The organism is Nocardioides sp. WJ219, assembly GCF_058559815.1.
This window is the reverse complement of record NZ_JBZUJV010000009.1, coordinates 1-114806: the sequence shown is the minus strand read 5'-3', so window position 1 is coordinate 114806 and position 114806 is coordinate 1. Positions and strand designations below refer to the sequence as shown.

Genomic DNA, 114806 nt, shown 5'->3' with positions numbered 1-114806 from the left:
CACCTGGACGGCCCCCGCGGAGGAGCTCACCGACGAGCAGGCCGCCGGCCTGGCCGGCGGGTCGACGTCGCGGCGCCGGATGCTCAACCAGCTGCTCTTCCCCGGCCCCACCCAGGCCTTCGACGAGGTCCGCGAGACCTACGGCGACGTGTCGGTGCTGCCGACCCTCGACTACCTCTACGGCCTGCAGCGGGGTGAGGAGCACGAGGTCGAGCTCGAGGCCGGCAAGACGCTGCTCATCGGCCTCCAGGCGATCAGCGAGCCCGACGAGCGCGGCTACCGGACCGTGATGGCCGTCATCAACGGCCAGATGCGCCCGATCTCGGTGCGCGACAAGAACGTCGCGTCCGACGTCCAGGCCGCCGAAAAGGCCGACCCCGGCAACGACAGGCACGTCGCGGCGCCCTACCAGGGCGTGGTCACCGTCGTCGTCGCCGAGGGTGACACCGTCGAGGCCGGCCAGACCGTCGCCACGATCGAGGCGATGAAGATGGAGGCCTCGATCACCGCGCCGACCGCGGGCACGGTCGCGCGGGTCACCATCGGCGGCGCCCAGGCCGTCGAGGGCGGCGACCTCGTGGTCGTGCTGGGCTGAGGCTCAGCGCTGGGTGAACCAGGTCGACCTCAGGCCGACGACGCTGCGGAACGTCTCGCCGCTGACCCGCACGGACCCGCCCGAGCCGACCACCCGGAGCGAGGTGACCCGGCCGCCCCACTGGCCGTGGCCGTCGCGGGCCAGGACCCGGAGGCGCTCGAACCTCCCGATCCCGGGGTAGGCGCGCTCGAGGGTGCTCGGGCTGATCGACGCCGTCCAGCCGCGGTAGGTGTCGTCGTAGGGGTCCTGCTTGGCGACGAGGTAGGGCTGCGACCCGGCTGACATCCAGCCGCCGTTGCTGGCCGAGAACTGGGTGAACGCCGGCCGGCCGTCGTGGACGAGCACCTCACCCGCCGTGGCCCGGATGGCGGCGTCGGTGCTGGCGACCTCGTCGGTGGCGCCGCCGTAGGCCTGCGACGCGGTGGTGTCGTGGACGTGGAAGTAGCGGCGCGCGCGGTCGGCGCGCTCGCGGGCGGCGTAGGTGCGGGCCGCGATCGCCTGGGCGCGCAGCGCGGCCGGCTCCCAGGAGGTGTAGACCTCGCGCGGGACCACGCCGCGCAGGTAGGACTCGATCGGCACCACGTTGACGGTGTCGCGGGCCGCGGAGGACGCTGCGGGCGCGGCCGAGCGCAGCGCGCCACGGTAGCGACGACGCTCGCCCGGAACCACCAGGGTCACCGGCTGGCCACCGGCGCTGATCTCGGCCTGCCCGGGCACGGTGCGCACCGTGCGCCACCCGCCGCCCGCACCCCTCCACGCCACGGCGCTGCGGCTGCCGCCCGAGACCGGCACGATCCGCCACAGCCCCGCGCTGGCGGGCCGGTCGAGCCGGTAGGTGCGACCGTTGCCCAGGCTGCGCACCCGCAGGCCGGGACGGTCGAGGACCACCACGTCGGTGGAGGTGTCGGCCGTGACCAGGACCCGGACGACGCCGCCGCTGGTGCCGCGTGCCAGCCCCGGGTAGTAGAAGGCGAGGATCTGCCGGTGGCCGCGCCCCGCCAGCGCCTGGTTCTGCGCGCCCCACTGGGACATCCCGTGCCCGTGCCCGTAGCCGTTGCCGACGAGACGGACGGCGTCGGCCCGCTCCGGTGCCGGCGCCCCGGAGGAGGCGGCACCGACACCGGTGAGGACGAGGGCCGTGGCGACCACGGTCGCGGTGGCGAGCACCCGGGAGAGCATCGGGCGATGCTACGTCACCCCGCGCGCCCGGTTCCCGTCATCCGTTGAACGAGGGCTGCGACTGGGCGTTGAAGACCGACAGCTTGCGCTTGGCGGCCTTCTCGGCCCACGGCGTGCGGAGCTTGAACACCTCGAGCCCGCGGGTGATGTCGCTGGAGTAGACGTAGCCGTTGTACCAGTAGGAGGACCAGGAGCCACCGAGCCGCAGCTCCTCGTCGGAGATCGCACCGCGGTCGAAGTACTGCAGCTCGCGGGGCTTGCCGGACTTGGTGAACTCCCAGACCGACGTGCCGCCCTGGTACCAGGCCTGCACCATGATGTCGCGGCCCTTGACCGGGATGAGCGAGCCGTTGTGGGCCACGCAGTTCTCGGTGTCGGACTGCACGCGCGGCATCTTGTAGTAGCTGCGGAAGACGAGCTTGCGCTTGTAGATGTCGTAGATGCCGTCGGCACCGCGCTTGCGGCCGACGTCCTTGTTGCACTCGGCGCCGCCGCCGCCGCCGAGCTCGTCGGTGAAGACGACCTTGTTGCCGGCGTTGTTGAAGGTGGCGGAGTGCCAGAACGCGAAGTTGCGGGTGTCGCGGACCCGGTGGACCACGCGCGGGCGCGAGCGGTTGCTGATGTCCATCAGGATGCCGTCGCCCATGCACGCACCGGCCGCGAGGTTCTTGCGCGGGTAGGCGGTGATGTCGTGGCAGCCGCTGGTGTCGCTGCTGTAGTCGTCGCCGGTCGTGCCGCCGTTGGGGAACAGCACCGGCTCGGCGACCACGCGGGCGGTCGCCGGACGCGCGACGGGGACCTTGACCACGCTGATCGAGTCGTGGGGCGGCAGGCAGTTGGGCTGCAGCGGGCTCGGGCCGTAGGAGGAGACGTAGACGAACACGGTGCGGCCGTCGCGGCTCGGCGCGAGCGTGTGGGTGTGGGACCCGCACTCGGTGAGCACGGACTTCACGAAGCGCGGCTTGCGGGGGTTCTTGATGTCGAAGACCCGGATGCCCTCCCAGGTGCCCGGCAGGGGGGCCTCGGCGCGCTCGTTGTCGCAGGTGCTGTTGGTGCGCAGCGAGTCGACCGAGAGGATCAGCAGGCCGCGGTAGACCGACACGTCGTTCTGGGAGCCCGGGCACTCGACCTGGGCGACGCGCCGCGGCTTGCGGGGGTTCTTGATGTCGTAGACGGTGAAGCCGAGGTAGTTGCCGGCGATGGCGTAGTGACCGGTGAACGCCAGGTCGGTGCCGAAGGCGTCCTCGGCGGTGAACGCGCCGGCGAGCGGGACCCGCGCGACGTTGCGGATGCCGCGGCTGCGGTCGACCTCGCCGCTGCGCACCCGCGGGACGGCCGGCTCGAGGCGGGCGATGTCGTGGCCCGGGAGCTCGGGGCGAGCCTCGAGCACGGGTGCGTCGCGGTCGCGGGGTGACGGGGGGTCGGTCGGATCGGCCGAGGCGGGGATGCCGGCGGCGAGGCCGGCTGTGAGGACGAGGGCACTAGCGGCCACGAGCAGCTTCACCGAGAACTCCTGGGACTTGTCGCTTAGGGTCGGGTGGTGCGGATGACTCGGGCAGCGGTGGCCGTGGTGACGGGTGTGCTGCTCGCGTCGGGGTGTGCTGCAGAGCACAGTACGACAGACGACGGACAGGCGGGAGAGCACGATCACGACGCCGCCTCGGCCCACGACGAGATGTCCGCGATGCCCGGCATGACCGAGGTCAGCGCGCCCCCGGAGTCGGCCTCGTGGAACGCCGCCGACGCGACGTACCTGTCCATGATGGTGGCCCACCACAGCCAGGCCCTCGACCTGGCCGAGCTGGCGCCCGAGCGCGCCTCCGACCCGCAGGTGCGGCGCCTCGCGGAGTCGATCCGCGCCGGGCAGGGACGCGAGATCGTCGTGATGGCGACCTGGCTCGTCGACCACGGACAGCCCGAGCCGACCGTCGAGAGCGTCGCGGCGATGGACGAGATGGGGATGCCCGGCATGCTCACCGGCGACCAGCTCGACGCCCTCACGGCCACCGAGGGCGCAGCGTTCGACCGCCGCTTCCTGGAGGACATGGTGCAGCACCACCAGGGTGCCGTCGCGATGGCCGAGCGGGTGCTCGCCGAGGGCGAGGACGTCCGGGTCTCCGAGATGGCGACCGACGTCATCGCCGGGCAGAACGGCGAGATCGCCCGGATGCGCGACCTGCTCGCCGGCCTGCCCTGACCCGTGCCGGCTAGACCCGGTGCATCCGCCGGGCCGCCTCGGCGATGGAGCCGCTGATCGACGGGTAGACGGTGAACGCCTGCGCCAGCTGGTCGGCTGTGAGCGACTCGGCGACCGCGATCGAGACCGGGTGGATCAGCTCGCTGGCCCGCGGACCGACGACGACGCCGCCCACGACGATGCCCGTGCCGGGACGGCAGAACAGCTTCACGAAGCCGTCGTGGACGCCCTGCATCTTCGCGCGGGCGTTGCCCGAGAGCGGCAGGGTGACCGCCTCGGCCTGCATCTCGCCGGCGTCGACGGCCTGCTGGGACCAGCCGACGGTGGCGATCTCGGGGGCGGTGAAGACGTTGGAGGAGACCTTCTTCAGGTCCAGCGGGTGCACGGTGTCGCCGAGGAAGTGCCACATCGCGATGCGGCCCTGCATGGCGGCCACGCTGGCGAGCATCAGCACGCCGGTGCAGTCGCCCGCGGCGTAGACCCCGCGCGCGGAGGTGCGCGAGACGCGGTCGACGTTGACGAACCCGCCGTCCTTGAGCACGACCCCGGCCTCCTCGAGCCCGATGTCGTGGGTGTTGGGCACCGAGCCCAGCGCGAGGATGCAGTGGCTGGCCCGGACCTCGCGGCCGTCGGTGAGCGTCACGGTGACGACGTCGCCGTCGCGGGTGACCGACTCCATCCGCGACTTCGACAGCACCGTCATGCCACGCCGCTTGGAGACCTCCTCCAGCACGTGGGACGCGTCGGCGTCCTCGCCGGGCAGCACCCGGTCACGGCTGGAGACCAGCGTCACCGGGATGCCGAGCGCGAGGTAGGCGCTCGCGAACTCCGCGCCGGTGACGCCGGAGCCGACCACCACCAGCTCGGTGGGCACCTCGGTGAGGTCGTAGACCTGCTCCCAGGTGAGGATCCGCTCGCCGTCGGGCTCGGCGCTCGGCAGGGTGCGGGGCGCCGCGCCGGTCGCGACCAGGATCGCGTCGGCCTCGAGCGTCTCGTGGACCGGGTCGTCGGGACTGCGCCCGCCGACCACGATCCGGGACGGGCCGTCGAACCGGCCGACTCCCTCGACGACGCGGACGCCGTCCTTGTCGAGCTTGGCGGAGATGTCGGCCGACTGGTCGGCGGCGAGCTTCTTGACCCGGTCGTTGACGCGCGCCAGGTCGACCTGGATCGCGGTCGCCGCGTCGCCCTCGTGGTCGAAGAAGTCGAGGCCGAGCTCGGCGGCGCCGCCCAGCTGGGTCATCACCTCGGCCGTGGCGATGAGGGTCTTGCTGGGCACGCAGTCGGTCAGCACCGCCGACCCCCCGATGCCGTGGGAGTCGACGATGGTGACGTCGGCGCCGAGCTGGGCGGCCACCATCGCCGCCTCGTAGCCGCCCGGTCCGCCGCCGAGGATGACGACCTTGTCGGTGCTCATGCGTCTGCGTCCCTCTTTCGCCTGGCTGGTCCGGTCAGAAGTTGATCATGTGCCCGGCGATGCCGTGCACGGCCTCCTTGACCGCCTCCGACAGCGTCGGGTGGGCGAAGACGTTGCGGGCGACCTCGTCGGCGGTGAGGTCCCACTGCTGGGCCAGCGTGAGGATCGGCAGCTGCTCGGTGACGTCGGGCCCGATCATGTGGGCGCCGAGGATCTCGTTGTGCTCGGCGTCGGCGACGATCTTGACGAAGCCGACCGCCTCGCCGAGGCCCTGGGCCTTGCCGTTGGCCGAGAACGGGAACGTCGCGGTCTTGACGTCGTAGCCCTTGTCCTTGGCCTGCTGCTCGCTGTAGCCGAACGACCCGATCTGCGGCTGGCAGTACGTCGCCCGCGGGATCATGTCGAAGTCGATCTCCATCGTCTCGGCGCCGGCGATGGTCTCGGCGGTGACGATGCCCATGGCCTCCGCGGCGTGGGCGAGCATCATCTTCCCGGTGACGTCGCCGATCGCGTAGACGTGGTCGACGTTGGTGCGGCCGCGGCCGTCGACCTCGATGGCGCCGCGGTCGGTGACCTTGACGCCGACGGCGTCGAGCCCGTAGCCCTCCACGCGAGGCGCGAAGCCGATGGCCTGCAGCACCTTGTCGGCCCGGAGGACCTCCTCCTTGCCGTCCTTGGAGACCGTGACCTCGACCTGGTCGCCGGAGTCGTCGATGCCCTCGACCTTGGTGCTGAGCAGCACCTTCACCCCGAGCTTCTTGTAGTGCTTGAGCAGCTCCTTGGACACGTCGGCGTCCTCGGTGGGCACCATCCGGTCGAGGAACTCCACGATGGTCACGTCGACGCCGAAGTTCTTCATCACGTAGGCGAACTCGACGCCGATCGCGCCGGAGCCGGCGATGATGATGCTGCCGGGGAGCGTGTCGTCGAGGATCTGCTCCTCGTAGGTCACCACGCGCTCGCTGAGCTTCGTGCCGGGGATCAGCCGGGTCGTGGCGCCGGTGGCGATGATCAGGTCGTCACAGGTGTACGACGTGGTCTCGCCGTCCTTGCCCTTGACGTCGACCCCGGTCGCGCTGGTCAGCGTGCCCCAGCCGTCGATCTCGGTGATCTTGTTCTTCTTCATCAGGAAGTGGACGCCCTTGACGATGCCGGCGCTGACCTGGCGGCTGCGCTTGTGCGTCGGGCCGAAGGCCATCGTGGCGTCGCCCTCGATGCCGAACTTCTCCTTCTCGTGCTGCAGCACGTGGGCGAGCTCGGCGTTGCGCAGCAGCGCCTTGCTGGGGATGCAGCCGACGTTGAGGCAGACGCCTCCCCAGTACTTCTCCTCGACCACAGCCACGGACTTGCCGAGCTGGGCCGCACGGATCGCGGCGACGTACCCACCGGGGCCGGCACCGAGGACGATGACATCGAAGTGGCTCACCCCTCGATCGTAGTGCGGCACCGGGGCCGGCCCGGGGCGGGCACTACTCTGCTCCCCGTGACGCTGTACGCCGCCTACGGGAGCAACCTCGACCCGGCGCGGATGAGCGAGCGGTGTCCGCACTCCCCGCTGCAGACCACCGGGTGGCTCGCCGGCTGGCGGCTGACCTTCGGCGGCGAGGAGCTCGGCTGGGACGGCGCCCTGCCGACCCTGGTCCAGGACCCCTTCGAGCAGGTCTTCGTGGCGGTCTACGACGTCGGCCCGATGGACGAGTCCACCCTCGACGGCTGGGAGCAGGCCGACACCGGTCTCTACCGCAAGGCCAAGGTGCGGGTCGCCACGATGACCGGCGAGCTGGTCGTGTGGACCTACGTGCTCGACGCCTACGAGGGCGGCCTCCCCTCCGCGGTCACCCTCGGCGTCCTCGCCGACGCCGCCGAGGCCGCCGACGCCCCCGCCGACTACGTCGCCGCCCTGCGCCGGCGGCCCTGCCGGTCGACGGGGTTGTAGCGCGGCGTCCGCACCCCGGGGTCCTAGAGTCACCGGTTGTGACCGACCCCACCACCTCCCCCCAGGACCTCGCCCGCGCCGCGGCGGCCCGTCTCGCCGAGCTGACCGGCGTCGAGCGGCACGACGTGGCGCTGGTGCTCGGCAGCGGCTGGCTGCCGGCCGTCGACGCGCTCGGCGAGGCCACGGCCGAGATCGACACCACCGACCTGCCCGGCTTCAGCGCCGCGGCCGTCGTCGGTCACGCCGGCAAGATCCGCAGCATCCGGGCCGGTGACCGGCAGCTGCTGGTGTTCCTCAGCCGCACCCACTACTACGAGGGCAAGGGCGTCGCCGCCGTCGTGCACGGCGTCCGCACCGCCGCGGCTGCGGGGTGCCGCGCGATCGTGCTGACCAACGGCTGCGGCGGGCTCAAGGAGACGTGGAGCCCCGGGACGCCGGTGCTGATCAGCGACCACATCAACCTCACCGGCAAGAGCCCGATCGAGGGCGCGAACTTCGTCGACCTCACCGACCTCTACTCCCCCCGCCTGCGGGCGCTGTGCCGCGAGGTCGACCCGAGCCTCGACGAGGGCGTCTACGTCCAGTTCCCCGGACCCCACTACGAGACGCCCGCCGAGATCGGGATGGTCCGCGCGATCGGCGGCCACCTGGTCGGGATGAGCACGACCCTCGAGGCGATCGCCGCGCGCGAGGCCGGTCTCGAGGTCCTCGGGATCAGCCTGGTCACCAACCTCGCCGCCGGGATCAGCGGCGAGCCGCTCGACCACGCCGAGGTGCTGGAGGCCGGCCGGGCCGCCGCCAGCCGGATGGGCGACCTGCTCGGGCGCGTCGTCCCGGGGATCTGAGGTACGCCGTGACCCGCCCGGGCGCCACGCAGGGCACCGCCGAGGACACCCGACGCCGGTTGGTCGACGCCGCCACCCTGGGCTTCGCCGAGCACGGCGTGCACACCGCCTCGCTGCTGGAGATCACCCGCAACGCCGGCCAGCGCAACCGGGGCGCCGTCCACTACCACTTCGGCTCGCGCACCGGGATGCTCGTCGCGGTCCTCGAGCAGCACGTCGAGCTGCTGTCCACGCGCGAGCGGGAGCTGCTGGCCCTGGCCCGGTCGCGACCCGACACCGACCTCCCGTCCGCCGTCGAGGCGTTCGTGCGCCCGGCGGTCGAGCTGGCCGAGCTCGGGGGCCAGGGCCGCGCCTACCTCGCCATCCTGGCCCAGCTCGTCGAGGAGGACCCCGCGGCGATGGAGCCCGAGGTCGTCGCGGCACTCGAGCGGATGGGCGGGTACGACGCCTACTCGCTGCTGGAGCAGCGCGTCCCACCGATGCCCGACGACCTGCGGTCCGAGCGGCTCTCCCTGGTCACGGCGTTCATCCTGCGCGCCATCGCCGACCGCTCCCGGGCCGGGGAGCGCCCCACGGGCCGCCCCCAGCTCGAGGTCGAGGCGTTCGCGGCCAACCTCGTCGCGATGGTCGTCGGGATGCTCCAGGCGCCGGCCGGCTAGGTCACCCGGGCGACCGCTTGACCTGGAGCCGACTCCAAGGTGCACTGGCCCCATGACCGACGGGCTCACCATCGCCGACGCCGCCGCGCACCTCGGGCTCACCCCCGACACCCTGCGCTACTACGAGAGGGACGGCCTGCTGCTGAGCCCCGTCGGCCGAGCCGCCAGCGGCCACCGCCGCTACGGCCCCGCCGACCTGCGCTGGATCGAGCTCGTGACCCGGCTCCGGTCGACCGGGATGGCCATCCGCGACGTACGCCGCTACGCCGACCTGGTCCGCGCCGGCGCCGGCAACGAGGCCGACCGGCTCGCACTGCTGCGGGAGCACCGCCGCACGGTGCTCGCCCAGCTGGCCGAGGTGCAGGCGCACCTCGGTGCGATCGACTACAAGATCGGGCTGTACACCGAGGTGGTGGAGGGGTGACCGACGGCGCCGCTTGACCTCGAGCGCGCTCCAGGTGTGAGGCTGGTCGGCATGACCCTTCAGACCCGCACCCTCGGCACCGCCTCACCCCTCGACGTCTCGGCCCTCGGGCTGGGCTGCATGGGCATGTCGGAGTTCTACGGCACCCCCGACGAGGCCGGTGGCATCGCCACGATCCACCGGGCCCTCGACCTGGGCGTCACCTTCCTCGACACCGCCGACATGTACGGCCCGTTCACCAACGAGCGCCTCGTGGGCAAGGCGATCGCCGCCAGCGGCCAGGGCCGCGACGGCGTCGTGCTGGCCACCAAGTTCGGCAACGAGCGCAGTGAGGACGGCGGGTTCCTCGGCATCAACGGCCGCCCCGACTACGTGCGCTCGGCCTGCGACGCGTCGTTGCAGCGGCTCGGCGTCGACCACGTCGACCTCTACTACCAGCACCGCGTCGACAAGACCGTGCCGATCGAGGAGACCGTCGGCGCCATGAAGGAGCTCGTCGAGGCCGGCAAGGTCCGCCACCTCGGCCTGTCCGAGGCCGGCCCCGACACCATCCGCCGCGCCCACGCCGTCCACCCGATCACCGCGCTGCAGAGCGAGTACTCGCTCTTCACCCGCGACCTCGACGACGAGATCCTGCCGCTGCTGCGCGAGCTCGGCATCGGCCTGGTCCCCTACTCCCCCCTCGGCCGCGGCATCCTCACCGGCACGATCACGCCGGGCTCGCTCGAGAGCGCCGACTCCCGCAACAGCCGCTTCCCCCGGCTGCACGGCGAGGCGCTCGACGCCAACCTGCGACTCGTCGACCGGGTCAAGGAGATCGCCCAGGAGAAGGGCTGCACCCCGGGGCAGCTCGCGCTCGCCTGGGTCCTCGCCCAGGGCGACGACGTCGCCCCGATCCCCGGCACCAAGCGGGTCACCTACCTCGAGGAGAACCTCGGCTCCGCCGAGGTCGACCTCACCGCTGACGACCTCGACCGGATCGCCGACGCGGTGCCGGCCGACGCCGTGGTCGGTCCGCGGTACGGCGACATGAGCAGCATCGACGCCTGAGCCTCGTGGCGACGTCCCGCCCGTCGGAATGAACCCGTGGCCCGGCGGGCGTGGTGACCTCGGTCACATGGGTGACGACGAGCAGCAGGAGGGCCAGGTCGGCTCCGCCGACCCCAGCAAGCGGTTCCGCGAGATGGAGGTCAGCGAGGAGGAGCGACGCCAGATCGAGGAGGAGCGCAAGGAACGCCTCGACCCCGCCAACCGGCCCGAGAACGCCGAGGTCGACAACACCGACCGCACCTTCGAGGACGGCGAGTTCAAGGACTGAGCGGGCGCTACGGTGCCTGACATGAGCCCCGAGGTCGACGTCCTGCTCGAGCGTGCGCACGCCTGGCTGGCCGAGGACCCCGACCCGCAGACCCGCGCCGAGCTGGAGCAGGTCCTGGCCGCCGTCACCGCCGGCGACCAGGACGCCGCGGCCGACCTCGCGGACCGGTTCCGCGGCACCCTCGAGTTCGGCACCGCCGGTCTGCGCGGCGCCCTCGGTGCCGGCCCCTACCGGATGAACCGGGTCGTGGTCACCCGGGCCGCGGCCGGGCTGGCGGCGTACCTCCACGAGCAGGGCGCGGGCTCGCACGCCTCGGTGGTGATCGGGTACGACGCCCGCCACGGCTCCGAGGTCTTCGCCCGCGACACGGCCGAGGTGATGACCGGCGCCGGGTTCACCGCCTGGGTGCTGCCGCGGCCGCTGCCGACCCCGGTGCTGGCGTTCGCGATCCGCGAGCTCGGCTGCGTGGCCGGGGTGATGGTGACCGCGAGCCACAACCCGGCGCAGGACAACGGCTACAAGGTCTACCTCGGCGACGGCAGCCAGATCGTGCCGCCCGCCGACGCCCAGATCGCGGCGCACATCCACGCCGTCGGTCCCCTCGCCGACGTACGCCGCGGCCCCGCCGGCACGGTCCTGCGCGAGGACCTCGTCGACCTCTACCTCGACACGGTCGCCGCCCTCGCCGGCGACGGGCCCCGCGACCTCGACATCGTCTACACCCCGCTGCACGGCGTCGGCGGCACCACGGTGCTGCAGGTGCTCGAGACCGCGGGGTTCAGCGAGCCGCGGGTCGTCGAGCAGCAGGAGCAGCCCGACCCCGACTTCCCGACCGTGGGGTTCCCCAACCCCGAGGAGCCGGGGGCCATGGACCTCGCGCTCGCGCTGGCCGAGCGCACCGGCGCCGACCTGGTGGTGGCCAACGACCCCGACGCCGACCGGTGTGCGGCCGCCGTCCCCGGTGACGGCGGGTGGCGGATGCTGCGCGGCGACGAGGTCGGGGCGCTGCTGGCCCACCACCTCCTCTCCAGCGGCCGGACGGGCACCTACGCCACCTCGATCGTGTCGTCGTCGCTGCTCGCCAAGCAGGCCGCTGCCGCCGGGCAGCCGCACCAGGAGACGCTGACCGGCTTCAAGTGGATCGGCCGCCTGCCGGGCCTCGCCTTCGGCTACGAGGAGGCGCTCGGCTACTGCGTCGACCCCGAGCACGTCCGCGACAAGGACGGTGTCTCGGCGCTGCTGCTGCTCTGCGAGCTCGCCGCGTCGCTCAAGGCCGAGGGCCGGTCGCTGACCGACCTGCTCGACGACATCGCGCGCGAGCACGGGCTGCACGCCACCGACCAGGTCTCGGTGCGGGTCGCCGACCTCGCGCTCATCCCGGCCGCGATGACCCGGCTGCGCGAGCGCCCGCCCACCTCGCTCGGGGGGCTCGCGGTGCTGCGGGTCGACGACCTCAGCGCCGGGTCCGAGGCGCTGCCCCCCACCGACGGCCTGCGCTACCACCTCGCCGACGGGGCCCGCGTGATCGTGCGGCCCAGCGGCACCGAGCCCAAGGTCAAGTGCTACCTCGAGGTCGTCGTCCCGGTCGAGGCCGGCGTCGAGGACGGCGTGGAGGCGGCCCGCATCAACGCCGCCGGTCGCCTCGACGCGCTCGGCACCGACATCCGCGCCGCCGCGGGGATCTGAGCGGGCCGCTCAGACGGCGAGCAGCACCGCGAACGCCACGACCGAGCCGACCAGCCACACGATCTCCGGCAGCGCCGGCTCGCGGCGCACCTGCTGCGACAGCTCGACGTGCTCGGGCGAGGACCGGCGGATGCCGAGCCGGTCACGCGCCGCCTCGGCCCGGCTGCGGATCTGCTCCTCGACGAAGAGGCCGTAGTCGTCGCGGGCCGCGGCGACGAGGTCGACGGGTTCGCGACCGCCCTGGACGTCGTAGGACCGCAGCTGGCGCCGGGTCCGGCCGACCGCGGGGCTGGTGAAGCGCCGTTCGCCCGCGCGGACCACGAGCAGCTGCCGCACCGCGACCTCCTCCACGGCGCCCACCGGGAAGCGCACCGTCTGGAGCATCCCTCGCAGCACCAGGTCTCCGTCGAGGATGGCGACCCTGGGCCGCAGGCACGTCGTCCACGCGGCGGCGGCGACGAGGGAGCCGAACGCGACGGCCGCCCACGTGACCGGTCGGTCGACCAGGGCCAGCACGACGGCGCCCGCTCCCACCAGCACGCCGACCACGCCGACCAGCCGACCGCCCGAGGCCGGGAAGCGCTGGTCTGGGTTGTCGCCGTCCACACGCCGAACTCTATGCTGGGTCGATGCCCTCGCTCGCCACGGACTTCTCCGACGTCACCCGGTCCGAGGCGTCGCTCCGGCGGTTCCTCCACGGCCTGCCGGGCGTCGACCAGGTCGGCGCGGAGGCACGGGCAGCCACCCTCGGCACCCGCTCGATCAAGACCACCGCCAAGGCGCACGCGCTCGACCTGGCCATCCGGATGGTCGACCTGACCACGCTGGAGGGACAGGACACCCACGGCAAGGTCCGCGCCCTGGCATCGAAGGCGATGCGCCCCGACCCGGCCGACCCGACCTGCCCGCCGGTGGCCGCGGTCTGCGTCTACCCCGACATGGTCGCCACCGCCAAGCAGACCCTGGGCGCCTCGGGCGTCCACGTCGCCGCGGTGGCGACGGCGTTCCCCAGCGGCCGCGCGGCACTCGACATCAAGCTCGCCGACACCCGCGACGCGGTCGAGGCCGGCGCCGACGAGATCGACATGGTCATCGACCGCGGCGCGTTCCTGTCCGGGCACTACCTGCAGGTCCTCGAGGAGATCGTGGCCGTGCGCGCGGCGTGCGCCCGTCCCGACGGCGAGGACGCGCACCTCAAGGTGATCTTCGAGACCGGCGAGCTGCAGACCTACGACAACGTGCGCCGCGTCAGCTGGCTGGCCATGATGGCCGGCGCGCACTTCATCAAGACCTCCACCGGCAAGGTGCAGCCGGCCGCCACCTTGCCGGTCACCCTGGTGATGCTGGAGGCCGTCCGCGACTTCCGCGAGGCCACCGGGCAGATGGTCGGCGTCAAGCCGGCCGGCGGCATCCGCACCAGCAAGGACGCGATCAAGTACCTCGTGATGGTCAACGAGGTCGCCGGCGCCGACTGGCTCGACCCGGACTGGTTCCGCTTCGGGGCGTCCACGCTGCTCAACGAGCTGCTGATGCAGCGCACCAAGATGACCACGGGCCGCTACTCCGGACCCGACTACTTCACCCTCGACTGAGGACACATCCATGAGCACCCCGTTCGAGTACGCCCCGGCCCCCGAGTCGCGGAGCATCGTCGACCTGCAGCCGTCCTACCGCCTGTTCATCGACGGCGAGTTCGTCGACGGCCACGGCTCGTCGTTCAAGACGATCAACCCCGCCACCGAGGAGGTGCTGGCCGAGGTCGCCGAGGCCGACGCCTCCGACGTCGACGCCGCGGTCACGGCCGCCCGGCGCGCCTACGACCGCGTGTGGTCGCGGATGCCGGGCAGCGAGCGCGCGAAGTACCTCTACCGGATCGCGCGGATCATCCAGGAGCGCGGCCGCGAGCTGGCCGTGCTGGAGTCGCTCGACAACGGCAAGCCGATCCGCGAGTCGCGCGACGTCGACGTGCCGATCGTCGCCGCGCACTTCTTCTACTACGCCGGCTGGGCCGACAAGCTGGAGTACTCCGGCTACGGCTCGACGCCCATCGGGGTCGCCGGCCAGGTCATCCCGTGGAACTTCCCGCTGCTGATGCTGGCCTGGAAGATCGCGCCGGCCCTGGCGTGCGGCAACACCGTGGTGCTCAAGCCCGCCGAGACGACGCCGCTGACCGCGCTGCTGTTCGCCGAGATCTGCCAGCAGGCCGACCTGCCGCCCGGCGTGGTCAACATCGTCACCGGCGCCGGGGCCACCGGCCAGGCGATCGTGGCCCACCCCGGCGTCGACAAGGTCGCCTTCACCGGCTCCACCGAGGTCGGCAAGGCCATCGCCCGCGCCGTGGCCGGGTCGAGCAAGAAGGTCACCCTCGAGCTCGGCGGCAAGGCCGCCAACATCGTCTTCGACGACGCCCCGCTCGACCAGGCGGTCGAGGGGATCGTCGACGGCATCTTCTTCAACCAGGGCCACGTCTGCTGCGCCGGCTCGCGCCTGCTGGTGCAGGAGTCGATCGCCGAGGAGCTGCTCGGGAGGCTCAAGCGACGGATGGGCACGCTGCGGGTGGGCGACCCGCTGGACAAGAACACCGACGTCGGGGCGATCAACTCCGCCGAGCAGCTGCAGCGCATCCGCGAGCTCAGCGACATCGGCGACCAGGAGGGCGCCGGCCGGTGGTCGCCACCCTGCGACCTGCCCGACCGCGGCTTCTGGTTCCCGCCGACGCTGTTCACCGGCGTCACCCAGGCCCACCGCATCGCCCGCGAGGAGATCTTCGGCCCGGTGCTGTCGGTGCTGACGTTCCGCACGCCGTCGGAGGCGGTCGAGAAGGCCAACAACACGCCGTACGGCCTGTCCGCGGGCGTCTGGACCGAGAAGGGCTCGCGCATCCTGCACGTGGCGAGCGCGCTCAAGGCCGGCGTCGTGTGGGCCAACACCTTCAACAAGTTCGACCCGACGAGCCCCTTCGGCGGCTACAAGGAGTCCGGCCAGGGCCGCGAGGGCGGCCGCCACGGACTGAGCGCCTACCTGAAGGGCGGTGACCTCTGATGGCCCGGACGCCGGAGCGCCAGAGCGTGCGCAAGACCTACAAGCTCTACATCGGCGGGGCCTTCCCGCGCTCGGAGTCGGGCCACTCCTACGTCGTCGAGGACGCGAGGGGCGCGTTCGTGGCCAACGCCGCCCTCGCCTCGCGCAAGGACGCCCGCGACGCCGTCGTGGCCGCCCGCAAGGCCGTCGGCGGCTGGTCGGGCCGCACCGCCTACAACCGGGCGCAGGTGCTCTACCGCGTCGCCGAGGTGATGGAGGACCGCCGGCCGCAGTTCGTCGCCGCCGTCGAGCAGTCCGAGGGCCTCGGTTCGTCGAAGGCCTCCGCCGTCGTCGACGCCGCCGTCGACCGCCTCGTCTGGTACGCCGGGTGGGCCGACAAGCTGACCCAGGTGGTCGGCAACGCCAACCCCGTCGCCGGACCGTTCTTCAACCTCTCGACGCCCGAGCCGTCCGGCGTGGTCGCCGTGCTGGCCCCGCAGGCCTCCTCGCTGCTCGGGCTCGTCTCGGTGGTCGCGCCCGTCGTCGTCACTGGCAACACCGCCGTCGTCGTCTCGTCGTTCCGGCGTCCGCTGCCGGCGGTGACGTTCGCCGAGGTGCTGGCCACCTCCGACGTGCCGGGCGGGGTCGTCAACATCCTCACCGGCGACGCCGCCGCGGTCGGCCCGTGGCTGGCCTCCCACATGGACGTCAACGCCATCGACCTCGTCGGGGTCTCCGGCGACACCGCGCTCGCCACCAGCCTCGAGGTCGCTGCGGCCGACAACCTCAAGCGCGTGCGGCGTACGCCGCCGGCCGAGCCCGACTGGAGCGCCACGCCGGGTCTGGACACGATGACCGACTTCGTCGAGATCAAGACGGTCTGGCACCCGATGGGCGTCTGAGCGGCGTGCAGGCCCGGGTCATCGTCCTCGCCGGCCCGTCGGGGTCCGGCAAGTCCCGGCTCGCCGAACGGCTCGGGCTCCCGGTGCTCCGCCTCGACGACTTCTACAAGGACGGCGGCGACCCCACGCTGCCGCGCATCGGCTCCGGCGCCAACGCCGGGCTGGTCGACTGGGACGACCCCGCGTCGTGGCTCGGCGACGACGCCGTCGCGGCGGCGGTCGCGATCTGCCGCGACGGCGCCGGTGACGTGCCGGTCTACGACATCGCCCACGACGGCCGGACCGGCTGGCACCGGCTCGACCTCGGCGGGGCGGCGTACGTCGTGGCCGAGGGGATCTTCGCCCAGGAGGTGGTGCGGCCGCTCGAGGCGCACGGTCTGCTGGGAGCGGCGTTCTGCGTGCGGCAGCCGGCGGTGGTGACCTTCTGGCGGCGCCTGGTCCGGGACCTGCGCGAGCACCGCAAGCCGCCGCTGGTGCTGGTGCGCCGGGGGCTGGCGCTGATGCGGGCCCAGCGCCAGGTCGTGGCCCACGCCGTCGAGCTCGGGTGCACGCCGGTCTCGCCCGACGAGGCGGCCGCGCACGTCTCGGAGCTCGTGCACCGGGTCGGGCGGTGAACCCGGCCGGGATGCGGCAGCCCGACCGCGTCAGCTGCGGCGCCTCGGTGGCGGTGGTGGGCCGCGCGGTGGCCGACCCGTCGTACGCCGCGGCGCTGGGCCCGCGCTGGGACGAGGAGGTGCGGGCGGCCCACCGGCGGCTGGTCCGGCCACGGCTGCACGGGCGCCTCCAGCTGCCGTGGCCCCGGGCGCTGGGCACGCCGCCGTGGGCGCTGGCGCGCGAGCTCAGCGCCGCCACCGGGCGCCGGCACCGCGTGCGGGTCGTCCGCTGGTCGCGGCGGACGACGCCGGCGGCCGGCGGTCTCTACGTCGGCAACGCCCTGCTCCCCCGGCACGTGCTGCTCGTGCTCGACGGCGACCCGCCGACGTGCTGGAACCCGGCGACCGGCCGGGTGCTGCCGGTCGACCACCCGCGCCTGACCCGGTGGCGGACCCGGTGGTTCGCGGTCACGCCTGCAGCGCGGCGTACCCCGGCTTGATGACGTCGTCGATGATCGCGAGCCGCTCGTCGAACGGCAGGAACGCCGACTTCATCGCGTTGATGGTGAACCAGCGCAGGTCGGTCAGCCCGTAGCCGAACGCCTCGACGAGCGCGACCATCTCGTCGGTCATCGACGTGCGGCTCATCAGCCGGTTGTCGGTGTTGACGGTGACCCGGAACCGCAGCCGGGTGAGCAGCCCGATCGGGTGCTCGGCGATGCTGGCGGCCGCGCCGGTCTGGATGTTGGAGGCCGGGCACATCTCCAGCGGGATGCGCATGTCGCGCACGTACGACGCCAGCCGGCCCAGCTCGACCGAGCCGTCGTCGTGCACCGTGATGTCGTCGACGATGCGGACGCCGTGGCCGAGCCGGTCGGCGCCACACCACTGGATCGCCTGCCAGATCGACGGCAGCCCGAAGGCCTCGCCGGCGTGGATGGTGAAGTGGGAGTTCTCGCGCTGGAGGTACTCGAAGGCGTCGAGGTGGCGGGTGGGCGGGTAGCCGGCCTCGGCCCCGGCGATGTCGAAACCGGCGACGCCGCGGTCACGCCAGGCGACGGCGAGCTGGGCGATCTCCATCGACCGGGCCTGGTGCCGCATCGCGGTGACCAGCTGGCGCACCACGACGGGCGTGCCCGCGGCCCGGGCGGCGGCGACGCCCTCGTCGATGCCCTCCTGCACGGCGCCGACCACCTCGTCGAGGGTCAGCCCCTGCTCGACGTGCTGCTCGGGGGCGTAGCGGACCTCGGCGTACACCACGCCGTCGGCGGCGAGGTCCTCGACGCACTCGCGGGCGACGCGGGTCAGGGCGGGGCCGGTCTGCATCACCGCGACGGTGTGGTCGAAGGTCTCGAGGTAGCGCTCCAGCGAGCCGGAGTCGGCCGCCTCGGCGAACCAGGCGCCCAGCGCCTCCGCGCTCTCGCTGGTCGGCAGCACGTGCCCGATCTCCCCCGCCAGCTCGAGGACCGTGCCCGGACGCAGGCCCCCGTCGAGGTGGTCGTGGAGGAGCACCTTGGGCGCTGCCCGGACCTGCTCGCGTGTAGGTTCCATGCCGTCATCCAACCACCCGGACCGATCGCCACGGAGGCCCCCGATGCGCACCTTCACCAGTCTCGACGAGGTGTCGGACGCCGTCGGCGACGAGCTCGGCACGGGCGAGTGGCTGGAGATCACCCAGGAGCGGGTCAACACCTTCGCCGACGCCACCGACGACCACCAGTGGATCCACGTCGACGTCGAGCGCGCCACCGCCGGCCCCTTCGGCGGCCCCATCGCCCACGGCTACCTGACGCTCTCGCTGATCCCCTTCCTCGGCTCCACCGTCTTCACCTTCGAGACCCCCGGCGCCAAGCTCAACTACGGCCTCAACAAGGTGCGCTTCCCGAACCCGGTCAAGGTCGGCCAGCGGGTGCGCGACCACGTCACCCTCCTCGCCGTCGACGACCTCCCGGCCGGCAAGCAGCTCACCATGAAGCACGTGATCGAGATCGACGGCGAGTCCAAGCCGGCCTGCGTGGCCGAGATGGTCGTGGTGCTGCTCGACTGAGGGCGGGCTCGGCCTGGGTCACCCCACCCGGTCGATCACCAGGGGTGACGGGTCGGGGGCAGTGGGACCGATGTCCCAGCCACCGTCGAGCGAGGCCAGGGCGCGGTCGAAGCGGGCGGGCTCGTCGGTGAGGAGCGTGAACAGCGGGTCGCCGGCGGTGACGGGGTCGCCGGGGCGGGCGTGCCAGACGACGCCGGCGCCGGCCTGGACCGGGTCCTCCTTGCGCGCGCGGCCGGCGCCGAGGCGCCAGGCGGCGAGGCCGACGGCCATCGCGTCGAGGCGGGTCAGGACGCCGGAGGCCGGGGCCGTGACGACGTGGGACTCCCGGGCCTCGGGCAGGGGCGCGTCGGGGTCGCCGTCCTGGGCCCGGACCATCGCCTTCCAGGCATCCATGGCCGACCCGTCGGCCAGCCTGTCGGCGGGGTCGACGTCGGTGCGGCCGGCGCCGGCGAGCATCTCGCGGGCCAGGGCGAGCGTGAGCTCGACGACGTCGGCGGGCCCGCCGCCGGCCAGGACCTCGACCGACTCGGCGACCTCGATCGCGTTGCCGGCGGTGAGCCCGAGCGGGACCGACATGTCGGTGAGCAGCGCGGTGGTGCGGACGCCGGCGTCGGTGCCGAGCGCGACCATCACCTCGGCGAGCTCGCGGGCGCGGTCGACGTCCTTCATGAAGGCGCCCGTGCCGACCTTGACGTCGAGCACCAGGGCGCCGGTGCCCTCGGCGATCTTCTTGCTCATGATCGAGGAGGCGATGAGCGGGATGGCCTCGACGGTGCCGGTGACGTCGCGCAGCGCGTAGAGCTTCTTGTCGGCCGGGGCCAGCCCGTCGCCGGCCGCGCAGATGACCGCGCCGACCGACTCGAGCTGGGCGAGCATCTCCTCGGTGGACAGCGCGGCACGCCAGCCGGGGATCGACTCGAGCTTGTCGAGCGTGCCGCCGGTGTGGCCGAGGCCGCGCCCGGACAGCTGGGGCACGGCGACGCCGCACGCCGCGACGAGCGGGGCCAGCGGGAGCGTGATCTTGTCGCCGACGCCGCCGGTGGAGTGCTTGTCGGCCGTGGGCCGCGACAGGGAGGAGAAGTCCATCCGCTCCCCCGAGGCGATCATCGCCGCGGTCCAGCGGGCGATCTCGCTGCGCTCCATCCCGTTGAGCAGGATGGCCATCGCCAACGCCGACATCTGCTCGTCGGCGACGTCGCCGCGGGTGTAGGCGTCGACCACCCAGTCGATCTGGGAGTCGGACAGCCCGTGGCCGTCGCGCTTGGCCAGGATCACCTCGACGGCGTCGTGATCGGTCATGGCGCGACCCTAGTCGGCGGCACCCCCGGTGATCGCCCTGAGGTCGTCGGCCCCGAAGGCCTGCGGGAGCACCTCGGACATCGGCAGGTCGCCGCGCGGGGTGCGCACGAGCAGGTCGGCCCCGCCGTTCTCCCACAACAGCTGGCGGCAGCGGCCGCAGGGCATGATCGTGGTGCCGTCGCCGTCGACGCAGACGAAGTGGGTCAGCCGCCCGCCACCGGTCAGGTGCAGCTGGCTGACCAGCCCGCACTCGGCGCACAGGGTGACGCCGTAGGCGGCGTTCTCGACGTTGCAGCCCGAGACCAGCCGGCCGTCGTCGACGCGTGCGGCGGCCCCGACCCGGTAGCCCGAGTAGGGCGCGTAAGCCCGCCGCATCGCCTCGAGCGCCGCCTCGGGCAGCCCGGACCAACCGTCATCGGACGCGTGCGTCATCGAACCCCTCATCTCGTCGTCAGGTAGCGCCAATATCGCAACTCGGTAACCGTTGGCAGCATCCTCCCCCGATTCGGCGACCTGCGGCTCGACAGGAGGTAGCCTGCCGACCGCTGCCCCCACTCCAAGCGGGGCTGAGACGTGGAGGATCCATAGTGAAGAACTTGCGGAAGGCCGCCATCAGCGGCGTCGCCGTCCTGGCGACCTGCAGCGTGCTCGCCGCGTGCGGCGACGCCCCGTCCGAGTCCAACGACGACAACGGGTCGGGCGACGAGAGCAGCGGAGCAGCGGAAGAGCCGACGACCGACTTCCTCCCCTGCATCGTCTCCGACTCCGGCGGCTTCGACGACAAGTCGTTCAACCAGCTCGGTTACGAGGGTGTCAAGAAGGCCGCCGACGAGCTCGGCGCCGACTTCCGCGAGGTGGAGTCCAACGCCGAGGGTGACTACGCGCCCAACATCGAGGGCCTCGTCTCCGAGGGCTGCGACGTCATCGTCGCCGTGGGCTTCGCGCTGGCGACCGCCACCGTCGAGGCGGCCAACGCCAACCCCGAGCTCGAGTTCATCCTCATCGACAACGACGGCGACATCGACTTCGACGGCAAGAAGGACGCCGAGAACATCAAGCCGCTGCTCTACGACACCGCCCAGGCGGCGTTCATGGCCGGCTACGCGGCCGCCGACTTCAGCAAGACCGGCAAGGTCGGCACCTACGGCGGCGACGCGTTCTCGACCGTCACCGTCTTCATGGACGGCTACAAGCAGGGCGTGGAGTACTACAACGAGCAGAAGGACGCTGCGGTCGAGGTCATCGGCTGGGACGGCAAGGAGGGCAGCTTCACGGGCAACTTCGTGGCCGGCCCCGAGGCGACCAACACGGCCAAGCAGATCCTCGACCAGGGTGTCGACGTGGTGCTGCCCGTCGGCGGCCCGATCTACGACGGTGCCCTGACGGCCATCGCCGACGGTGCCGACGCCGTGATGATCGGCACCGACGCCGACGTCTTCGAGTCCGACCCGAAGACGCAGGACGTCATCCTGACCTCGGTGCTCAAGGGCATGGACGTGTCGACCTACGAGGCCGTGATGTCCGCTGCCAACGACGAGTTCGACACCGAGCCGTACATCGGCACCCTCGAGAACGAGGGCGTGGGCATCGCCCCGTTCCACAACTTCGAGGGCGAGGTCTCCGACACGCTGCAGGGCGAGCTCGACGAGATCAAGGCCGGCATCATCGACGGCTCGATCCCGGTCGAGTCCTACCTCAACCCGTGACGCCCTGACAGGTGGGGGAGGCCGGCCGCAGGGCCGCCTCCCCCACCTGTCGTTCCTCGGTCGCCCCGACTCCGAGCCCTAGGATCGCCCGCATGCAGCTCGTCCTGCGCGACATCACCAAGCGCTTCGGCACCCTGGTCGCCAACGACCACATCTCGCTCACCGTCGAGCCGGGCGAGGTGCACTGCCTGCTCGGCGAGAACGGTGCCGGCAAGTCGACCCTGATGAACGTGCTCTACGGCCTCTACCAGGCCGACGAGGGTGAGATCGTGCTCGACGGGAAGGTGCAGCGCTTCTCCGGGCCGGGCGACGCGATCGCGGCCGGCATCGGGATGGTGCACCAGCACTTCATGCTCGTCCCCGTCTTCACCGTCGCCGAGAACGTGATGCTCGGCAACGAGAACACCGGATTCGCCGGCTCCCTCGACCTCGACTCCGCTCGCAAGCGGGTGCGCGACATCTCGGCGAGGTTCGGCTTCGACGTCTCCCCCGACGCGGTGGTCGAGGACCTGCCCGTCGGCGTCCAGCAGCGCGTCGAGATCATCAAGGCGCTGGCGCGCGACGCCAAGGTGCTGGTCTTCGACGAGCCCACGGCCGTGCTGACGCCGCAGGAGACCGACGACCTCATCCGGATCATGCGCCAGCTCAAGGAAGCCGGCGTGGCGATCGTCTTCATCACCCACAAGCTGCGCGAGGTCCGCGAGGTCGCGGACCGCATCACCGTCATCCGGCTCGGCAAGGTGGTCGCCGAGGCCAAGCCCACGGCGAGCAACGCCGAGCTCGCCTCGCTCATGGTGGGCCGTCCCGTCGAGCTGACCGTGCAGAAGAAGCCGCCGACCGTCGGGAAGGACGCGCTGGTGGTCGAGGGCCTCACCGTCGTCGACGACACCGGGCTGGTCCACGTCAACGACGTCAGCTTCACCGTGCGTGCCGGCGAGATCCTGGCCGTCGCCGGCGTCCAGGGCAACGGCCAGACCGAGCTCACCGAGGCGCTCCTGGGCCTGCAGCGCCACGTCACCGGCTCCGCCCGGCTCGACGGCCGCGAGCTCGTCGGCCGCAGCGTCCGCAAGGTGCTCGACGCCGGGGTCGGCTTCGTGCCCGAGGACCGTCAGGTCGACGGCCTGGTCTCCGCGTTCTCGATCGCCGAGAACCTCATGCTCAACCGGAGCTTCAGCGCTCCCTTCGTCGCCACCGGGTCGCTGCGGCGCCGCAAGCGCGACGCGTTCGCACGCCAGAAGCTGCAGGAGTACGACATCCGCGCCCCTGGCATCGCCACCCAGGTCGGCAAGCTCTCCGGCGGCAACCAGCAGAAGGTCGTCGTCGCGCGCGAGCTCTCGCGGGAGCTCCGGCTCCTCGTCGCCGCCCAGCCCACCCGCGGCGTCGACGTGGGGTCCATCGAGTTCATCCACCAGCAGGTCGTCGCCACCCGCGACGCCGGCGTGCCCGTGGTGATCGTCTCGACCGAGCTCGACGAGGTCTTCGCCCTCGCAGACAGGATCATGGTGATGTACCGAGGACAGATCGTCGGGATCGTCCCGGCCACCGTCTCCCGCGACGAGCTCGGCCTGATGATGACCGGCGAGCGCACCCCGGAGGTGTCCGCGTGAGCAAGGACGACAAGCCGGGCTCCGACCTCGCGCAGCAGGGGTCGCCTCCCCCGGAGGCCGAGCAGGGCGCGCCGCCGCCGTCCGAGCACGGTCAGTGGCACACGACCCTGCGCTCGATCACCACCGGCAACGCCACGGTCGCCGTCTTGTCGGTGCTCCTGGCGGTCATCGTCGGTTCGCTGATGATCATGTTCACCGACGAGGACGTCCGCGCCGCGTCGAAGTACCTCTTCAGCCGTCCCCAGGACTTCTTCCTCGAGTCACGCGCCGCGATCGAGGGCGCCTACACCGCGCTCTTCCGCGGCTCGATCTACAACAGCCGCGCCGAGGACTTCCAGACCGCGATCCGCCCGCTGACCGAGACCCTCAAGTTCTCCGGTCCCCTGATCGCGGCCGGGCTCGGCGTCGGGCTGGCGTTCCGGGCCGGCATGTTCAACATCGGCGGCCGCGGGCAGATGCTGCTCGCCGGTGCCGCCGCGGGCTACGTCGCCATCAACTGGAACCTGCCGGGCCCGCTGCTGCTGGCCGGCGCGATCCTGATCGGGATGCTGGCCGGTGCGCTGTGGGCCGGCATCGCCGGGCTCCTCAAGGCCCGCACCGGGGCGCACGAGGTGATCACCACGATCATGCTCAACTACGTCGGCTACTACCTGGTGTTCTTCGCCCTCTCGCGCCAGGGCATCCTGCAGGCACCCGGCGGGGTCAACCCCAAGTCGTCGCCCATCCCGGCCGAGGCCCAGATGCCCGACCTGCTCGGGGTGCGCTTCAACCTGCACCTCGGCTTCCTGCTGGCCCTGGTCGCCGTCGCGCTCGTGTGGTGGCTGTTCAAGTACTCCGCCCTGGGCTTCCGCATCCGCGCCGTCGGGGAGAACCCGCACGCCGCCCGCAGCGCGGGCATCGACGTCGGACGCACCTACGTCACGGTGATGCTGATGGCCGGCGCGCTCGTCGGGCTGGCCGGCACCAACCAGGTCCTCGGCACCGTCACCAGCGGCGTCACCGTCGACCTCGACACCGGCATCGGGTTCGACGCCATCACCGTCGCCCTGCTCGGACGCTCGCACCCGCTCGGGATCCTGGGCGCCGGACTCCTCTTCGGCGCGTTCAAGGCAGGCGGCTTCGCGATGCAGGCCTCGGAGGGCATCCCCGTCGACATCGTGCTGGTCATCCAGTCCCTGATCGTGCTCTTCATCGCCGCCCCCCCGCTCGTCCGGGCGCTGTTCCGGCTACCCACCAAGGAGGCGGCGTGAGCCACACCGCGAAGTCGCCGGCGGCCGAGGTCCCCGACGCACCGGTGGCCGACGAGCCCCGGCTGGTCTCGGTGGTCACTGCCAAGACCTCCATCGCCCTGACGCTCCTCACGCTGGGCCTCGCCGCGATCGTGCTCCTCGGCTCGCAGACCGGCGACACCACGTTCCGGCTCTCGACCAAGGACGACTTCTTCGAGCTGCCCGACATCACCGTGCCGGCCGTCGGCACGGCCTGGGTGATGGTCGCGCTGCTCGCGCTGCTGACGGCCGAGTCCTGGCGCCGCTACGCCGCCCGGCGGGCGACCCCGCTGTGGGTGATCGCCCTCTTCGCGGTCGTCGCGATGATCGGCTTCCTGTCCTGGGCCGCCGCCGGTGGCTCGTTGTCGGTGATCGGCCTGCTCGCCGGCTCGATCGCCCTCGCGGTGCCCCTCGTCTTCGGCGCCCTGGGGGGCGTCCTGGGTGAGCGGGCCGGGGTCGTCAACATCGCCATCGACGGCCAGCTGCTGGCCGGCGCCTTCGCCGCCGCCCTGGTCGGCTCGCTCGCGGGCTCGGTGTGGGCCGGCGTCCTCGGCGCCGCGCTCGCCGGGGCGCTGGTCGCCCTGGTGCTCGGCATCTTCGCGATCAGCTACGCGGTCGACCAGGTGATCGTCGGTGTCGTGCTCAACGTGCTCGTCATCGGCGTCACCAGCTTCCTGGTGACCCAGGTGCTGGCGCCCAACGAGGCCGACCTCAACTCCCCGCCGCGCTTCTCTGCCTACGACATCCCGCTCCTGGGCGACATCCCGGTGATCGGGCCGATCCTGTTCCGGCAGACCCCCCTCGTCTACGCGCTGTACCTCACCGTCGCCGTGGTCGCCTTCGCGCTCTACCGCACCCGCTGGGGCCTGCGGGTCCGCGCCGTCGGCGAGCACCCCAAGGCCGCCGACACGGTGGGCATCAACGTCAACCGCACCCGTTACCGGACGATCCTGATCGCCGGAGCCATCACCGGTGCGGGCGGCGCCATCTTCACCCTGGTCACCGCGTCCTCGTTCAGCCGCGAGATGACCGACGGCGCCGGCTACATCGCGCTCGCGGCCGTGATCTTCGGCAAGTGGGACCCGATCCGGGCCACCCTGGCCGCCCTGCTGTTCGGCTTCGCGTCCAACCTGCAGGGCGTGCTGGCGATCATCGGCTCGCCGGTGCCGAGCCAGTTCATGCTGATGCTGCCCTACGTCGTCACGATCATCGCGGTGGCCGGCCTGGTCGGGCGCTCGCGGGCCCCTGCCGCCGTGGGGCTCCCCTACCGGAAGTAGCCGGTCATCCGGCCGCGTGCACCGCGGCCGCGGCCAGCACCCGCGCGCCGATCGCGATGGCGCGCTCGTCGACCCGCAGGTCGCCCTGGTGCAGGTCGTACGTCGCCCCGCCGGGGGTGCGCGTGCCGAGCCGGAACATGGCGCCGGGGACCTGCTCGACGTACCACCCGAAGTCCTCGCCGCCGAGGCTCTGGGGCACCGCGACCTGCCCGTTGGCGCCCAGCACCGCGCGGGTGGCCTCGGCCAGGATCGCGTTGGACGCCGGGTCGTTGACCACCGGCGGGACGCCCTGGAGGTAGTCGACGGTGGCGGTGACGCCGTAGGGCCGGACGATGTCGTGGATGGCCTCGCGGATGATCGCCTCGCAGTCGGCCCAGGCGACGGCGTCGAGGATGCGCACCGTGCCGGCGGCCGTGCCGCGGTCGGGGATCACGTTGGGGGCCGAACCGGCCCGGACCATGCCCCACACGACGCTGACACCGGCGCGGGGGTCCATCCGGCGGCTGAGCACCGCGGGCAGCTCGCTGGTCACCTTGGCCAGGGCGAAGGTGAGGTCGCCGGTCAGGTGGGGGCGCGACGTGTGGCCACCGGTGCCCTCGAGGTGGACCTCGATCTTGTCGGCCGCGCTGGTCAGCGCGCCGGAGCGCAGGCCGACCCGGCCGACGTCGACGCCGGGGTCGCAGTGCAGGGCAAAGACGCGTCGGACGTCCTCGAGGTGACCCAGGGCGATCAGCTGCTTGGCCCCGCCCGGCATCACCTCCTCGGCCGGCTGGAAGAGCAGCCGCACCCGGCCCGACAGCCCGCCGCGCTCGCCCAGCTCGCCGAGCGCGAGGGCCGCGCCCACCATGGCGGCGGTGTGGACGTCGTGCCCGCACGCGTGGGCGACGCCGGTCACCGTGCTGGCCCAGGGGTCCTTGGTGACGTCCTGGACCGGCAGGGCGTCCATGTCGGCCCGCAGCGCGACCACCGGGCCGTCGGTGTCGTCGTCGGGGCCGAGGTCGGCCACCACCCCGGTGGGGGCCGGGTAGGTGACCCGCCACCCGGCGGCCTCGAGGCGCTGGCCGACCAGGTCGGTGGTGCGGGTCTCGGCCCACGAGAGCTCGGGGTGGGCGTGGAGGTCACGGCGCAGGTCGACCAGCTCGGCGTCGTACTTGGCGACGACGTCGGCGATCAGGGCGGAGGACTCGGACATCCCTGTCCACGATAGCCCCGGCTAGGCGTCGTGGGACTTCTGGGAGTCCTGGTCGTCGTAGGCGGCCAGGATGCGGTCGGCGGCGACGGTCGCCGGCAGCTCGCCGCCGAGCACCGCCCGGCGTACGTCGTCGCGGATGGTGCGCACGCCGGGCGAGTGCCGCAGCCGCTGCTCGAGCTCGTCGCGGACCAGGGCCCAGGTGAAGTCGAGCTGCTGGCCGGCACGCTTGGCGGCCAGGCCGTCGGCGCCGAGGTGCTCGCGGTGGGCGAGCACGCGCTCCCAGACGTCGTCGACCCGCTGGTCGTGCAAGGCAGAACAGGTCACCACCGGCGGGGCCCACTCGGCGTGGCCGCGCACCAGCCGGAGGGCGCCGGCGAGCTCGCGGGCCGCGACCCGCGCCTCGCCCTCGTGGTCGCCGTCGGCCTTGTTGACCGCGACCACGTCGACGATCTCGAGGATGCCCTTCTTGATGCCCTGCAGCTGGTCACCGGTGCGGGCGAGGGTGAGGAAGCAGAACGTGTCGACCATGCCGGCCACCGTGACCTCGGACTGCCCGACGCCGACGGTCTCGACCAGCACCACGTCGTACGACGCGGCCTCGAGCACCGCCATCGCCTGCACGGTCGCGCGGGCGACCCCGCCGAGGGTGCCGGCGCTGGGGCTCGGCCGGATGTAGGCGGCGGGGTCGGCGCTGAGCCGGGACATCCGGGTCTTGTCGCCGAGCACCGACCCGCCGGTGCGCACGCTGCTCGGGTCGACCGCCAGCACGCCGACGCGGTGGCCGGTGGCGGTCAGCCGGGTGCCGAGAGCCTCGATGAACGTCGACTTCCCGACCCCGGGCACGCCGGAGATGCCGACCCGGACGGCCCGGCTGCGGACGCCGGCGGACTCCCCCGCCGTCAGCGTCGTGAGCAGCTCGCGGGCGGCCTCGCGGCGCGCGGGATGGCTCGACTCGACGAGCGTGATCGCCTGCGCCACCGCGGCGCGGCGACCCTGGCGGATCCCGGCGACCAGCGCGTCGACGTCAACGGGCACGACGACCGGATCCCACGCTGGTCGAGGAAGGCGCGCCAGCGCCTGTCTCGAGACCACTCGGCGCAGCAGGACGTGGTCTCGAGACGGTTGCTAGCGCAACCTCCTCAACCACCGTCGTGGCCGAGCTGGTCGCGCAGCTTGGCGAGCAGGTCGAGGGCCGACTCGGCGATCACGGTGCCGGGGAGGAACACCGCGGCGGCACCCATCTGCTGCAGCGTCGGGACGTCGTCGGGCGGGATGACGCCTCCGATCACCGTCATGATGTCGGGGCGGCCCTGCTCCTCGAGCGCGGCCTTGAGGGCGGGGAGCAGCGCGAGGTGGCCGGCCGCGAGCGAGCTGACCCCGACGATGTGCACGTCGGCGTCGACCGCCTGCTGGGCGACCTCCTCGGGGGTCGAGAACAGCGGCCCGACGTCGACGTCGAAGCCCATGTCGGCGAAGGCGGAGACGATGACCTTCTGGCCGCGGTCGTGGCCGTCCTGACCCATCTTGGCGACCAGGATGCGCGGGCGGCGTCCCTCGGCCTCCTCGAACTCCTCGGTGGCGTCGAGCACCTGCTGCAGGAGCGTGCCGTCACCGGCAGCGGACTCGTCGCGGTACACGCCCGAGATCGTACGGATGACGGCCTGGTGGCGGCCGTAGACCTTCTCCAGGGCGTCGGAGATCTCCCCGACGGTGGCCTTGGCCCGGGCGGCGTCGACGGCCAGCGCGAGCAGGTTGCCGTCGAGGCTGCCCCTGGTGGCGCCGCGCTCGGCGCTGCCGGTCAGCGCCTCGAGGGCCGAGCGGACGGCGTCGTCGTCGCGCTCGGCGCGCAGCCGCTCGAGCTTGGCGATCTGCTGGCGGTAGACGTCGTCGTTGTCGACCTTGAGGACGTCGAGCTTGTCCTCGGCCGCGAGCCGGTAGGTGTTGACGCCGATCACGCGCTGGGCGCCGGAGTCGATGCGGGCCTGGGTGCGTGCCGCCGCCTCCTCGATGCGCATCTTGGGGATGCCCTGCTCGATCGCCCTGGCCATGCCGCCCGCCTGCTCGGCCTCCTGGATGTGGCCCCAGGCGCGCTCGGCGAGGTCGTGGGTGAGGCGCTCGACGTAGTAGGAGCCGGCCCAGGGGTCGATGGTGCCGGTGGTGCCGCTCTCCTGCTGCAGCAGCAGCTGGGTGTTGCGGGCGATGCGGGCGCTGAAGTCGGTCGGCAGCGCGATCGCCTCGTCGAGGGCGTTGGTGTGCAGGCTCTGGGTGTGGCCCTGCGTCGAGGCCATCGCCTCGATGCAGGTGCGCTGCACGTTGTTGAAGACGTCCTGGGCGGTGAGGCTCCACCCGGACGTCTGGCTGTGGGTGCGCAGCGAGAGGGACTTGGGGTTCTGCGGCTCGAACTCGCGCACCAGCCGCGACCAGAGCGCCCGGGCCGCACGCATCTTGGCGACCTCCATGAAGAAGTTCATCCCGATCGCCCAGAAGAAGCTCAGCCGCGGGGCGAACTGGTCGATCGTCATCCCGGTCTCGAGGCCGGCGCGGATGTACTCCACGCCGTCGGCGAGGGTGTAGGCGAGCTCGAGGTCGTTGGTCGCCCCGGCCTCCTGGATGTGGTAGCCGGAGATCGAGATCGAGTTGAAGCGCGGCATCTTCGCCGAGGTGTAGCTGAAGATGTCGGAGATGATCCGCATCGACGGCGCCGGCGGGTAGATGTAGGTGTTGCGGACCATGAACTCCTTGAGGATGTCGTTCTGGATGGTCCCCGCGAGCTGCTCCGGCCCGACCCCCTGCTCCTCGGCCGCGGCGATGTAGAGCGCGAGCACCGGCAGCACGGCGCCGTTCATGGTCATCGACACCGACATCTCGCCGAGCGGGATGCCGTCGAAGAGCGTCCGGGTGTCGTAGATCGAGTCGATCGCGACGCCCGCCATCCCGACGTCGCCGCGCACCCGGGGGTGGTCGGAGTCGTAGCCGCGGTGGGTGGCGAGGTCGAAGGCCACCGAGAGGCCCTTCTGGCCCGCGGCGAGGTTGCGGCGGTAGAAGGCGTTGGACTCCTCGGCGGTGGAGAACCCGGCGTACTGGCGGATCGTCCAGGGCTGGGTCGTGTACATCGTGGGGTAGGGCCCGCGCAGGAACGGGCTCAGACCCGGCCAGGTGTCGAGCGCGTCGAGCCCCTCGAGGTGCTCGGGGCCGTAGACCGGGAGGACGTCGATGCCCTCCGGACTGGCCCAGGCCTCGGCGTCGACCTCGGGGGTGGCCGGCGCACGGCCGCCGCCGAGCGGGAGGTTGCCGAAGCTCACGGGGACGGTCACTGGAGGTTCTCCCTCGTGCGGGTCAGGAAGGCGAGGGCGTCGACGCCCGTCGCGCAGGAGTCGTCGGCGTGGTCGGCGGGCCTGCCGGCGACGATCACGCGGGTCGCCCCGGCCTCGCGCAGGGCGCTCGCCGCGGCCTCCCCCCACTCGGCGTAGGCGCTGTCGGCCCCGGCCAGGCACACCACCGCCTGCCCGTCGTACGCCGCCAGCAGCGCGTCGACGCCGTCGGTCGGGCCTGCCACGTCGACGGCGACGCCGCCGGCGGCGAACAGGTTGGTGGCGAACGTGGCCCGCGCGGTGTGGGCCGCGACCGGGCCGAGCGTGGCCAGGAAGACGTGGGCCGCGGGCGGAGTGTCGCGCAGCGCCTCGAAGCTGGCGCCGTAGGAGGCGACGGCGAGGCCCGGACCCGTGCGCTCGGGCAGCGTCTCGGCGAGGTGGGGGAACTCGGTGAGCCCGGTGAGCGGACGCTCGCGGGTGGCGACCTGCTGCTCGCGCGCGGCGACGACGTCGGCGATGGCGGCACCGAGGTCGGCGCCGGTCTCGATCTGGTCCAGCACGACCCAGGCGGCGGCCGCGAGGTCGTCGGTGAGCCTCTCGACGGCGTAGGAGCCGCCGGCCGGGTCGGCGACGCGCGCGACGTGGGCCTCGGAGACGAGCAGGTGGGAGGTGTTGCGGGCGATCCGGCGACCGAGCGTGTCGGGACGGCCGAGCGCGCTGTCGAACGGGAGCACGGTCACGCTGTCGGCGCCGCCCACGCCGGCCGCGAACGCCGCGACGGTGGTGCGGAGCATGTTCACCCACGGGTCGTAGCGGGTCATCATCGGCCGGCTCGTCACCGCGTGCAGCAGCATCGGCACCGGCTCGGCGTCGCACAGCTCCTGCACCCGCGCCCACAACCGCCGGGCCGCGCGCAGCTTGGCGATGCTCGGGAACTGCTCGTCGGTGACGGCGAGCCGGAGCTCGAGCAGCGCCGCGGCCTCGGCGACGGTGAGGCCCGCGTCGGTCGCTGCGCGCAGGTGGGTGGTCGCGGCCGCCGTCGCCCAGCCCAGCTCCTGGGCGTCGGACCCGCCCTGGTCGTGCACGATCGTGGCGTCCACGACGAAGGCCAGGATGCCGCGTTCCCGCGCCGCGGCCGCCACCTCGGCGTCGAAGGAGCCCAGACCCAGGTTGGTGCCGCCGTGCAGCTCGAGGTCACCGGCCCAGTCGAGGAACCGGAGGGCTGTGGCGGCCGGGTCGCCGGTGGCTTGGAGCACGACCGGCGCGAGGTCGAGGAACACGCCGTCGAGCAGCCGGGCGAAGTCGGTGTCGGGGCCGCACTCGACCCAGACCGAGGTGACGCCGCCCTCGAGGTCGGCGAGCGCCTCCTCGTTGACCGCCTTCTCCTCACCGGCCGCGAGGAACGCGCGCACGTCCCACTCCCCCGCGCGGCTCGGGCGCCCGGTGGTCCGGAGGTCCTCGAGCAGCTCGGGCGTGCCCAGGGGCGCCACCGCGATGCCGTCGAGCGTGGTGCGGGTGAGCCTGTCCCAGACCAGGCCGTCGGGGTCGTCGTCGGTCATCCGGCGCGCCTTGCGCAGCACCTTCGCGGCCTCGCGCTCCCAGTCCACACGGCTGTGCCGGTCCTCCGGCTGCGCCAGGCGGAGCGTGCCCTGCGCGGGCTCGAGCTCGGCCGGCTCGTCGAGGCCGCCCTCGACGGGGGTCTGCTCGGTCGTCATGCAGCGAACCCTAGGAGCGGTGGGTGACGGCGACCACCTGATGTGAGGTTTTCGGCACCCTGCGGGCCGCGGGCGCACTTCACCCCCGTTTAGCCCCTGACAACGGACGGCGTTGCACCTAGCCTGACCCCGACCACCACCCCCCTGGGAATGAGATCGCCGTGCCCGTTGCCCCCCTGCGCCGCCGTACCGCTGCGCTCACCGCCGTCGCCCTCGCGGGCGCCCTGGCCGCCACCGCCTCGGCATCCCCCGCCGGTGCCGTCACCGTCGCCCTCGACCCGGTCCGGACCATCTCGGCCGGAACCGCCGTCTACCCGCTGGCGATCGCCAGCGACGGAACCATCTACTCCGCGAACGGCGGGGCGAGCACGATCGAGGTGTGGTCACCGGCCTCGGACGGATCGCCCGAGATCGTCAAGACGATCACCGGCGTCAGCTCGAGCTCGCCGATCCCCGCACTCAGCCCCTCCGCCGGCCTGGCCTACACCAGCGGCGACAGCGTCCTCGTGCTCGACCCGGCCCAGGCGGCGGGCCCCGCAGTGCCGACCCGCACCATCACCGGGGACGCCACCCTCATCGAGAGCCCGGCGGCCGTGGCCTGGGCCACCGACGGCTCGCTGTGGGTCGTCGACGCCGAGGTCGACGGCAGCTTCGGCCTGGAGCTGCTGCGGTTCGCCCCGGGGGCCAACGGCAACGCGGCGCCGGTCCGCGAGATCCGCGGGTCCAGGACGCGGCTGAACGTCAACCCCGGGATCGCCTTCCTCGCCCTGGCCGGGATGCCGGGCGGCGGGGTCGCGGTCTCAGCCGCCGGCCTCGAGCCGACCATCAGCGTGTTCACCGGTGCCCAGGAGGGCAACGTGGCGCCCAGCCGACGGATCCAGGTGGAGACGCCGGCGCCGAGCTGGATCGCGCAGGGGATCGCGAGCGACCCGCAGGGCCGCCTCTACATCGGCACCGGCGACATCAACGGCAACCAGTTCGGTCGCCTCGACGTCTTCGGCCCGACCGCCAACGGCTTCGCGGCGCCCGTGCTCACCCTCGGTGGCACCCGGCAGCGCTTCGGCATCCCCCTCACCCCGTCGGTGGCCGCCAACGGCACCCTCGCGCTGACCGACGCCAAGATCGTCAACATCGGCGGTGGCGGTGGTGGGCCCACCAGCGCCGAGGTCAAGGTCTTCAAGCCGCTGTTCACCAAGCCGGGCGCCCCGAAGGGGCTCACGGTCGCCAGGTCCGGCGCCCAGGTCGTGGCCAGCTGGAAGCCGGCCGCCAACCCGTCCGGCACGCCGCTGACCTACCGGGTCGTGGTCAAGAAGGGCAGCCGGACGGTGGTCTCGAAGGCGGTGCGGACGACGCGGCTCGCCCTCAAGCGCGCGTCGCTGCCCACCGGGTCGCTGAAGGTCACCGTCGCCGCGGTCAACGTCGGCGGCTCGGGTCCGGGGGCCAGCAAGACGTTCAGGAGGTGACGGACGCCTCCACGTCGGCGAGCGGCAGGGTGACCCGGACCGTCGTGCCGGCACCGACGGCGCTCTCGACCTCGATCCGGCCGCGGTGGGCGGCGACGATCGCCCGGGCGATGCCGAGCCCCAGGCCGACGCCGGGGGCGAGGCGCTCGCGCGCCTGGGGGGCGCGGTAGAACGGCGTGAAGACGTGCTCGAGGTCCTCGGTGCGCATGCCGATGCCGGTGTCGGCGACGGTGATCTCGGCGTCCTCGCCGGTCGCCGCCAGGCGTACGTCGACCTGCCCGCCGCGGTCGGTGTACTTCACGGCGTTGTGGACGAGGTTGTCCACGACCTGCCGGACCCGCACCGGGTCGAGGTACGCCGGCACCCGGCCCACGGCATCGAGGGTCAGGTGGACGCCGGCCGCCGAGGCGTCCGGCAGCGCTGCCTCCACGGCGTCTCGCAGCAGCGCGACGAGGTCCTCCGGCGTCCGGGCCAGCACCAGCTGGCCGTCGCGCTGCACGGCGGAGTCGAGGAGGTCGCCCACCAGCAGCCGTAGGCGCAGGGCGTTGCGCTGCACGACGTCGAGCTGGCGGGCCAGCCCGGGGTCGAGGTCGTCGCGGTCGACCAGCATCTCGAGGTGGCCGAGCACGGAGGTGAGCGGCGTCCGCAGCTCGTGGGAGACCGCGGCCAGGAAGTCCTCGCGGGCCAGCAGCGCCCGCATCAGGTCGGTGATGTCGCTGTAGGCCAGGGCCGCACCCACCAGGGCACCGGAGGCGTCGACGACCGAGCGTGCCGAGATCGACAGGGCGCGGCGGGTGAGCTGGTCGGACCCGACCCAGATCCGGTAGTCGTCGAACTCCTCGCCGCGCACCGCGCGAGCCGTCGGCATCTCCCCCACGGTGAGCTCGGTGCAGCCGTCGGCGGCGTACACCTCGCCGAGCTGGCCGGCATGGCCCCGGTGGCCGTCGGGGTAGGCCAGGGCCAGGAAGTCGCGGTGCCGCCGGTTCCACTCCTCGTAGTGACCCTCGCGGTCGAGCAGCAGGAGCCCGACGTCGACGCTGTCGAACATGGCCCGGGTGCGGCGCTGCTGCCGGTCGATCAGCTCGATGGCGTCGGAGAGCTGCTCCTGGTACTCCCGCGAGGTGGTGACGTCGTGGATCTGGCCGATCAGGTGCAGCGGGGAGCCGTCGTCGTCGCGGAGCACGGCGACCGACAGGTCGCCCCACAGGGTCGAGCCGTCCGAGCGCAGGCAGCGCTTGGTGATCCGGTAGCTCGACCGCTCGCCCGCGAGCGTCGCGTCGTAGAGCAGCTGGTGCGCGGGCAGGTCGTCGGGGTGGGTGAGCCGCTGGAACGACATCCCCCGCAGCTCGTCCTCGGTGTAGCCGAGCATGCTGCACAGCGCACGGTTGGCCGAGACGAGCCGGCCGTCCGGGCTGACCAGGGTCATGCCCACCGGGGAGTGCTCGACGGTGAGCTGCCACAGTCGCTCGGCTCGGGGCGGCTCGGTCACAGGGTCGTCCTCGGGGGGAAGAGGGGGACCGTCATCGTACGACGGTCGGGCGCGGCGTGCGGGTGAATGCGATCGCCACCGGTCGGGTCAGACCTCGGTGCGCCCCTCGTCGTCCTTGCTGCGGATCCCGATCTTGGAGCCCAGCCACACCAACGGGTCGAACTTGCGGTCCACCACGCGCTCCTTCATCGGGATGATCGCGTTGTCGGTGATCTTGATGCCCTCGGGACAGACCTCGGTGCAGCACTTGGTGATGTTGCACATCCCGAGACCGGCCGCGCCCTGGGCCAGCTCGCGGCGGTCGTGGGTGTCGAGCGGGTGCATGTCGAGCTCGGCGTAGCGCAGGAAGAAGCGGGGCCCGGCGAAGGCCGGCTTGTTCTCCTCGTGGTCGCGCACCACGTGGCAGACGTTCTGGCACAGGAAGCACTCGATGCACTTGCGGAACTCCTGGCCCCGCTCGACGTCGACCTGCGCCATCCGCCGCTTGCCGTCGGCGTCGCGCGGCGGGGGCGCGAACGACGGCAGCTCGCGCGCCTTCTCGTAGTTGAACGACACGTCGGTGACGAGGTCACGGATCACCGGGAAGGTGCGCACCGGGGTCACCGTGATGGTCTCGCCCGGGTCGAAGTCGGAGAGCCGGGTCATGCACAGCAGCCGCGGCCGGCCGTTGATCTCGGCGCTGCAGGAGCCGCACTTGCCGGCCTTGCAGTTCCAGCGGATCGCGAGGTCGCCGGCCTGGGTGGCCTGCACGCGGTGCAGCGCGTCGAGCACGACCTCGCCCTCGGAGACCTCCACCGTGTAGTCGCCGAGGTCACCGCCGGACCGGTCGCCGCGCCACACCCGCATCTTCAGGTCGTATCCCATGGCTACTTCCCCTCCTTGCTCTCGGCAGGGGGCTCGACCGCCGCCGGCTCGAAGTACTTCTGGAGCTCCTCGGGCATCGGTGGCAGCGGCTGCTCGTGGAGGTCGATGCCGGTGCCCTCGGAGTTGAGGTTGACGACGAGGTTCTTGGTCGCCCACGCCTCGTCGGGCCCCGGGAAGTCGTCGCGCGTGTGGCCGCCGCGCGACTCCTGCCGCGCGAGCGCCGCCTTGGCGATGGCCTCGCTGACGACGAGCATGTTGCGCAGGTCGAGCGCGAGGTGCCAGCCGGGGTTGTACTGCCGGTGCCCCTCGACCTTCATCGACGCGGCCCGGACCTTGAGCTCCTCGATCGCCGCCAGCGACTGCTCCAGCTCGGGCGCGGTGCGGATGATGCCGACCAGGTCGTTCATCGACTGCTGCAGGTCGGACTGGATCGTGTACGGGTTCTCCCCGCCCTCCACCTCGAACGGCGCCAGCGCGCTGCGCTGCGCCGCCTCGACGTCGGTCTCGTCGACCGCCGGCCGGCGCTCGCCCAGCGACCGCGCGTAGGCGGTGGCGTGCTCCCCGGCCCGCTTGCCGAAGACCAGCAGGTCGCCGAGAGAGTTGCCACCGAGCCGGTTGGACCCGTGCATGCCGCCGGAGCACTCGCCGACGGCGTACAGGCCCCTGACCGCGCTCTCCTGGCTGTCGGCGTCGACCTCGACGCCGCCCATGACGTAGTGGCAGGTGGGTCCGATCTCCATCGGCTCGGCGGTGATGTCGACGTCGGCCAGCTCCTTGAACTGGTGGTACATCGAGGGCAGCCGCTTCCGGATGAACTCCGGGGTACGCCGCGACGCGATGTCGAGGTAGATCCCCCCGTGGGGCGTCCCGCGGCCGGCCTTGATCTCGGAGTTGATGGCCCGGGCCACCTCGTCGCGCGGCAGCAGCTCGGGCGGCCTCCGGTTGCTCTTCTTGTCCTCGTACCAGGCGTCGGCCTCCTCCACCGTGTCGGCCGTCTCGCTCTTGAAGTACTCCGGGATGTAGTCGAACATGAACCGCTCGCCCTCGGAGTTCTTCAGGATGCCGCCGTCGCCGCGCACCGACTCCGTGACCAGCAGCCCCTTGACCGAGGGCGGCCACACCATGCCGGTGGGGTGGAACTGGACGAACTCCATGTTGATCAGGCTGGCGCCGGCCCGCATCGCCAGCGCGTGTCCGTCGCCGGTGTACTCCCAGGAGTTGGAGGTGACCTTGAACGACTTGCCGATGCCGCCGGTGGCCAGCACCACGGTGGGCGCCTCGAAGACCACGAAGCGACCGCTCTCGCGCCAGTAGCCGAAGGCGCCGGCGACCTTCGGGGTGCCGTCGCTCGCGTCCTGGAACACGTCGGTGACGGTGAGCTCCATGAACACGTCGATGCCGAGCTGGACCGCGCGCTGCTGGAGGGTGCGGATCATCTCCAGGCCGGTGCGGTCGCCGACGTGGGCGAGCCGGGCGTACTTGTGACCGCCGAAGTCGCGCTGGCTGATCAGCCCGTCGTCGGTGCGGTCGAACAGGGCACCCCAGTCCTCCAGCTCCATGACCCGCTCGGGCGCCTCCTGGGCGTGCAGCTGCGCCATCCGCCAGTTGTTGAGCATCTTCCCGCCGCGCATGGTGTCGCGGAAGTGGACCTCCCAGTTGTCCTCGGGCCACCGGTTGCCCATCGCGGCCGCGATGCCGCCCTCGGCCATCACCGTGTGGGCCTTGCCGAGCAGCGACTTGCACACGATCGCGGTGCGGGCGCCCGCGTCGTGGGCGGCGATCGCCGCGCGGAGCCCGGCCCCACCCGCGCCGACCACCACGACGTCGTACTGGTGGCGCTCCATGCCGCCGGCGGCGTCGCCGGACATCTCGTTGCCGGTCATCGGGTGGCGGGTGCTAGGCACTAGAAGAACCTCACGTCGTCGATCACGTCAGCGGCGAGCAGGAAGATGTAGAGGTCGACCAGGGCGACGGAGAACAGCGAGTACCAGGCGAAGCGGCCGTGGTGGGCGTTCAGCCTCGAGACCCAGGTCCAGAGCTTGTAGCGCACGGGGTGCTTGGAGAAGTGCCGCAGCCGGCCGCCGACGGCGTGCCGGCACGAGTGGCACGACAGCGTGTAGAGCCAGATCAGGACGATGTTGACGATCATCAGCAGCGTCCCGAGGCCCATGTGGACGCCGCCGGTCTCGCCGCCGCCGACGGCGTACTCGTCGGGCATCGCCCGGAAGGCCAGGACGACGTCGAAGGTGAGCACGGCGCCGACCACCAGGGCGGCGTACCAGAAGTAGCGGTGGGCGTTCTGGAGGACCAGCGGCAGCCGCGTCTCGCCGGTGTACCTGGCGTGCGGCTCGGCGACACCGCACGCCGGCGGGGAGAGCCAGAAGGCCCGGTAGTAGGACTTGCGGTAGTAGTAGCAGGTCATCCGGAAGCCGAGCGGGAAGATCAGGATGATCAGCGCCGCCGACAGGGGGAACCACGAGAACGGCTGGCCGAAGTCGGAGGCGCCCGAGACGCAGTCGCCCAGGCACGGTGAGTAGAACGGCGACAGGTAGGGCTTGGCGTAGTAGTCGCTGCCCATGAACGCGCGGACGGTCGCGTAGACCACGAACGCCGAGAACACCACGAACGTCGCCAGCGGCGCGAGCCACCACCGGTCCCCCCGCAGCGTCCTGGCGTCGATCCGTGCCCTGGTCGGGCCCTGCACGCCTGTGCTCATCCGCACCCCTCGTCGACCTCGTGGTGCGGCAGAGTCTGCACACAAGCGACGGGGATGTGAAGAGCGCCACACCCAACTGCCCCCGCAGTGTTCACGCGACATCCACGCGTGCATCGACGTCAGGACGTCCGGCCGGACGACGGTCTGAGCATGAGGATCGCCCTCGTCACCGAGACCTTCTACCCCGCCGTCGACGGCACCACGACCACCCTCAAGGCCGTCGCCGACCGACTGGTCGACCGCGGCCACACGGTACGGATCGTCGCCCCGGGCCCGGGCCTGTCGACGTACCGGACCTGCCAGGTGGTGCGCGTCCGCCCGCTCGAGCCGGCCGGTCCGCAGGTGCGCGCCGCGCTGGAGCAGTTCGGGCCCGACCTCGTGCACGTGACGTCCCCGGGCGCGCTGGGCCGCCGCGCGCTGAAGCACACGCGGCGCACCGGCGTGCCGTCGCTGGTGGTCGAGCAGTCCCCGGTGCTCGACCAGAGCGCCGACTACTGGCGCGCCAAGGTCGCCGACCGCGCCGACCGGGTGCTGGTCACCTCCGACTGGATGGTCGACCGGCTCGCCGAGTTCGGCGTGCGCGCCGGGCTCTGGCGGCCGGGGGTCGACACCGCGGCGTTCACCCCGTCGCTGCGGGACCAGTGGCTGCACGACTCGTGGTCGCGGGCCCGCGCCCCGTCGGGACCCCGGGTCGTCATCGGGTACGTCGGTGGGCTCCACAAGCGCCACGGCGTACGACGCCTGGCCGAGCTGGCGGACCTGCCCGAGGTCCGGCCGGTCGTCGTCGGCGGCGGGCCGCAGCGTGCGTGGCTGGAGGCCCGGCTGCCGGGCGCCCGGTTCACCGGGCCGCTGTGCACCGGAGACCTGACGATCGCGGTCCCGACCTTTGACGTGCTGGTGCACCCCGGCGAGCACGAGACCTGCTGCCACGCGCTCCGCGAGGCGTCGGCGGCCGGGGTGCCGGTGGTCGCGCCGAGGGCCGGCGGCGCCACCGACGTCGTGCGCCACCTCGAGACCGGGCTGCTCCACGACCCGGCCGACCCCAAGGGTTTCAGGCGGGCCGTCGAGGCGGTCGTCGCCGACCGGCACCGCGGCCTCCTCGGCGCCCGGGGCCGCGAGCTGGCGCTCGCCCGGAGCTGGACCGACGCGGTCGACGAGCTCGCCACGCACTATGTCGACCTCAGTGGGGCCCGCGCCACCTTATGATCCGCGGGTGAGCTCGGCCTCCCAGATCCTGGAGCGTGACGACGAGCTCGCGCGCATCGCCGACGCGCTCGACAGCGCCGTCGCCGGCAACGGGCGCGTCCTGGTCATCGAGGGACAGGCCGGCATCGGCAAGACCCGGCTCGTCCGCGAGACCCGCGAGCTCGCACGCCAGCGGGGGTTCGGGCGCCTCCAGGCCACCGGCGACGAGACCGAGACGGCGATGGCGTGGGGCGTGGTGCGCCAGATGGTGGAGCGGTCGGTCTCGCGCTACAGCGGCGACGTCCGGCGCGCGATCCTCGACGGGCCGGCGGGCGCCGCGATGCAGGCGCTCGACGTCGCGCCCCAGGGCACGGCCGGCGACGCCGAGATCGCCCGCACGCTGCACGCCCTGTGGTGGGTGGCGATCGACCTCTCCGCGACCCGGCCGCTCCTGATCACCGTCGACGACGCCCAGTGGAGCGACCAGCCCTCGCTGCGCTTCCTCGGCTACCTCGCCCGGCGGGTCGCCGACCTCCCGATCGCGCTCGTCGTGGCCACCCGCCCGCCCACCGGCGGCACCGGCCCGCTGGCCGGGTCGGCGCTGTCCGAGCTCACCGTCTCGCCGTACGTCGAGCGGATGCTGCCCGAGGCCCTCTCGCCCTCGGCGGTGGCGGCGTTCCACACGCCCGAGGGCGTGGTGCCGTGCGCGGAGGTGGTGACCGCGATGCACGCCGCGTGCGGCGGCAACCCGTTCCTCACCGGCGCGCTGCTCGACGAGCTCGGCAGCGCCGGCCACGACGTCAGCAACCCCGTCACCGCCGACGCGATCGGGGGTCTGGGTCCAGCGACCATCTCGCGGGCCATGCTCAGCCGGCTCAGCCCCGACGCCCTGGCGCTGGCCGGCGCGGCGGCCGTGCTCGGCCTCGAGGCGAGTCCCTGGCTCGCCCGCCGGGTGGCCCAGGTCGACGACGACGCGCTCGAGCCGGCGGTCAGCGAGCTGGTGCGGGCCAACGTGCTGATCGGCGGCGCCGACGGCCTCACCTTCGTCCACCCGGTGATCCGCGAGGCGACCCTGGCGGCGCTGGGCACCCTCAGCGTGGCCGGCATGCACGCCCGTGCCGCCGTCGAGCTGCGGGCCCGGCAGGCCCCGGCCACCCAGCTCGCCGGGCACCTGCTGGCCGCACCGGTCGGCACGCTGCCCGACGCCGCCGACCTGCTCTCCCACGCCGCGCAGTTCTCCCTCGCGGCCGGTGACCACCAGGTCGGCGCCGCCTGCCTCGAGCGCGCCCTGCTCGAGCGGCCGGGTGACCTGGCGCTGCGCGAACGGCTCGGCACGACCCTGCTGCGCGCCGGCCGTCCCGAGGAGGCCCACCGGCACCTCCTCGACGCGGCCGCCGGCCACGGCGACGTACGACGGTGCGCCGAGCTCCTCGCCCTCGCCGCCCAGGCCACGCTGGCCACGTCGGGCGCCGAGGCCGCCGTCGCCGAGCTGGTCACCCTCCTCGACGGCTGGCCCCCGCTGGCACAGGAGCCGGCCCGGATGACGCTCGAGGCAGCGCTGGGCGTGACCCGCCAGTTCGTCCCGGCGCAGCGACGCCAGGCGATCGAGCACCTGCGCCAGTTCGAGCACCTCGCCGGCGACACGCCCGACGAGCGGACCCTCCTGGCGCTGCTCGCCCAGCGCGCCCGCCACCAGAACCACCACCACGCCTCGATCGCCGACCTGGCCCGGCGGGCCCTGGGCGACGGCGCGCTGTTCGACGACGCCGCCCGCGGCGACGGCCTGGTGCCGTGGACGCTGGCCATGATGTCGGCGATCGCGGCCGACGTGGTCGGCGAGACCACGCGGGAGGTCGAGCGGGCCCGCGCCCGGATCCTGCGCGGCGGGTCGCCGATCGACTACGCGATGGCGGCCAACGCCGCCCAGCTGCTGGCCTGGCGCCAGGGCGACGTGACCACCACCGAGGCCGAGGCCGACGCCGTCCTGGCGGCGGTGGCGTACGAGCCGGTCACGCCGGAGGTGCTCTCGCTGCGGGTCACCGCGTCGCACTTCCTGTGCTACGTCGCGCTCGAGCGGCGCGACCTCCCCGCCGCCCAGGCCGCACTGGCCGGGGTCGACGCCGTCACCGGGGGCGTCCGCGTGATGCCGCTGGTGTGGCTCGGCGAGGCGCGGGCGCGGGTCCACCTCGCCGCCGGCGACCCGCACGCCGCGCTGCAGACGCTCGACGTCCTCCAGCGCGAGCTGACCCAGGCCGACGTCGACCCGGCCAGCCTGGCCTGGCGGCTGCCCGCCGCGATCGCCCACTCCCGGCTCGGCGACGACGACCGGGCCCGGGCGCTGCTCGCCGAGCAGGTCGAGCTCGCGCGCGCGTTCGGCTCCCCGGTCGAGGTGGGCGAGGCGCTGCGCGTCTCGGCCCGGTTCGACCCCGACCCGCAGTCGCGGGCCGCCCGTCTCGACGAGGCCGTCCTGGTGCTCGCCGGCGGGCACGACCGGCTTGAGCACACCAAGGCCCTCGTCGACCAGGCGGAGTCCTGGCGCACCCAGGGACGGCGTACCGACGCCCGCGAGCTGCTGCTGCTCGCCGCCGAGACGGCCCAGGCCTGCGGGGCGCGGGCGCTGCAGGACCGGGTCGCGGCGGCGCTGAGCGCCCTCGGCGACCGGCCACGGCGTACGACGTCGGCGCCGGGACCCGACTCGCTGACCGCCAGCGAGCGCCGGGTCGCCACGCTCGCGGTGATCGGCCGCACCAACCGCGACATCGCCCAGGAGCTGTTCGTCTCGCCGAAGACGGTCGAGAACCACCTCGGTCGCGTCTACACCAAGCTCGGCATCGGCAGCCGTCGCGAGCTGGCCGTGGCACTGGGCTAGCGGTCCGCACCGGCGGCGGCAACATGCCCTAAGTCACACCCGGTGGGTGAAGGGCGTCACGAGCCCCGGACGTAGAGTGGCGACTCGTGGCAACCCCGACCCGCACCGCCCTGGTCAAGGGCTCCCGAGCCTCGCGCTCGACGATCATGCTGAAGATGCTCATGGCCGTCAGCGGCCTGGTCTTCATCGGCTACGTGCTCGTGCACATGTACGGCAACCTCAAGGCGTTCTCGGGCCAGGAGGCCTTCAACAGCTACGCCGAGCACATCCGTGAGCTCGGGGAGCCGATCCTGCCCCACGAGGGGTTCCTGTGGATCGCGCGGGCGGTGCTGCTGCTGTCGCTCGTCGTCCACGTCGCCTGCGCGGTGGCGCTGTGGCGGCGGGCCGGCAAGGCGCGCTCGACCAAGTACGTGGTGAAGAAGAACAAGCACTCCAGCTTCTCCTCGCACTGGATGCGCTGGGGCGGCCTGACGCTGCTGCTGTTCATCGTCTGGCACCTGCTCAACTTCAGCTTCGGCAAGGTCAACGTGAACACCGGTGAGACCGGGAGCGCCGCCGGTGACCCGTACACGCTGATGGTGCAGAGCTTCGAGGTGCCGTGGCTGACGGTCATCTACCTGCTGGCGATGGTCGCGCTCGGGCTGCACCTGCACCACGGCACCTGGAGTGCCGCCCAGACGCTCGGCCTGACGAACAACGCCAAGGCCCGCCGCAACGCCAAGGCGATCGGCACCATCCTCGCCGTCGTGGTGGCCGGCGGCTTCTCGCTGGTACCGATCTTCGTCCTCGCCGGCGTCATCAACGCGTGATCAGGAGCCGTACATGACCGACATGCCCGACACCACCAACCACTTCGACTCCTCCCACACGCAGCACTCCGAGCAGCTGACCGACGACGCGGCCGACTACTACGTGATGGGTGACCCGATCCAGGACACCAAGGCGCCCGGCGGCCCGCTCGAGGAGCAGTGGAACACCCGCCAGTTCGAGGCCCGGATCGCCAACCCCGCCAACCGGCGCCGGCTCTCGGTGATCGTGGTCGGCACCGGCCTGGCCGGCGCGTCGGCGGCGGCGACCCTCGGCGAGGCCGGCTACGTCGTCAAGGCGTTCTGCTACCAGGACTCGCCGCGGCGTGCCCACTCGATCGCGGCCCAGGGTGGCATCAACGCGGCCAAGAACTACAAGGGCGACGGCGACTCGGTCTACCGCCTGTTCTACGACACGATCAAGGGCGGCGACTACCGCTCGCGCGAGTCCAACGTCTACCGCCTGGCCCAGGTCAGCACCAGCATCATCGACCAGTGCGTGGCCCAGGGCGTCCCCTTCGCCCGTGAGTACGGCGGCCTGCTCGACAACCGCTCCTTCGGCGGCGTGCAGGTCTCGCGCACCTTCTACGCCCGCGGCCAGACCGGCCAGCAGCTGCTGATCGGTGCCTACCAGGCCCTCGAGCGGCAGGTCGCCGCCGGCACCGTGAAGAGCTACAGCCGCCACGAGATGCTCGAGCTGGTCGTCGTCGAGGGCCGGGCCCGCGGGATCATCGTGCGCGACCTCGTCACCGGCGAGATCGAGACCTACTTCGCCGACGTCGTGGTGCTCGCCAACGGCGGCTACGGCAACGTCTTCTTCCTCTCCACCAACGCGATGGGCAGCAACGTCACCGCCTCGTGGCGGGCCCACCGCAAGGGCGCGCTGATGGCCAACCCCTGCTACACGCAGATCCACCCGACCTGCATCCCGGTGGCCGGCGCCCACCAGTCCAAGCTGACGCTGATGTCGGAGTCGCTGCGCAACGACGGCCGGATCTGGGTGCCCAAGAACCAGGCCGACTGCACCAAGGACCCCCGGGACATCGCCGAGGACGACCGCGACTACTACCTCGAGCGCATCTACCCGGCGTTCGGCAACCTGGTCCCGCGCGACATCGCCTCGCGCCAGGCCAAGAACATGTGCGACGAGGGCCGCGGCGTCGGCCCGGAGGTCGACGGCGTACGACGCGGGGTCTACCTCGACTTCGCCGAGGCGATCGAGCGGCTCGGCCGCGACGCCGTGGAGTCGAAGTACGGCAACCTCTTCGACATGTACGCCCGGATCACGGGCGAGGACCCCTACACGACGCCGATGCGCATCTACCCGGCCGTGCACTACGTGATGGGCGGGCTCTGGGTCGACTACGACCTCCAGTCGACCGTCCCGGGCCTGTTCGTGACCGGCGAGGCCAACTTCTCCGACCACGGCGCCAACCGCCTCGGCGCCTCGGCGCTGATGCAGGGCCTGGCCGACGGCTACTTCGTGCTGCCCAACACGATCCGCGACTACCTCGCGGAGGGCCCGTTCGAGAAGATCGCCGAGGACGACCCGGCCGTGGTCGAGGCGCAGCAGGCGGTCAAGCAGCGCATCGACGCGTTCCTCGGCTCCAACGGCACCCGCAGCGTCGACTCCTACCACCGCGAGCTCGGCAACATCATGTGGGAGTACTGCGGCATGGAGCGCACCGAGGACGGCCTGCGCAAGGCGATCGACCTGATCCGCAGCCTGCGTGACGACTTCCACCGCAACGTCCGGGTGCTCGGCACCGCCGAGGGCATCAACCAGTCGCTCGAGAAGGCCGGCCGGGTGGCCGACTTCTTCGAGCTCGGCGAGCTGATGTGCATCGACGCCCTCAACCGGCGCGAGTCGTGCGGCGGACACTTCCGGGCCGAGTCGCAGACCGAGGACGGCGAGGCGCTGCGCCACGACGACCAGTACGCCTACGTGGCGGCGTGGGAGTGGACCGGACCCGAGGAGAAGCCTGTGCTGCACAAGGAAAACCTGACCTACGAGTTCGTCGAGATGAAGCAGCGGAGCTACAAGTGAGACTCACCCTCAACATCTGGCGCCAGGAGAACCCTGACGCCGCCGGCCGGATCCACACCTACGAGCTCGACGACGTCTCGGAGGACATGAGCTTCCTCGAGATGCTCGACGTCCTCAACGAGCAGCTCAACGACGCCGGCGAGGAGCCGGTCGCGTTCGACTCCGACTGCCGCGAGGGCATCTGCGGGTCGTGCGGGCTGATGATCAACGGCGAGGCGCACGGGCCGGAGGTCACCACGACCTGCCAGCTGCACATGCGCACGTTCAAGGACGGCGAGACGATCACCATCGAGCCGTGGCGCGCCGACGCGTTCCCGGTGCTCAAGGACCTGTGCGTCGACCGTGGCGCCCTCGACCGGATCATCCAGCAGGGCGGCTACATCTCGGTCAACACCGGCGCCGCCCCCGACGCCCACGCCACCCCGGTGGCCAAGGACAAGGCCGACCGCGCCTTCGACGTCGCCACCTGCATCCAGTGCGGCGCCTGCGTCGCCGCCTGCCCCAACGGCTCCGCCCAGCTGTTCCTCGGCGCCAAGATCACCCACCTCGGTGAGCTGCCCCAGGGCCAGGCCGAGCGCGACACCCGCGTGGTCAACATGATCGGCCAGCACGACGCCGAGGGCTTCGGCGGCTGCACCAACATCGGCGAGTGCACCGCCGCCTGCCCCAAGGAGATCCCGCTCGACGTGATCTCGCGGCTCAACTGGGACCTGCACGCCGCGCTCCGGCACGGCAAGTAGCGGGGGCGCGAGTCTCCCCTGCGGCGGGGGGCGAGATTTCACCGGTTCACCGGGGAAGTCTGAACTTCCCGGGCAATGTATGCCCGGGAAGATTCAGGTTTTCCCTGGGGAGTGGTGGCGCGGGGCGCCGTGGGGCGGGTGGGACCGAACCGGCTGCAGGAACACCCGGTGCACCGGGGAGACCCGCACTCCGGGGCCGAAGCTCCACCCCCGAACCGCCAGCACTGCCCACGAACCCCACGCGGCCGCCCGGCCCCGGGCCCTACCCGGCAGCACCAACCACCCCCGCCATCCACGCCGCGCGCCGGGCGAACGCCTCCCGCAGCTCGGCCGGCTCCTCGACCCGCATCCCGAAGTCGTGGTCGGAGAGCCGGAGGACGGTGGCGTCGAGGTTGCGGGTGGTCAGCCGGAGCCGGGTGGTGCGGTCGTCGACGGGTTCGGCGACGCCGACGTAGCGCGGGATCGTCGCCTCCACCTCGGCGAGCGACGCGTCGAGGACGACGCTGACCTGCCACTCCTCCCAGCTGGTCGCCAGCGAGGTCTCGACGGCCTCGGCGACGTCGAGGCCGCGGGGGGCGCGGAAGGTGTCGGTGAGGAGGTCGGCGGCGACGAGGCGGTCGACGCGGAACGTGCGGCGGGCGCGGCGCAGGTGGCACCAACCGTGCAGGTAGAGGTGGCCGCGGACCACGACGACGCCGTACGGGTTGACCTCGCGGGTCGTCGTCCCGTCGGCCGAGCGGTGCCGGACGCGGCAGACCCGCTCCCCCACGACCCCGGCCGCCAGCGTCGCCAGCAGTGCCGGGTCGGGGGCGGCGCCGGGCGCCAGCCGGTCGCGACGCGACGGGGGTACGACGGCCGCGAGCACGTGGTCGACCCGCTCGGCGACCTGCCGCGGCAGCGCCCGTCGCAGCTTGCCGAGCGCGACCGAGGTCGGGTCGTCGCCGGCGACCGCACCGCGGCCGGCCAGCACCGCCAGGGTGAGCGTGAGCGCGACCGCCTCGTCGGTGCTCAGCACCAGCGGCGGCATCCGGAAGCCGGCGTCGAGGTGGTAGCCGCCGGTCCGGCCGCGGCGGGCGACCACCGGGATGCCGAGCTCCTGCAGCGTGGCGACGTAGCGGCGCACGCTCCGCTCCCCCACGCCCAGCTCGGCGGCGAGGTGCTCGGCGGTGAGGCCGGGACGTTCCTGCACCCGCTCGAGCAGCGCCAGCACCCGGCCCGCGGGGCTGGCGAATCCGGTCGGGAACTGTCCGCTCACCCGGCTAGCGTACGGCGGCATGAGCACCTCTACCTCCGCCACCGCCCTGCTCGTCATCGACGTGCAGGAGGGCAACACGTCCGACGGCTGGGACCGCGACGGCGTCGTCGACCGGATCCGCGGCCTCATCGACCGGGCGCGCGCCGACGGCGTGCCGGTCGTCTGGGTCCAGCACGAGGCCGGGCCGTTCGTGCCGGGCTCGGAGCCGTGGCAGATCGTCGCGGAGGTCCGCCCCGGCGACGGCGACACGGTGGTGGCCAAGCACTACCTCGACGCCTTCGTGGAGACCGACCTGCGCGCCCGGCTCGACGCACTGGGCACCACCCGGCTGGTGCTCTGCGGCGCGGCCACCGACGCCTGCATCCGCAGCACCGCCGCCCGGTCGCAGATCGAGGGCTACGACACCGTGCTCGTCTCCGACGCCCACACCACCGACGTCGGTCCGTGGGACCTGCCGCACCCCGACGGCAGCACCGTGCCGGTCGGGGCCCGCGAGATGATCGCCTACACCAACTTCTTCGTCGCCGACACCGCCTACCCCGGCGTGACCACCGAGGTGGTGCCGGCCGCCGACGTCACCTGGTGACCGGCGACCGCCCCGCCTCGGGGGTGGCGCGGGTGGCGCGCAACGCCTTCCAGCCGAGCGAGCCCAGCACCGCGGCGATCGCGACGTTGACCACGACCAGCACCGTGTGGGCCACCCAGTAGCCGGTGGCGCGGTCCTCGCCGTCCTGGGCGGCCTGGACCAGGTTCCTGGCGAAGTTGCCGAACGTGACGACGTTCCAGACGGCCACGGCCAGCAGCAACCAGGCGTGCTTGCGCTCGAACCTCATGACTCCATCTTCCTCTTCGTCCGGGAGAACGGGTTGCCGAACCTGCGCCGGGCCGGGCGCTCGGGCGCGACGTCGGCCTCGACGTCGGCCTCGGCGTCGTCGTCACCCCGGTCGACCACCGCCGTCAGCTCGGAGAGATCGGGGGTCACCGGCCCCTGCACCGGGTCGGCCGGGTTGGCCCGCCGGAGCGCGATCGCCTCGCGCGTCGTGTGCGCCCACGAGGCGGCGTAGAGGATGAGGCGCGAGAAGTAGTTGATCCAGACCACCAGGATCAGCGCGATCCCGAACGCCTGGAACGCCGGCTGCCCCTGGGTGGTGCCGAGCAGCAGGCCCGAGAGCTGCTTGAGGACCTCGAACCCGATCCCGCCCAGGAGCGCGCCGGACCACAGCGAACGACGCGGCGTGTGCGGGTCGGCGAGGAGCCGGAAGAGGGCGAAGAACAGCACGGCGTTGGCCGCCAGGCCGAGTACCACCGCCAGGACCTTCACCAGCCACGACAGCCGGCTGCCGAGGCCGACGGCGTCGAGGATGTCGGCGGAGAAGCCGGAGACGAACCCCGCGACGGCCACCGCCACGACGAGCACGAACCCGACGATGGCCAGCGCCGCGAGGTCGCGCAGCTTGCCCTTGACGAACGACGGCTGCTCGCGGCGCGGGGTCTCGAAGACCGCGGTCAGCGCCTCGCGCAGCGACGAGACCCAGCCGAGGCCGGCGTACACGACGCCGAGCAGGCCGAGGACGCCGGCCAGGCCCGAGAAGTCCTGCACCTGGTCGAGGGAGATCTGGTTGTCGTCCGGGCCGATGATGCCGGGCAGCACGGAGTCGATGGCGGTGGTGACGTTCTCGCGGGCCTCGGGGTAGACCCCGGCGATGACGCCGACCAGGAAGAACGCCAGTGCCAGCACCGGGAAGAAGGAGAGGAACGCGAAGTAGGTGACCGCGCCGGCCTGCTGGGCTGCCTTGACCCTGCCGTAGTGCTCGTTCATCAGCAGCACGTGGTCGAGCGCGGGCTGCTTGGCCCGCTCCGCCACCAGCCGCTCCTTGAGCGCGGGCACCTCAGGCCCCGAGTGCGAAGTCGCGGGACGCCTGCCAGCCGCGGGTGTGGTCGTGCACGTAGAGGTGGAAGTCGGCCACGGTGAACTGGCACTCGAACGACGCCAGCTCGGCGAACGCGAGGTCGAGCCGGTCGTCGGGCAGGTGGTGGGCCACCGTCACGTGGGGGTGGTACGGGTAGTGGAGGTCGACGCCCAGCGGTCCGCGCCGGACGGTCTCGGCCAGCTGCTCGCACTGCGAGATGCCCTCGACCAGGCTGACGAACACCACGGGCGAGACGGGCCGGAAGGTACCGGTGCCACGCAGGTGGACGTCGAACGGCTCCACCTGCGTCGCGGCCTCGGCCAGGTGCGCCTCGACCACGCCGAGATCGTCGTCGACCTCGGCCGGCGGCACCAGCGTGATGTGGGTCGGGATCATCGCCGCCATCGAGTCGCCGACACCCGCCCGGTAGTCCTGGAGCTCGGTCGCCCAGGGCTCCGGGATCGCGACGGCCACTCCGATCGTCGGCATGTCCCGACTCTATCGGGACGTGGGCGCGACGAAGCCCACCCGCTGATAGACGTCGCGCAGGGTGGCCCGCGCCACCTCGCCGGCCTGCTCGGCACCCTGGCGGAGCACGTCGGAGAGGTGCGCCTGGTCGTCGAGGAGCTCGAGCGTGCGGTCGCGGAACGGCGTCACGAAGGTGATCACGGCGTCGGCGAGGTCGCCCTTCAGGGCGCCGTAGCCCTGGCCGGCGTACTGCTCCTCGAGGTCGGAGACCGGTGTCGCGGTCAGCGCCGAGAAGATGGTGAGCAGGTTGCTGACGCCCGGCTTGGTCTCGGGGTCGAACCGGATCTCGGAGTCGGAGTCGGTGACCGCGGACCGGATCTTCTTGGCGCTCACCGAGGGCTGGTCGAGCATCTCGATGATCCCCGCCGGCGACGACGCCGACTTCGACATCTTCGCCGTCGGCTCCTGCAGGTCGCCGATCTTGGCGGTGGCCTTGAGGATGTACGGCTCCGGGAGGCGGAAGGTCTTCTTGTAGCGGTGGTTGAACCGCTGGGCGAGGTCGCGGGTGAGCTCGAGGTGCTGGCGCTGGTCCTCACCGACCGGCACGTAGTGCGGGCGGTAGAGCAGGATGTCGGCGGCCTGCAGCACGGGGTAGGTGAACAGCCCGACCGACGCGGCACCCTCGCCGCCCTTGGCCGACTTGTCCTTGAACTGCGTCATCCGGCGCGCCTCGCCGAACCCGGTCAGGCACTGCAGCACCCAGCCGAGCTGGGCGTGCTCCGGCACCTGGCTCTGCACGAAGATCGCGGACCTCGCCGGGTCGATGCCCATCGCCAGCAGCTGCGCGGCCGCGCGCAGGGTGCGCTCGCGCAGCACCTTGGGGTCCTGCTCGACCGTGATCGCGTGCAGGTCGGCGATGAAGAAGAACGGCTGGTGGTCGCGCTGCAGGTCGACCCACTGGCGCAGGGCGCCGAGGTAGTTGCCGAAGTGGAAGGAGTCGGCGGTGGGCTGGATGCCGGAGAGCACGCGGGGACGGGCCCCGCCACCCGCCACCGTCGGCACGCTGACCTCGGGCTCGGTCGTCGCAGACATGGCGGCCATTGTTGCGGATAGGGCACCCAGGCGCGGTCGGGGGCTCGGTGCAACCATCATCCGGTCTCGTGACTCGTCATGGTGATGGACGAGCCCAGGAGAACCCCATGAGTCCCCCACCCGACGACCTCGTGCGAGAGCTGTACGCCGCCGGCTACCGGCGACTCGTCGCGCAGCTGGTCGGCGTCACCGGTGACCTCGCCGAGGCCGAGGACGTGGTCCAGGAGGCGTTCGCGCGTGCCGTCGTACGGCGCCGCCAGCTGGCCGAGGCCGACAACCCGGAGGCGTGGCTGCGCACGGTGGCGGTCAACCTCGCCCGTCGCCGGTGGCGCCGCGCGCAACGGTTCCGCGTCCTGGCCCCCCGGCTGGCTCCCGAGCCCCACCTCGGCGACCTGTCGCCGGACTCGGTCGCCCTGGTCCGTGCCCTGCGCGCGTTGCCCGAGGCCCAGCGCACCGCCATCGCCCTGCACTACCTCGCCGACCTGTCCGTCGCCGAGGTCGCCGACACGACGGGGGCTCCCGAGGGCACCGTCAAGGCCCGCCTCTCCCGGGGCCGGGCCCGACTGGCCGACCTGCTTCGAGACGACTCCGACCAGCTGGAGGACCACCATGCGTGACCGCTTCGAGACCCTGACCCGGGAGGTCGGCGACGTCGTCGACGTCCCCGACTTCGACGACGTAGGACGTCGCGCCGACGGCCTGCGCCGGCGCCGCGCCGCCGCGACGGTCGCCTCGGCCGCCCTGGCCGTCGCGGTCGCCGTCGGCGGCGGCCTCGCCGTCGCCGGCGGGCCGGATCCGGTGGCTTCGACGCCGGCGGGCCCGGTCGCCCCGAGCGTGCCGGCCGACGACCTGGACATGCGCGTCGAGCCGGCCGCGATCGCCCGGGTGCGCGGCGTGGAGCGCCACGAGCTCGACGTGGTGCTCCACCCCGACGGCGCCGTGGCGACCTTCGCCTACCGCGGTCTCGACGGGGGTGCCGCGGCCCGGACCGCCCTGGTCGTACGGCTCCCCGACGGACGCACCGCGGCCCGGCTCGCCCCCGCCGACGCGATCGGCGGGGGCGTCCTGGTGCCGACGAGCGACGGCTGGGTGGCTCCGACCTCGTCGCGCGACGATCCCGGGGTCGGCGGCTCCTGGGGGCGGTTGCGCTACGACGGCGTCGTCGAGCCGCTCACCTTCGTCGACCGCCCGGTCGAGCCGGCCGCCGGCGACGTCGCCATCTCGGACCGGGGGTTCGGCTACCTGTACCGGCCCTCGGAGCGACGGGTCTACCGCGCGCCGTCGTGGGACGGCGAGCTCTACTCGGCACACGTCACGCCGGGCGGCGCGTTCATCGCCGAGTCCCGCCGCGGCGCCGAGGTCGGCCTCGTCGTCCGGGACCGTGGCGCCTGGCGCACCCGGGACCTCGACGTGGGGGACGTCGAACCCGAGCGCCAGGCGATCGGCGGCCGCGGCGAGGTCGTCGCGGTGGCGGTGCACGACCACGGCTCCGTCCCGGGCGCGAGCGACCCGGCCCGACGACTCGTCGGGATCGAGCTGTCCGAGGACGGAGGGGACACGTGGACGTCGTACCCCGTGAGCACCGGACGACCGTGGGACGCAGGCTTCGACCTCGCCGTCGCTCCGGACGGGACGGTCTGGCTGGCCGACGGCAGCGACGGTGGCGTCTACCGCTTCACGCCGGCCGACGGGTTGGTCGCGGTGAGCGCGACGGTGCGGTCCGGGGACGACCTGGTGGTCACCCCCGACGGCCGGGTCCTGGCGAGCCAGGCGCTCGACGAGGCGAGGTGGACGCGCCCGGGTGTGCAGGTCAGCGACGACGGCGGCGGGACCTGGCGCCCGGTCGCCCTCCCCGGGCTGGACTGACGCTCGTACGATGCCGCGGTGCCGACCCACCTGACCTTCACCGAGCACCTGGACGGCTTCCACGTCGCGATGACGTCGTTCGCCCGGTACGCCGGGCAGGCCGGGCTCGACGTCGCGGTGCCGACCTGCCCCGACTGGACCGTGCGCCGGCTGATCGGCCACCAGGGGGCCGTGCACCGCGGGACGTCGGCGGCGTTCCGCGGCCAGGACCTCGAGCGAGGGCCGGTCGAGAAGGCCGGGCGGAGCAGCAGCGACCCGGTGGACTGGCTGCGCGACGGCGCGATCGAGCTGGTGCGCACCCTGGTCGCGGCCGCCGACGACGCGCCGGCGCCGACGTTCCTCCACGACGCCCCGCCGCCGCGCCGCTTCTGGGCCCGCCGGCAGTGCCACGAGACCACGATCCACGCCGTCGACGCGCTGGCGGCGGCGCTCGGCCGGCTCCCCCGCGCCGAAGAGACCTGGATCGGCCACGAGGTCGCCCTCGACGGCGTGGACGAGCTGCTGCTGGGCTTCGTGCCGCGGTCGCGGCTGCGCGCCGACGACCCCCTCACCATCGCGGTGCGGCCCACCGACGCCGACCACTCGTTCACGGTGCGCGTGAGCGCCGACCCGCCGGTCTCCACCCGCGTCGAGGGACACGCGGAGGGTGACCTGGTGATCGAGGGGACGGCGGCCCAGCTCTACCTGGCGCTGTGGCACCGCACCGGCGAGCTCACCTCCGACATCTGGCCGCTCTGGCACGACAGCGCCGTGCCCTGACCCGCGAAACGCGCGCGACCGCCTGCGCGCTGCCGTGACAGGGTCGGGCCATGGACGTCCCGATCCTCTCCGACGGCACGGTCACCCTGCGCGCGCTCGACGACCGTGACGTCGCCGGCGTGCTCGAGCAGTGCCTCGATCCGCTGTCCATCGAGTGGACCCAGGTACCGGTGCCGTTCGGGCTCGCGGACGCGCTGGAGTTCGTGCACGAGATCGCCCCGGCCGCCTGGGCCGACGGATCGCAGTGGATCTTCTGCGTCGACGCCGACCTGCCCACCGGCGGGCGGTACGCCGGCAACATCGCGCTGCGCGACGAGGGTCACGGCCGCGCCGAGATCGCGTACGGCGCGCACCCGGCCGCGCGCGGCACCGGGGTGATGGAGGCCGCGCTGCGGCTGCTGCTCGAGTGGGGCTTCGGCACCGTCGGCCTGCAGACGGTGGTCTGGAGGGCCAACGTCGGCAACTGGGCCTCGCGCAAGCTGGCCTGGCGGCTCGGGTTCCGCCTCGACGGGGTGCTGCGGCACTCCCACGTCTCCCGCGGCGAGCTCGTCGACGCCTGGGTCGGCACGCTGCTGGCCGGCGAGCCGCGCGAGCCCGCGGGCCGCTGGTTCAGCGTGCCGGTGCTCGAGGCCGACGGGTTGCGCCTGCGGGCCTTCACCGACGACGACGTGCCGCGCGTGGTCGAGGCGTGCTCCGACCCGGGGGCCCATCGCCGGCTGATGTCGCTGGGGTCGCTGCCGTCGCCGTGCACGGCTGCCGACGCGCGGGCGTGGATCGCCTCGCGCACCGAGAGCCAGGCGGCGGGGCGCGCGGTGACCTGGGCGGTCACCGAGCCGGGCGCCGACCACGACGACCGGGTCGTCGGCGCGATCCTCGCCTTCGACATCGGTGACCACGATGCCGAGATCGGCTACTGGACCCACCCCGACGCCCGGGGCCGGGGCGTGGTGACCCGCGCCGTGGTGGCCGTGACGTCGTGGGCCTTCGCCGAGCTCGGGCTGCGCCGGGTGCGGGCCGTCACCACCGCCGACGACACCGCGTCACGGCAGGTGTTCGAGGCGGCTGGGTTCCGCCGCGGCCGCGAGGAGCGCTACGACGTGCTGGCCGAGGAGTGGTCCCGCCGCTGAAGCACCGCGGAGACCGCGATCACCGCCAGGCCGGCGAGCGACAGCGCGATGCCGACCAGCGCCGGGGCGCGGTAGCCGTGGCCGGCGGCGATGACCAGCCCGCCGAGCCAGGCGCCCAGGGCGTTGGCGACGTTGAGGCTCGCGTGGTTCATCGCCGCGCCGAGCGTCTGGGCGTCGCCGGCGACGTCCATCAGCCGCAGCTGGAGGTTGACCACCAGCACCGAGCCCAGGAACGTCACCGCGAAGGCGACCGGGAGCAGGCCCCAACCGCTGGTGGCGAGGAGCCACCACGCGACGAGAGCGAGGCCCATGCCGGCGGAGCCGAACAGCAGCGACCGGAACACCGACCAGTCCGCGAGCCGGCCGGCCGCCCAGGTGCCGGCGACCATGCCGAGGCCGAAGACCAGCAGGAAGACCGGGACGGCACCGTCACCGAGCCCGCCGGTCTCGGTGACGGTCGGGGCGACGTAGGAGAAGACCGCGAACATGCCACCGAAGCCGACAGCACCGGCGAGCAGCGTGAGCCACACCTGGGGCTTGGAGAACGCCGCCAGCTCGCGGCGTCCGGTCGCCTCGGCGTCGCCGGGGACCGACGGCACGAACGCCAGCACCAGCGCGGCGGTGGCCAGCGAGAGCACGGCCACGGCCCAGTAGGCCGAGCGCCAGCCGAGGTGCTGGCCGAGCCAGGTGGCCGCCGGGACGCCGACCACGTTGGCGACGGAGAGGCCGAGCATCACCGCGGCGACGGCCCGGCCCTTGCGTCCGGGCGGGGCCATGCTGGCGGCGACGAGCGAGGCCACGCCGAAGTAGGCGCCGTGCGGCAGCCCGTCGAGGAACCGCGCGAGCATCAACCACCCGTAGCCGGTGGCCATCGCGCTGAGCGCGTTGAAGACGGCGTAGGCGACCATCAGCCCGACCAGCAGCCCCCGGCGCGGCCACTTGGCGCCGAAGAACGCCAGCACGGGGGCACCCACGACCACCCCCACGGCGTACGCCGAGATGACGTGGCCGGTGCTGGGGATCGAGGCGTCGACACCCTCGGCGATCTCACGGATCAGGCCCATCGTCACGAACTCGGTGGTCCCGATCGCGAACCCACCCATGGCGAGCGCGAACACCGCCAGACCGACACGGGTCGAGCGGACGGACGGCGCCTCGGGGGCGTCGGTCGGTGCGGTGGTCGTCATCGCTGCTTCCGGTCGGGGACGTCCATCGTCCAACCGGCAGCAGCCGTCCACCTATTCCGCGCGGGCTAGCCGGCCACGGCCTCGGCGAGGTGCGCGAGCGAGTCCTCCAGGGCCTGCTGGGGCACCAGCGGGAAGGACACCTTGGACAGGATCTCGGGGTCGGTGACGTTGCTCCAGTCGTAGACGAGCGTCACGTGGGTCGAGTCGGCCCCGTCGGCCTTGAGCTCCCACATCCACTGCCAGCCGGGCGGCTCGGTGCCGGCGGGCGCCGTCTGCCAGGCGAGCAGGTGGTTCTCGTCGTAACCGGTGACGACGTTGTCGGTCTGGTAGTCACCGCCCATGTGGTCCCCGGTCATGTTCATCCGGAAGGTCTGGCCCGTGGCGGTGATCCGGTCGGAGCGGTCGTCGCTGACCACGAACCCGGACCCGTCCAGCTCGGCGTGCCGCTGCGGGTTGGACAGCACGTCGAACACCGCGGTGGTCGGTGCGTCGATGGTGCGCGTGACTTCGATCCTCTTGTCGTCGCTCATGCCTCCACTGTGGTCACGTCCGCCGCCGACGTGCACCACCCGCCCGGGTCAGCGGCCGGGGTGGCACACCTCGAACGGCGCCCCGTTGCCGCTGTGCTGCGCCACCCGCCCCCCGAACAGGGGCGGGCACGCACCGGGCGTCAGCGCACGGCGCGTGGTGCCGTCGACGAACCCGTTGCCGACGCACGACTCGTAGTAGACGTAGACCTCCGGCCCCAGGGCTTCGCGGATCCCGAACCGCAGCACGATCGCGGTGCCTGACTCGAACTCCGGCAGGCACTGCTGCGGCCGGTCGGGCCCGCCACCCTCGGGGGCCGCGAGGATCGCCCGCCGCAGCGCGACGGCGTCGTCGCCCTCGAGCCGGCGCGAGCCGATCAGCCCGGGTCCGTCGGCGTACCCGACCTGGTACTGGCAGACGGCGACGTGCCCGATGAGCCCGGCCTGCTCCAGGTCGCCGAGCGGCGGGGCGTGGAACCCCGGTCGCTGGATCGGTGAGGACACCGGGCACCCGGCGGCGTCGTGCTCGACCACCCGGGCCGAGGCGACGATGCCCTCGGCGAGCGGTGTGGTGGCGGCGTCGGTGAGCAGGCTGACCGTGACGTCGCCGACGGTGCGCACGGTGGTGGTCCACCCGCGGTGCTCGTAGGTGCCGTCGGCGAGACCGTCGGGCGAGGCGTCGACGAGCGCGAGGTGCGGGCGCCACAGCTCCTGGCGGTACGGCGGGAAGCCCGCCTCGTCGACCGGCGGGTCGCCACAGTCGATCAGCCGGACCCCCAGGCCCGCGCCGTGCTGCTCGACGTACGGGCCCGGCGACGGCGGGCCCTCGACCAGGCACCACGGGCCGGGCGGGACGGCGTCGGCCCAGTCCGCCGGCACCTGCACCTGGACGTCGCGGAAGCCCACCGACCGCAGCGGCAGCGGTGCGTTGGTGACGTCGTCGGTCGGCACCGGGTCGGTCGGCGTGCTGTCCGCCACCTGCGGCGCGTCGTCCCGCTCGTCGGCGACGACCCCCCAGGTGACCCCGGCGACGAGCGCGACCGCCGCCGCGGCGGCCACCGGGACCCAGCCGCGCCGTCGCCGGGTCGGGTGCGGCAGGGCCCGGGGGTCCAGGTCGTCGGCCTGGCGGGAAAGCGCATCACGGAAGGCCTGCTCAGCCCGGTCGTCACTCATCGGTCTGCTCCTCGAGCCGGGTACGCAGCGCGGCGACCGCGCGGTGGACGTGGGAACGGGCGGTGGCCTCGGCGCAACCCAGGACGATCGCGACCTGGGCGAAGGACAGGTCCTCGTAGAACCGCAGCACCACCGCCGCCCGCTGGGTGGTGGGCAGCGAGCCGATCAGGGCCCAGGCGTGGTCGGCGTCGTCGCGGCGCACGGTGGGGTCGGGGGCATGCTCGCGCACCAACGGCTCGGTGTCGTCGACGCTCACCAACCGGCGCCGCTTGCGCCAGCCGGAGATGGAGGCGTTGACGATGCTGCGGCGCACGTAGGCCTCCGCCGTGTCGGTGGCGGCGAGCCGGTCCCAGCGCGGCCAGGCCCGGCTCAGCGCCTCCTGGACCAGGTCGGGCGCCTCGTCGGCGTTGCCGGTCACCAGGTAGGCGAAGCGCTGCAGCGCGGGGCCGCGGGCGGTGATCCAGTCCGCGAACTCCGGGGGGTCGGTGCCCACCTGGCTCCCCTCGAGGTCCGGTGTCGTCGTCACACCCTTCCTACGCGGGCGGGGCCGCTTCCGTTGCAGTCAGCAGACCTGCTTGACGTCGGCCACGGCCGCGTCGAGGTCGGCCTGCGCGTCGTCGATGACCTGGCGGTCGACCGGTGTGCCCGCCGCGGCGGCCTCGGCCTGACCGACGAGCACGTCGAGCGCCGACTTGGCGTGCCCGACGTCGTTCTTCAGGTCGCCGTCGACGGTCCGCTCGGCGATGGCGAGGGTGTCGCGGATGGCACGGAGGTCCTTCTCGGCCACCTGCGGGTCGGCGGTGATCTGCGGGATCGTCACGTCGACCTGCCGCACCGCCTCGTCGACCGCCGCCTGCGCGGTCGCGCACGCCGCGTCGCTGGCGACGTCCTTGGCCGCCTCCTCCGCGAGGCTGCAGCCGGTCAGCGACAGCGCGGCGGCGAGCGCCGCGGTGGCCAGGGCGTGGGTACGTCGTCGCATGGGGTCAGTGTGCCGGAGCGCCCGGGGTTTGCGCGCGGCGCACCTCAGCCGGCGAGGTGGCTCCACTCCCCCGCGAGGTCGCGCCAGGGGCCGACGGCGGCGACCTCGCCGTCGACGAGGACGACGACGCGGTCGGCCTGCTCGAGGGCGGCCCGCTTCGACGTCGCACCGAGGACGGTGGTGCCGCGCTCGCGCAGCGCCGCCCACAGCTCGACCTCGGTGGCGGCGTCGAGGGCGCTGGAGACGTCGTCGGCCAGCAGCAGCTCGGTCTCGGCCGCGAGGGCGCGGGCCAGGGCGAGGCGCTGCACCTGCCCGCCCGAGAGGCGGACGCCGCGGTGCCCGACGACCGCGTCGGCGCCGCCGGCGTCGGCCAGGTCGCGGTCGAGCCGGGCGTCGGCGACCGCCTGGTCGAGGGCCCGGGGGTGCCCGAGGAGCACGTTGTCGGAGAAGGTGCCGGACAGCACCCGCGGCACCTGGGCGACGTGGGCGACCTGGCCGGGGCGCAGGAAGGTCGCGGCGTCGTCGACCTCGACGTCGTTCCAGCGGATCGAGCCGGTGTGCTCGACCAGGCCGGCCAGCGCCGACAGCAGGCTCGACTTGCCCGAGCCGACCTGGCCGAGCAGCAGCACCAGCTCACCGGCCGGCACGGTGAGGTCGACCCCGACCACCCCGCGGGTGCCGTCGTCGTGGACGGCCGCGACGTCGCGCAGCGAGAGCTCGGTCAGCGGCACCCGCGTCACCTCGGCGGGCGCCGGCGCGGTGCCCTCGACCAGGTCGACGCCGGGCCGCTGCGAGACCAGGTCGACGCCGCCCGCCAGCCGGCTCGACGCCTGCTGCCAGGCGCGCACCCCCGGCGCCTCGGTGACGACCGCGCCGGCGACCCGGCCGAACCAGTCGAAGCCGTTGACCGCGCCGGAGACCAGGATCGCGGTGGCGAGGTCCCAGCCACCGAGGAAGTACGTCGCCCACGCGGCGACGAAGCCGCACTGGACCATCACGACCGGCACGCCGTCGAGCACGGCCTGGACGCGGTGCTCGAAGACCGCGGCCTCGACCCGGCCGCCGTCGACGCGCCGCAGGTGGGCGTGCACCGACGGGGTCGCGGCGGCGAGCTTGACGGTGCGCGCGGACTCGAGCGTGGAGACCAGCGACCTCCCGAACCGGGCCCGGGCGGCCGAGGACTCCGCGGCCGAACGGCCCGCGATCGGGCGACCCAGCGAGGACGCCGCCGCCGAGCCGACCATCACGGCGAGCAGCACCCCGCCGGCGAGCAGGCTCCGGCCGGCGATGCTGGTGACGACCACGATGGCGAGACCGCTGGCGAAGTCGACCCAGCGGTCGGCGTAGCGGGCGTAGCGGTCGGCGTCCATCGACCGGGCGACCACCTCGCCCGCCGGCGTGCGGGTGAGCCGGTGCTGCTCGGTCTGGCCGATCAGCATCGACATCCGGACCCGCAGCATCACCTCGACCCACCACCTGGGGTAGCGGCGGATGGCGGAGTTGAGGACCACCGGGGCGGCCATGATCGACAGCACGACCCCGGCGGCGAGCCACCACGTCGACGCGGCGTCGCCGCGGCCGTCGGCGAGGTCCTGCACGAGCGTGCCCCAGATCCACCCGGTGAGCGCACCGAAGGCGCCGACCAGCCCGACGACCAGGAACAGCACCGCGGCCCAGGCGCCCCACCACGGACGCACCCACAGCGCGCGGGCGATGCCGCGGGCCAGGCTGGGTCCGGTGCCGACCTCGGGCAGCAGCGGGGGCGGGCCGGTACGCCGCGCACCCCCGACGGTGCCCGCCGGCACCGTGTCGTCGCGCTCGACCCCGGCGGCCGCCACGGCCTCGTCGTCCACCTCCTCGAGGCTGTCGCCGTGGGCAGCCTGGAGCAGGCGTCGGAACGGGCCCGGGCGGGCGCTCACGAGCTCGCGCGGACCGAGCTGGACCACGCGCCCGGCCTCGAGGACGGCCACCAGATCGGCACGGGCGGTCGTGGAGAGCCGGTGGGCGACGAGCAGGCCGGTGCGCCCGCGCAGGAGCCGGTCGGAGGCGCGCACCACGAGCGACTCGGTGAGGGGGTCCATCCGGGCGGTGGCCTCGTCGAGCACCACGACCTGCACGTCGCGCACCAGCAACCGGGCGAACGCGACGAGCTGCTCCTCACCGGCGGACAAGGTGGTGCCGCCGGGTCCGAGGACCGTGTCGAGGCCGTCGGGCAGCCCCTCGACCCAGGCGTCGAGGCCCAGCTCGGTGACCGCTGCCGCCACCTGGGCGCGCGGGACGTCGGTGAACAGCGCGACGTTGTCGGCCAGCGTGCCGGCCAGGATCTCGGTGCGCTGGGTGACCACGCCCACGGCCGCCCGCAGCTGCTGGAGGTCGAGGTCGAGGACGTCGACACCGCCGACGAGGAGCGAGCCCGGCTGGGGGTCGACGGCCCGGGAGACCAGGGAGGCCAGCGTGGACTTGCCCGACCCGGTGCGCCCGACGAGCGCGCACGTCTGGCCCGCGGGCACGTGGAGGTCGACCTCGCGCAGGGCGAACGACCCCTCCTCGTAGGCGAAGTGCAGGTCGCGCAGCTCGACGTCGAGCGACCCCTGCGGCACCGGTCGCCCGCCGGCCGGCTCGGACGGCGCCTCCAGCAGCTGCCGGAGCCGCACCAGGGCACCGAGGCCGGCCTGCAGGTCGGGCAGGTGCCGCGCCATCTGGTCGACCTGGCCCACGAAGGTGCTGGTCACCAGGAACAGCGTGACGAGCCGCCCGACCGACATGTCGCCGTCGGCGGCGCGCGCCACCCCGACCACCGCGATGCCGCTGAGCAGGGCGTGCAGCAGCAGCCCGGTGCGCAGGGTGATCCGTGTCTGCAGGCGCAGCATCGTGTCGAAGCGGCGGTGCACCGCGGCTGACAGGGCGGCGAGGCGGCGTACGACGTGGGCCTGGCCCAGGCTGGTGCGGATGTCGTCGCGACCGCTGACGCCCTCCTCGAGCGCAGCGGCGTGGTCGGTCCAGGCCATCTCCTCCAGGATCGTGAGCTCCTTGACCTCCGGCAGCATCGGGCGCATCACCAGGTAGGCGGCGTAGCCGAACAGCGGGAAGAGGAACCAGGCCGGCCACCAGGTCAGGCCGGCGACGACCCACATCGGCACCGCGGCGAACACCGTGCGCAGCGCGTCCCAGACCTGGCTGCGCAGCAACGAGCCGACCTCGTGGGTGTCGTCGTCGACGCGGTCGAGGATCTCGCCGACCGCCTGCTCGTGCAGCGCGCTCAACGGCTGGTGCAGCGCCGCGTCGAGGAGGTCGCCGCGCAACCGGCCCTCGGCCCGGTCGACCACGGCCGCCCAGACGGTGCGCCCCACGGTGTCGAGCACCGCTCCGCCGACCACGCACAGCGCCAGCAGCCAGACCAGTGCCTCGGTGGGTCCCTCGGCCAGCGCGCCGGCCACGACCGTGCCCAGGGTCTTGCCGAGGGCACCGAGGAACGACGCCCCCATCGCCCAGGCGACCGCACGCTGCCGCAGCCGGGCCCAGTCGACCGTGCGCGCCGGGTCGGCCGACCGCACCGCCTCGCCGCCGGGCGGCTCGGGGGTGGTCGGCCGCGCGGCGGTGCTGGTGTCGGTCATCGTGGGTCGACGCTACGCCGACCCACCGCCACTCCTCACCCGGGTTTCCCAGGCTGTCGGCCGCGTGGCTGGAGCTGCGGCGGCCCGCGGCCCGATCGTCAGTCGCTCAGAGCGACGCCAGCGCTGCGTTCAGCGTGGCGGAGGGCCGCATCACGGCATCGGCCTTGGTGGCGTCGGGGCGGTAGTAGCCCCCGATGTCGGCGGGGCTGCCCTGGACGGCGACCAGCTCGTCGACGATCTTCTGCTCGTCGGCGGCCAGCGACTCGGCGAACGGCTTGAACGCCGCGGCCAGGTCGGCGTCCTCGGTCTGCGCCGCGATCTCCTGGGCCCAGTAGAGCGCCAGGTAGAAGTGCGAGCCGCGGTTGTCGATGCCGCCGACCCGGCGGGTCGGCGACTTGTCGTTCTCCAGGAACGTGCCGGTCGCCTTGTCGAGGGTGTCGGCGAGCACCTGGGCGCCCTTGTTGTCGGCGTACCCGGCCAGGTGCTCCAGCGAGGCGGCGAGGGCGAAGAACTCGCCGAGGCTGTCCCAGCGCAGGTAGTTCTCCTTGACCAGCTGCTGCACGTGCTTGGGCGCGGAGCCGCCGGCCCCGGTCTCGAACAGCCCGCCACCGTTCATCAGCGGCACGACCGAGAGCATCTTGGCCGAGGTGCCGAGCTCGAGGATCGGGAACAGGTCGGTGTTGTAGTCGCGCAGCACGTTGCCGGTGACCGAGATCGTGTCCTCGCCCTTGCGGATGCGCTCGAGCGAGTACGCCGTCGCGTCGGCCGGCGCCATCACCTCGATCGTCAGCCCGTCCGTGTCGTGCTCGGACAGGTACTCCCCCACCTTGGCGATCAGCTTCGCGTCGTGGGCGCGGGTCTCGTCGAGCCAGAAGATCGCCGGCGCGCCGGAGGCGCGAGCGCGGGTGACGGCGAGCTTGACCCAGTCGCGGATCGAGGCGTCCTTGGTCTGGCAGGCGCGCCAGATGTCGCCGGGCTGGACATCGTGCTCGATCAGCACGTCGCCGCTGCTCGCCACGACGCGCACCTGACCGGCGGCCGGCACCTCGAAGGTCTTGTCGTGGCTGCCGTACTCCTCGGCCGCCTTGGCCATCAGGCCGACGTTGGGCACCGAGCCCATCGTGGCCGGGTCGAAGGCGCCGTGGGCGCGGCAGTCGTCGAGGACGGTCTGGTAGACGCTGGCGTAGGAGGAGTCGGGGATCACCGCGAGGGTGTCGGCCTCCTCGCCGTCGGGGCCCCACATGTGGCCGGACTGGCGGATCATGGCCGGCATCGAGGCGTCGATGATGACGTCGCTCGGCACGTGCAGGTTGGTGATCCCCTTGTCGGAGTCGACCATCGCGAGCGCCGGGCCGTCGGCCAGGCCCTGCTGCACCGCGGCCTTGATCGCCTCGCCGTCGGGCAGCGCGTCGACGGCCGAGAGCAGGGCGCCGAGGCCGTCGTTGGGGCTGATGCCGGCGGCGGCGAGCTGCTCGCCGTACTGCTCGAAGAGCGTGGGGAAGAACGCCTGCACCACGTGGCCGAAGATGATCGGGTCGCTGACCTTCATCATCGTGGCCTTGAGGTGGGCGGAGAACAGCACGCCCTCGGCCTTGGCCCGGGCGACCTGCTCGGTGAGGAAGCGGCGCAGCGCGGCGACGTCCATGTAGGTCCCGTCGACGACCTCGCCGGCGAGCACCTCGACCTCGTCCTTGAGGACGGTGGTGGTGCCGTCGGCGGCGACGTGCTCGATGCGCAGCACGTCGTCGGACTCGAGGACCACGGACTTCTCGTTGGAGCGGAAGTCGTGCTCGCCCATCGTGGCCACGTTGGTCTTGGAGTCCGGCGTCCACGCGCCCATGCGGTGCGGGTGGGCCTTGGCGTAGTTCTTCACCGACAGCGGCGCGCGGCGGTCGGAGTTGCCCTCGCGCAGGACCGGGTTGACCGCCGAGCCCTTCGTCTTGTCGTAGCGCGCGCGAACGTCGCGCTCCTCGTCGGTCGAGGGGTTCTCGGGGTAGTCGGGCAGGTCGTAGCCCTGCTCCTGCAGCTCCTTGATGACGGCCTTGAGCTGCGGGATCGACGCCGAGACGTTGGGCAGCTTGATGATGTTGGCCTCGGGCCGGGTGGCCAGGTCGCCCAGCTCGGCGAGGTGATCGGCGATCCGCTGGTCGGTGGTCAGCCGGTCGGGGAACTGGCTGATGACGCGTCCGGCCAGCGAGATGTCGCGGGTCTCCACGTCGACTCCCGCCTTGGCGGCGTACGCCGCGATGATCGGCAGGAAGGAGTACGTCGCCAGCAGCGGCGCCTCGTCGGTGTGGGTGTAGATGATCTTGGCCATGGGTGGTGATCAGCTCCTGCGACGAAGGGTTTCTTGACGTCAAGATACCTGACGCCGTGTGCCGCCGGTCATGCTGGCAGCCCGCCCTCCCCCAGGCCACCCCGCCAGCGGTCTAGAGTGCTCCGCACCTGAGGTTTCGCTCCCGAGCACGAAGGGCAGGTCCGCGCTCATGGCCTCCACCGTCCCCCCCTCCTCCAACGCCCCGACGTTCGCCCAGAAGCTGTCCGCCGAGGCGATCGGGACCGCCGTCCTGGTCCTCATCGGCTGCGGCGTCGCCTACGTCAGCGGCGGCGACCTCGTCGCCACCGCCCTGGCGTTCGGCCTGACGCTGGCGCTGCTCATCTACTGCTTCGGCCGGATCTCGGGCGGGCACTTCAACCCGGCCGTCTCGGTCGGCGCCGCCCTCGGCGGCCGGATCGCCTGGCGCGACGCCGGGGCCTACGCCGGCGCGCAGGTCGTCGGCGGCATCATCGGCGCGATCGTGCTGATGATCCTGCTGCTCGGCACCGACGGTTTCGAGGCGTTCGACGACCGCTTCCCGCTCGGCGCCAACGGCTACGACGAGGGCCCCTTCGACTACGCCATCTGGGCCGCGCCGCTGGCCGAGCTGATCATGACCGCGATCCTCGTGCTCGTGATCCTCGCCGTCACCGACACCCGCAACGAGCACCCCGGTCTGGCGCCGCTGGCGATCGGCTTCACGCTCCTGGTCATCCACCTGGCGCTGATCCCGCTCACCGGCACCTCGGTCAACCCCGCTCGGTCGATCGGCCCCAACGTGCTCAGCGGTCCCGACTGGATCATCCAGCTCTGGCCGTTCATCCTCGGTCCGCTGCTCGGTGGCGCCGCCGCCGGTCTGGCCTACCCCGCCATCTTCGGGCGCGACTCCGACCCGGTCCCCGGCTCCGGCCTCAACTTCGCCCCCAAGCCGGCCCAGGGCGCCTACGGCGCGACCGACCAGCTGCAGCAGCAGTGGAACCAGCCGGTCGGCGGCGGCTACGGCGACGGCGGCTACAGCCAGCCCGGGTCCTACGCCCCGCCGGTCCAGGCGCAGCAGTCCCAGACCCACGCCACCCCGCAGCCGCAGCCGGCTCAGGCGCAGGCCCAGCCCGCGGCCGAGCAGCCGATCATCCAGGACGGCTGGCAGTGGGACCCGCAGGCGCAGCAGTGGATCCCGGCCCAGCAGCAGCCCCCGGCCCAGGGCGGCCAGGGTGGCTGGGCGGCTCCCGGCGCCGGCGAGCAGACGCAGGTCCGCCCCACCGACGGCTTCTGAGGGAGGGGGCTACTCGCCCTCCTCCTGACGCGCCAGCACCACGTCACCGGCCTCGGTCTCGACCACCTCGAGACCGAGGCCGCGCGTGTACCTGGCCAGGGTGACCTCGGCCCCGTCGACGGTCTCGAGCACCACGCTGGTCTCGTCGAGCTCGAGCACGGAGGCCTGCAGGTCCTCGCCGGGCACCTCGGCCTGCCGGAACCCGTCGCCGACCCGCGGCTCGGCCGGCATCGCCAGCCCTGCCTGGGCACCGTCGACGCCGGCCTCCCACTCCCCCGTCCGCCCGAACCACCACACGTTGCCGTCGTCGTCCTGGGCGTAGAGGTCGGTCTCCGTCCCGAGCGTGACCGCGGTGGTGGCGACGCCGGCGACGTCCGGCCCCTCGGTCACGCTGCGGGTGAGCGCCGCGCCGTCGGGACCGGCGTACGACGCCTCGTCGAGGACGAACCACGGGTTGTCGACCTCGTCGACGAAGTCGTCCGGGTCGGGTGAGGGCGTGGGGATGACCAGCTCGTCGACCCCCGTCGGCGGGCTCGGGTCGGAGTACGTCGAGCAGCCGGCCAGGCCGGCGGCGACGGACGCCGTGAGCACGAGGGTCGTCAGCGTCGTCGGTCGCACGGCCCCATCGTGGCCCACGGCCGCGGCGCTGCTAGCGTCGGGCGGCGTCAGCACCCCCTCCCGGACCCAGGAGTCGTCGTGAGCCCTGCCCCGCTCAAAGTCGCCGTCACCGGCGCTGCCGGCCAGATCGGCTACAGCCTGCTCTTCCGCCTCGCGAGCGGCTCGCTCACCGGCGACCGGCCGATCGAGCTGCGCCTGCTCGAGATCACCCCGGCGCTGAAGGCGCTCGAGGGCGTGGTCATGGAGCTCGACGACTGCGCGTTCCCCGGTCTGGCCGGTGTCGAGATCGGCGACGACGCCGAGAAGATGTTCGACGGCGTCAACCTCGCCCTGCTCGTCGGTGCCCGCCCGCGCGGCCCCGGCATGGAGCGCGGCGACCTGCTCTCGGCCAATGGCGCGATCTTCACCGCCCAGGGCAAGGCACTCAACAAGGTGGCCGCCGACGACGTCCGCATCGGCGTGACCGGCAACCCGGCCAACACCAACGCGCTCATCGCGCTCAAGAACGCCCCCGACATCCCGGCCGAGCGGTTCTCGGCGCTGACCCGCCTCGACCACAACCGGGCGATCTCGCAGCTGGCCGCCAAGACCGGCGCGCCCGTCACCGACATCACCCGGATGACGATCTGGGGCAACCACTCCGCCACCCAGTACCCCGACCTGTTCAACGCCCGGGTCGCCGGCAAGAGCGCCGCCGACACCGTGGGTGACCAGGACTGGCTCGAGAGCACCTTCATCCCCACCGTCGCCAAGCGCGGCGCGGCGATCATCGAGGCCCGCGGCTCCTCCTCCGCCGCCTCGGCCGCCTCGGCCACCGTCGACGCCGCCCGCGACTGGCTGTTCGGCTCCGCCGACGACGACTGGGTCTCGATGGCCGTCGTCTCCGACGGCTCCTACGGCGTCCCGGAGGGCTTGGTCTCCTCGTTCCCGGTGACCACCAAGGACGGCGACTGGACCATCGTCGAGGGCCTCGAGGTCAACGACTTCTCCCGCGCCCGGATCGACGCCTCGACCGCCGAGCTCGCCGACGAGCGCGCCGCCGTCACCGAGCTGGGCCTCATCTGAGCCCACCACCACGCTGACCCAAACGCTGACCCGTCGCATCGTTGCGACGGGTCAGTGTCGTTTTCGCGGTGACCCGTCGCATCGTTGCGACGGGTCAGCGCTTAAACCGGTTGGTCGGGGATCGAGCCGGCGAGCCACCAGAGCAGGGCGGCGACGGCGGCGAGCATCGCCACGTCGGTGACCCGGTGGCGTACGGCGAGCATGCCGGCGTCTCGCTCGGGCAGGACCAGCCGGAGCAGCCCGGCTGCGCCCAGGCCGGCGGCCAGCACCCGCACCCCGACCCGCCAGTCGCCCACGACCATGATCGCGATGGCGGCCATCGCGGTGATCAGCACGGCGAGGTAGAACGCCCCGCCGAACGTGGACGGGTAGCGCCGTGGGGTGACCTCCTCGGGCTCCGTGTCGCCGTCGACCTCCACGTCGGGGTCGACCGGTTCGACCGGGTCCACGGGGTCGGACACCGCGGTCAGGACGCCGCGCTGGTCTCGAGGGCGAGCTCGGCGCGGCCGACGATGTTGGACAGCAGCATCGCGCGCGTCATCGGTCCGACGCCGCCGGGGTTGGGCGAGACCCAACCGGCGACGTCCCACACGTCGTCGGCGAGGTCGCCGGCGATCTTGCCGTCGACGCGGGAGACCCCGACGTCGAGGAGCGCGGCACCGGGCTTGACCATCTCGGCGGTGATCAGGCCGGGCACGCCGGCCGCGGCGACCACCACATCGGCCTCCCGCACGTGGGCGGCGAGGTCGCGGGTGCCGGTGTGGCACAAGGTGGTGGTGGCGTTCTCCGACCTGCGGGTGAGCAGCAGCCCCAGCGGCCGGCCGACGGTCAGGCCGCGGCCGACCACGACCACCTCGGCACCGTTCAGCTCGACGCCGTGGCGGCGCAGCAGCTCGATCACGCCGATCGGGGTGCAGGGCAGCGGGCCGGGCTCTCCGAGGACAAGCTTGCCGAGGTTGACCGGGTGCAGCCCGTCGACGTCCTTGTCGGGGTCGACGCGCGAGAGCAGCCGGAACTCGTCGAGGCCGGTGGGCTGCTGGACCAGGAACCCGGTGCAGGCGGGGTCGGCGTTGAGCCGGTCGATCTCCGACTCGACCTCGGCCTGGGTGGCCGTGGCCGGCAGGTCGACGCGGATCGACTCGATGCCGATCTCGGCGCAGTCCTTGTGCTTGGCGCCGACGTACCAGTGCGAGCCCGGGTCGTCGCCGACGAGCACCGTGCCGAGGCCGGGGACGACGCCCTGCTCGCGGAGCTTGGCGACCCGGTCGGTCAGCTCGGCCTTGATGGTCTTGAGGGTGGCGGTGCCGTCGAGCCGCTGCGCTGTCACGGGCCTCAGTCTAGGGACGCATCGCGCTCAGGCGCCGACGGGCGCTCCGACCTTCTCCAGGTGCCGCTCGGCCGACCGCGCGGCCGGGTGCGCGACCGCCGCCGCCGTGACGGCGATGACCGCGATCACCGCCCACCCCGGCGCTCCCCACTCGAGGGCGAGGAACGTGAACAGCGCCGGGAAGACGATCGACTCGACCTGGTGGCCCATCCCCCACACGCCCTGGTAGTCGCCCAGCCGCCGGTGGTCGGACAGCTCGGCCACCAGGCCCCAGCCGGCCGCCGACTGCCACAGCTCCGCACCCGTGATCGTCACGTGGCCGACCCAGATCAGCACGATCGAGATCCAGCCCGCGGTCTCGTGGGTGATGCTGATGACCAGGCAGGACAGCACGAACGCCCACCCCGACCAGCGCACCGCGCGCAGCGCCCCCGGCACCGTCTCCGAGCCCCGCGAGGCCCGCACCTGGAGCAGCACCGCGAGCACCGTGTTGGTGCCGAACAGCCACGCCAGCAGCTCCTGGGGCGCGTCGGTGCGCTCGACCAGCCACAGCGGCACGACGACGTTGAGCAGCACCTGGTTGGACCCGAGGACCCCGTTGCAGACGGCCAGCACGACGAAGCCACGGTTGCGCCACGCCGCCGGGCCGGCCTGCTCGAGCGGGCCCCGGACCTTCGGCGCGCGGGCGATCTGCGGCAGGAACGCGACCATCACCGCGTTGAGCACCAGCAGCCCACCGGTGACCAGCGGGACGGCGATGATCGCCTCGCGGGTGCCGATCCCGAGCGCCACACCTCCGGCGCCGGCGCCCAGGGTGTAGCCGACGTTGCGCGCCGAGCGCATGTAGGCCATCGCCCGCACCCGGGTCTCCCGCGGGAACACCGCGATCCGGTAGACCTCGCGGGCCGAACGCGCCGCCGTCTCGACCGAGGCCAGCACCGCCAGCATCACCACGAACGCGGCGAACGACCCGATCGCGGGCCAGACGAAGTAGAGCCCGGCCTCGACCAGCGAGGCGACCACCCACAGCAGCTTGGCGCCCACCTGGTCGGCGAGCCGGCCCAGCGGCACCGACAGCAGCAGGCTGACCCCCGCGGCCACCGACATCCCGAGCCCGACCTGCGCGCCCGTCAGCCCCACGATCTGGGTGAAGAACACCGCCGTCCCGGTGAGGAACGACCCCGTCGCGAACGCCGACAGCACGCACTGGAGCGCCAGGTCGCGCTCCAGCCTGGTCGGCGGCAGGATCCCGGTCAGCAGCGCCACGGCGGTGATTGTCCCCCACCGCCACGCTGGTCGAGCCGCGGGGACGGAGCCACCGCGAGTCGAGACCCGACGAGCCGCCGCGCCCACCGCCAGGGTGACGGTCGGCGCGGATCCTCACCGGGTCTCGACGCGCTCGCACGGCCTCGTTCCTCGGCCGTGTCGCTTGCTCGACCTTCGCTCGCGACGCGGGTCCGCTCGTTCCTCGCGGACCCGCTGCTCGCTCAGTGCGCGAAGTGGCGAGTCCCGGTGAAGTACATCGTCACGCCGGCGGCCTCGGCGGCCTTGATCGTCAGCTCGTCGCGCTTGGACCCGCCGGGCTGGACGATGGCGGCGACGCCGGCGTCGAGGAGGATCTGCGGGCCGTCCTCGAACGGGAAGAACGCATCGGAGGCGGCGGCGGCGCCGACGGCCCGCTCCCCCGCCCGCGAGACGGCGAGGCGGCAGGAGTCGACGCGGTTGACCTGGCCCATGCCGACGCCGACCGACGCGCCGTCCTTGGCGAGCAGGATCGCGTTGGACTTGGCCGCGCGCACGGCGCGCCAGGCGAAGGCGAGGTCGTCGAGCAGCTCGGGCGAGGCGGCGGTGCCGGTGGCGAGCGTCCAGGTGCTCGGGTCGTCACCCTCGGCGTCGATCGCGTCGCGGTGCTGCACCAGCAGGCCGCCCGAGACCGGGCGGGTCTCGACGCCGCCGCGCGACGGCGCCTCGCACACCAGGATCCGGATGTTCTTCTTGCGGGCGAGCACGTCCACCGCACCGTCGTCGTACGCCGGCGCCACGATCACCTCGGTGAACACCTCGGCCACCTGCTCGGCCATCGCCACGCTCACCGGGCGGTTGGTGGCGATCACGCCACCGAACGCGGAGACCGGGTCGCACTCGTGGGCGCGCCGGTGCGCCTCGGCGACGTCGGCGCCGACGGCGATCCCGCACGGGTTGGCGTGCTTGACGACGGCGACCGCCGGCTCGTCGAAGTCGTACGCCGCCCGCCGCGCGGCGTCGGTGTCGAGGTAGTTGTTGTAGGACATCTCCTTGCCGTGCAGCTGCTCGGCCTGCGCGAGGCCGGTGCCGGCGCCGCCGACGTAGAGGGCGGCGGGCTGGTGGGGGTTCTCGCCGTAGCGCAGCGACGACGCCTTGGTCCACGTGGCGCCGACCCAGGCGGGGAACCCGTCGCCGCCGGAGGTGTCGGTGAGCACGTTGCCCATCCAGGAGGCGACCGCGACGTCGTAGGTGGCGGTGTGCACGAACGCGTCGGCGGCGAGCCGCTGGCGCTGGGCCAGCGTGAACCCGCCGGCCGCCACGGCGCCCAGCACGTCGTCGTACGACGCGGGCGAGGTGACGACGGCGACCGAGGGGTGGTTCTTGGCGGCGGCGCGCACCATCGAGGGTCCGCCGATGTCGATCTGCTCGACGCACTCGTCGGGCGCGGCGCCGGAGGCGACGGTCTGGGTGAACGGGTAGAGGTTGACCACGACGAGGTCGAAGGGCTCGACCTCGAGGTCGGCGAGCTGCTGGACGTGGGTCTCGAGGCGCCGGTCGGCCAGGATGCCGGCGTGCACCCGCGGGTGCAGGGTCTTGACCCGGCCGTCGAGGCACTCGGGGAAGCCGGTGAGCTCCTCGACCCGGGTGACCGGCAGGCCGAGGCCCTCGATCAGGGCGGCCGAGCCGCCGGTCGAGACGAGCGCGACGCCGGCGTCGTGCAGGCCGCGGACGAGCGGCTCGAGGCCGGTCTTGTCGTAGACCGAGACGAGGGCGCGGCGGACGGGGATCTGGTCGGGCATCGGGGTCTCCTGTGTGGGCCGTCGGCCACCCAGGCGGGCGATGGCCGACCAGTTCACTCCCTGGTGGTCACCCACCTGCGCCAGTCGTGTCGGTGGACCGAACCCTACCGGCCGTAGCGGACGTGCCGACCCTCGACGGTGAACCCCTCGCGGGCCATCCGGCCGACCGCGGCGACGAGCATCGTCCGCTCGGCGACCTTGATCCGCTCGTGCAGGGTCTCGACGGTGTCGTCGTCCTCGACGGGCACCGCGGCCTGGGCGACGATCTGCCCGGTGTCGACGCCGGCGTCGACGACGAACAGCGTCGCGCCGGTGACCTTGACGCCGTAGGCGAGCGCGTCGGCGGGCCCCCGCATGCCGGGGAACGACGGCGACAGGGCGGGGTGCGTGTTGACGACCCGACCGCCGTGCTCGGCGAGGAACGCCGCGCCGACCAGCTTCATGAACCCCGCGAGCACCAACAGGTCAGGCCGGTGCCGGGCGACCTCGCGGGCCAGCTCGGCGTCCCACTCCTCGCGGGAGCCGAAGTCCCCGACCCGGCGCACGAACGTCGGGACGCCGGCCCGCTCGGCGCGCGCCAGCCCCTCGATCCCGGGCCGGTCGGCGCCGACCGCGACCACCTCGGCGCCGTACGCCGGGTCGGCGCAGGCGTCGAGCAGGGCCTGCAGGTTGGTGCCGCCACCGGAGACGAGGACGACGAGTCGCGCGGGCACGCGCCGCAGACTAGGCCCCCGGCGGCCCCGGCATCAGTCCCGGGTGCGCAGGACCGTGAGCACCGCGGCACCCACGACGGCCGCCATGCCGCCCACCAGCAGCGGCACCTCGGCGCCGACCTCGTCGACGAGGATCCCCCCGACGACGGCGCCGAGGGCGATGGCGATGTTGCAGACCGTGACGATGAGGCCCCCGACCTGCTCCAGGCGGTCGGGCTCGGTCCGGGCTCCCCAGCTCAGCACCGTCGTCGGGATGCCGCCGAAGCCCAGGCCCCACAGCACGACGGCGAGGAACAGGCCCACGGTCGACCCGCCCACGACGAACGCGGCGAGCATCCCGGTGCCCAGCAGGACGGGGAACGCGAACATGCCCACCCGCGCCGCCCGGTCGGCCAGCGGGCCGGCGGCCGCCGTACCGACGAGGTTGGCCAGGCCGAACGCGAGCAGCAGCACCGCGAAGCCGCCTGCGCCGATGTCCGACATGCTCTCGGCGGCGGGCCGGATGTAGGTGAACCCGCTGAAGTGGCCGGCGAAGACCAGCAGCACGGCGGACAACCCGGCCAGCACGACACCCGACCGGAGGACCGCCCCGAGCGCCCGGAGACCGTCGGTCGCGGCCGGGGTGACGCTCGGCAGCGTCGCCGCCTGCACGAGGAGCGCGACCAGGGCGACGCCGGCGCCGAGCACGAAGACCCCCCGCCAGCCCCAGACGTCGCCCAGCCACGCACCCAGCGGGACGGCGGCGACCGTGGCGAGCGCGACGCCGGAGTTGACCACCGTCAGCGCGCGTCCGAGGTGGTCGGGGGCCACGAGGTGCGCGGCCATCGCGGTGGCCATCGCCCAGAACCCGCCGAGCGCCACCCCGAGCAGCAGCCGCCCCGGCAGGAGCACGTAGAGGTTCGGCGCCAGTGCGACGAGCAGGTTGGACACGACGGCGAGCAGGGTGAGGCCGATCATCACCCGCCGGCGGTCGGCGCGCGGCAGGACCACCGAGATCAGCAGGGCCGAGACGGCGGCGGCGAACGCGGTCACGCTGACCGCCTGACCGGCCGCGCCGGTCGACACCTCGAGGTCGCCGGCGATCCCGGAGAGCAGGGACGCCGGCAGGAACTCCGCCATCACGATGGCGAAGATCCCGAGGCCGAGGGAGAGGACGCCGGCCCACGAGCTCGGGGCGTCCGGGGCCGCGACGTCGGTGGACGCGGGCGTGGTCGTGGTGGTCAAGGTGCGGTCCTCTGGTGGTCGGTGACGGTGCCTCAGCGACGCTAGGCACGCCCGCCGGACCCACCCAGAGCCCTGCCGAGCAGGGGGTGCGGGAGAGCCCCCTCTCCCCACGCCGGGCCGACCTACGATGAGGAGGTGAGCGAGAAGCCGAACGCCCTGGGCGCGTTCCTCAAGGCCAGGCGTGCCCTGGTGACGCCCGAGCAGGCCGGGATCCCCGAGGTGGGGGTACGACGCGTCCCCGGCCTGCGGCGCGAGGAGGTCGCGATGCTGGCCGGCATCAGCGCGGACTACTACCTGCGACTGGAGCGCGGGCGCGACCGCCACCCGTCGGTGCAGGTGCTCGAGTCGATCGCCCGCGTGCTGCAGCTCGACGACGAGCACCTGGCCCACCTGCTGACGCTGGTCGCCGACGTCCCCCGCAGGCGCCGGCCCCGGCCGCGCAAGGAGGTCGTCCCGCCCGGCGCGCTCGCGCTGCTGGACTCCCTGGTCCAGCCGGCCTTCATCGAGGGGCGGTACTTCGACATCCTTGCCGCCAACGACCTCGCCCGGGCCGTCTCGCCGGGACTCGTCGCCGGGGGCAACCAGCTGCGGGACTTCTTCCTCGACCCCGAGGAGCAGAGGCTCTACCCGGACTGGGAGTCGATGACCGAGTGCTTCATCGCCAACCTGCGCCAGGCCGTCGGCACCGACATCGACGACCCGCGCTTCATCGAGCTCACCGGCGAGCTCTCGCTGGCCAGCGACACCTTCCGGAGGCAGTGGGCCCGCCACGAGATCCGCGGGCAGCGCGGGACCCCCGTCCGGTTGAACCACCCACAGGTCGGCGAGCTGGTCCTCAACCGCGAGCGGCTGGGCATCGACGGCGCCGACGGCATCAAGATCGTCGTCTTCCACCCCGTGCCCGGGTCCAGCGACGCCGACAAGCTGGCCCTCCTGGCCTCAGCGGGTCTCCCCACCCAGGACGACCGACGAGTCGACCGGGTCACGCCTCGAGGGTGACCTCGACCGGCATCGCGCGCCGCTGCCACCAGGTGACGACGATCCCGCCGAGCAGCCCGCCGATCCCGAACGACGTGACGGCGTGCAGCAGCACGTCGAAGGCGTACGGCGCCACGTCGGCCATCCGGCCCGGCCCGACCGCGCCCCCGGCGAGGGTGGCGCCCAGGCCGAACAGCACCCCGGCCGCGACGCCGCCGGCGATGCCGCGCACCGCACCCTCGACGTAGTAGGTGGTCGGCCACACCCACTGCGACCACACCGCGGCGGCGAAGGCGACCAGCGGCGGCAGCAGCACCAGCCAGGCGGTCCACCCCGGCGTCGCGCCGTCGTCGGGCAGCGCGGCCAACGCCGGGAACGCCGGGAGGGGACCCAGCACCACGGCACCGGGGGTGACGAGGGTGCCGGTGCCGACGGTGAAGCCGGGGCCGAGGAGGTAGGAGCCGCTGAAGACCACGGCGTTGGGCAGCACGAGCACGGTGACCAGCACGACCAGCGCGATCGCGCCGCCCCCGCCGCCGAGCTGGCCCATGACGTTGGCCGCGGTGGAGAAGTCGAGCGCGAGCGCCACCACGAACGCCACCAGGGAGACCGCGGCCCACAGCAGCAGGGTCCGGCGGACCACGAGGGCCACCGCGCGCACGGTCGAGGGCAGTGCCGACGTCCAGATCGCGGCCCGGCCCGACCCGGCGGCGATCGCGGGCAGGCCGGCGGCCAGGCAGAGCAGGAGCGACCACACCACCACCCGGGGCACGCTGGGGTCGGTCGCCGGGGTCGCGGCGAGGGTGGCGGCGGCCACGGCGGTGACGACGTAGCCCGTGGCGAAGAGCAGCGTGGCGAGCGGGACGACCAGGTCGCGCTGGCCGTCGGCGATGCCGACGGCGTCCGGTCCGTGCCCGGACACCGAGGCACCGACCCGCTGGGCGGTGCGCCAGATCGCCCAGGCGCACAGCAGGGTGAGGCCGAGCGGCATGGCCGTCACCGCGACGCCCTCGACGCGCACGCCCGAGCCGTGGCCCATCAGCCAGGCCAGCGCCCCGACCCGGAGGCCGCCGCGAGGAGCGCCGTGCGCTCCCCCGTCGGTGAGGTACCACCCGACCACGCCCGTCGCCAGGCACACGAGCAGCGTCGCCGCGGCCGCGGCGGCGCCGCCGAGCGTGGCGAGCAGGACCAGGGGACGGCGGGTGGCGAGGTCGTGACGGACCTGGTCGCCGGACGGGCTGGTCGATCGGCTGGTCGATCGGCTGGGCGATCGGTGGGGAGGCGGCAGCAGGGACGTCATGGCCCGTCCATCGTGGCCCGCCGGGGCGGCGTACCGGCGCTGCCACGCCGGGTCCCGTCGACTCGGGCGCGGGGCCCCCCGTCGTCTACCGTGGGCGCCGCGATGAGAGAGCCCGACGAGTTCGACGCCTTCTACAAGGACGCCCGCGAACGCCTGCTCGCGCAGACGTACGCCGTGACCGGCGACCTCGCGGCGTCGCGGCGGGCCGTGCGCGACGCGTTCGTGGTGGCCTGGCACCACTGGCGCAAGCTCTCGCGGCACGACCGTCCCGAGGACGTCGTCCGCCCCCACGCGTGGCGGCTGGCCCAGCGGCGGCACACGGCCCGGGTCTGGCACCGCGAGAAGGACATCCCCGACTCGGTCCGGGCCACCCTCGACGCGCTCGGCACGCTGTCGCCGGCGCAGCGCCGAGCCCTGGTCCTCACCCAGCTCGCGGCCGTGTCGATGGACGGCATGGCGCGCGAGGTCGGGCTGCCGCTGGAGCGCGCCGAGCGAGAGCTGCAGTCGGGCTCGGCGGCGCTGGCGCTCGCACTCGACACCGAGACGGTCGCGCTGCGCGCCGTCTTCGAGGAGCTGTCGGCCTCGGTCGCGGGGCGCGGCCGCTGGCCCCGGGCCTCGATCGTGCGGCGCTCGGGCGCGGCACGGCGCCGCAGCCACACCGCGCTGGGCGCGGTCGGCGTGGTCACCGCGCTGGTGGTCAGCGGCGCGCTGGTCACCGACACCGCCGGCGTCCGCCCGACCCTCGACGCGGCGTCCCACCGCGCCCCGGCCGAGGCCGACCCGCCCCGCACCCCCGAGCCCAGCGACCCCACCAGCGCGCCGGTGTCCGTGACGCTCCCGGAGTCGACGCTCCTGGTCGCCGAGGACCTCGGGACGCACTACCCGGGCGACCGCTGGTCGCAGGTCCGCACCGGCGACAACAGTGCCGGCAACGGGCTGGTCGTGCCCTGCCAGCAGCAGCGGTACGCCGACCCGCGCGGCGAGGCGACCCTGGTGCGCTACTTCGAGGGCGAGGGCGAGGGCGAGGGCCCGGTGGCGACCGCCGTCCAGCTCACCGAGGCCTCGCGCAACCAGCGCGCCGGCCGGCGCACGTTCACCACCACCGCCGCCTGGCTGGCCGGCTGCACCGAGTCGCGCGTGCAGCTGCTCGGCACCCGCACCCCGGAGTCGGTCGGCGACGAGGCGGTGCAGCTGGTGCTGCGCAGCTGGGCGCGGCCGGTCACGACGTACGTCGTCAGCGTGGCGCGCACCGGCACCTTCACCACCACGACCGCGCTCCGCCTCCCCGGCGACGACACCCCCGACCGGGAGGCCGCGGCGGCGCTCCTGGCCGAGGCCGTCACCGGGCTCTGCGCCGAGCCCGGCGCCGGCGCCTGCGCCCCCGCGCAGCCGGAGGTCACCGACCGCGTCCCGCTGCCGGCGGGCGAGCGGCCGGCACTGGTCTCCGAGATCGACCTGCCGCCGGTCACCGGCGTCGACCAGCCGTGGGTCGGCACCAAGCCGCGGCCGCCCACGACCAACCCCGCGGCCACGGTGTGCGACCGCACGTCGTTCGCCGAGCCGTTCGACGGCGGCCGCTTCACCCGCAGCGCCACCCGGACCTTCCTGGTGCCCGGCGCCGCGCTCCCCCGCGAGTTCGGGCTCGACGAGACGGTCGGCGCCCTGACCGGACAGCGCGCCGAGGCGCTGGTGGCGCAGGTGCGCGACGAGCTCGGCTCCTGCCCCGACCGCGAGCCCAACGTCGAGGTCGACGAGCTGCTCCGCCGCGACGACCGCGGCGGCTCGATCACCGTGTGGCGCCTCGACGTCCGGGTCACCGACGCCCGCTCGGTGGTCTACTTCATGGCGTTCCTGCGCGTCGGCACCGGCGTGGCCCAGCTCGGCTTCGTGCCGGGTCCCGAGGCCACCTTCGCCGACGGCGCGTTCCTCGCGCTGGCCGAGCGGGCTCGGGCGCGACTGTCCGAGCTGCCGCCCCCGGTCGGGCGCTGAGGTCAGGCCCCGGCCGGCTCCCGGACCCAGGTCACGACGCTGACCCGCGTCCCGTCGGACCCCGGCCACGCCTGGTCGGGGACGGTGCTGGTGACCACCCCGCCCCGTTCGACGACGTGGGCGAGCTCCGCGGCGAGGGCGGTGGGGCCGACGAACCCCGCGACCCCACCGGGACGCAGGTGGTCGGCGGCGAGCCGGTACCAGTCGGTGGGCTGCAGCGGCGGGTGGCCGATGACGCAGTCGACCTCGGGCCAGGGGTCGCGCAGCGCGTCGGCGCACACCAGGCCGGGAAGGGCGGGCAGCGGGAGCGACGGCTCGGCGTCGCCGTACAGGCCGGTCATCTGGGCGTGGGCCATCCACAGCACGACCCGGGCCGTCTCGACCGCACACGGGTCGAGGTCGAGGCCGTGCAGGTTGGCCACCGGGTAGAACGGCTCGGGTCCCGCGGGGACCGGCTCACCGGTCGACCCCGCGAGCCGCCGGATGACGAGCTTGAGCTCGCGCTCGAGGCCGCGCAGCTCGCGGTAGGCGACGTAGAGGAAGTTGCCGCACCCGCACGCGGGGTCGAGCACGGTGAACCGGCACAGCTCGTCGAGCAGGTCGCGCGCCTGCTGCGGCGTGGTGGTCGCCTCGATCCGCTCGCGCCACGGGCGCAGGACCGCGGGGCCCACGACCTTGAGGATGTCGAGCTCGTGGGTGTGGTGGGCGCTGATGTCGCGCGCGTCCGACGAGCGCAGGACGTCGACGAGGAGCGACCCGAGGATGGCCGGGTTGACCCGTCGCCAGTCGTAGGTGCAGGCGGTCACCAGCAGGTCGAGCTCGGCGCGGGTGAGCCCGAGCTCCGCGACGTCCGTGAACAGCCCGCCGCCCACCTGGTCGTCGAGGCCGGCGAAGAACCCCGCGAGCGCCGCGCCCGACCGCTCGGGGTCGATCCGCACGTCGCGGACGACGTGCTCGAACGGGTAGTCGGGCAGGACCCGGATGTCCTCGGCGAACAGGCACCACACCGAGCGGAGCGTGAACCGCCGGATCTCCCCCAGGGGCGCGGCCGACCGCGCGACCAGCGCCGAGTACAGCTGGGCCGTCGTGTCCGCCGCGCGCCGGGTCAGGTCGCGGAAGTGCTCGAGGAAGACCGGCTCGGCGCCCGGTCCGGCCAGGAACGCCAGGGCGTCGTACCGGTCGGGCAGCTGGCCGAGGGTGAACCGCGCCACCGGCTCCTCGACCGAGGTGCGCTGGTCCCAGACGACGAGCTCGCCGAACGTGCAGACCACGACGTACGGCGCCGCCAGGCGACCTGGCTCGTGCGGGCGGGTCGGGTCGAGGCCGCGGTGGGGCCGCTTCATCTCGACCAGGCACGACCCCGGCCACACCAGGTCGACGTACCCGCCCTCGCGGACGTCGAGCGTCGCGCCGACGGCCTGCCGGTCGGTGCCGTAGCAGTCGAGCAGCTCGTCGAGGAACCGCTCCGCGTCGGCGACCTCCGACCCCCCGAACCCGGCCCACCGGGCCGCGAACGCTCGCAGGGACAGCTGGATCTCCTCGCCGCTGCGCACGGGGAGCACCCTAGTCCGCGCTGACCCGTCGCAACGATGCGACGGGTCAGCGCCGAAATCACGTCGACCCGTCGCAACGATGCGACGGGTCGACGTGCGGGCGGGTGGGTCAGAGGTCCTGGAGGATCTCCCGCATCAGGGCGGCGGTCTCGGACGGCGTCTTGCCGACCTTGACGCCGACGGCCTCGAGGGCCTCCTTCTTGGCGGCCGCGGTGCCCGAGGAGCCCGAGACGATGGCGCCGGCGTGGCCCATGGTCTTGCCCTCGGGGGCCGTGAAGCCCGCGACGTAGCCGACGACCGGCTTGGTCACGTGGTCCTTGATGTACGTCGCTGCCCGCTCCTCGGCGTCGCCGCCGATCTCGCCGATCATCACGATCGCCTTGGTCTCCGGGTCGGCCTCGAACGCCGCGAGGGCGTCGATGTGCGTCGTCCCGACGATCGGGTCGCCGCCGATGCCGATCGCGGTGGAGAAGCCGAAGTCCTTGAGCTCGTACATCATCTGGTAGGTCAGCGTGCCGGACTTGGAGACCAGGCCGATCGGGCCCTTGCCGGCGATCGTGTGCGGCGTGATCCCGGCCAGTGACTCCTCGGGCGTGATGATGCCCGGGCAGTTGGGGCCGATCATCCGGGTGCCGGCCGTGTTGGCCTCGCTCTGGAGGTAGGACCAGACCTCGGCGGTGTCCTGGACCGGGACGCCCTCGGTGATCACCACGAGCAGGCCGATGCCGGCGTCGATGGCCTCGAGGCAGGCGGCCTTGGTGAACGCCGGCGGCACGAAGGCGACCGACACGTCGGCGCCGGTCTCCTTCATCGCCTCCTCGACGGAGCCGAAGACCGGCAGCTCGCTGCCGTTGAGCTCGACCGTGGTGCCGGCCTTGCGGGCGTTGACACCGCCGACGATGTTGCTGCCGGCCTGGAGCATCAGGGTGGTGTGCTTGGAGCCCATCCCCCCGGTGATGCCCTGGACGATGATCTTGCTGTCCTTGTTGAGGTAGATCGACATGTCACTTACCACCGTTCGCGAGCTCGGCGGCCTTGTCGGCCGCGCCGTCCATCGTGTCGACCTGCGTCACGAGCGGGTGGTCCAGCTCGTCGAGGATCGCGCGGCCCTGCTCGACGTTGTTGCCGTCCAGGCGCACCACGAGGGGCTTGGTGGCGGAGTCGCCGAGGATCTCCAGGGCGCCCTTGATGCCGTTGGCGACCTCGTCGCAGGCGGTGATGCCGCCGAAGACGTTGACGAAGACGCTCTTGACCTGCTCGTCGTTGAGGATCACGTCGAGACCGTCGGCCATCACCTTGGCGTTGGCGCCGCCGCCGATGTCGAGGAAGTTGGCCGGCTTGACGCCGCCGTGGTCCTCCCCGGCGTACGCGACGACGTCGAGGGTCGACATGACCAGGCCCGCGCCGTTGCCGATGATGCCGACCTGGCCGTCGAGCTTGACGTAGTTGAGGCCCTTGGCCTTGGCCTTGGCCTCCAGCGGGTCGGTCTCGTCCTTGATCTCGAACGCCTCGTGCTCGGGGTGCCGCACCTCCGAGGCGCTGTCGTCGAGCGAGACCTTGCCGTCGAGCGCCTCCAGCTTGTCGCCGGCCAGTCGCGCGAGCGGGTTGACCTCGACGAGGGTGGCGTCCTCCTCGACGAAGACCGTGAAGAGCTGCTCGATCATCGTCACGGCCTGCTCGAAGACGGGCTCGGGGAACCCGGCCTCGGTCGCGATCTCGCGGGCCTTGGCGGCGTCGACGCCCGTGCCGGGGTCGATCGGGATCTGCTTGACGGCGTCCGGGTTGGTCTTGGCGACCTCCTCGATCTCCACGCCGCCCTCGACCGAGGCGATGCAGAGGTAGCGGCGGTTGGCGCGGTCGAGCAGGAAGGAGAAGTAGTACTCCTCCTCCGGCGGCGTCGCCGGCGTGACCAGCACGCGGTTGACGGGCAGGCCCTTGATCTCGAGGTCGAGGATCGCGGTGGCGTGCTCGAAGGCCTCGTCGGCGGTCTTGGCGAGCTTGACGCCGCCGGCCTTGCCGCGGCCACCCGCCTTCACCTGCGCCTTGACGACGGTGACGCCGCCCATCTCCTCGGCCGCGGCCTTGGCGGCCTCGGCGGTCTCGACGACGACCCCGAGGGTCGTGGTCACGCCGTGCTTGGCGAAGAGCTCCTTCGCCTGGTACTCCATCAGGTCCACTGGTCCACCATGTCTCTCGGTGTGTCTCGGTGTCGCTCGGGCCCTGCGCCAACGGACGCGCTCGCGCAAGGGGATTTCCTCGCCGCACCCTAGTCCCGCATCACGGTGTCATGTCGTCGAGGTCCGCCCCGCCGCCCCCGCGGCGTCCCGTCGTCCACCGGGTCGTGGCGAAGGATTACCAGGGTGGTCACCCATCCGTTACAGTCGGCCGGGTTGCCGCGGCCCCCCGTGTGGGTGGTTTAGACCGGGCAGCACCTCGAGCAGCACCAGCGCCCATCCCCGAGCACCGGAGTCCACTGCACCCATGGGAAATCACCGAGCGGAACGCCGCGGCCCGCGCCGCCGACCCTCGGAGACCCGGACGGATCCGTCGTACGCCGGTCGTCGCGTCGCCCCGGAGCAGATCAGCCCCGTCGTCCCGGAGCCGGTGCTCCTGGCCGCGCCCGTCGCTGCCGCTGTCGCTGACCTCGACCGCACCTCCGAGCTGCCCCTCGCGACCGCCGCCGCTCCCGGCCGGCGCAAGGCCGTCAAGCACGTCGGCTCCCGCGGTCCGCTGTTCCGCGGGGTGCCGTCGGCGCCCGTCCTGCTCGGCGTCGCGACGATGGCGGTCGCCGTCGGAGGCGTCCTGGCCGCGCCCAGCACGCCGACCACCCCGGCCGCCCTCACCGGCGGCGCGGGCATCAACGACGTCCGCCCGGCCACCGCCCTCAACGGCTCGGGCGGCATCGCCACGGTCGGCGACCTGCGCGACGACGTCAGCCGCAGCTCCGACCGCCAGGCGCTCGCCCAGGCCACCGGCGACGACCTCGTCGCCGCGGCCGAGGCGCAGGCCGAGGAGCGCAACGCCGCGCTCGGCCAGCTCGCCGCCCAGGCGGAGGAGCAGGCGGCGAAGATCAAGGAGAACCGCTGGTACCTCCCGCTGAGCCCGTCGATCATCACGGCCACCTACGGTCAGTACGGGCTGTGGGCCAACTACCACACCGGTCTCGACTTCAACGGCGAGAACGGCGACCCGATCCACTCGATCGCCAACGGCACCGTGACCTTCGTCGGCTACGACGGCGCCTACGGCAACAAGACCGTCGTCACCCTCGAGGACGGCACCGAGCTCTGGTACTGCCACCAGACCTCCACCTACGTCTCCGTCGGTGACGTCGTCTCCGGCAACGAGGTGATCGGCACCGTCGGGTCCACCGGCAACGTCACCGGCTCCCACCTGCACGTCGAGGTCCGCCCCGGCGGCGGCGACCCCGTCGACCCGTACGCCGCGTTCGTGGTGCACGGCGTCACCCCCTGACCTCCGGGTAGCAGCGCGGAGCGGCCGACCGCAGTGACGACGTCACTGCGGGTCGAGACCCCCGCAGGGTGCCTGCTCTCGCCGGGTCTCGACTCGGCCAGCGTGGGTCCGACGGTGGTCGAGCCGCGGGGACGAAGTCTCCGCGAGTCGAGACCCCCGCAGGGTGCCTACCTCACCGGGTCTCGACTCGGGCTCGCTGGCGCTCGCCCGGCTCGACCAGCGTGAGCCACCGACGGTGGTCGAGCCGCGGGGACGAAGTCTCTGCGAGTCGAGACCCCCGCAGGTTCATCGCCTCGCCGGGTCTCGACTCGGGCTCGCTGGCGCTCGCCCGGCTCGACCAGCGTGGATCGCCGACGGTGGTCGAGCCGCGGGGACGAAGTCTCCGCGAGTCGATACCCCCGCAGGGCGCGCACCTCGCCGGGTCTCGACTCGGGCTCGCTGGCGCTCGCCCGGCTCGACCAGCGTCGGTCACCGACCGGTCCGTCGTAGGACGCCCGATCACCGCGGTGGTCGAGCCGCGGGGACGAAGTCTCCGCGAGTCGAGACTGTGAGTCTTCCCTTAGCCCTACCGATGGTGGTGGGGTTGGGGTGGCAGTCGTGGTTGTGACTCCAGTCGAGACTGGCGTGATGCCTTGCTCGGGACTTGTCCGGTCGCGGCTGCCGGCCCCGGTCCGCGACGGAGTGCTGGCCTGATCAGGAGCTTGACCGTCTGGCGTTGGCGCGCCGTTCGTGTCTCATCACAGTCCTGCTGATGCTCCGCCGGGACCGGAACCGTCCACCACGTCCCGGTTCAAGGAGAACGCATGACCAGTGTGATGAACCTGTCCGAGGTTGTCGACATCGTCATCGGTGTCGATACCCACGTCGCGACCCATGCCGCGGCCGCGGTCGATGCCAGCACCGGAGGAGTGCTGGCCCAGATCACCGTGACCGCTGATGGCGAGGGCTACGCCGAGCTGGTCGACTTCGCCGACCAGATCGCCACCGACCACGCCGCGCTGCGGGCCTGGGCCATCGAGGGCACCGCCAGCCACGGCCGCGGCCTGGCAGCCCACCTGCACGGCATCGAGGAGTACGTGATCGAGCTCGACCGACCCGAGCGAGCACCACGACGCGGCGGGGAGAAGTCCGACCCCCTCGACGCGATCCGCGCCGCCCGCGAGGCCCTGGCCCGCACCCGGGTCGCCACCCCCCGCGGCGCCGGCCCCGACACCGAGCAAGCAGCCATCCGCCAAGCCCTCGCCACCAGGCTCGCGATCCGCCGCACCGCAGTCCAAGGCGCCGCCGACGCACGCCGCCAGCTGTTCTCCGCGGTCCTCACCGCACCCGAACCCGTCCGGGCCCGCCTACGCGGACTGTCCACCCAGGCCGCGGTCACCAAGCTCACCACCATCCGTGCCACCGCCGCGTGGGCCCAGGCAGACCTCGAGACCGCTCACACCGTGGCCTGCCTGCAGATGTGGGCACGACGGATCAAGGACCTCACCGCCGAGGCCGACCTGCACACCAAGGAGATCAACAAGCTCGTCAAGGCCTGGTCCCCGACCTCCTCCACGAAGTCGGAGTGGGCCCCATCGTCGCCGCAACCGTCCTGTGCGCGTGGGGCTACACCGACCGCATCCACTCCGAGGCCGCCTTCGCCAAGCTCGCCGGCACCAGCCCCATCGAGGCCACCAGCGGCCAGGTCTTCACCCGCCACCGCCTCAACCGCTACGGCGACAGACGCCTCAACTGCGCCCTGCACACCATCACCATCACCCGCCAACGCCAAGACCAAGCCACCCGCGACTACACCGAACGCCGCACCGCCCAAGGCAAGAACCCCCGCGAAATCCGACGCTGCCTCAAGCGCTACACCGCCCGCGACCTCTACCGAATCCTCCAAGCCGGACCACCCACACCAACCCCTTGACACAACATAGGAGCGTCCCCCGCAGGGCGCCCACCTCACCGGGTCTCGACTCGGGCTCGCTGGCGCTCGCCCGGCTCGACCAGCGTGGATTGCCGACGGTGGTCGAGCCGCGGGGACGAAGTCTCCGCGAGTCGAGACCCCCGCAGGGCGCCCACCTCACCGGGTCTCGACTCGGGCTCGACCAGCGGGGGTCGCCGACGGTGGTCGACCCCCGCAGGGTCCACGCCACGACGAGCCGCGCTGGTCGCTACAGCCTCTCGACCGGGGCGTAGCGCAGCAGCAGGCGCTTGACGCCCTCGGAGCCGAAGTCGATCGAGGCGACCGCCTTGTCGCCGGCGCCCTCGACGGCGACCACGGTGCCCATCCCGAAGGAGTCGTGGACCACCCGGTCGCCGGGGTCGAGGCTCGGGATCTCGCGGGCCGGCTTGGCCTTGGCCTTGGCATCGGCGCGGGCGGCGGCCGCGGAGAAGTTGCGGCGGCCGGCCGAGGTCGGCTCGCCGAAGCCGCCCCCGCCGTAGGCCGGTGAGGACGCCGCCAGGTCGGGCCGGCCCCAGCGGGTCTGGGCGGCCTCGGTACGGCGCCAGTCGACGAGGTCGACGGGCATCTCGTCGAGGAAGCGGCTGGCGGGGTTGTGGGACGGCGCGCCCCACGAGGAGCGCACCACGGCCCGGGAGAGGTAGAGGCGCTCGCGGGCGCGGGTGATGCCGACGTAGGCGAGGCGGCGTTCCTCCTCCAGCTCGGGACGGTCGCCGAGCGACCGGGCGTGCGGGAAGACGCCGTCCTCGAGGCCGGTGAGGAAGACGGTCGGGAACTCCAGGCCCTTGGCGGTGTGGAGGGTCATCAGGGTGACCACGCCCTGGCCGCCGTCGTCGTCGGGGATCTGGTCGGTGTCGGCGACCAGGGCCACGCGCTCGAGGAAGTCGGTCAGGCCGGGCGTCACCAGGTCGGCGTCGACGTCGGCCGGGTCGGCGGACGGGCCGGCCACCGGGTCGTCGGAGAACTCGCGGGCCACGGCGACCAGCTCGCCGAGGTTGTCGACGCGGGTGGCGTCCTGCGGGTCGTCGGAGGCCTCCAGCTCGGCGAGGTAGCCGGACTTGTCGAGCACGGTGTCGAGGACGACGTCGGCACGCTCCCCCGCCTCGACCATCGACTGCAGCTCCTCGACGAAGCCCACGAACCCGCGGATGTTGGTCAGCGACCGGGTGGCCAGGCCCGGTGCCTCGTCGGCGCGGCGCAGCGCGTCCCAGAACGTGATGCGCTCGCGCTCGGCAAGCGCGTTGACGCAGGCCACGGCCCGGTCGCCGATGCCGCGCTTGGGCACGTTGAGGATGCGCCGCAGCGAGACGGAGTCGTCGGGGTTGGCCAGCATCCGCAGGTAGGCGAGCGCGTCGCGCACCTCGCGCCGCTCGTAGAAGCGCACCCCGCCGACCACCTTGTAGGGCTGGCCGGTGCGGATGAACACCTCCTCGAAGACGCGCGACTGGGCGTTGGTGCGGTAGAAGACCGCGACGTCGCCGGCGCGTCCGCCCTGGTCGGTCAGCTTGTCGATCTCGTCGCTGACGAACCGGGCCTCGTCGTGCTCGTCGTCGGCGACGTAGCCGACGATCCGGTCGCCGTCACCGGCGTCGGACCACAGGCGCTTGTCCTTGCGGCCCTCGTTGTGCCCGATCACCGCGTTGGCGGCGGTGAGGATGGTCTGGGTGGAGCGGTAGTTCTGCTCCAGCAGGATCGAGGAGGCGTCGGGGAAGTCTTGCTCGAAGTCGAGGATGTTGCGGATGTTGGCGCCGCGGAAGGCGTAGATCGACTGGTCGGCGTCGCCGACGACCATCAGCTCGGCCGGTTCGACGCGCTCGCCCTCGGTGAGCTCAGGGTCATCGGCGCACAGCTGGTGGATCAGCGCGTACTGCGCGTGGTTGGTGTCCTGGTACTCGTCGACCAGCACGTGCCGGAACCGCCGCCGGTAGGTCTCGCGGACCTCCGGGTAGGCCTGCAGCAGGTGAACGGTCATCATGATCAGGTCGTCGAAGTCGAGGGCGTTGGCCTCGCGCAGCCGCCGCTGGTAGAGCGTGTAGGCCGCGGCGTAGGTCTCCTCGATGCCGTTCTTGGCGTCGGCGGCGACCTCCTCGGCGTCGCGCAGCTCGTTCTTGTGGTTGCTCACCCAGTGCAGGACGGGGCCGGGCTGGTAGCGGCGCGGGTCGAGGTCGAGGTCCTTGATCACCAGCGACATCAGCCGCTTCTGGTCCTGGGCGTCGTAGATGGAGAAGCTGGACTTGTAGCCCCGCCCCTCCCGCTCCAGCACGGTGATCTCCTTGCGCAGGATGCGCACGCACGCGGAGTGGAACGTGCTGACCCACATGATCCGGGCGCGCTTGCCGACGAGGTCCTCGACGCGCTCCTTCATCTCGGCGGCCGCCTTGTTGGTGAAGGTGATCGCGAGGATCGAGCCCGGGTGGGCCTTGCGCTCGGAGATCAGCCAGGCGATCCGGCGGGTGAGGACCCGGGTCTTGCCGGACCCGGCGCCCGCGACCACGAGCAGCGGCCGGCCGGCGTGCTGGACAGCGGCCCGCTGGGGCTCGTTGAGGCCCTCCAGCAGCTCGTCGGGGGTCGGTCCGCGGCGCGTCGTGCGGGGCTCCTCGGCCGCGAGCCCCTCGACGCCGAGACCCTCCAGGAATGGTTGTGCGCTCATCTGCGTCCAGCGTACGGCGGACCGCCGACAGGCCGGCGCGGGTGGGGTCGCACGCGGGACCAGACGCGGGACCAGACGCGGGGCCAGACGCGGGGCCGGACGCGGGTTCAGACGCGGTGCGGCGAGGACCAGACCACCGCGACGCACACGTTGAGCACCGAGAGCACGAGCAGGCCCACCCACAACCCCTGCGGGATCGCCTGCTTGCGCGCGTTGGCCATCACCAGCACCAGGAGCACGACGCCGATGACGGTCTTGACCGCGATCTTGGCGTAGTCGAGGGAGAGGTCGAGGCCCTCGAGGACGCCGACGAGGAGCAGCCCGGCGACGACCGCGGTGCCGACGCCGTCGCGCATCGCGGCGTTGACCTTCTTCTCCCCCGGCCCCGCCTGCGCCAGCAGCCCGCCGAACAGCGCGGCGAAGCCGAGGAGGTGCAGGACGAGCAGGACGAGGCGGACGGTCTCCATGGCCGGAGGGTAGTGCTCGGTCTGGTCACCGTCCGGTGGCGGTGAAGTGCTGGTAGTCGAGCAGGGTCGAGAAGTCGCCGCCCCAGGCCCACCCGATCCGGGCGAACTCCCGCACGGCGACGCTGTCGTCGAGCACCATGCCGGGGCGGCGACGGTCGCGGTCGAGGTAGCTGCCGGCCAGCTCGGGCAGCACCAGGTCGTCCTTGAGGTAGGGGTTCTGGAACGGGTTGAGGTCGATGGCCAGACCGTAGGCGTGCGCCGACCAGCCGCTGGTCTGGCCGGTGGTGGGGCGGCACACGTAGGCGCCGGTGTTGTTGCCGTCGCCGGTCGGGGGCAGGTCGAGCTCGGCGAGCGAGGTCAGCCGCATCTCCTCGATCGGGAGGTCGGCGGCGAACAGGGTCCGGAACACCGAGACGACGTCGTCGGCCTCGGCCACGGCCACCACCAGCTCGCCGGTGTGGGCGGCGCCGTCGAACCCGCGGAACGCCACGGTCAGGTAGCGCAGCCCGTCGAGCGGGACCGGGCAGGCGGGCTCCCAGGCCAGCCGGTCGGCGATCGCGGGCGTGACCGGGCCGACGGTCGAGCGCCACCGGTCACCGGGCGGCGCCGGCAGGACGTCGCGGGTGGGGTAGCGACGCTCGCGCAGGGTGGGCGGCGTCGGCCGCACCACGCCGTAGCCGTCGGGGCGCAGGGGCAGCAGGCGCTCCCCGAGCGGCCAGGTCGAGTACGCCGGGGCCGGCGGGGGTGACGGTGACGCGGACGGCGGCGCCGACAGGCTGGCCGACGGTGTCGCCGAGGGTGTCGCCGAGGGTGTCGTCGACGGTGTCGCCGACGGGGCCGAGGGTGACGGCGCCGGTGCGGACGGGTCCGGCGTACCGCACGCGGCCAGCACCAGCACCAGCGCCACCGCCACCGCCGGGAGGGCGACGAGGCGGGGTGGGCTCACAGGAGCCGGCGGTCGGAGGCCCACCGGGTCAGCTCGTGGCGCGAGGAGAGCTGCAGCTTGCGCAGCACCGAGGACATGTGGGTCTCGACGGTCTTGATCGAGATGAACAGCTCCTTGGCGACCTCCTTGTAGGCGTAGCCGCGCGCGATCAGCCGCATCACCTCGCGCTCGCGCTCGGTGAGCCGGTCGAGGTCCTCGTCGACGGCGGCGATCTCGATCGAGCCGGCGAAGGCGTCGAGGACGAAGCCGGCGAGCCGCGGGGAGAACACGGCGTCGCCCTCGGCGACCCGCTTGATGGCGGCGACCAGCTCGGGGCCGGTGATGGTCTTGGTGACGTAGCCGCGGGCGCCGCCGCGGATGGTGCCGATCACGTCCTCGGCCGCGTCGCTGACCGAGAGCGCCAGGAACCGCGGGGCCGCGGTGGCCGCCCACCGCTGGTCGCGGCCGAGCCGGCGCATCACCTCGGCTCCCCCACCGCCGGGCAGGTGCACGTCGAGCAGGACGACGGCCGGGGTGTGCTGCTCGACCGCGCGGACCGCCTCGTCGACGTCGGCGGCCTCGGCGAGCACCGTGACCACCCCGGCGCCGGCGGCCTCGAGCTCGGCCCGCACGCCGCGGCGGAACATCGCGTGGTCGTCGACGACGACGACGGTGACGACCGTGCTGGGGTCGCTCATGACTTCTCCTCGTGGTTTCGCGGCAGGTGGAGCCGCACCTCGGTGCCCTCGCCGGGCTGGGAGCGGACCTCGCCCCGACCGCCGTGGCGCTCCATCCTGTCGACGATGCTCCGGCGGACCCCGTGCCGGTCGTCGGGGACGGCGTCGGGCGCGAACCCGACACCGCGGTCACGGACGAAGACGTCGACGGCCTGGTCGGTGATCTCGGCGTAGACGTCGACGCGGGGTACGCCGGCGTGCTTGGCGGCGTTGGACAGCGACTCGCGGGTCGCCGCGACGACCGGGCGCAGGGCCTCCTCGAACGCGGTGTCCCCGACGGTGACGACGTCGACCGAGACGCCGTGGCCGTCCTCGATCTCGGCGGCGACGCCGCGCAGCGCGTTGGCCACGCTCGACTCGTCGGTGGCGTCGGTGGCGAACAGCCACGCCCGCAGGTCGCGCTCCTGGGCCCGGGCCAACCGGGCCACGGTGGCCTGGTCGCCGGCGTTCTTCTGGATCAGCGCGAGGGTCTGCAGCACCGAGTCGTGCAGGTGGGCGGCGACGTCGGCGCGGTCCTGGGTGCGGACCCGCTCGGCGCGCTCGTCGGAGAGCTCGGAGGCCAGGCGCCAGACCCAGGGACCGGCCACCACGCCGAGGGCGACCACGGCGAGGCCGCCGGCGATCACGGCCCCCCGCGCCTGGCGGAACGAGCCGTCGTCGAAGCCGAGGATGAACAGCGCCGACAGCAGCAGGACCAGCCCGAGCGCCACCCGGGCGTACGACGCCCAACCACCCGCGCCGAAGACGATCCGCACCGGGTCGACCCGGCCGTCGGTGTCGAACCACCGCTCGCGCTGCGCCTCGTCGGCCTGGCGCCACAGCAGCCCCACGCCCACGACGGCGATCGCCACCGGCCACAGGATGAAGCCCCTGCCGACGACGGCCTCGGTGGTGAGGAGCGCGGCGATCCCGAGGGCGCCGAGCACGATCGTCGGGCCGGCGTCACTGAGCCGGCGGCGCACCCGGGGACGACGGCCGCCGCGGCTCGCGCTCTCCAGGCCGGGCGCCTCGTGGGCGAACCCCGGGCCGGCCGGCAGCAGCACCCAGAACGCGGCGTACACGACCAGGCCGAAGCCGCCGAGCGCGGCGGCGACCACGAACCCCGCCCGCACCCACACCACCGGCGCCGCCACGTGCTGGGCCAGACCGGCGGCCACGCCACCGATGATCGGCTCGTGGAGGTCGCGGTGGGCGCGCCGGACGGGCCGGGCGGCGGGCAGGGTGGTCATCTCCCATCCATCGTCACACAGCGAGCGGGGCCTCCCCATGAGGTACGACCCCGGCTCGACCCCGAGCCCGACCCCGGTCTGGTGCGGCAGGATCAGGGGCGTCCCCGATGGTCTGCGGGACCGAGGAGGACCACGATCGACCCATGACCACGAACCCACCCGAGGCGCCTCCCGAGGCCTCGCCCGACCAGCCGTCCGACGGTCCCCGCGTGACCCGCGACGAGATCCGCGACCTCGCCCGGCTGCGCCGCTCCGCCGGTGACCGCAAGATCGCAGGTGTCGCCGGTGGGATCGCCCGCCACCTCGACATCGACCCGATCATCCCCCGCGTGCTGCTGGTGGTGCTCGTCTTCTTCGGCGGCGCCGGCCTCCTGGTGTACGCCGCCGTCTGGCTGGTCGTCCCGGTCGAGGGCAGCGACACCGCGACGGTCCGGCTCGACGACCGCAGCCGCACGGTCGCGCTGCTCGTGGTGGGGGTGCTCGCGGTCCTCGCCCTGCTCGGCGACAGCCTGGGCGGCTGGGGCTTCCCGTGGCCGGTCGCCCTGGCCGCGGTGGTGGTGCTCGTCGTGATGGTCGCCCGCGGCTCGGAGCCGCGGCGGGTCCACCCGGCGCTGCGCGACGGCTACGCCGGCGTCGTGCCGGCGTACGACCCGACCCACCCGGTCCAGCAGTTCCGGCTCGCGCCCCCGCGGCCCGACCGACGCCGGGGGCCGGTGCTGTTCTGGTACGCCCTCGCGCTGATCGCCGTCGGGGTCGGTGCCCTCGGCATCGCCGACCTGGCCGGCGCCGACGTGGCCGACTCGGCCTACCCGGCCGTCGCGCTGGGCACCAGCGCCGCCCTCCTCCTGCTCGGCGCCTTCTGGGGCCGCCCCGGCGGGCTGATCCTGCTCGGGCTCGTCGCAGCGGTCGTGACCGCCATCGCGACGGTGGCCGACGAGGTCGACGCCGGCAACGTCGTGGCCGACCCGACCAACGCCGCCTCGGTCCAGGAGCGCTACGACCTGACCTTCGGCGAGATCGACCTCGACCTGACCGCGGTCACCGACCTCGAGGAGCTCGACGGACGCACCGTGGAGGTCGAGATCGACGTCGCGGGCCGGATCGAGATCGTCGTGCCCGACGGTCTCGACGTCGTCGTCCACTCCAGCGTCGACGCCGGCGAGCGCCGGATCCTCGGGGAGCGGCTGGGCGACGGCGACGACAGCGTCACCGTCATCGACGGCGGCACCGGCGCCCCCGAGCTCACCCTCGACGTCGAGCTCTCCTTCGGCGAGATCGTCATCACCCGAGAGGACACCCCCCGATGAGCACCGAGGCACCCGTCCACGACGACCAGCACGACGAGAAGCACGACGAGAAGCACGACGACCGGCAGGCCTTCCTGCGGTCCGGTCGCCACCCGGTCAACATCGGCCACCTGGTGATGGGCGTCGCGCTCGCCGGGCTGACGGTCGTCTGGGCGCTCGTCGTCTCCGACGTCGTCGAGGACGACGACGTCCGCTGGCTGCTCCCGGTGCCGTGGGTGCTGGCCGGGCTCGCGGGCCTGGTCGGGCTGATCACCGCCGACCGCCGCCGGGCCGGTGCCCGCCAGCAGGGCTGGCTCGGAGCCGGGCCCGTCGACGGCGAGTAGGTTCTGGCGCATGCGCGCCACGCCGACGCTCGGCCGGATCACCACCGTGCCGGCCCTCGACCGACCCGACCTGCTCGCCGCCCCCGTTGCCGCCGCGCTCGGCTCCTTCGCGCACGCGGCGGCGGTGGGCGTCGTGGAGATCGACCCGGCGGTGGCCGACACGGCCGCGATGGCGGCGGCGTACGAGATCGGCATGGACACCGGGGCCAACTGCGTCGTCGTCTCCGGACGGCGCGACGGCCAGGAGCGCACCGCCGCCTGCCTGGTGCGGGCCGACACCCGCGCCGACGTCAACAGCCTGGTCAAGCGGCTCCTCGACGTCCGCAAGTGCTCGTTCCTGCCGATGGACCGGGCCGTGGCGGAGTCCGGCATGGAGCACGGTGGCATCACCCCCGTCGGCCTGCCCGCCGCGTGGCGGCTGCTGGTCGACGCCCGGGTCGCCGACATGGACGTGGCCGTGATCGGCTCCGGTCTCCGCCGCTCCAAGCTGCTCGCACCCGGCCACGTCCTCGCCGCGCTCCCCCGCGCCGAGGTGGTCGAGGGCCTGGCGCGCTGACCCCGGGTCAGGCGTCGCGGAGCGCGACGCCGAGCACCGTGTCCAGCAGGGCGTCGACCTCGCCGTCGCCGAGGGGCTCGGACGTCATCAACCGGCGGTAGAACACCGCGCCGGCCAGGGCCGCCGCCGCCTGCTCCGGGTCGAGGCCCGGGTGCGATCGGCCCGCGTCCCGGACCTGCGACACGGCCGCGACGAGCGCCGTACGACGGCGCGTGGCGTAGTCGTGGTGGGCCCGGCGCAGCGTCGGGTCGCGGTCGGCGCCGTCGAGCAGCGCCGGCAGGCAGGCCGACATCGGGGACTCGCGCATCGCCTCGGCGAGGTGCCGCACGAGGTCGCCGACCCGGGCGCGCGGGTCCGGGTCTCCGGCGGGCGGCGGCCCCGGTTGCTCGTTCAGTGCCTCCATCGCCGCCGCCACCAGGCTCACCCGGTCGTGCCCGAGCCGGTAGATGGTGCTGCGCGCGACGCCCGCCCGGGCAGCGACCCCCTCGATGGTGAGGCCGCCGTACCCGCGTTCGGCCAGCTCGTCGAGCGTGGCCCGCAGGACCCGTTCGCGACTCCGGAGGACGCGGGGGTCTTGACGCTCGGGCACGACCGGAGCCTACTATGCAACACCACTGTTGCAGAGAAGGGAGAGGGTCATGGACCCCGGGATCCGCTACATCGTCGACGACGTGGCGCGGGCGGTCGCGTTCTACGTCTCGCTCGGGTTCGAGGACGTCGGACCGGCCGCCGACGGCTTCGCGCTGCTGAGGGGGCACGGCGTCCGCCTGATGCTCAACGCGCCGGCCGCCGGTGGCGCCGGTCGGCCAGGGGACGACGGCAGCGTGCCGTCGCCCGGCGGCTGGAACCGGCTGCAGGTGGTCGTCGACGACGTCGAGGCCGAGACGACCCGGCTCGAGCAGGCCGGCGCACGCGTGCGCACCTCGGCGGTCGTCGGCCGTGGCGGCACCCAGTCGGTGGTCGAGGACCCGGCGGGCAACCCGGTCGAGCTCTTCGCCCCCGTTCGATAACGGTTGGATCAACCGGCCCCCGGGTTCGTAGGCTCGGGACAGTGCGCCGCCTCCCCCTCGACCATCCCGGGACGGCGGACCACCGGTCGGCGATGCGGTACCTCTGGTGGCTGGCGCGCCACCAGTGGCTGACGCTGCTCGGGGGCATGGGGTTCGGGATCGTCTGGATGAGCTGCCAGGCGGTGATGCCGGCCGTCATCGGCCTGGCCATCGACCGCGGGGTCTCCGATCGCGACGGCTCCGCGCTGCTGGCGCTCGCCGGGCTGATGTTCGGCATCGGGGTGCTGCAGGCGGTCACCGGCATCATGCGGCACCGGTTCGCGGTGACCAACTGGCTGATCGCGGCCTACCGGACGGTGCAGCTGACCGGGCGGCACGCCGTCCACCTCGGCGGCACGCTGCCGCGCAAGGTCTCGACCGGCGAGGTCGTCGCGATCGGCAACAGCGACATCTCCCACCTCGGGCAGGTGATGGACGTGAGCGCCCGCTTCGCCGGGGCGGTCGCGTCGTTCGTGCTGGTCGCGGTGATCCTGCTGCAGACCTCCACGACCCTCGGGCTCGTCGTGCTCCTCGGCGTCCCCGGCCTGATGCTCCTCATCGGTCCGCTGCTCTCCCCGCTCCAGCGGCGCAGCGCAGCCCAGCGCCAGCTGACCAGCGAGCTCTCCAACACCGCCACCGACATCGTCGGCGGCCTGCGCGTGCTGCGCGGGATCGGCGGCGAGCAGGTCTTCCTGGCCCGCTACCGCCGCGAGTCGCAGGCCACCCGCACGGCCGGCGTCGCGGTCGCCCGGCTGCAGTCGGTGCTCGACGCCCTGCAGGTCTTCCTGCCCGGCGTGTTCGTCGTGGTGGTCGTCTGGCTGGGCGCGAGGTACGCCGTGACCGGCACGATCACGCCCGGCGAGCTCGTCGCGTTCTACGGCTACTCGGCGTTCCTGATGATCCCGCTGCGCACCGCCACCGAGTACGCCAACAAGGTGATCCGGGCCCGGGTCTCCGCCGAGCGCGTGTGCCGCCTGCTGGCGCTCGAGCCCGACGTCCACGACCCGGCCGAGCCCGCCGCCCCGCCGCCGACGGGCTCGGTGCTGGCCGACGCCCGCTCGGGCCTGCGGGTGGCGCCGGGCACCCTCACGGCGCTGGTCAGCGAGGCCAGCGACGAGGCCGCGGCGCTCGCCGACCGGCTCGGCATGTGCGACCCCGAGCCCACCGCCGAGGTCACGCTCGGCGGCGTACCGCTCACCGCGCTGCCGCGCCCGGAGGTACGCCGCCGCGTCGTCGTCTCCGACACCGGCGCGACCCTGTTCTCGGGCCGCCTCGCCGACCGGCTCGACGTCACGGGCGCCGGCGGCGACCGGCTCGAGCGGGCCCTGGCCACCGCGAGCGCGGCCGACGTCCTCGACGCCCTGCCCGCGCGGCTCGACACCCACGTCACCGAGCGGGGGCGGAGCTTCTCCGGCGGCCAGCGCCAGCGCCTCGTGCTGGCCCGCGTGCTGACCGGCGACCCCGAGGTGCTGGTGCTGGTCGAGCCGACCTCGGCCGTCGACGCCCACACCGAGGCGCGCATCGCGGCACGGCTGCGCGACCACCGCGCCGGACGCACCACCGTGGTGGTCACCAGCAGCCCGTTGATGCTCGACGCGGTCGACGTGGTCGCGTTCCTGCGCGACGGCGTGGTCGTCGCCACCGGCACCCACGCCGACCTGCTCCGCGAGGTCCCGGCCTACCGCGCCGTCGTCACCCGCGAGTCCGCGGAGGTGCCGGCGTGAGCGCCACCGGCACCTTGCTCCCGGTGGCCGACGGACCCTCGCTGCGCCGCTACGCCGTCGACCTGGCCCGCCGGCACCCCCGGCTGCTGTGGGGCGCCCTCGCCCTGCACGTGCTGGCCGCGCTCGCCGGGCTCGCCGCCCCGCGGCTGCTCGGCGGGCTCGTCGAGGCGGTCGAGGTGGGCACCACCGTCGGCGAGGTCGACCGGACCGTCGCGCTGCTGGCCGGCTTCCTGGTCGTCCAGACCGTGCTCACCCGCTACGCCCGCCTCAAGAGCCAGGTGCTGGGCGAGCAGGTGCTGGCCGAGCTGCGCGAGGACTTCGTCGAGAACACCCTCGCCCTGCCGGTCGGGGTCGTGGAGTCCGCCGGCTCGGGCGACCTGCTCACCCGCACCGGGCGCGACGTCGACCAGCTCGGCTGGTCGGTCCGCTGGGCGCTGCCCGAGTGGACGATCGCCGTGGTGACGGCCGTGCTCACCCTGGCCGCCGCGGTGAGCGTCGGCTGGTGGGTGGCGCTGCCGTGCCTGTGCGGGTTCCCGCCGCTGGTCGTCGGGCTGCGGTGGTACCTCGCGCGCGCCAAGGCCGGCTACCTGCGGGAGTCGGCGTCGTACGCGCAGATCAACGCGACGCTCACCGAGACCGTCGAGGGCGCCCGCACCGTGGAGGCCCTCGGTCTCGGCGGCGAGCGGGTCGACGCGATCGACGACGACATCCGCGAGTCCTACGACGCCGAGCGCTACACGCTGCACCTGCGCACCGTGTTCTTCCCGGTCATGGAGATCAGCTACCTGCTGCCGACCGTGCTGACGCTGCTGTTCGGCGGTTACCTCTACACCCGGGGCTCGGTCTCGCTCGGCGACGTGACCGCGGCGACGCTCTACGTGCAGATGCTCATCGACCCGGTCAACCGCATCGTCGCCATCCTCGACGAGCTGCAGATGGGCGCGGCGTCGCTGGCGCGGCTGCTCGGCGTCGCGCAGGTGCCCGACGACCGCGAGGTGAGCGGCCGCACCCCCGACGGCGAGCAGATCGCCGCCGACGACGTCCGCTTCTCCTACGTCGAGGGGCGCGACGTGCTGCACGGCGTCGACCTCGACGTGGGCGTCGGCGAGCGGATCGCCATGGTCGGTCCGTCGGGCGCCGGCAAGTCCACGCTCGGCCGGCTGCTCGCCGGCATCCACCCGCCGCGGACCGGCGCCGTGACCGTCGGCGGGGTCGGTCTGGTCGAGCTGCCGCTCGGCGACCTGCGCGGGCACGTCGCCCTGGTGACCCAGGAGCACCACGTGTTCGTGGGCACCCTGCGCGAGAACCTCGCGCTCGCCGCACCGCCCGGCGCCACCGACGACGACGTCCGCAGCGCCCTCGACGCCGTCGACGCGCTCGAGTGGGTCGACGCGCTGCCCGACGGGCTCGAGACCGTGGTCGGCTCCGGCGGCCGCGCGCTCACCGCGGCCGAGGCCCAGCAGGTCGCGCTCGCCCGGCTGGTGCTGGCCGACCCGCACACGCTGGTGCTCGACGAGGCCACCTCGCTCATCGACCCGCGCGCCGCGCGCCACCTCGAGCGGTCCCTGGCCGGCGTCCTCGAGGGCCGCACCGTGATCGCGATCGCCCACCGGCTCTTCTCCGCCCACGACGCCGACCGCGTCGCGGTCGTCGAGGACGGCGTCATCGCCGAGCTCGGCTCGCACGACGAGCTCGTCGCCGCCGACGGGTCCTACGCCGCGCTGTGGAGGTCGTGGAACGGCGGGTAGGGCGGCGCCGGCGCCAGGCCGTCGTCGGCGCCGGTAATGCCTCGAACCCCGGCCGTTCTTGATAATTTCCCCGGAGGATGACCATGGGGACGACTGACGCCGCTCCCGCGTTCCGCGGCGATGTCCAGGGGATGCGGGCTGTCGCCGTGCTCGCGGTCATCGCCGCGCACGCGTCGGTCCCCGGCTTCGGGGGCGGGTTCGTCGGCGTCGACGTCTTCTTCGTGCTCTCCGGCTACCTGATCACCCGGCTGATCCTCACCAGCATCGAGACCGACGGCCGGTTCCGCGTCGGGGCCTTCTACGCCCGCCGCGCGCGCCGCATCGTGCCGGCCGCCACCGTGGTGCTCGCGGTCACGGTGGCCGCGTCGGTGGCCTACCTGAACTTCCTCGACGTCATCGACGCCGCCCGCGACGCGACGTGGGCGGCGTTCTTCCTGGCCAACGTCCGGTTCGCGACCGAGGGCGTCGACTACTTCGCGCTCGAGCAGTCGCCCTCCCCCGTCCAGCACTACTGGTCGCTGGCGGTCGAGGAGCAGTTCTACGTCGTGTGGCCGGTCCTGGTCGCGCTCGCGGTCCTGCTCACGCGGGGCCGGCGGCGTGGGAGCGAGGAGGAGGGCCAGCGCGTCAAGCGGTCCGCTCCGGTGCGCACGATGGCCGCCCTCGCCCTGGTCGGCGGCGCCGCCAGCCTGACCTGGTCGGTGCACCGCACGGTCGAGGAACCCACCTCGGCCTACTTCTCGACCTTCACCCGGGCCTGGGAGCTCGCCGCAGGCGTCCTGGTGGCGCTGGCGCTGCACCACCGGGCCGGCATCCGCCACCGGCGGGTGACCGAGCCGCTCGCGCTGGCCGGTCTCGGCGGCGTCGTCGTCGCCGTGGTCGCCTACGACACCACGATGGCGTTCCCCGGCTACGAGGCCCTGCTCCCGGTGCTGTCGACGGCCGCATTGATCGTGGCCGGCGCCCACGCCGAGCGGCCGCCGTACGTCGCCCGGGTGCTGGCGCTGAAGCCCTTCCGCGTGATCGGCGACTGGTCCTACTCGCTCTACCTGTGGCACTGGCCGGTCATCGTCATCCCGCAGGTGCACCTGGGCCGCACGCTGTCCGTGACCGAGACGGTCATCGCGGTGGCGCTGATCTTCCAGCTCGCCTACCTCACCCACCGCTTCGTGGAGAGGCCGTTCCGCACGGGTGGGTTCTGGCGGGCCCGCGTCCGGCGCGGCCTGGCGCTCTACCCGGCGTCCCTGGCCCTGGTGCTGCCGACGGTGCTGATCGGCCACCAGGTCGCCGAGTACCTCGGTGGCGAGCGCGGCAACGACCCCGCCGTGACCGCCGACGCCTTCGGCATCGACGACAGCGACGAGGTGGTGAGCCTGGTCGAGGCCTCCGTCCAGGCCGGGCACGTGGGCGCGCCGATCCCGAGCGACCTCACCCCCGACCTGCTCGACCTGGGCGACGACATCGCCGACGTCGGCGAGTGCGACTACCAGCGCTCCGAGCGGCCGCTGTGCCGCCGCGGCGACGTCGACGCCGACAAGGTCATGGTGGTCACCGGCGACTCCCACGCCCGCGCCTGGATCCCGGCGTTCGAGAAGATCGCCACCGAGACCGGCTACGCGACGTACTACCTGGTCAAGCAGCAGTGCACGGCGTCGTTCGTCGACCCCGGCCGGCTCGGCACCGGCGACCCGTGGCCCGAGTGCGAGGACTTCCACGAGTGGGTGGTCGACCAGGTCACCGGGCTCGAGCCGGACCTGATGGTGGTGGCCACCTCGCCCCCGCCCGCCGGGGTCTACGACGACCGGGGCGAGCTGGTCACCAGCCGCGACGGCGTCCACGACGAGCTCGCCGTCGGCTTCGACGACATGTTCGCCGCCTACGACCCGCTCGTCGGCGACCTGATGCTCCTCGAGGACGTGCCGCGGCTGCCCGAGGAGCCCGGCGCCTGCCTGGCCGCCCACGACAGCATGGACGAGTGCATGTTCGGCCCGACCGACTACAACGAGGAGATGCGCCAGGTCTCGGTCGAGGCCGCCGACCGCGCCGGCGTCGACCACGTCGACCCCACGTCGTGGCTGTGCGCCGACGACCTGTGCCCGGTCGTGATCGGCTCGACGATCGCCTACCGCGACCGCTCCCACATCAGCGCCACCCGCGCCTCCGAGCTGTGGTGGCCGCTCGGCGTCCAGCTGGGGCTGCTCGAGGAACCGGACGGCGGTGGTGACGGTGACCGGGGCACCCGGAAGCGGAACCGGGACGGCAACCCCGACTCCGATGCCGACTCCGATGCCGACTCCGATGCCGACTCCGGTGCCGGGGCCGCGGGGTCCTGAGTGCCCCGGCCCGTCGGGTCAGTGCCCGTCGAGCCCGGAGATCCGCACGCCCGAGTGCACCTTGTAGCGCTTGTTGATCGAGATGAGCACCGCGGTGAGCGGCTCGAGCTGGCGCGCCAGGCGCAGCCGGCCGGCGTCGATGCCGGCGCGGCCGGTGACCGAGGCGGCGAGGCCCATCACGACCTCCTTGGCGTCGCGGTCGTCGCCGCAGACCAGGACGTCCTCGTCGCCGAGGTCCTCGGCGGTGCGCCACAGGGTCACGGCCGAGACGTGGTGGAAGGCGCCGACCACGGTGGCGCCGGGGGCGAGGCGCTGCGCCGACTCGGCGGCCGAGCCCTCGCCGGCGTCGACGACGCGGCCGCTGGGGCCCTGCTTGTCGAAGGCGAGCGGGTTGACGCAGGAGACGACGATCTTGCCGTCGAGGGCACCGCCCTCGGCGAGGGAGGCGACCAGCTCGTCGTGGCCGTCGTACGGGACGGCCAGCAGGACGACGTCGGCGTCGGTCAGCGCGTCGGTGTTGCTCGCGCCGCTCACCTGGCCGGCGCCGTCGACGCCGGCGAGCCGCTCGGTCACCTCGGCGGCGACCGGCTCGGCCTTCTCCGCCGCCCGGGAGCCGAGGACGACGGTGTGGCCGTGGCGCGCGAAGCGGTAGCCGAGGCCCTTGCCCTGCGGGCCGGTCCCGCCGATGACGGCGATGCGCAAGCTGGTCATGGCGGCGATCCTGCCAGGTGCGCCACAGTGCCTGGGCAGCGGTGACCGCATTGTGACAACATCGCTGTCACCGTCACCGCCGACCCCGCAGGAGCGACCTCGATGAAGCTGTCCACGATGCTGATGTACGACGGCAACCCGCGCGCCGCCGCCGACCAGGTCGTCGACCTCGAGAAGGCCGGCCTCGACCTGGTCTGGGTCGCCGAGGCCTACGGCTTCGACTCCCCCACGCTGATGGGCTACCTCGCCGCCAAGACCGAGAAGATCGAGATCGGCGCCGGCATCCTCAACGTCTTCTCGCGCACCCCCGGTGCGCTGCTGCAGACCGCTGCCGGCCTCGACAACGTCTCCGCCGGCCGCGCCGTCGTCGGGCTCGGGGCCTCGGGTCCCCAGGTGATCGAGGGCTTCCACGGCATGCCCTACACGCGTCCGCTGGGCCGCACCCGCGAGGTGATCTCGGTGCTGCGCCAGGGCCTGCGCCGCGAGCCGCTGGAGCACCAGGGCCGCGACATCACCCTCCCGCTGCCGGCCGACCAGGGCCTCGGGCTCGGCAAGCCGCTGAAGCTCCTCACCAGGCCCGAGCGCGCCGACGTCCCGATCTGGGTGGCCTCCCTCGGCGACAAGAACGTCGAGATGACCGCCGAGCTTGCCGACGGCTGGATGCCGCACCTGGTCTACCCCGAGAAGGTCCAGGAGGTCTGGGGCGCGCCCCTCGCGGCCGGCGCCGCCAAGCGCTCGGCCGACCTCGGCCCGCTGCAGATGACGGCCGGCGGCCTCGTCGCCATCGGCGACGACGTCAAGGGCATGCTCGACCTGGCCCGCCCGATGTACGCGCTGTACGTCGGCGGCATGGGCGCCCGCGGCAAGAACTTCTACAACGACCTCGCCTGCCAGTACGGCTACGAGAAGGAGGCCCAGGAGATCCAGGACCTCTACCTCGACGGCAAGAAGGACCGGGCCGCCGCGCTCATCCCCGACGAGTGGCTCGAGGCCGGCAACCTCGTCGGGCCCGAGTCCTACGTCAAGGAGCGGATCGAGGCCTTCCGCGAGGCCGGCATCACGCACCTGCAGGTCATCCCGGCCTCCGAGGACCCCGCGGCGACGGTCGCGCAGGTCAAGGAGTGGGTCTCCTAGTCCCGTTCCGCCAGCGACCGGGTGATCACCGCGTTGGCCGCGCGCTGGAAGCCGTGCACGACCGCCTCCAGGGTCAGCCGGCGCAGGGTCGAGACGGTCTGCTCGAGTCGCCGCGCGTCGTCGGGTGAGGTGCTCTGGCGCCGGTAGGGCTCGAGCACCTGCTCGTGCAGGATCACGGTGAGCTCGTCGGCGAGCGCCTCCATGTGCCGGCGGATCGCCGCCTCGGCGAGCCCGAGGCTCTCGCGGGGTACGTCGACGTCGAGCAGCCCGAGCCCGACGGGGAGGGAGGGCATCACCCGCCAGCTGCCCGCCGGGTCGGCCACGGGCTCGACGGCGCCGAGGGCCGTCAACAGCCCGAGGTCGTCGTCGGACAGGTGCCGTCCGGCGCGCTCCTCGAGCTCGGGCCGGCGGAGCACCGCGGGGGCCTCCGAGCTCCACGACGTCAGCATCGCCCGTTGCAGCGCCAGGTCCTCGACGCCGGCGTCGGCGGGGATCGAGCCGAGCACCCGCTCGGCGGCCTGCAGCGTGAACCCGTGGTCCTGCAGCGCGCGGACCAGCTCGAGCCGCGCGCGGTGGACGGGGCCGTAGTAGGCGACGCGGCCCACGCGCACCGGCGCCGGCACCAGGCCGAGGCTGGCGTAGTAGCGCGTCGTGCGCACCGTCGTACCGACGGCCGCGGCGAGCTCGTCGATGGTCAGGAGGTCGGCTCCCTGGTCGGGAGGGGCTGCGCTCATGACGTTGACAGTAGTACTGTCACATCAGACCTGGCGAGATCATCCATGGAGGACAGCATGCCCGAGAGCCCGTCGATCTACGAGCAGGAGCACGAGGACTTCCGGTCCATGGTGCGCGCGTTCATGGACAAGGAGGTCGTCCCCCACCACGACCAGTGGGAGAAGGACGGGCAGGTCAGCCGCGAGGTCTGGCTCAAGGCCGGTCAGACCGGCCTGCTCTGCTTCGACGTCGAGGAGCAGTACGGCGGCGCCGGCATCAAGGACTTCCGCTACAACGCGATCGTGGCCGAGGAGATCAGCAAGGTCGGCGCGAGCGGGCTCGGGTTCCCCGTGCACACCGACATCATCGTCCCCTACATCAGCGAGCTCGGCACCGAGGAGCAGAAGCAGCGCTGGCTGCCCGGTCTGGTCAGCGGCGAGCTGATCTCGGCGATCGCGATGACCGAGCCGGGCGCGGGCTCGGACCTGCAGGGCGTGCGCACCAGCGCCGTCGACAAGGGCGACCACTACGTCCTCAACGGGTCCAAGACCTTCATCTCCAACGGCATCATGAGCGACCTGGTGATCGTGGTGTGCCGTACCGACCCCGACGCCGGCCACCAGGGCATCAGCCTGCTCGTCGTCGAGCGCGGGATGCCCGGCTTCGAGCGCGGCCGCAACCTGGACAAGATGGGCCTCAAGGCCCAGGACACCTCCGAGCTGTTCTTCGACAACGTCGAGGTGCCCAAGGCCAACCTCCTCGGCGAGGAGGGCTCCGGCTTCATCAACCTGATGGTCAACCTGCCCCAGGAGCGCATCTCGATCGCCGCCATCGCGGTGGCCGCGATGGAGCACATCATGGCGCTCTGCCTCGACTACGCCAAGCAGCGCGAGGCGTTCGGCAAGCCGATCGGCAAGTTCCAGCACAACCGCTTCATGCTCGCCGAGATGGCCACCGAGCTCTACATCGCGCGGCTGTTCGTCAACGACTGCATCCTCAAGCTCAACGCGGGCGAGGTCGACACGGCGCTGGCGTCGATGGCGAAGTGGTGGACCACCGAGCTGCAGAAGAAGTTCGCCGACCAGGGCGTGCAGCTGCACGGCGGCTACGGCTACATGAGCGAGTACCCCATCTCCAAGGCCTACACCGACTCCCGGATCCAGACGATCTACGGCGGCACGACCGAGATCCAGAAGGAGATCATCGGCCGGATGCTCGGTCTCTGACCCGCTCCCGGGTTCCGGGAACCCTTCCGCGCTGCCCGCACGTTCGCCACACTGTGGCCCACGTGTGACCCGCGCCACGTCCTGCCGGACCGCCACGACCCAGGAGAGACATGCCCGAGACCCCCGACGTCCTGACCGAACGAGCCCGCATCACCGAGCAGGTCGAGGGCCGGACCCTCGTCGACGCCCTGGCCGACACGGTCGCGGGCTCGGGCGACCACCCGGCGTACTCCGACAAGCACGACGTGCCGGACGGCGAGGCGTGGCGCACGCTGACCTGGACGCAGACGCGCGACCTGGCCCTCGACGTCGCCGCGGCCCTGGTCGAGCGCGGCGTCGCCGTCGGCGACACGGTCGCCATCATGGCGAGCAACCGGGTCGAGCACTTCGTCGCCGACATCGGAGCCGTGCACGCCGCCGCGACGCCGATGTCGATCTACAACACGCTGTCCCCCGAGCAGGTGGCCTACGTCGCCGGCGAGGCGCAGCCGCGCGTCGCCGTCCTGGAGACCGCCGACCACCTGGCCCGGTGGGAGCGCGCGCTGTCGGAGCAGCAGAGCGTGACGACGGTGGTGCTCCTCGACGCCGAGGCACCCGCCGGCGACGAGCGGTTCGTGACCTGGGCCGACTTCGTGGCGGCCGGTGCGGCCTACCGCGCCGAGCACGGTGACGAGGTCACGGCCCGCGCCGCCGAGCTCACCCCCGACGCCGCGGCGACGATCCTCTACACCTCCGGCACGACCGGGCCGCCCAAGGGCGTCGTGCTCACCCACCACAACGTGCTCTACGAGGCGCTGTCCACCCTCGAGGCGGCCGGCCTGCACGACCCGCAGGTCGGCGTCAGCTACCTGCCGCTCGCCCACATCGCCGAGCGGGTGCTCGGCCTGTACGGCCCGCAGATCCAGGGCAGCCACATGCACGCGATCGGCGACCCCGCCGGGCTGCTGGCCGCGCTCGGCGAGGTGCACCCCACGGCGTTCTTCGGGGTCCCGCGGGTGTGGGAGAAGATCAAGACCGGCATCTCCGCCAAGCTGGCCGCCGACCCCGATCCCGCCAACCGCGCGATGGTCGAGGAGTGCATGGCCGCCGGGCTGGCGTGGGTCTCGGCGCAGGAGGTGGGCGGCACGATGACGCCTGAGATCGAGCAGGCCTACGCCGACGCCGACGCCAAGATCCTCGGTTTCCTCAAGCTGCTCCTCGGGCTCGACCAGGTCACCTGGGCCGGCTCGGCCGCCGCGCCGATGCCGATCGAGGTCGCCCGGTTCATGGCCGGTCTCGGGCTCAAGGTCTTCGACGTCTACGGGATGACCGAGACCTGCGGCGCGATCACCGCCAACGGCCCGGACGGGTTCCGGCTCGGCACCGTGGGCCGCGCCACCCCCGGCATCGAGGTCAGGCTCGGCGACGACAACGAGGTCCTCGTGCGGGGGCCGGTGGTGACCCCCGGCTACCACCGCCAGGAGGAGGCCACCCGGGCCCTCGTCGACGACGACGGCTGGGTGCACACCGGCGACATCGGCACCCTCGACGACGACGGCTTCTTCTCGATCGTCGACCGCAAGAAGGAGCTGATCATCACCTCCGCCGGCAAGAACGTCGCGCCGTCCAACATCGAGAACTACCTCAAGGAGTCGCCGATCATCGGCCACGCGATGGCCGTCGGCGACGGGCGCCCGTACGTCGTCGCGATCCTCACCCTCGACGGCGAGGTCGCCCCGGTGATCGCCCAGGCCCAGGGCATCGAGTTCACCGACCTCGCCGACCTGGCCCAGAAGCCCGAGATCCTCGCCATGGCCCAGGCCTGCGTCGACGCCGCCAACGAGCGGCTCTCACGCCCCGAGCAGGTCAAGGCGTTCGAGCTGCTACCGACCGAGTGGACCGCGGAGTCCGAGGAGCTGACGCCGACGCTGAAGCTCAAGCGCCGCGTCGTCAACACCAAGTACTCCGACGTGCTCGACCGGCTGTACGGGTAGCCGACCGGACCTGCTCTCCCACGAGGCCCGACGGGCGGCATGAAGCGGACGGATCGGCGTCCCGACGGGAAGGAACGTCCCGGGCGAGCTCACGTACACCCCTGGTGTCACGGGCTGCCTGGCCGAACGGCTGCGTTCAGACGCCTATCGACCGCGAGGTGTCACGCGTGGCCGGGCGTGGGGCCGTCGAGGTCGAGCGCCTTGTCGTCCGGCTCGACGGCCTCGTCGTGCTGCTCCTCCTCCATCTCGACGCCGCCCACGGGGCTGGCCTCCGCGGTGCCGGCAGCCTCGAGGCCCGCCTTGATGTCGTCGTCGATGCGAACGGGGTTGTTCTGCTCTTCGGTCATGTGTCGAGCGTAGGAGGGCAGTGGGTGCGAGTGCTGGATCCTCGGCGTGGCACGTGCTCGGGCTCCGCCCGGCCGCGGCCCGCTCGAGTCACGTCGATCAAGACTGGAGACATGGGCCGCACTGACCGTCGGAGCCGAACGCGGCGAGATTCGAGCCCATCCCCCAGCTGCCGGGCTCAGTACTCGACTCGGGGCTGACCGCGCGGGCCGGTCTCCAGCTCGCGACCGACCAACTCGCGATCGACCGAGGCGACAGACGAGGACGGCGGGTCGCCGCGAAGGTGCGGGCGCTCGACGAGCGATGGCGACTCGCGACGGTTCCGTCGTTGGAGGTCCCGGACCGGCCCGAGTGGTGGTGGTTCAACCGGTGTGAGCACAGGTGGGGTTCGAGGGTGATCGACTCGACGGGGTCGCCTTCAGCCGCTTCCGCCATGTCGTCGCCAACTCCGACAGTGCACGACGTCGCACGGGGGCAATGCGGTCCAGGGGTTGAGCTCGCACGAGCGGACCCATCAGATCCGGTTCGAGCCATCTCGCTACGGTCTCCACATGTTGAGAGACGTCCGCGAGTACATCGACCGGCTCCACATCGATGGCCACCGCATCGGGGAGGACTACGACGACGACCCGGTCCTCCTCGACGCCGACGGGCGGGCGGTCGACACGTGGCGCGAGAACTATCCGTACGACGAGCGGATGCCGCGAGAGGACTACGACACCGCGAAGTACCTGTTGCAGGTCGAGCTGCTCAAGTTCCAGAAGTGGGCCGCGGAGACGGGCACCAAGCACGTCCTGCTCTTCGAGGGTCGCGATGCCGCGGGCAAGGGTGGCACGATCAAGCGCTTCATGGAGCACCTCAATCCCCGCTACGCCCGCACCGTCGCCCTGAGCAAGCCCAACGACCGGGAGGAGAACCAGTGGTACTTCCAGCGTTACGTCAAGCACCTGCCGACCTCCGGTGAGATGGTGCTGTTCGACCGGTCTTGGTACAACCGCGCCGGCGTCGAGCGGGTGATGGGGTTCGCCTCACCACCGGACTACGAACAGTTCATCGACCAAGCGCCGCTGTTCGAACGGATGCTCGTTGACAGCGGCATCTCCCTGACCAAGTACTGGTTCTCGGTCACCCGGAGCGAGCAGCGGACACGTTTCATCATTCGCCAGGTCGACCCCGTACGGCAGTGGAAGCTCTCGCCGATCGACTTGGAGTCGCTCGACAAGTGGGACGACTACACCGAGGCGAAGGAAGCGATGATCCGGCGCACCGACACGGAGTGGGCACCGTGGACCACGATCCGCAGCAACGACAAGAAGCGCGCCCGGGTCAACGCCATGCAGCACTTCCTCTCGCGTTTCGACTACGCCGGCAAGGACCCCGACATCGTCGGCACCCCCGACCCCCTGATCGTCCGCCGCGGTATCGAGGCGGTCGGCGACTGAGTCGTCCCAGGTCCGGGCTCGCACTCCGGGTCTTGGGCTGGCCTGTGCCCGGCAACCACTGGGTTCGATCAGTACCGACGGACTAGTAGCAGGTGCAGGGCACGACCGAGACAAACGCCCATCTTCTTGGTGCCGACGCCCGGCCGCACCCGCACGGTCAGGTTCCAGACACGATCGGCCCCGGCCCGCCCGGCGTGACCAGAGCGACCAAGATGCGGGCCCTCATGCCCGACGCACCAGCAACACGTGCACGGTGCGGCCCACGCGGACACCGATCTTCTTGGTACCAACGCCCGGTCGGACCCGCACGGGCAGCGTCCAGACGCGCTTGGCGCCGACTCGCCCGGCCGACCGGAAGAGCCTCCCGGGTTCGCGGAACGGCAGGCCCCGACGTACCTCTTGGAGATAACGGGGCCGCTGGTCCATCGTGGTGCGCACCGTGAGGGCGTAGCGCCGGTGTGGATTGACGACGTACACCCCGGAGGCCAGTCGCGGAGCGCCGAAGGCGACACGTGTGCGCGGCGGGGCCGGGCCGGCCGGTGGCGTCGGCTGGCCCCCTACGCCGCACGGGCCGGCACCCTGACGATCACAGGCCGCCGGCATCGGCGCGATCTCGGCAAGCAGGTTGCGATCCGGGTCGGTCTCGTCGAACGTCGGGTTGTTGCACGTCGTGATGTCGCGATCGCTGAGGTCGACCTGGGGATCGGCCTGCTTCAGCCGTGCCACTTGATCAAGTCCCGCCTGCACCAGGTTGCGTGGCAGCGGCGAGTAGCCGTAGGGGCCAGCCTTGGTCTGCCCGGCGCACAGCGAGTAGTAGACGAAGTCGGCCAGCGACTGCCGCTTGGCGGTCGTCATCCGCCGATCGTCGGAGCCAGTGGGGATGATGAGGTACGAGTAGTACGAGATCGGGTACGACCGGGGGTCGGGGTTGACGTACACCCCGGTCAGGTCTTGTGTCTGATAGGTGGCCGGGTCGGCCTGGTCGCTGTTGATCCGGGCCTTGGTCAGCGCGACCGCGGTGTTGAACTGCGTCGGCTCGACGTAGTAGCCGCCCTTGTTGAGCACCTTGACGACGGGAAAGCCCTTGTCGAGGGGGTAGGAGTAGTCGACGTAGCCGATGGTGCCGTCGCCGGCGGGGCCTGAGATCGTGTTCATCACCTGGTCCGAACCCGATTGGGCGATCATCGCGTCGCCCTTCTTGGGGTAGTACGACGTCAGCCCCGACCGGCCGAAGTAGGGCCGCCAGATCGCCGGGTAGACCTTGTCGAGCCAGGTGGTGAACTGTGCCGTCGTGCCCGAGCCGTCGGAGCGGACGACCGGCACGACCTTCTTGTCCGGGAAGGAGCGGCCGTTGTTGTCGGCCGTGATCGCCGGGTCGTTCCAGTTGGTGATCCTGCCGGTGAAGATCTTGGCGAGGGTCTGGCCCGAGAGCCGCAGGTTCTTGACGAGAGTGTTGCCGACCTTGAGCTGGTAGGTGAAGGCAAGGCCGCCCGCGACCAGCGGCACGTAGGCGTACTCCCGGCCGTTGCTGGTGTCGGTCTGACCGGTCTCGTCCGTGCCCTGGTAGGGGATCTCGGAGATCGCGAAGTCGGTGGTGTTCTGTGCGAAGTCCTTGCGGCCCTTGGAGGCCCCGCCGCCGGTGTAGACGACCTTGATCCCGTTGGCGTCGACGTCGGCGATCCACTGCTTGACGATGAGCTCGGCCCAGGTCGAACCGGAGCCCTCGATCGTGTCGTATGCCGCGGCCGAGGCCGGCGCGGTCGGCGCAGCGAGCAGCCCGGTGGCCAGGACCAGGGCAAGAGCAGCCGCGACGCGGCGGATAGAAGGACGCACCCCGTGACCGTATGTGCGCCCGGGATCGAGCGCGGCCGTTGAGTTGAACGTCTGGCCAACTCCGCCATACATCTCGGACGTCATGCGAATCGACCGGGCCAGCGATGAGCCGCGTTGGCGGGCCCGACTCACTGATCAGACCCATTGGGACGGCGGTGCCGCTGAACGCTGACCTCCTCAGACCTCTCTCCGACCCCGAGCCGGGTAGGACTGGCGCCGCGACTCGTCAGCCGGGCGGCCTGCCCCTAGGGTTCGAGTGCCCGATGGAACCAGGAGCCCTCGCCGCATGATCGTGAGCCACCGCCACCGCTTCATCTTCCTCAAGACCAAGAAGACAGCGGGATCGAGCGTGGAGATGGCCCTGTCGCGCTGCTGCGGACCGGACGACGTCATCACCGGCATGGGCCCGATTGACGAGCGTGCGCGGCTGGAGCTGGGCGGATTGGGGCGTCAGAACAACGAGGGCCCGCCGTTGGCGGTCTCGCTGCGCCAGCACTCCGGCGCCCGGCGGTGCCTGCGTGCGGTGGGCCCGGACGTCTTCTGGTCCTACTACCGGTTCGCCATCGAGCGGAACCCATGGGACGCCGTCGTCTCGCTGTTCTTCTGGGTCAACCGGCTGGGTCAGCTTCGCGAGTTCGACGAGTTCCTGCGCGGCCCCGAGGTGGCCAAGATGGCGATCGAGAACTACGGCACCTGGCACATCCACGGCAAGCTCGCCGTCGACCGAGTAGTGAGGTACGAGAACCTCGCGGACGACATGGCCGACGTCTGGGCCAACCTAGACCTCCCAGGCACCCCCGACCTCCCCCGGGCGAAGAGCGGGATCCGACCGTCGCGGGCGCACTATCGCGACATGTACGACGACACCGGCCAACGCCTGGTGGGCGAGCTGTTCGCCCGAACCATCGACGAGCTCAGCTACACGTTCTGAGTCACGAAGTGATCGAGGGCGGCCACAATGTGTATCCGACGCCGCCTTCGATGGTCACTCGGCGTGAGTTCGGCCAGCGGTTGCGTGAGCTGGCCCGTGAACCTGCGGCCCCGTTGGACGCCAATGGCGGTAGAGGGACCGTACGAGTAGGCCGCGTCGGGTTGACCACATGACGCCCGCTGGGCGGCATGGTCGGCAGTTGAGTGCGGCGACTCGACGACGGGCGGCCAAAGTCTTCTATCGTCGTCGCTGACGGTTGAGCCACTCTCGCGGACAGTCCGCGCGGCACGAAGGAGCGTCACGCATGGCGCGCAACACCGGAGGACGTGCCAGCCGCCGCGGGCCGGGTCAGGTCCATTCGCCGACCGAGCCTCAGCAAGCGCGTGGAGGCGGCCCCTCGACCGTCCTCACGCTGTCGTTGTTCCTGGCTGTGCCGTCCGTTGCCTTCTGGGTGGGCGGTGCGCGGGCGGACGCCGCCTGCGTGCGGAAGGACGCCGTCGACTGTGACCTGACGGTGCTCTCGGCGCTGTGGTGGGCCTTCGTGGCTCTCATCGTCGTCGCGGTCGTCCTCGACTTCTGGCGGATGTTCTCTCGAATGAAGCACTCGCCGTAGGCGCCGTGAGTCGCACAGCCCGACTCTCGGCACGAGCCTGCGCATGGTCCAACCAACGCAGGTGCTCGTCCGGGCGAAGGGCAGCCCCACTCACCCGACTCCGCACGACCGGACCGCACTCGCCACGCGTCAGTAGTCATCAGCTCTCGATACAGACGCACGACGCAGAAGGCCCGCGGCACCCCGAGGGGTACCGCGGGCCGCCTGGGCATCGTGGACCCAGCAGGTCAGGTCACTCCGAGGAGGTCTCCGTGTCGTGACCGTGGTCGTGCGCGTCGCCGCCCAGCGGGCCGGCGAAGGTGTACTCCGGGCCGGCCGGGGCCGGGACCGAGAAGTTGCCGGGGATCTTGGCGCCGGCGACACCGTTGACCGACTGGGTGGAGGCGGCGTACGTGAACACCGCGTAGGCCACCGCGTCGCTGTTGACCTCGAGCGCGTGCAGGTCGACGTTGTCGATGTCGTCGCACTCCTGGTGGTAGCACTGGTCGAAGGACTCGCCCGCGATGCCGCCCCAGATGGCCTGCTGCTCAGCGGTCTTGACGACCTCGGCCCCGGTGAAGAGACCACCGGAGGGGATGCCGGCCTCGATGAAGGCCTGGTAGTCGCTGCGACCGGAGAACTCGGAGTCGTCGTAGGGCTCGCCGACGAGCGTGTAGAACTCCTCGAACGTGGTCTCGATGTCCACCGAGCCGTCAGGCACGACCACGGGCGCCGCGAAGCTCGACTCGTTCGCGTCGTAGACGCCGAAGAAGTAGTTCGGCGAGCCGATCATGTCGAAGTTGAGGTACAGCGCGATCTCGGCCTTCTCGGCCTCGGTCAGCGACTCGACGTACTCGGTCGAGCCGATGAGCCCGAGCTCCTCGGCACCCCACCAGGCCAGCCGCACCGTGTTGTGGGGCTTGGACTTGGCCATCTGCTGCGCGAGCTCGAGCAGCGCGGCGGACCCGCTGCCGTTGTCGTTGATGCCGGGGCCCTCGGGGACGGAGTCCAGGTGGGAGCCCGCCATGACGACGTTGCCGTCGGTCTTGCCCGCGAGCTCGCCGATGACGTTGTAGGACGTCGCGTCGTAGAAGTCGACGACGACCGACGCCGCGCTGCCGGGGACCGCGAGGGCCGCACCGTCTGCGTAGGAGACGCCGACCACCGGGATGCCGGCGACGTACGTGCCGAGCGTCGGGTTGACGGCGTTGTTGCGGTCGACAGCGTCGGTGTCTCCCTGGTTGAACAGGATGACCGCGCTGGCGCCGGCAGCCTCGGCGTTCGCCGCCTTGGTGCCGAAGGGGCAGGTGCCGCGCTGCAGCAGGGCGATGTTGCCCGCGGTGAAGCCCGCGAAGTCGGTGGCCTCGCAGCCGCTGGTGTTGGCCCGGGGGGCAGTGAGGTTGACGTCGATCGCCTGGACAGTTCCGGTGACGCTGCCCTCGCCGGTGCCGGTGGCCGGGTTCACCTGGCCGAGGTCGCCGACCGGGGACGTGAGCGTGACGTTGGATGCTGCGTAGGTGAACGGCTGGACCTCGGCGGTCCAGCCGGCGGCCTCGAGCGTGGCCACGACGTAGTCGACGCTGGCGTCGTAGCCCGGCGTCTCGGACGCACGGGTGCCGCCGTTCGCGTCGGCGATGGCCTGCAGCGCCTCGAGGTGGTCGACGACGCCCTCGACACGGACGCACTCGAGGATCTTGACGGTGGTGTTGTTGGCGCGCTTGTCGCAGCCGGTCTGGGCCGGGGCGGCCGTGGCGGGCATGGTGGCCATGGCCGCCATCGACGTGGCGACGAGGGACCCGGCGGCCACGGCGGCGGCGCCGAGCCTGCGGGAACGGGTGCGGGGAGTCATGTGGTGTGTCCTCTCGAGCGGTTCACCTGTTCGGCGCAACCTAGCGCGCGGTGCGCCCCGGGCAGAAGGATCTCCGGCGGATTGCCTTCCGCCCATCTGGATCTGTGAGGCCCGGCCGGATCGTCCGTCACGCTTCGCCCCGGCTCAGCCCGTCCGGTGACCGGCCAGAACCGCATCCACCTATCCCCCGTCGACCCCTGGGGAATCAGCACCTCCATCGGCATGAGCGGCTGCCATGACCGGACCTACACCGCTCGCACCGAGGACGGCTCCACCCTTGCCACGCTGGACGGAGAAGTGTGTTCTCGGCAGTCGTGGACCATCTTCGGCCCCAACGACGCAGAACTTGCCGAAGGGGACGACTGGAGGAACGACTGACGTCCGCGGGTGCGCCCGACTCCCGGCGTGAGCGTGCGCATCCACGCGCCCAGCGTTGCAATGGCGCGTCGAGTGCCGCCGCCCGAACAGGGCACCCGAGCAGGACGGGGTCGATCGACGGGGCGGGGCTCGAGCTGAGGCCGGGGCGATCGACCCACATCACGTTCGCATGGGGTGCGTGCCGGGTTGGTGGGTGCGGGTGTGGTGGTAGGGGCAGAGGAGCTGGGTGTTGCGGAGGTCGGTGGTGCCGCCGTCCTGCCACGGGACCCGGTGGTGGGTGTGGCAGAGGTAGCCGGGGGTGTCGCAGCCGGGGTGTTGGCAGTGGCGTTGTTCGACGATGGCGGCGAGGCGTTGGGCGGTGGTGTGGAAGCGGCGCTTGCGGCCCAGGGCCAACACTTCGCCGGTGGCGTTCATCCAGGCGGGGATGACACCGGCCCCGCAGGCCAGGCGTAGGTACTCGGTGTGGGAGATCTTGGTGCCGGTGTCGAGGGCGGCGGCCATCACCTTGCCGGTGAGGATCTCGTAGTCCCCGATGGCGATGACGGTCGCGGAGAGTCCGCCGATCTGGGGGAGCTGGTCTGGGTGGTAGGTCTCGATCCACTCGGTGAACGCCTGACCGAGCCTGTCGGCTGAGGGTGTCTGCCAGTCGTAGGTGCCGGGGCCGTGGTGGGCGCGGACGTGCTTGGGGGCGGCGAGGGCGTGGAGCTGCTTGCGGAACATCTCCGCGACGTGGGTGGGGAGCGCGAACCGGCCGTGGGTCAGGCCGTCGCCGGCGTCGGCCATGGTGAGGCGGGTCTTCTTCCGGGCGCGGGCTTCCTGGGCCTCGAGGGCGCGGGCTTCGCGTTGATCGGCGCCGTCGGGGTCGAGACGTTCGGCGATGGCGTGGCCGAGGCGGGCGAGGTCGTCGGCGTCGATGCCGCCGGTGGTGGCGTGGTCGAGGAGGAACGCCTCGGCGCGGGCCCGGTCGGCGGCGGGGACGTGGTCGTCGTCGAGGCGGGTGAGGTGGTCGGCGATGGCGTGGGCCTGCTCGGCGTGGATCTGACCGCGGGCGGTCGCGGCGCGGGTCGGCTCCAGGCCGGCGAGCGCTCCCGCCAACCTGGTCTTCGCGGCAGCGGTGCGGCGGGTGACGCCGGTGGTCTGCTGCAGCCACCGTCGTAGGTCGCGGCACTGGGCTGTGCCGGGGAGGTCGAGGACCTCGGCGTGGCCGATGGTGCGGGCCTCGACCTCGGCGATGCCGGCGGCGACCCGGGCGGCGAGTCCGACGACGCGGGTGGTGGTGACCGGGTCCATGGACCAGGCCGGGACCTCGGCCAGGGCCTGGAGGTCGTCGAGCACCGAGCACAGGAACGCCTCGATCGGGTGTCCCGATCGGGGGGTGTCGGTGTGCTCGGCCATGAGACTATTCCAGCACCGACCACCGACAGTTTGCGGCGGGTTTCCCGCTCAACCACAGGGGTTGTGGACAACTCGTCGCGGAGCT

Annotated in this window: 101 protein-coding genes, 1 pseudogene and 1 riboswitch (1 of these 103 running past the window's edge); of the genes and pseudogenes, 51 read left to right on the top strand and 51 right to left on the bottom strand. The window is 72.8% G+C overall.

Annotation, left to right across the window (positions count from 1 at the left end):
- On the top strand, positions 1–595 hold the end of the coding sequence (locus AC4MBH_RS18750) for a pyruvate carboxylase (protein ID WP_491796860.1). It extends 2792 nt beyond the left edge of the window; only the last 595 of its 3387 coding nucleotides appear in the window; its start codon lies beyond the left edge, outside the window; it ends in the stop codon at positions 593–595.
- 3 nt (positions 596–598) lie between these two features.
- Here AC4MBH_RS18750 and AC4MBH_RS18745 read toward each other — a convergent pair whose 3' ends face one another.
- Positions 599–1774 (bottom strand): SpoIID/LytB domain-containing protein, encoded by a 1176-nt coding sequence (locus tag AC4MBH_RS18745; protein ID WP_491796859.1) that lies wholly within the window; start codon positions 1772–1774, stop codon positions 599–601.
- Between the two features lie 37 nt (positions 1775–1811).
- Positions 1812–3278: an LVIVD repeat-containing protein gene (locus tag AC4MBH_RS18740; protein ID WP_491796857.1), complete on the bottom strand. Its 1467-nt coding sequence runs from the start codon at positions 3276–3278 to the stop codon at positions 1812–1814.
- A gap of 180 nt (positions 3279–3458) precedes the next feature.
- Here AC4MBH_RS18740 and AC4MBH_RS18735 point away from each other — a divergent pair, with 180 nt between their 5' ends.
- Positions 3459–3971, top strand: a complete 513-nt coding sequence (locus AC4MBH_RS18735) for a DUF305 domain-containing protein (protein WP_491796855.1) — start codon at positions 3459–3461, stop codon at positions 3969–3971.
- 10 nt (positions 3972–3981) lie between these two features.
- Here AC4MBH_RS18735 and AC4MBH_RS18730 read toward each other — a convergent pair whose 3' ends face one another.
- Together AC4MBH_RS18730 and lpdA are read right to left on the bottom strand one after the other, a co-directional pair.
- Positions 3982–5388 (bottom strand): NAD(P)H-quinone dehydrogenase, encoded by a 1407-nt coding sequence (locus AC4MBH_RS18730; protein WP_491796853.1) that lies wholly within the window; start codon positions 5386–5388, stop codon positions 3982–3984.
- Between the two features lie 34 nt (positions 5389–5422).
- A complete protein-coding gene (gene lpdA / locus AC4MBH_RS18725; protein ID WP_491796852.1) occupies positions 5423–6814 on the bottom strand; it encodes a dihydrolipoyl dehydrogenase in 1392 nt (463 codons plus the stop codon).
- A gap of 57 nt (positions 6815–6871) precedes the next feature.
- Here lpdA and AC4MBH_RS18720 point away from each other — a divergent pair, with 57 nt between their 5' ends.
- The 7 genes from AC4MBH_RS18720 to AC4MBH_RS18690 all read left to right on the top strand — a co-directional run bounded on the left by AC4MBH_RS18720 (position 6872) and on the right by AC4MBH_RS18690 (position 12256).
- Positions 6872–7324, top strand: a complete 453-nt coding sequence (locus AC4MBH_RS18720) for a gamma-glutamylcyclotransferase family protein (protein WP_491796851.1) — start codon at positions 6872–6874, stop codon at positions 7322–7324.
- Positions 7325–7362: 38 nt separating this feature from the next.
- Positions 7363–8169, top strand: coding sequence for a purine-nucleoside phosphorylase (locus AC4MBH_RS18715; RefSeq protein WP_491796850.1), 807 nt, complete (start codon positions 7363–7365; stop codon positions 8167–8169).
- Positions 8170–8177: 8 nt separating this feature from the next.
- Complete coding sequence (locus AC4MBH_RS18710; protein WP_491796849.1) at positions 8178–8828, top strand: TetR/AcrR family transcriptional regulator; 651 nt, start codon at positions 8178–8180, stop codon at positions 8826–8828.
- Between the two features lie 52 nt (positions 8829–8880).
- Complete coding sequence (locus AC4MBH_RS18705) at positions 8881–9252, top strand: MerR family transcriptional regulator (protein ID WP_491796847.1); 372 nt, start codon at positions 8881–8883, stop codon at positions 9250–9252.
- A gap of 51 nt (positions 9253–9303) precedes the next feature.
- Complete coding sequence (locus AC4MBH_RS18700) at positions 9304–10302, top strand: aldo/keto reductase (protein ID WP_491796845.1); 999 nt, start codon at positions 9304–9306, stop codon at positions 10300–10302.
- 67 nt (positions 10303–10369) lie between these two features.
- Complete coding sequence (locus AC4MBH_RS18695; protein ID WP_491796843.1) at positions 10370–10570, top strand: hypothetical protein; 201 nt, start codon at positions 10370–10372, stop codon at positions 10568–10570.
- Between the two features lie 21 nt (positions 10571–10591).
- Positions 10592–12256, top strand: coding sequence for a phospho-sugar mutase (locus AC4MBH_RS18690; RefSeq protein ID WP_491796842.1), 1665 nt, complete (start codon positions 10592–10594; stop codon positions 12254–12256).
- A 9-nt stretch (positions 12257–12265) separates the two neighbouring features.
- Here AC4MBH_RS18690 and AC4MBH_RS18685 read toward each other — a convergent pair whose 3' ends face one another.
- The gene (locus AC4MBH_RS18685; RefSeq protein WP_491796840.1) at positions 12266–12862 is read right to left on the bottom strand and encodes a hypothetical protein; all 597 of its coding nucleotides are present in this window, start codon (positions 12860–12862) and stop codon (positions 12266–12268) included.
- 23 nt (positions 12863–12885) lie between these two features.
- On the opposite strand from AC4MBH_RS18685, the gene deoC reads away from it, so the two are divergent.
- The 5 genes from deoC to AC4MBH_RS18660 are packed head-to-tail and all read left to right on the top strand — an operon-like array spanning position 12886 to position 17272.
- Positions 12886–13848 carry a deoxyribose-phosphate aldolase gene (gene deoC, locus AC4MBH_RS18680; RefSeq protein ID WP_491796838.1) on the top strand — a complete coding sequence of 321 codons (963 nt, stop codon included), beginning with the start codon at positions 12886–12888 and terminating at the stop codon, positions 13846–13848.
- Positions 13849–13858: 10 nt separating this feature from the next.
- Entirely contained in the window at positions 13859–15298 is a 1440-nt protein-coding gene (locus AC4MBH_RS18675) for an aldehyde dehydrogenase family protein (RefSeq protein ID WP_491796837.1), read from the top strand.
- Positions 15298–16179, top strand: coding sequence for an aldehyde dehydrogenase family protein (locus AC4MBH_RS18670; RefSeq protein WP_491796836.1), 882 nt, complete (start codon positions 15298–15300; stop codon positions 16177–16179). Before AC4MBH_RS18675 ends, AC4MBH_RS18670 begins: the two co-directional genes overlap by 1 nt.
- Positions 16180–16184: 5 nt before the next feature.
- Entirely contained in the window at positions 16185–16793 is a 609-nt protein-coding gene (locus AC4MBH_RS18665) for an ATP-binding protein (RefSeq protein ID WP_491796834.1), read from the top strand.
- Between the two features lie 11 nt (positions 16794–16804).
- Positions 16805–17272, top strand: a complete 468-nt coding sequence (locus tag AC4MBH_RS18660; RefSeq protein ID WP_491796832.1) for a hypothetical protein — start codon at positions 16805–16807, stop codon at positions 17270–17272.
- Here AC4MBH_RS18660 and AC4MBH_RS18655 read toward each other — a convergent pair.
- On the bottom strand, positions 17241–18323 hold the full coding sequence (locus tag AC4MBH_RS18655) for an adenosine deaminase (RefSeq protein WP_491796830.1): 1083 nt from the start codon (positions 18321–18323) through the stop codon (positions 17241–17243). The two genes, AC4MBH_RS18660 and AC4MBH_RS18655, sit on opposite strands and share 32 nt — an antisense overlap.
- Before the next feature lie 43 nt (positions 18324–18366).
- On the opposite strand from AC4MBH_RS18655, the gene AC4MBH_RS18650 reads away from it, so the two are divergent.
- Entirely contained in the window at positions 18367–18819 is a 453-nt protein-coding gene (locus tag AC4MBH_RS18650) for a MaoC family dehydratase (RefSeq protein ID WP_491796828.1), read from the top strand.
- Positions 18820–18837: 18 nt separating this feature from the next.
- On the opposite strand, the gene AC4MBH_RS18645 is transcribed toward AC4MBH_RS18650, so the two are convergent.
- Positions 18838–20118: a thymidine phosphorylase gene (locus AC4MBH_RS18645; RefSeq protein WP_491796827.1), complete on the bottom strand. Its 1281-nt coding sequence runs from the start codon at positions 20116–20118 to the stop codon at positions 18838–18840.
- 9 nt (positions 20119–20127) lie between these two features.
- Entirely contained in the window at positions 20128–20550 is a 423-nt protein-coding gene (locus AC4MBH_RS18640) for a cytidine deaminase (RefSeq protein WP_491796826.1), read from the bottom strand.
- Between the two features lie 155 nt (positions 20551–20705).
- Between AC4MBH_RS18640 and AC4MBH_RS18635 the strand changes: the two genes are divergently transcribed.
- The 4 genes from AC4MBH_RS18635 to AC4MBH_RS18620 all read left to right on the top strand — a co-directional run bounded on the left by AC4MBH_RS18635 (position 20706) and on the right by AC4MBH_RS18620 (position 25976).
- Positions 20706–21824: a BMP family lipoprotein gene (locus AC4MBH_RS18635; protein WP_491796824.1), complete on the top strand. Its 1119-nt coding sequence runs from the start codon at positions 20706–20708 to the stop codon at positions 21822–21824.
- 92 nt (positions 21825–21916) lie between these two features.
- A complete protein-coding gene (locus tag AC4MBH_RS18630; RefSeq protein WP_491796822.1) occupies positions 21917–23431 on the top strand; it encodes an ABC transporter ATP-binding protein in 1515 nt (504 codons plus the stop codon).
- On the top strand, positions 23428–24681 hold the full coding sequence (locus tag AC4MBH_RS18625) for an ABC transporter permease (protein ID WP_491796821.1): 1254 nt from the start codon (positions 23428–23430) through the stop codon (positions 24679–24681). Before AC4MBH_RS18630 ends, AC4MBH_RS18625 begins: the two co-directional genes overlap by 4 nt.
- Positions 24678–25976, top strand: coding sequence for an ABC transporter permease (locus AC4MBH_RS18620; RefSeq protein ID WP_491796819.1), 1299 nt, complete (start codon positions 24678–24680; stop codon positions 25974–25976). Before AC4MBH_RS18625 ends, AC4MBH_RS18620 begins: the two co-directional genes overlap by 4 nt.
- A 4-nt stretch (positions 25977–25980) precedes the next feature.
- On the opposite strand, the gene AC4MBH_RS18615 is transcribed toward AC4MBH_RS18620, so the two are convergent.
- The 4 genes from AC4MBH_RS18615 to AC4MBH_RS18600 all read right to left on the bottom strand — a co-directional run bounded on the left by AC4MBH_RS18615 (position 25981) and on the right by AC4MBH_RS18600 (position 32194).
- Complete coding sequence (locus tag AC4MBH_RS18615) at positions 25981–27168, bottom strand: amidohydrolase (protein WP_491796817.1); 1188 nt, start codon at positions 27166–27168, stop codon at positions 25981–25983.
- A 21-nt stretch (positions 27169–27189) separates the two neighbouring features.
- Positions 27190–28203, bottom strand: coding sequence for a methylmalonyl Co-A mutase-associated GTPase MeaB (gene meaB, locus AC4MBH_RS18610; RefSeq protein WP_491796816.1), 1014 nt, complete (start codon positions 28201–28203; stop codon positions 27190–27192).
- A 104-nt stretch (positions 28204–28307) separates the two neighbouring features.
- Positions 28308–30482: a methylmalonyl-CoA mutase gene (scpA, locus tag AC4MBH_RS18605; protein ID WP_491796814.1), complete on the bottom strand. Its 2175-nt coding sequence runs from the start codon at positions 30480–30482 to the stop codon at positions 28308–28310.
- Positions 30479–32194: a methylmalonyl-CoA mutase family protein gene (locus AC4MBH_RS18600; protein ID WP_491796812.1), complete on the bottom strand. Its 1716-nt coding sequence runs from the start codon at positions 32192–32194 to the stop codon at positions 30479–30481. Before AC4MBH_RS18600 ends, scpA begins: the two co-directional genes overlap by 4 nt.
- 161 nt (positions 32195–32355) lie before the next feature.
- Here AC4MBH_RS18600 and AC4MBH_RS18595 point away from each other — a divergent pair, with 161 nt between their 5' ends.
- The gene (locus tag AC4MBH_RS18595; protein WP_491796810.1) at positions 32356–33657 is read left to right on the top strand and encodes a fibronectin type III domain-containing protein; all 1302 of its coding nucleotides are present in this window, start codon (positions 32356–32358) and stop codon (positions 33655–33657) included.
- Here AC4MBH_RS18595 and AC4MBH_RS18590 read toward each other — a convergent pair.
- From AC4MBH_RS18590 to sdhC, 4 genes are all read right to left on the bottom strand, one after another.
- The gene (locus tag AC4MBH_RS18590) at positions 33647–35146 is read right to left on the bottom strand and encodes a sensor histidine kinase (RefSeq protein WP_491796808.1); all 1500 of its coding nucleotides are present in this window, start codon (positions 35144–35146) and stop codon (positions 33647–33649) included. The two genes, AC4MBH_RS18595 and AC4MBH_RS18590, sit on opposite strands and share 11 nt — an antisense overlap.
- Before the next feature lie 87 nt (positions 35147–35233).
- The gene (locus AC4MBH_RS18585; RefSeq protein ID WP_491796807.1) at positions 35234–36010 is read right to left on the bottom strand and encodes a succinate dehydrogenase/fumarate reductase iron-sulfur subunit; all 777 of its coding nucleotides are present in this window, start codon (positions 36008–36010) and stop codon (positions 35234–35236) included.
- Positions 36011–36012: 2 nt separating this feature from the next.
- Positions 36013–37914 (bottom strand): fumarate reductase/succinate dehydrogenase flavoprotein subunit, encoded by a 1902-nt coding sequence (locus AC4MBH_RS18580; protein ID WP_491796805.1) that lies wholly within the window; start codon positions 37912–37914, stop codon positions 36013–36015.
- Entirely contained in the window at positions 37914–38726 is an 813-nt protein-coding gene (gene sdhC, locus AC4MBH_RS18575; protein WP_491796803.1) for a succinate dehydrogenase subunit SdhC, read from the bottom strand. Before sdhC ends, AC4MBH_RS18580 begins: the two co-directional genes overlap by 1 nt.
- 150 nt (positions 38727–38876) lie before the next feature.
- On the opposite strand from sdhC, the gene AC4MBH_RS18570 reads away from it, so the two are divergent.
- The 5 genes from AC4MBH_RS18570 (at position 38877) to AC4MBH_RS18550 (ending at position 46373) form a co-directional block, all read left to right on the top strand.
- A complete protein-coding gene (locus AC4MBH_RS18570) occupies positions 38877–39932 on the top strand; it encodes a glycosyltransferase (protein ID WP_491796801.1) in 1056 nt (351 codons plus the stop codon).
- A gap of 7 nt (positions 39933–39939) precedes the next feature.
- Entirely contained in the window at positions 39940–42780 is a 2841-nt protein-coding gene (locus AC4MBH_RS18565) for a helix-turn-helix transcriptional regulator (RefSeq protein WP_491796799.1), read from the top strand.
- A gap of 86 nt (positions 42781–42866) precedes the next feature.
- Positions 42867–43589, top strand: a complete 723-nt coding sequence (locus AC4MBH_RS18560; RefSeq protein WP_491796797.1) for a succinate dehydrogenase cytochrome b subunit — start codon at positions 42867–42869, stop codon at positions 43587–43589.
- 106 nt (positions 43590–43695) lie between these two features.
- Positions 43696–45633 carry a fumarate reductase/succinate dehydrogenase flavoprotein subunit gene (locus AC4MBH_RS18555; RefSeq protein ID WP_491797065.1) on the top strand — a complete coding sequence of 646 codons (1938 nt, stop codon included), beginning with the start codon at positions 43696–43698 and terminating at the stop codon, positions 45631–45633.
- The gene (locus tag AC4MBH_RS18550; RefSeq protein WP_491796795.1) at positions 45630–46373 is read left to right on the top strand and encodes a succinate dehydrogenase/fumarate reductase iron-sulfur subunit; all 744 of its coding nucleotides are present in this window, start codon (positions 45630–45632) and stop codon (positions 46371–46373) included. Before AC4MBH_RS18555 ends, AC4MBH_RS18550 begins: the two co-directional genes overlap by 4 nt.
- Before the next feature lie 262 nt (positions 46374–46635).
- Here the strand turns inward: AC4MBH_RS18550 and AC4MBH_RS18545 are convergent, their stop codons facing one another.
- Positions 46636–47628, bottom strand: a complete 993-nt coding sequence (locus AC4MBH_RS18545; RefSeq protein WP_491796793.1) for a helix-turn-helix transcriptional regulator — start codon at positions 47626–47628, stop codon at positions 46636–46638.
- Between the two features lie 19 nt (positions 47629–47647).
- Between AC4MBH_RS18545 and AC4MBH_RS18540 the strand changes: the two genes are divergently transcribed.
- The gene (locus tag AC4MBH_RS18540; RefSeq protein ID WP_491796791.1) at positions 47648–48214 is read left to right on the top strand and encodes an isochorismatase family protein; all 567 of its coding nucleotides are present in this window, start codon (positions 47648–47650) and stop codon (positions 48212–48214) included.
- Here AC4MBH_RS18540 and AC4MBH_RS18535 read toward each other — a convergent pair.
- Genes AC4MBH_RS18535 through trpS form a run of 4 tightly spaced genes read right to left on the bottom strand, consistent with a single transcriptional unit; the run spans position 48204 to position 51098 of the window.
- A complete protein-coding gene (locus tag AC4MBH_RS18535) occupies positions 48204–48461 on the bottom strand; it encodes an SCO4848 family membrane protein (protein ID WP_491796789.1) in 258 nt (85 codons plus the stop codon). The two genes, AC4MBH_RS18540 and AC4MBH_RS18535, sit on opposite strands and share 11 nt — an antisense overlap.
- Entirely contained in the window at positions 48458–49516 is a 1059-nt protein-coding gene (locus AC4MBH_RS18530) for a YihY/virulence factor BrkB family protein (protein WP_491796788.1), read from the bottom strand. Before AC4MBH_RS18530 ends, AC4MBH_RS18535 begins: the two co-directional genes overlap by 4 nt.
- Position 49517: 1 nt before the next feature.
- Positions 49518–50027 carry a 2'-5' RNA ligase family protein gene (locus AC4MBH_RS18525; protein WP_491796786.1) on the bottom strand — a complete coding sequence of 170 codons (510 nt, stop codon included), beginning with the start codon at positions 50025–50027 and terminating at the stop codon, positions 49518–49520.
- Between the two features lie 9 nt (positions 50028–50036).
- Complete coding sequence (gene trpS / locus AC4MBH_RS18520; protein ID WP_491796785.1) at positions 50037–51098, bottom strand: tryptophan--tRNA ligase; 1062 nt, start codon at positions 51096–51098, stop codon at positions 50037–50039.
- 107 nt (positions 51099–51205) lie between these two features.
- Here trpS and AC4MBH_RS18515 point away from each other — a divergent pair, with 107 nt between their 5' ends.
- From AC4MBH_RS18515 to AC4MBH_RS18500, 4 genes are read left to right on the top strand one after another with little or no spacing between them, the layout of a single operon-like run.
- Positions 51206–51715 (top strand): SigE family RNA polymerase sigma factor, encoded by a 510-nt coding sequence (locus tag AC4MBH_RS18515; RefSeq protein ID WP_491796784.1) that lies wholly within the window; start codon positions 51206–51208, stop codon positions 51713–51715.
- A complete protein-coding gene (locus AC4MBH_RS18510; protein ID WP_491796783.1) occupies positions 51708–52964 on the top strand; it encodes a WD40/YVTN/BNR-like repeat-containing protein in 1257 nt (418 codons plus the stop codon). Before AC4MBH_RS18515 ends, AC4MBH_RS18510 begins: the two co-directional genes overlap by 8 nt.
- 18 nt (positions 52965–52982) lie before the next feature.
- Positions 52983–53723 carry a maleylpyruvate isomerase family mycothiol-dependent enzyme gene (locus AC4MBH_RS18505; RefSeq protein ID WP_491796781.1) on the top strand — a complete coding sequence of 247 codons (741 nt, stop codon included), beginning with the start codon at positions 52983–52985 and terminating at the stop codon, positions 53721–53723.
- Between the two features lie 50 nt (positions 53724–53773).
- A complete protein-coding gene (locus tag AC4MBH_RS18500) occupies positions 53774–54850 on the top strand; it encodes a GNAT family N-acetyltransferase (RefSeq protein WP_491796779.1) in 1077 nt (358 codons plus the stop codon).
- On the opposite strand, the gene AC4MBH_RS18495 is transcribed toward AC4MBH_RS18500, so the two are convergent.
- The 7 genes from AC4MBH_RS18495 to AC4MBH_RS18465 all read right to left on the bottom strand — a co-directional run bounded on the left by AC4MBH_RS18495 (position 54814) and on the right by AC4MBH_RS18465 (position 64647).
- On the bottom strand, positions 54814–56037 hold the full coding sequence (locus AC4MBH_RS18495) for an MFS transporter (RefSeq protein ID WP_491796777.1): 1224 nt from the start codon (positions 56035–56037) through the stop codon (positions 54814–54816). The two genes, AC4MBH_RS18500 and AC4MBH_RS18495, sit on opposite strands and share 37 nt — an antisense overlap.
- 65 nt (positions 56038–56102) lie before the next feature.
- Complete coding sequence (locus AC4MBH_RS18490) at positions 56103–56567, bottom strand: SRPBCC family protein (protein WP_491796775.1); 465 nt, start codon at positions 56565–56567, stop codon at positions 56103–56105.
- A 48-nt stretch (positions 56568–56615) separates the two neighbouring features.
- The gene (locus tag AC4MBH_RS18485; RefSeq protein ID WP_491796773.1) at positions 56616–57737 is read right to left on the bottom strand and encodes a hypothetical protein; all 1122 of its coding nucleotides are present in this window, start codon (positions 57735–57737) and stop codon (positions 56616–56618) included.
- Positions 57730–58263: a SigE family RNA polymerase sigma factor gene (locus AC4MBH_RS18480; RefSeq protein WP_491796771.1), complete on the bottom strand. Its 534-nt coding sequence runs from the start codon at positions 58261–58263 to the stop codon at positions 57730–57732. The genes AC4MBH_RS18485 and AC4MBH_RS18480 overlap by 8 nt, the downstream gene beginning before the upstream one ends.
- A 36-nt stretch (positions 58264–58299) precedes the next feature.
- Positions 58300–58716 (bottom strand): hypothetical protein, encoded by a 417-nt coding sequence (locus AC4MBH_RS18475; protein ID WP_491796769.1) that lies wholly within the window; start codon positions 58714–58716, stop codon positions 58300–58302.
- A 44-nt stretch (positions 58717–58760) separates the two neighbouring features.
- Positions 58761–62330: an ATP-binding cassette domain-containing protein gene (locus AC4MBH_RS18470; RefSeq protein WP_491796767.1), complete on the bottom strand. Its 3570-nt coding sequence runs from the start codon at positions 62328–62330 to the stop codon at positions 58761–58763.
- Between the two features lie 106 nt (positions 62331–62436).
- On the bottom strand, positions 62437–64647 hold the full coding sequence (locus tag AC4MBH_RS18465; protein ID WP_491796765.1) for an NADP-dependent isocitrate dehydrogenase: 2211 nt from the start codon (positions 64645–64647) through the stop codon (positions 62437–62439).
- A 169-nt stretch (positions 64648–64816) separates the two neighbouring features.
- On the opposite strand from AC4MBH_RS18465, the gene AC4MBH_RS18460 reads away from it, so the two are divergent.
- Positions 64817–65920, top strand: a complete 1104-nt coding sequence (locus AC4MBH_RS18460; RefSeq protein ID WP_491796763.1) for an MIP/aquaporin family protein — start codon at positions 64817–64819, stop codon at positions 65918–65920.
- Positions 65921–65929: 9 nt separating this feature from the next.
- Here the strand turns inward: AC4MBH_RS18460 and AC4MBH_RS18455 are convergent, their stop codons facing one another.
- Entirely contained in the window at positions 65930–66538 is a 609-nt protein-coding gene (locus AC4MBH_RS18455) for a hypothetical protein (protein WP_491796762.1), read from the bottom strand.
- A gap of 78 nt (positions 66539–66616) precedes the next feature.
- On the opposite strand from AC4MBH_RS18455, the gene AC4MBH_RS18450 reads away from it, so the two are divergent.
- Entirely contained in the window at positions 66617–67603 is a 987-nt protein-coding gene (locus AC4MBH_RS18450) for a malate dehydrogenase (RefSeq protein ID WP_491796760.1), read from the top strand.
- Between the two features lie 101 nt (positions 67604–67704).
- On the opposite strand, the gene AC4MBH_RS18445 is transcribed toward AC4MBH_RS18450, so the two are convergent.
- From AC4MBH_RS18445 to AC4MBH_RS18420, 6 genes are all read right to left on the bottom strand, one after another.
- Complete coding sequence (locus tag AC4MBH_RS18445; protein WP_491796758.1) at positions 67705–68064, bottom strand: DUF3017 domain-containing protein; 360 nt, start codon at positions 68062–68064, stop codon at positions 67705–67707.
- 5 nt (positions 68065–68069) lie between these two features.
- Positions 68070–68930: a bifunctional methylenetetrahydrofolate dehydrogenase/methenyltetrahydrofolate cyclohydrolase gene (locus tag AC4MBH_RS18440; protein WP_491796756.1), complete on the bottom strand. Its 861-nt coding sequence runs from the start codon at positions 68928–68930 to the stop codon at positions 68070–68072.
- Positions 68931–68957: 27 nt separating this feature from the next.
- Positions 68958–70196: an MFS transporter gene (locus AC4MBH_RS18435; protein ID WP_491796754.1), complete on the bottom strand. Its 1239-nt coding sequence runs from the start codon at positions 70194–70196 to the stop codon at positions 68958–68960.
- 221 nt (positions 70197–70417) lie between these two features.
- Entirely contained in the window at positions 70418–71974 is a 1557-nt protein-coding gene (purH, locus tag AC4MBH_RS18430) for a bifunctional phosphoribosylaminoimidazolecarboxamide formyltransferase/IMP cyclohydrolase (protein WP_491796752.1), read from the bottom strand.
- Positions 71975–71994: 20 nt separating this feature from the next.
- Positions 71995–72072, bottom strand: a riboswitch (ZMP/ZTP riboswitch).
- Positions 72073–72078: 6 nt separating this feature from the next.
- A complete protein-coding gene (gene purN / locus AC4MBH_RS18425; RefSeq protein ID WP_491796750.1) occupies positions 72079–72687 on the bottom strand; it encodes a phosphoribosylglycinamide formyltransferase in 609 nt (202 codons plus the stop codon).
- 33 nt (positions 72688–72720) lie between these two features.
- Positions 72721–73911, bottom strand: coding sequence for an MFS transporter (locus tag AC4MBH_RS18420; protein WP_491796748.1), 1191 nt, complete (start codon positions 73909–73911; stop codon positions 72721–72723).
- Positions 73912–74046: 135 nt separating this feature from the next.
- On the opposite strand from AC4MBH_RS18420, the gene AC4MBH_RS18415 reads away from it, so the two are divergent.
- A complete protein-coding gene (locus tag AC4MBH_RS18415; RefSeq protein WP_491796747.1) occupies positions 74047–74910 on the top strand; it encodes a helix-turn-helix transcriptional regulator in 864 nt (287 codons plus the stop codon).
- Here AC4MBH_RS18415 and AC4MBH_RS18410 read toward each other — a convergent pair.
- Positions 74894–76189, bottom strand: a complete 1296-nt coding sequence (locus AC4MBH_RS18410; protein ID WP_491796746.1) for a cell division protein PerM — start codon at positions 76187–76189, stop codon at positions 74894–74896. The genes AC4MBH_RS18415 and AC4MBH_RS18410 overlap by 17 nt on opposite strands.
- A gap of 102 nt (positions 76190–76291) precedes the next feature.
- On the opposite strand from AC4MBH_RS18410, the gene AC4MBH_RS18405 reads away from it, so the two are divergent.
- Positions 76292–78178, top strand: a complete 1887-nt coding sequence (locus tag AC4MBH_RS18405) for a hypothetical protein (RefSeq protein ID WP_491796744.1) — start codon at positions 76292–76294, stop codon at positions 78176–78178.
- A gap of 2 nt (positions 78179–78180) precedes the next feature.
- Here AC4MBH_RS18405 and AC4MBH_RS18400 read toward each other — a convergent pair whose 3' ends face one another.
- The 3 genes from AC4MBH_RS18400 to sucC all read right to left on the bottom strand — a co-directional run bounded on the left by AC4MBH_RS18400 (position 78181) and on the right by sucC (position 81908).
- The gene (locus tag AC4MBH_RS18400) at positions 78181–79731 is read right to left on the bottom strand and encodes a DNA methyltransferase (protein WP_491796742.1); all 1551 of its coding nucleotides are present in this window, start codon (positions 79729–79731) and stop codon (positions 78181–78183) included.
- Positions 79732–79840: 109 nt separating this feature from the next.
- Positions 79841–80734 carry a succinate--CoA ligase subunit alpha gene (gene sucD, locus AC4MBH_RS18395; protein WP_491796740.1) on the bottom strand — a complete coding sequence of 298 codons (894 nt, stop codon included), beginning with the start codon at positions 80732–80734 and terminating at the stop codon, positions 79841–79843.
- A gap of 1 nt (position 80735) precedes the next feature.
- Complete coding sequence (gene sucC / locus AC4MBH_RS18390; RefSeq protein WP_491796738.1) at positions 80736–81908, bottom strand: ADP-forming succinate--CoA ligase subunit beta; 1173 nt, start codon at positions 81906–81908, stop codon at positions 80736–80738.
- Between the two features lie 304 nt (positions 81909–82212).
- On the opposite strand from sucC, the gene AC4MBH_RS18385 reads away from it, so the two are divergent.
- The 3 genes and pseudogenes from AC4MBH_RS18385 (at position 82213) to AC4MBH_RS18375 (ending at position 85117) form a co-directional block, all read left to right on the top strand.
- A complete protein-coding gene (locus AC4MBH_RS18385) occupies positions 82213–83205 on the top strand; it encodes a M23 family metallopeptidase (protein WP_491796736.1) in 993 nt (330 codons plus the stop codon).
- An 803-nt stretch (positions 83206–84008) separates the two neighbouring features.
- Positions 84009–84470: pseudogene (locus AC4MBH_RS18380) on the top strand (IS110 family transposase); the annotation flags it as partial.
- A gap of 143 nt (positions 84471–84613) precedes the next feature.
- Complete coding sequence (locus AC4MBH_RS18375) at positions 84614–85117, top strand: transposase (protein ID WP_491797064.1); 504 nt, start codon at positions 84614–84616, stop codon at positions 85115–85117.
- Positions 85118–85364: 247 nt separating this feature from the next.
- Here AC4MBH_RS18375 and pcrA read toward each other — a convergent pair whose 3' ends face one another.
- From pcrA to AC4MBH_RS18350, 5 genes are all read right to left on the bottom strand, one after another.
- Positions 85365–87803 carry a DNA helicase PcrA gene (pcrA, locus tag AC4MBH_RS18370; protein ID WP_491796734.1) on the bottom strand — a complete coding sequence of 813 codons (2439 nt, stop codon included), beginning with the start codon at positions 87801–87803 and terminating at the stop codon, positions 85365–85367.
- 107 nt (positions 87804–87910) lie between these two features.
- A complete protein-coding gene (locus AC4MBH_RS18365) occupies positions 87911–88270 on the bottom strand; it encodes a hypothetical protein (RefSeq protein ID WP_491796732.1) in 360 nt (119 codons plus the stop codon).
- Between the two features lie 25 nt (positions 88271–88295).
- Positions 88296–89216: a M15 family metallopeptidase gene (locus tag AC4MBH_RS18360; RefSeq protein WP_491796730.1), complete on the bottom strand. Its 921-nt coding sequence runs from the start codon at positions 89214–89216 to the stop codon at positions 88296–88298.
- Complete coding sequence (locus AC4MBH_RS18355) at positions 89213–89893, bottom strand: LuxR C-terminal-related transcriptional regulator (RefSeq protein ID WP_491796729.1); 681 nt, start codon at positions 89891–89893, stop codon at positions 89213–89215. The genes AC4MBH_RS18360 and AC4MBH_RS18355 overlap by 4 nt, the downstream gene beginning before the upstream one ends.
- Positions 89890–91161, bottom strand: coding sequence for an ATP-binding protein (locus tag AC4MBH_RS18350; protein ID WP_491796727.1), 1272 nt, complete (start codon positions 91159–91161; stop codon positions 89890–89892). Before AC4MBH_RS18350 ends, AC4MBH_RS18355 begins: the two co-directional genes overlap by 4 nt.
- 143 nt (positions 91162–91304) lie before the next feature.
- Here AC4MBH_RS18350 and AC4MBH_RS18345 point away from each other — a divergent pair, with 143 nt between their 5' ends.
- Genes AC4MBH_RS18345 through AC4MBH_RS18335 form a run of 3 tightly spaced genes read left to right on the top strand, consistent with a single transcriptional unit; the run spans position 91305 to position 93347 of the window.
- Positions 91305–92468 carry a PspC domain-containing protein gene (locus AC4MBH_RS18345; protein WP_491796726.1) on the top strand — a complete coding sequence of 388 codons (1164 nt, stop codon included), beginning with the start codon at positions 91305–91307 and terminating at the stop codon, positions 92466–92468.
- Complete coding sequence (locus tag AC4MBH_RS18340) at positions 92465–92791, top strand: hypothetical protein (protein WP_491796724.1); 327 nt, start codon at positions 92465–92467, stop codon at positions 92789–92791. The genes AC4MBH_RS18345 and AC4MBH_RS18340 overlap by 4 nt, the downstream gene beginning before the upstream one ends.
- 10 nt (positions 92792–92801) lie before the next feature.
- Positions 92802–93347, top strand: a complete 546-nt coding sequence (locus tag AC4MBH_RS18335; protein ID WP_491796722.1) for a YbaK/EbsC family protein — start codon at positions 92802–92804, stop codon at positions 93345–93347.
- Positions 93348–93354: 7 nt separating this feature from the next.
- Here the strand turns inward: AC4MBH_RS18335 and AC4MBH_RS18330 are convergent, their stop codons facing one another.
- Positions 93355–93936 (bottom strand): TetR/AcrR family transcriptional regulator, encoded by a 582-nt coding sequence (locus tag AC4MBH_RS18330; protein ID WP_491796720.1) that lies wholly within the window; start codon positions 93934–93936, stop codon positions 93355–93357.
- A gap of 49 nt (positions 93937–93985) precedes the next feature.
- Between AC4MBH_RS18330 and AC4MBH_RS18325 the strand changes: the two genes are divergently transcribed.
- The 4 genes from AC4MBH_RS18325 (at position 93986) to AC4MBH_RS18310 (ending at position 100198) form a co-directional block, all read left to right on the top strand.
- Positions 93986–94357: a VOC family protein gene (locus tag AC4MBH_RS18325; protein WP_491796718.1), complete on the top strand. Its 372-nt coding sequence runs from the start codon at positions 93986–93988 to the stop codon at positions 94355–94357.
- Between the two features lie 41 nt (positions 94358–94398).
- Positions 94399–96120: an ABC transporter ATP-binding protein gene (locus AC4MBH_RS18320; protein WP_491796716.1), complete on the top strand. Its 1722-nt coding sequence runs from the start codon at positions 94399–94401 to the stop codon at positions 96118–96120.
- A complete protein-coding gene (locus AC4MBH_RS18315) occupies positions 96117–97868 on the top strand; it encodes an ABC transporter ATP-binding protein (protein ID WP_491796715.1) in 1752 nt (583 codons plus the stop codon). The genes AC4MBH_RS18320 and AC4MBH_RS18315 overlap by 4 nt, the downstream gene beginning before the upstream one ends.
- Before the next feature lie 83 nt (positions 97869–97951).
- Positions 97952–100198 (top strand): acyltransferase family protein, encoded by a 2247-nt coding sequence (locus AC4MBH_RS18310; RefSeq protein ID WP_491796713.1) that lies wholly within the window; start codon positions 97952–97954, stop codon positions 100196–100198.
- Positions 100199–100216: 18 nt separating this feature from the next.
- Here AC4MBH_RS18310 and npdG read toward each other — a convergent pair whose 3' ends face one another.
- Positions 100217–100909, bottom strand: a complete 693-nt coding sequence (gene npdG / locus AC4MBH_RS18305) for an NADPH-dependent F420 reductase (RefSeq protein WP_491796711.1) — start codon at positions 100907–100909, stop codon at positions 100217–100219.
- A gap of 102 nt (positions 100910–101011) precedes the next feature.
- Between npdG and AC4MBH_RS18300 the strand changes: the two genes are divergently transcribed.
- On the top strand, positions 101012–102043 hold the full coding sequence (locus AC4MBH_RS18300) for an LLM class F420-dependent oxidoreductase (protein ID WP_491796709.1): 1032 nt from the start codon (positions 101012–101014) through the stop codon (positions 102041–102043).
- On the opposite strand, the gene AC4MBH_RS18295 is transcribed toward AC4MBH_RS18300, so the two are convergent.
- Positions 102040–102777 carry a MerR family transcriptional regulator gene (locus tag AC4MBH_RS18295; RefSeq protein ID WP_491796707.1) on the bottom strand — a complete coding sequence of 246 codons (738 nt, stop codon included), beginning with the start codon at positions 102775–102777 and terminating at the stop codon, positions 102040–102042. The two genes, AC4MBH_RS18300 and AC4MBH_RS18295, sit on opposite strands and share 4 nt — an antisense overlap.
- Before the next feature lie 57 nt (positions 102778–102834).
- Between AC4MBH_RS18295 and AC4MBH_RS18290 the strand changes: the two genes are divergently transcribed.
- Together AC4MBH_RS18290 and AC4MBH_RS18285 are read left to right on the top strand one after the other, a co-directional pair.
- A complete protein-coding gene (locus AC4MBH_RS18290; protein WP_491796705.1) occupies positions 102835–103983 on the top strand; it encodes an acyl-CoA dehydrogenase family protein in 1149 nt (382 codons plus the stop codon).
- Between the two features lie 110 nt (positions 103984–104093).
- The gene (locus AC4MBH_RS18285; RefSeq protein ID WP_491796703.1) at positions 104094–105956 is read left to right on the top strand and encodes an AMP-dependent synthetase/ligase; all 1863 of its coding nucleotides are present in this window, start codon (positions 104094–104096) and stop codon (positions 105954–105956) included.
- Positions 105957–106117: 161 nt separating this feature from the next.
- Here AC4MBH_RS18285 and AC4MBH_RS18280 read toward each other — a convergent pair whose 3' ends face one another.
- Entirely contained in the window at positions 106118–106303 is a 186-nt protein-coding gene (locus AC4MBH_RS18280) for a hypothetical protein (protein WP_491796701.1), read from the bottom strand.
- A gap of 549 nt (positions 106304–106852) precedes the next feature.
- On the opposite strand from AC4MBH_RS18280, the gene ppk2 reads away from it, so the two are divergent.
- Entirely contained in the window at positions 106853–107743 is an 891-nt protein-coding gene (ppk2, locus tag AC4MBH_RS18275) for a polyphosphate kinase 2 (RefSeq protein WP_491796699.1), read from the top strand.
- Positions 107744–107965: 222 nt separating this feature from the next.
- Here the strand turns inward: ppk2 and AC4MBH_RS18270 are convergent, their stop codons facing one another.
- A complete protein-coding gene (locus AC4MBH_RS18270; protein ID WP_491796698.1) occupies positions 107966–109708 on the bottom strand; it encodes a substrate-binding domain-containing protein in 1743 nt (580 codons plus the stop codon).
- Between the two features lie 154 nt (positions 109709–109862).
- On the opposite strand from AC4MBH_RS18270, the gene AC4MBH_RS18265 reads away from it, so the two are divergent.
- Together AC4MBH_RS18265 and AC4MBH_RS18260 are read left to right on the top strand one after the other, a co-directional pair.
- Positions 109863–110507 carry a sulfotransferase family protein gene (locus tag AC4MBH_RS18265; protein WP_491796696.1) on the top strand — a complete coding sequence of 215 codons (645 nt, stop codon included), beginning with the start codon at positions 109863–109865 and terminating at the stop codon, positions 110505–110507.
- 304 nt (positions 110508–110811) lie between these two features.
- Positions 110812–111120, top strand: coding sequence for a hypothetical protein (locus tag AC4MBH_RS18260; protein WP_491796694.1), 309 nt, complete (start codon positions 110812–110814; stop codon positions 111118–111120).
- 232 nt (positions 111121–111352) lie between these two features.
- On the opposite strand, the gene AC4MBH_RS18255 is transcribed toward AC4MBH_RS18260, so the two are convergent.
- Positions 111353–112948, bottom strand: a complete 1596-nt coding sequence (locus AC4MBH_RS18255; protein WP_491796692.1) for a M20/M25/M40 family metallo-hydrolase — start codon at positions 112946–112948, stop codon at positions 111353–111355.
- A gap of 156 nt (positions 112949–113104) precedes the next feature.
- Here AC4MBH_RS18255 and AC4MBH_RS18250 point away from each other — a divergent pair, with 156 nt between their 5' ends.
- The gene (locus AC4MBH_RS18250; protein ID WP_491796690.1) at positions 113105–113326 is read left to right on the top strand and encodes a hypothetical protein; all 222 of its coding nucleotides are present in this window, start codon (positions 113105–113107) and stop codon (positions 113324–113326) included.
- Positions 113327–113485: 159 nt separating this feature from the next.
- Here the strand turns inward: AC4MBH_RS18250 and AC4MBH_RS18245 are convergent, their stop codons facing one another.
- Positions 113486–114721: an HNH endonuclease signature motif containing protein gene (locus AC4MBH_RS18245; protein ID WP_491796688.1), complete on the bottom strand. Its 1236-nt coding sequence runs from the start codon at positions 114719–114721 to the stop codon at positions 113486–113488.
- Positions 114722–114806 lie beyond the last annotated feature (85 nt).

Excerpts from the sequence above, each read along its gene's own strand:
- AC4MBH_RS18745 (WP_491796859.1), bottom strand. The coding sequence starts at position 1,774 with ATGCTCTCCCGGGTGCTCGCCACCGCGACCGTGGTCGCCACGGCCCTC.
- AC4MBH_RS18735 (WP_491796855.1), top strand. The coding sequence starts at position 3,459 with ATGCCCGGCATGACCGAGGTCAGCGCGCCCCCGGAGTCGGCCTCGTGG.
- AC4MBH_RS18730 (WP_491796853.1), bottom strand. The coding sequence starts at position 5,388 with ATGAGCACCGACAAGGTCGTCATCCTCGGCGGCGGACCGGGCGGCTAC.
- AC4MBH_RS18705 (WP_491796847.1), top strand. The coding sequence starts at position 8,881 with ATGACCGACGGGCTCACCATCGCCGACGCCGCCGCGCACCTCGGGCTC.
- AC4MBH_RS18700 (WP_491796845.1), top strand. The coding sequence starts at position 9,304 with ATGACCCTTCAGACCCGCACCCTCGGCACCGCCTCACCCCTCGACGTC.
- AC4MBH_RS18695 (WP_491796843.1), top strand. The coding sequence starts at position 10,370 with ATGGGTGACGACGAGCAGCAGGAGGGCCAGGTCGGCTCCGCCGACCCC.
- AC4MBH_RS18690 (WP_491796842.1), top strand. The coding sequence starts at position 10,592 with ATGAGCCCCGAGGTCGACGTCCTGCTCGAGCGTGCGCACGCCTGGCTG.
- deoC (WP_491796838.1), top strand. The coding sequence starts at position 12,886 with ATGCCCTCGCTCGCCACGGACTTCTCCGACGTCACCCGGTCCGAGGCG.
- AC4MBH_RS18675 (WP_491796837.1), top strand. The coding sequence starts at position 13,859 with ATGAGCACCCCGTTCGAGTACGCCCCGGCCCCCGAGTCGCGGAGCATC.
- AC4MBH_RS18670 (WP_491796836.1), top strand. The coding sequence starts at position 15,298 with ATGGCCCGGACGCCGGAGCGCCAGAGCGTGCGCAAGACCTACAAGCTC.
- AC4MBH_RS18660 (WP_491796832.1), top strand. The coding sequence starts at position 16,805 with ATGCGGCAGCCCGACCGCGTCAGCTGCGGCGCCTCGGTGGCGGTGGTG.
- AC4MBH_RS18655 (WP_491796830.1), bottom strand. The coding sequence starts at position 18,323 with ATGGAACCTACACGCGAGCAGGTCCGGGCAGCGCCCAAGGTGCTCCTC.
- AC4MBH_RS18650 (WP_491796828.1), top strand. The coding sequence starts at position 18,367 with ATGCGCACCTTCACCAGTCTCGACGAGGTGTCGGACGCCGTCGGCGAC.
- AC4MBH_RS18645 (WP_491796827.1), bottom strand. The coding sequence starts at position 20,118 with ATGACCGATCACGACGCCGTCGAGGTGATCCTGGCCAAGCGCGACGGC.
- AC4MBH_RS18640 (WP_491796826.1), bottom strand. The coding sequence starts at position 20,550 with ATGACGCACGCGTCCGATGACGGTTGGTCCGGGCTGCCCGAGGCGGCG.
- AC4MBH_RS18630 (WP_491796822.1), top strand. The coding sequence starts at position 21,917 with ATGCAGCTCGTCCTGCGCGACATCACCAAGCGCTTCGGCACCCTGGTC.
- AC4MBH_RS18615 (WP_491796817.1), bottom strand. The coding sequence starts at position 27,168 with ATGTCCGAGTCCTCCGCCCTGATCGCCGACGTCGTCGCCAAGTACGAC.
- AC4MBH_RS18600 (WP_491796812.1), bottom strand. The coding sequence starts at position 32,194 with ATGACGACCGAGCAGACCCCCGTCGAGGGCGGCCTCGACGAGCCGGCC.
- AC4MBH_RS18585 (WP_491796807.1), bottom strand. The coding sequence starts at position 36,010 with ATGGGATACGACCTGAAGATGCGGGTGTGGCGCGGCGACCGGTCCGGC.
- sdhC (WP_491796803.1), bottom strand. The coding sequence starts at position 38,726 with ATGAGCACAGGCGTGCAGGGCCCGACCAGGGCACGGATCGACGCCAGG.
- AC4MBH_RS18570 (WP_491796801.1), top strand. The coding sequence starts at position 38,877 with ATGAGGATCGCCCTCGTCACCGAGACCTTCTACCCCGCCGTCGACGGC.
- AC4MBH_RS18555 (WP_491797065.1), top strand. The coding sequence starts at position 43,696 with ATGGGTGACCCGATCCAGGACACCAAGGCGCCCGGCGGCCCGCTCGAG.
- AC4MBH_RS18540 (WP_491796791.1), top strand. The coding sequence starts at position 47,648 with ATGAGCACCTCTACCTCCGCCACCGCCCTGCTCGTCATCGACGTGCAG.
- AC4MBH_RS18535 (WP_491796789.1), bottom strand. The coding sequence starts at position 48,461 with ATGAGGTTCGAGCGCAAGCACGCCTGGTTGCTGCTGGCCGTGGCCGTC.
- AC4MBH_RS18525 (WP_491796786.1), bottom strand. The coding sequence starts at position 50,027 with ATGCCGACGATCGGAGTGGCCGTCGCGATCCCGGAGCCCTGGGCGACC.
- trpS (WP_491796785.1), bottom strand. The coding sequence starts at position 51,098 with ATGTCTGCGACGACCGAGCCCGAGGTCAGCGTGCCGACGGTGGCGGGT.
- AC4MBH_RS18515 (WP_491796784.1), top strand. The coding sequence starts at position 51,206 with ATGAGTCCCCCACCCGACGACCTCGTGCGAGAGCTGTACGCCGCCGGC.
- AC4MBH_RS18510 (WP_491796783.1), top strand. The coding sequence starts at position 51,708 with ATGCGTGACCGCTTCGAGACCCTGACCCGGGAGGTCGGCGACGTCGTC.
- AC4MBH_RS18500 (WP_491796779.1), top strand. The coding sequence starts at position 53,774 with ATGGACGTCCCGATCCTCTCCGACGGCACGGTCACCCTGCGCGCGCTC.
- AC4MBH_RS18495 (WP_491796777.1), bottom strand. The coding sequence starts at position 56,037 with ATGACGACCACCGCACCGACCGACGCCCCCGAGGCGCCGTCCGTCCGC.
- AC4MBH_RS18490 (WP_491796775.1), bottom strand. The coding sequence starts at position 56,567 with ATGAGCGACGACAAGAGGATCGAAGTCACGCGCACCATCGACGCACCG.
- AC4MBH_RS18485 (WP_491796773.1), bottom strand. The coding sequence starts at position 57,737 with ATGAGTGACGACCGGGCTGAGCAGGCCTTCCGTGATGCGCTTTCCCGC.
- AC4MBH_RS18475 (WP_491796769.1), bottom strand. The coding sequence starts at position 58,716 with ATGCGACGACGTACCCACGCCCTGGCCACCGCGGCGCTCGCCGCCGCG.
- AC4MBH_RS18470 (WP_491796767.1), bottom strand. The coding sequence starts at position 62,330 with ATGACCGACACCAGCACCGCCGCGCGGCCGACCACCCCCGAGCCGCCC.
- AC4MBH_RS18465 (WP_491796765.1), bottom strand. The coding sequence starts at position 64,647 with ATGGCCAAGATCATCTACACCCACACCGACGAGGCGCCGCTGCTGGCG.
- AC4MBH_RS18460 (WP_491796763.1), top strand. The coding sequence starts at position 64,817 with ATGGCCTCCACCGTCCCCCCCTCCTCCAACGCCCCGACGTTCGCCCAG.
- purH (WP_491796752.1), bottom strand. The coding sequence starts at position 71,974 with ATGCCCGACCAGATCCCCGTCCGCCGCGCCCTCGTCTCGGTCTACGAC.
- AC4MBH_RS18410 (WP_491796746.1), bottom strand. The coding sequence starts at position 76,189 with ATGACGTCCCTGCTGCCGCCTCCCCACCGATCGCCCAGCCGATCGACC.
- AC4MBH_RS18405 (WP_491796744.1), top strand. The coding sequence starts at position 76,292 with ATGAGAGAGCCCGACGAGTTCGACGCCTTCTACAAGGACGCCCGCGAA.
- sucD (WP_491796740.1), bottom strand. The coding sequence starts at position 80,734 with ATGTCGATCTACCTCAACAAGGACAGCAAGATCATCGTCCAGGGCATC.
- AC4MBH_RS18385 (WP_491796736.1), top strand. The coding sequence starts at position 82,213 with ATGGGAAATCACCGAGCGGAACGCCGCGGCCCGCGCCGCCGACCCTCG.
- pcrA (WP_491796734.1), bottom strand. The coding sequence starts at position 87,803 with ATGAGCGCACAACCATTCCTGGAGGGTCTCGGCGTCGAGGGGCTCGCG.
- AC4MBH_RS18365 (WP_491796732.1), bottom strand. The coding sequence starts at position 88,270 with ATGGAGACCGTCCGCCTCGTCCTGCTCGTCCTGCACCTCCTCGGCTTC.
- AC4MBH_RS18355 (WP_491796729.1), bottom strand. The coding sequence starts at position 89,893 with ATGAGCGACCCCAGCACGGTCGTCACCGTCGTCGTCGTCGACGACCAC.
- AC4MBH_RS18350 (WP_491796727.1), bottom strand. The coding sequence starts at position 91,161 with ATGACCACCCTGCCCGCCGCCCGGCCCGTCCGGCGCGCCCACCGCGAC.
- AC4MBH_RS18345 (WP_491796726.1), top strand. The coding sequence starts at position 91,305 with ATGACCACGAACCCACCCGAGGCGCCTCCCGAGGCCTCGCCCGACCAG.
- AC4MBH_RS18340 (WP_491796724.1), top strand. The coding sequence starts at position 92,465 with ATGAGCACCGAGGCACCCGTCCACGACGACCAGCACGACGAGAAGCAC.
- AC4MBH_RS18335 (WP_491796722.1), top strand. The coding sequence starts at position 92,802 with ATGCGCGCCACGCCGACGCTCGGCCGGATCACCACCGTGCCGGCCCTC.
- AC4MBH_RS18325 (WP_491796718.1), top strand. The coding sequence starts at position 93,986 with ATGGACCCCGGGATCCGCTACATCGTCGACGACGTGGCGCGGGCGGTC.
- AC4MBH_RS18310 (WP_491796713.1), top strand. The coding sequence starts at position 97,952 with ATGGGGACGACTGACGCCGCTCCCGCGTTCCGCGGCGATGTCCAGGGG.
- npdG (WP_491796711.1), bottom strand. The coding sequence starts at position 100,909 with ATGACCAGCTTGCGCATCGCCGTCATCGGCGGGACCGGCCCGCAGGGC.
- AC4MBH_RS18300 (WP_491796709.1), top strand. The coding sequence starts at position 101,012 with ATGAAGCTGTCCACGATGCTGATGTACGACGGCAACCCGCGCGCCGCC.
- AC4MBH_RS18295 (WP_491796707.1), bottom strand. The coding sequence starts at position 102,777 with ATGAGCGCAGCCCCTCCCGACCAGGGAGCCGACCTCCTGACCATCGAC.
- AC4MBH_RS18290 (WP_491796705.1), top strand. The coding sequence starts at position 102,835 with ATGCCCGAGAGCCCGTCGATCTACGAGCAGGAGCACGAGGACTTCCGG.
- AC4MBH_RS18285 (WP_491796703.1), top strand. The coding sequence starts at position 104,094 with ATGCCCGAGACCCCCGACGTCCTGACCGAACGAGCCCGCATCACCGAG.
- AC4MBH_RS18280 (WP_491796701.1), bottom strand. The coding sequence starts at position 106,303 with ATGACCGAAGAGCAGAACAACCCCGTTCGCATCGACGACGACATCAAG.
- ppk2 (WP_491796699.1), top strand. The coding sequence starts at position 106,853 with ATGTTGAGAGACGTCCGCGAGTACATCGACCGGCTCCACATCGATGGC.
- AC4MBH_RS18265 (WP_491796696.1), top strand. The coding sequence starts at position 109,863 with ATGATCGTGAGCCACCGCCACCGCTTCATCTTCCTCAAGACCAAGAAG.
- AC4MBH_RS18260 (WP_491796694.1), top strand. The coding sequence starts at position 110,812 with ATGGCGCGCAACACCGGAGGACGTGCCAGCCGCCGCGGGCCGGGTCAG.
- AC4MBH_RS18255 (WP_491796692.1), bottom strand. The coding sequence starts at position 112,948 with ATGACTCCCCGCACCCGTTCCCGCAGGCTCGGCGCCGCCGCCGTGGCC.
- AC4MBH_RS18245 (WP_491796688.1), bottom strand. The coding sequence starts at position 114,721 with ATGGCCGAGCACACCGACACCCCCCGATCGGGACACCCGATCGAGGCG.